Below are 115,343 nucleotides of genomic sequence, written 5' to 3' on the forward strand. Positions count from 1 at the left end.
ATCCTTTTGGTAGAACAGAATGCAATGATGGCATTAGCTATATCGGACAGAGCATATGTACTGGAAACCGGAAAAATTGTTATGGAGGGCAATTCAAAAGAACTTGCCAATGATGAAAAAGTAAAACAAGCCTATCTCGGAGCGTAGGTTTAAAGTCGATACAGATGGATACTGTATCGGCTTTTTTCTTGATAAAATTCATTCAGCTTTACAAATGCATATATTTTTGTATATAGGGTATAGATATTACTGTAGGAATAGTCTGAGTAGCAGACTAAAAATAAAGGAGGAATAATATGAATAGATTTAAAAAGTTAACGGCACTGTTATTGGTATTTGTAATGATATTTGCGGTTATGCCATTAAGTATGGCGAAAGCCGATGAACCGGTTAAACTGACAATACTTCATACCAATGATGTTCACGGAAATGCAGTAGGTGATAAGGCGGATGACGAGAGAGGTTCCAAGATAGGATTTGCTAGATATAAGACCTATATCGATGAAGTCAAAAAGGAAAACCAAACTCTTGTACTGGATGCAGGTGATTTACTACATGGAACAACTTTAGCGACCATTGACAAAGGAAAGTCTATGGTAGAACTGGCTAATGAATTAGGCATTGATGCATTTGTTCCCGGAAACCATGATTTTAACTATGGATCGGATAGATTAGTTGAGCTAAGCGAGTTAGCTGACTTCCCATTCCTAGCTGTAAATGTTTTTAAAGCTTATGATTTACTAGTTAAAGGTACCCATATATTTGAACTGGAAGGTATAAAAGTTGGAGTATTTGGACTAGCTACTCCTGAAACCAAGACCAAGTCAAATCCATTAAATACTGAAGGTATCGATTTTAAAGATACAATAGAAAATGCTAAAAACGCAGTAGAAGCATTAAAAGGCAAGGTTGATGTAATCATAGCATTAAGCCACTTAGGCATGGATGAAGCATCTGAACCAAATTCCAAAAAAGTTGCAGAACAAGTTGAAGGAATTCACTTAATAGTAGACGGTCACAGTCACCATAAACTTGAAAAAGGTGAAATGGTTAATAAAACCCTAATAGTTCAAGCACATGAACATTTAAAGAATATAGGAAGAGTTGACATAACTAAAACTGGAGATGAAATAAAACTCGAAGCTTCTCTAATTCCTTTTGAAACTGCTAAAGAATTTAAAGAAGATGAAAAAGTTTTAGAAATTCTTGATAAGATAAAAGAAGAAAATAAACCGATACTTGAAGCAGTAGTAGGAAAAACTAAAACCGACTTAGTCGGAGAAAGAGCAGTAGTAAGAACAGGGGAATCAAACCTTGGTCAATTGCTAACAGATGCCATGATTAAAGAAACAGCAGCAGATGTTGCAATAACAAATGGTGGAGGAATCAGAGCAACAATAAAAGCTGGCGAAATAAAGAGACAAGACGTCTTGACTGCCTTCCCATTCACTAACTACCCTGTATTACTTGAAGCAACCGGACAAAATATCATTGATGCACTTGAGTACGGTCTGGATGCTTATCCTGAGCAAGCAGGAAAATTCCCTCATGTTGCAGGAATGACATTTGAGGTAGACTTAAGTGGAGAAGCTCCAAAGGTTCTTAACCTAATGATTGGTGATAAACCTGTAGATTTAGAAGCTAAATACAAACTGGTTACTAATGACTTTATGGCAATCGGTGGTGACGGATATGAAATGTTCAAGGGACTTAAGAAACTATCTGAGCACGGACTACTATCAGAAGTATTGGAAAAATATATTACTGAACTTACCGGTGAAGATGAGTTTGAATATCCGTTAGAGACCAGAATTAAAATGTTAGAACCGAAACTACTTGAAAGAATATCGGGACAAAACAGATACATTACTGCAATCGAAGTAAGTAAAAAAGCATTTGATAAAGCAGATACAGTAATAATAGCCAATGGATTCAAGTATCCTGACTCACTGGCAGCTGGACCATTAACAGCAGTTAAAAAAGCACCGATACTATTAGCAGCTGAGAAATCAATAACAGCAGAAACCCTAGCTGAAATTGAAAGACTGGAAGCTAAGAATGTAATAGTAGTTGGTGGTGTATCAACAGTTGGTGAAGAAGTTGTAGAAGCTCTAAAAGCTAAAGGATTAGAAGTTAAGAGACTAGGCGGAATCAATAGATATGAGACAGCAGTTCTAATAGCGAAAGAAGTTGTTGGTAATGAAGCCATCGAAAAGGCAATTCTTGCAAGTGGAGAAAACCCTGCAGACGCCTTAGCAATATCATCATTAGCTACTAAGGAAAAACTTCCAATACTATTGACCTCAAAAGCAGCTCTAGCTAAACCGGCTGAAGATGCAATTAAAGAATGGAAACTTAAAGAAGTTGTAATAGTAGGTGGAGAAAGCACCATTGCAAAAGAAATAGCAGAAGCTATCCAGAAATTGGAAATAAAGACTGTAAGACTAGCAGGTGGAAACAGATTTGGAACAGCAATAGAAATCGCAAAAGCTGTCTATCCTGAAGCCAAAACAGCCTTATTAGCAGATGGATACGGATATGCAGATGCATTAGCACTAGCACCACTATTAGAAAAACATCAAGCACCATTACTACTTGTCCAAAAAGACACAATTCCTGAAAACATCCTAGGATATGTTACTGAAAGTGAAATGGAAGATCTTATAATAGTAGGTGGACCAAATTCAGTATCTGACAAAGTATCAGCTATACTTTACAAATTGGTTAAATAATACTAGAGATTAAAACTTAATAAAGAACAAAAAGAGATGAGTACACAATTGTGCTCATCTCTTTTCTCGTAGGAAGGAATAAAATTTACCATCCAAGAGTTGGATAGTGGTTTGGGAATAATTTTAAGGCTTTGAGAGCCTCCCTATGACGAGGGAGGTGGGTTTGCGGAGCAAACTAGGAGGGAGAGAAAACCTAGGCTGTAATTACTTTAGCGATATTGTAATTCCTCCGATTGAAAATGCATATGATTAATTTGGTTTTGGAAACAAAACTGGAAGTGTGTGGATAGTTTTTAATTTAGGGGGAGGTTAATTTAAATATAAAGGAAGAATTCTTCGAATTCCTTTTTTGTATATCTCTCCCTCAGTCAACGGAGTTGACAGCTCCCTTTCCAACCTAATCAATTGAGATGCTTCTCGAAATTATGATAGGTTTCATGCAAAGAATTCCCAAGAACGAAGTGATTGGCTAGAATTCGACTGTCAAAAGATGGACCGGAAAAAACATTGTAATAAGCAAGGGTCCGATTGCAATAAATGAAGTGTGGCAACCGCTTAGCCTCCTTCTGACGAGGGAGGTGGGTCGCCTAAGCGACTCGGAGGGAGAGAAATACAAAAAGCGACATCTTCACGTCGATACATTAAAAGTCTAACCTCAAACCTCTAACTTCTAACATCTAAAACTGTGAGGAGGGTCGCTAAAGCGACTCGAAGGGAGAGAAAACTCCAATCAACTATTATTTCTGCTTAGAGGTAGAGGAGCTGCCTCAGCTCCATTTTAGTATCCATTTTACCTTTGTGTTATGAAAGCTATTTTTCATCTAATATATATTAACATACAAACGTGTGTGGGCACTTCCTCTACTTCTTTCATAGGTTTATCTATAAGTCTTTGAGAGCCTCCATATGACGAGGGAGGTGGGTCGCATAAGCGACTCGGAGGGAGAGATTTACAAAAAAGCGACATGTCTACGTCGCTATCATCATTAACCGTAGATGAGTTGGATAGTATTACGGGATAAGTCGTGAGCCTGAAAAACTTAAATATTAGAAAAACTTTGTTCAATATTAGATTTTATCAACAGTCTAAACTTCACAATTATGTGGAGTTATTTTTTTGGAGACATAAAAAGAAACTTCAATACTAAAACAGGCTTACATGAACTCTAATGTTAAATTTTAGTAAAATAATTATTGATAAACTGAGGTTATGATAAAATATAAGTGATTAAATTATTATGAATATAGAATCGTTGATTAAAAAAGATTAGTTATACTATTAGATATAGGAATGCTGCTATTAATTCAGAGAATTACGAATTTTATTTCTTGGATTACTATTAGGAAATCATGCTACTCTAGAATGGGTAAGGCATAGCGTTAAAATGGGAACATAAAAACAGAAATAGGTATCTGTATTTCTATAAGATCCTATTTAATATTGCTGTTTAAAAATATGATTATAAATTTTAACTAGTTATAATAGAAATATGATGAATATCATATATAGTAAAAGATGTACCATTTTAAATTTCATTACCTTGAATTATTGGTATAAAATCGGTTTAGTATGGGATGCTTTATGGAAAACGGGAGGATAGATTAAGTATGAATGATGAATTGCAAAACAATGGAATAAAAAAGCCCATAGTTTTTTCAGTTTTACTTACCATATTAATACTGGTATTTCCCGTTGTTTCAGGAGCAATAATAACTATTTTTAAATTTGGAGAACTGAGAAGTAGACTAATCCAAGCGCTAGCTTTCATAATTGCAGGGATTATTGGCTGTATTATTGCAAAGTTAAAATTCGGTTCTTTGAAAGATGTCGGACTTAAAATAGTCCATATATCTGATTTAAAGGATTATCTCTGGTTTGCACCTATTATATTAGTTGAAATACTGCCGTTTTTTGCAGGTTTAAAGAGTGGCTTAAATCAATCCCTTATTCTGGCATATGTGCTTTTTACGATAGCTGTAGGATTTGCGGAGGAACTATATTTTAGGGGATTAATAGCAAATAGCTTTAAAAAAACTATATCATTAGTCCTATTTTCTTCATTCTTATTCTCAATTGGACATATTATGAATCTCTTGGCAGGTGCAAGTATTTTTGATACAGCACTACAAATAGTATTTGCATTTTTATTTAGAATCGTAGCGGTAGAGATAAGCTTTACAACAAAAAGTTTAGTCATTCCAATATTATGGCATACCGCTCACAATTTTATTTCCTTAGTGACGGCGAGCAACGACGGTAAATGGTCATTAATCATTGCTATTGCCCAAGGGACGATTTTACTTATATACGGAATTTATCTCTGGGTGAAGAAGATTAATACTGCGAGCATTTTAAGAATAAAAAAGGAGATTTAATCAAATGAAAATAATAGTAATCTATAATTCAGAAACGGGATTCACAAAGCGATATGCCAAGTGGATTGCTGAAGCTTCAGGAGCGGACTGCATTGAATACTCGGTTGCTAAAGATAAAAGTATGGATGATTATGATGCAATTATTTTCGGGGGATGGGCAAGTGCCGGCGGCATCAGTAAGCTAAAATGGTTTAAAGACAATATCGACAGATGGACAGGTAAAAAGTTGATTGTGTTTTGCGTTGGGGCAAGCCCCATCGATAATCCCGATATTGACCCTGCACTCAAAAAGAATTTTACAGAATCTGAGTACGATAGAGTGAATGTATTCTACTGCCCGGGTGGACTGAATTATGAGAAAATGTCTTTTAAATCAAAGTTTTTAATGAAAATGTTTGTGAAAACACTCAGTCTTAAAAAGAACAAAAGCGAACAAGAAAAAGAGATGGTAAAAATAGTTTCGAATTCTTACGATATCTCAGATATTAAATATATTGAACCGATATTGGAATGTTTAAAAGATTAGTAAAAAGTTTTGAATAATACATTAATATTGTGCAGGGGGCAAGAAATGAAATTATCATTTAATGAGAAAACACTGGGTATAAAGATTGTACATAATAATGAAGAATGGATGACGGTATCTGATTTTAGGCCGTCTCTTTTAATAAATCAGGAAAAAATATATATTGATGAAGCCGGCTTGATTGAACACTTTTATGGTGAAAATAGTAAATCAATTAAATCAGTCTATACATTCGAAGATTTTAGTTTTGAGACAAATATATGGATCAGTGGTATTGACGAAGTATTCTTTAAATGGGAGCAGATTAGAGAAGATGTTGCTATAGACAAGGTTTGTTGGCCGGGTCCTTTTGAATTTAATAGTTATGACAAAAATTGGATTACATTACTAAACTTCCAACAAGGTCTACTCATACCGAACACTTGGAAAGTAGAATTAGGGAAAATATATTTTGAAGGACTATTTAATACTGCCGCGGCAACAATGCCTTGGTTTGCTCAAATAAGGAACACAAATGGTTACTTGGCTACCTGCCTAACACCATGGGATGCCGGATATGATGCAGTTCATCCTAAAGATGGACCATACACCCATGTATCCTTTTATATGAATAAAAGCTTGGGGTCTATGAGTTATCCAAGGGTTTTCCGATATACATTTATAAAAGATGCAAGTATCACAACAGTAACTAAGAGGTATAGAAAATATGCCGAGGAAGAGCAAAAATTTAAAACCTTAACCGAAAAATCAGCTTCTTTTAGCAAACTTGATTCGCTGATTGGCTCAATGGTCGTCCATACCTCGATTAAAACCAATATACAACCTGAGTCACGTTTGTATAATCACGAAGCTCCTGAACAAAATAGCTTTATAAGGTCTTTTCATCAAGTAAAAGATTATATAAAAGAGCTTAAAAAACTTGGACTTGAGAAGGTATATGTACACCTGGATGGGTGGGCTGAGCCCGGCTATGACAACCACCATCCCGACTATAATCATCCATGTGAAAAAGCCGGTGGAACCAAAGGGATGGTAGAGTTGGTAGATACCATCCAAGGATTTAACTATTTATTTGGAATACATGACCAATATCGTGATTATTATTTAAGAGCACCAAGCTTTACTTGGGATAAAGCCGTAATGCTTGAAGATGGAACCCATCCGGAGCATGCAAACTGGGCAGGAGGTAAACAAACCTACCTTTGCAGTGACTTTGCACTTGCTTATGTTAAGAGAAATTTTAAATGCTTAAAAGATATGGGAATTAATCTCGATGCAGCTTATCTGGATGTATTTACATGCAATGAAGCAGATGAATGCTTTAATGAAGACCATGTAGTATCAAGAAGGCAAGGCTATGAGAACAGATTGTCATGCTTTGAATATTTAAGAGAATCAGACATCCTATCAAGCTCAGAAGAGATGAACGAGTGGGCTTTAAATTCCTTGGTATTTTGTCACTATGCACCCTATGATTTTATGCTGAGAGAACCTGGAGCTCCAAAGTACGGAATTCCGGTCCCACTGTTTAATCTAGTCTATCATGACTGCGCTATAATACCATGGATGATGGAAAAACACGAAGAGGAAGATTATTTTCTTTATGCCATTTTAAATGGTGGAATTCCATACCTTAGAAGGGATGGAGCATATCAGAATATAGACGGATCCTTTGATTCTGACAACCTTCCTTTTAACGAGCATTTAGAAAGATGCAAAATCGTCAATAAGCTCCATGAAAGAGTTGCAATGAGTGAGATGACAGACTTTAAGATATTAGATGAAGATGGATTTAAGCAGCAGTCTACATTTGATGATAAGATTATTGTATCCATAGATTTAAAAACGGGCGAATATAGTATAAAAACAAATAGCTAGTAGCTACTAACGTATAAAGATATAAGATTTTAAGGGGCGATTATTGTGAATTTATGGTTAATCAGTTTGATTTTTTCAATTATCTTATTTATTTTTATTTTATTTAAAAAATTTCAGAAGAAGTGGATAAAAGGACTTCTCATATTAACATCACTATTATTGGTATTATTTATGGCTTTTAAATATACCATACCATTAAACTCCGCACCAAAACCGAGTGGAGATAGAGAAGTTCTCACCGACACGATTTACTACAGTCATAAATCAGCACTCCCTGAAATGTTGACAAGTGATAATGAAAGAGAAATCCCTGTAAGCGTATGGTACCCAAGTGATATAGGCGAAGAAAAACATCCACTGCTCTTGTTTTCACACGGTTCATTTGGTGTAGCTTCATCCAATGAGACTATGTTTTTAGAATTGGCATCACGTGGGTATATCGTAATGAGCTTAGATCATCCACACCATTCCTTTAAAACCACTTTATCTGATGGAAAAAGTGTGATGGTAGACTTCAAATTCATGCAAAATGTAATGGCAAGTCAAGGATCCGAAGACTTAGAAGGCACCTTAAAATCACTAAATAATTGGTTACAGATTAGGCTAGAAGACATCAACTATGTATTAGATAAATTACTGGATGATGAAAACGACAATGATTATGAACGAAATATCGATAAAAACCGTATAGTTTTATCCGGTCATTCACTTGGAGGATCAGCAGCACTTGCAATAGGTCGAGAAAGAAGCACGGAAATTTCATCACTAATTATTTTAGAGTCACCTTTTATTGCTGATATTGTAGGTATTGAAGGCAACGAATATATATTCACTGATGAAGAATATCCATTACCGATACTTCACTTCTATTCGGATTCACTTTATGAGAAAATTGATGAGATTACAACCTATACCATGAATTCCAGAATAATTAAAAGTAAAGACCCTAAATTTACCAATGTTCATATAAAGGGTGTCGGCCATATAGGTCTCACAGACATGGCACTAGTCTCACCAATTATTACCAATTTAATAGACGGAGGTCTAAACAAACGCCATGCACCGGAGACACTATTAGAAATGAATGAATATGTGCTGGAGTTTTTAAATAAGTACAATGATTAAGATCTATCTACTGAACGGGAGCAGACTACTGCTTCCGTTTGTTTTAATTGTGGTTGGCTGTAAATTCTTTGAGAGCCTCCCTATGACGAGGGAGGTGGATTTGTGAAACAAATTCGGAGGGAGAGAAAACTCCAATCAACTATTATTTCTGCTTAGAGGTAGAGGAGCTGCCTCAGCTCCATTTTAGTATCCATTTTACTTTTGTGTTATGAGAGCTATTGTTCCTCTAATATATCAACATACAAACGTGGAAGTGGGCGCACTTCCTCTACTTCTTTTATAGGTTTATCTATGATTCTTTGAAAGCCTCCCTATGACGAGGGAGGTGGATTTGTGAAACAAATTCGGAGGGAGAGAAATACAAAAAGCGACATCTTCAAGTCGCTACTATAAAATTCTAACCTCAAACCATGTACATCTGCTTCTTGGGTAAATTTCATGCAAAGATTTCCTAATATTTCAGCATTAAAATAAATAAATCCTATTAAATGTTTTTTTATATGGATAATGGGTAAATAGACAATATCACTAGTTAGTGATAATTATGTTTTCTCTAAAATATAATGACTTTAGACCTTGTGAGTTTTTAAGGCGGATTTAGGATGAATACAAAAAATAAAATACAATTATAAAATTAGGAGGATAAAATGAGTTTTAGAGCAATCGAAAAGGTGTTTAGGAATAATCATGCTCATTGGGTGGGAGATGGTTTTCGGGTAAAGCAGTATTTTCCATTAAATCAACCGGAAACTTTTTATCAGAGGTTTTCGCCATTCATTCTGTTAGATTATAACGAACCTTTCTTTTTTAGAGCGACTCCATTCGAAGTTGGTGTCGGACCTCATCCACATCGTGGATTTGAAACGGTAACTTTTGCTTTTGCAGGGAAAGTTGAACATGGTGATAATCTTGGGAATAGCGGGGTTATTGAACCGGGAGATATTCAGTGGATGACTGCAGGTGGTGGGATTTTGCACAAAGAGTATCATGAAAAGGAGTTCTCTAAGAAAGATAGAATTCTTCACATGATACAGTTATGGGTCAATCTGCCTAGGAAAGACAAGATGACCAATCCAAAATATCAAGCAATTACAGCAGATCAAATGGGAAAATACTTTTCAGAGGATGAAAGGTTTAAACTAATAGTATACGCCGGCGAAGTTAATGGCATCAATGGACCGGCTTCAACTTTCTCTCCGATGAATATATATAAAGTTGATATAGCCAAAGGGAGGACAGAAACATTCCTAGAGCCTGCAGATTATAATACTGGGCTACTAGTATTAGCTGGAGAAGTAAAAATAAACGGTGATTCTTCAGCTAAAGCCACAGATTTTGTCCTATTCGAAAATGATGGAAAACCATTTAACATCACCGGGGTCGAAGAACACTCGGAAGTTTTCATTCTAAGTGGGCAGCCATTAAATGAACCGGTTGTACAATCAGGGCCGTTTGTCATGAGCACTAGAGAGGAGCTTAGACAAGCTGCACATGATTTTAAGTCAGGTAAATTCGGAAGTCTGGACTTCTAAATAGTATTATTTAAGATAGTAATATTTACAGATTAATAAATAAATCTAACTAAATTGGAAATCAAAAAGAATAATTAATACTGTGAGGATGATAAAATATAATAAATTCAATCATAGACCGGAAGCTAAAAACTACCGGTCTTTTCTACTTTCATGAATTTATGTTTATTATTAAAACTAAATTAATAATTTACAATTGATAATAATTACCGATTAGTTTTGACTTTATACCTCGATTTCAATATAATAAACTCATAAAGTTAGTTTGCATTAACTAATTCAGCTAAAAACATTTTACAAGGAAAGAGAATATGATTAATAGTAGACTTATTAAAATAGTTGATAAAAGTGTGAAGTACATATTTGCAAATGTTGCATTTCAATGGTTTTCTCTGGTAAGTAATATCGCCATAATATTCATAATAACATCGCTACTAGAAGGATTATATAAGAACAGTTTAGAGAGTTCTAAGCTTATCTTGTCCTTAGTATCGCTGATAATCATTTTATTAATTCGATTTATATGTACTAAAATGGCAGCGCGCATGTCTTATCACTCGTCGCAATCTGTAAAGTCAATACTTAGGGATCGAATCTATGAAAAGGTGCTAAGACTCGGTTTGAACTATAGGGAGAAGGTATCTACGGCTGAAGTGGTGCAAATTGCAGTAGAGGGAGTTGAACAGCTGGAAACTTATTTTGGTGCTTATTTACCACAATTGATTTACAGTATGTTGGCACCACTGACCCTATTTATCGTTGTGTGTTTTATAAGTGTACCGATAGCATTAGTTCTTCTAGTATGTGTGCCACTGATTCCAATATCAATTGCAGTTATTCAAACAATTGCCAAAAAACTCTTTTCTAAATATTGGGGAGAGTATACCCAACTTGGTGACAGTTTTTTAGAGAATCTTCAAGGATTGACTACCTTGAAGATTTACTGTGCAGATGATTACAAACATAAAGAGATGAATGAGCATGCTGAGAGTTTTAGGAAAATTACCATGAGAGTTCTCACCATGCAGTTAAATTCCATAATATTAATGGATTTTTTTGCCTATGGGGGAGCAGCGCTGGGCATAATCCTGGTAGCTAATGGACTGAATAAGGATGCGATAACCCTATCAGGTGCAATTGCAATTATTCTCCTTTCAGCAGATTTTTATATTCCTATGAGATTACTGGGAAGCTTTTTTCATATTGCCATGAATGGTATGGCATCTGCTGACAAAATATTTAATCTATTGGATATGCCGGAAGGCAGAATTATAGGGACTAGAGAATTTCCGAAGGAAGCTTCCATTATGTGCCGAGGTATGTGCTTTTCTTATGATGGAAAGCGTGAGATTATAAAAGACCTGAATATTGATTTTTCAAGTGGTAGTTTTACTGCCATTGTAGGGGAATCAGGCTGTGGTAAATCCACCATTGCATCCATACTCATGGGAAGGAGTACCGGTTATAAGGGATCAATCACCATCGGGGGAATAGAATTAACTGATATTAAAGATGAAAGTCTTATGAAAAACATTACTTATATAGGTCATGAGAGCTACTTATTTAAAGGCAGCGTTAGGGATAATCTCTATATTGCCAATCCTAATGCAACTGATGAAGATAGATGGAAGGTGCTAGAGCAGGTAAAATTAGCGGATTTTCTAAGAGAAGAATCAGGACTTGATACAATGCTTTTAGAAAGGGCATGCAATTTATCCGGAGGACAAAGACAAAGGCTTGCTTTAGCAAGAGCACTTTTACATGACTCTCAAGTTTATATATTTGACGAAGCAACTTCAAATGTAGATGTAGAAAGTGAAAACGAAATAATGGAGCAGATATATGCACTGGCAGAGTTGAAAAAAACAGTGATTTTAATTACTCACAGACTGGCCAATGCAAATAGAGCGGAAGTGATTCACTCAATAGTGAATGGTGAAATCGTGGAGTCGGGGTCTCATAATGAGTTAGTAAACGCTAATGGTGTATATGCCAAACTTTGGCATACACAGCAGTCTTTAGGGAGATATGGAGATGGACAATATGAAATCTAACAGAACTATGTATAAGATAGGTTTGAATTTGATAGGTATTGTAAAGCCATTGATGGGACAAATGTTTTTTGCTATACTGCTTGGTACTTTAGGGCATATCAGCGCTACATTAATTCCCGTTCTAGGAGTCGTAATTATCACAGATATCCTGGGAATAGGGATAGGTATCGGTGGAAATCACCTTTTAGTATTCGTAATTATGCTGGCTCTCTTAAGGGGTATATTTCGTTATGGAGAACAATATCTGAATCACTACATAGCTTTTAAACTGCTGGCTTTAATTCGGGATAAAGTTTTCTATGCACTAAGACGTCTTTGCCCTGCAAAACTCGAAGGCAAAGACAAAGGAGACCTTATTTCTTTAATTACATCGGATATAGAACTACTGGAAGTTTTCTATGCACATACCATCTCTCCGATTGCTATAGCAATAGCCATGGCAATCATAGTTGCTTCAACGATGGCAAGTTTTCATCCACTTCTTGCATTAGCATCATTGACGGCTCACTTTATAGTGGGAGGATTAATTCCGGTTATTACAGCAAGGCTTGGAGGCGACAGTGGTATTAAATATCGTACCGGCGCAGGAGAATTAAGTGCATTTACACTCGACAGTCTACGTGGACTAAACGAAACATTGCAGTACTCAGCAAGTGAGAATCGTCAGAGTCAAATGAGAATGAAAACCGATGAGCTTTTGGCGACTGAAAAGAAGATGAAAGAATCAGGCGCTATCGCATCTGCAATAACTCAAACTACTATACTGGGTGCAGATCTTATATTCTTATTTATCGCAGCAGTATTGTATATCCAAGGGAATATCAGCTTTTCGGGACTGTTAATCAGTCAAATACTCATCATGAGTTCCTTCGGTCCTTTTATATCACTGGCAAATTTGGGAAGCGGTCTTCAAAATACTTTTGCAGCCGCAAATCGTATTCTAGATATCCTTGAAGAAGATCCTGTTTGCGAGGATATCGGTGGTTTAGACCATAGAACTTTTAATGGAGCAAAAGCTTTAGATATAAGTTTTTCTTATGATGATGAATTGATCCTAGATGGGATATCAGCGGATTTTCCAAAAGGAGAAATAATCGGAATACATGGCAAAAGCGGAAGTGGGAAGTCGACACTACTTAAATTACTTATGAGGTTTTGGAAAGTGGACGACGGAGAAATCGTCATTTCCGGAGAAACAATAGAAAATATCAACACTCAGGACTTACGGGATATGGAGAGCTACGTCACTCAAGAGACGCATCTTTTCAGCTCTAGTATCTCAGATAATCTACGCATTGCCAAAAGGAATGCAAGCCAAAGTGAACTCGAAGAGGCTTGTAAAAAAGCATCGGTTCATGACTTTATTGCAAAACTGCCGAGTGGTTACGAAACAAAAGTTGGAGAATTAGGAGACAGGCTATCCGGAGGAGAGAGACAGCGAATTGGTTTGGCACGCGCTTTTCTACACGGAGCTCCATTGGTCTTACTGGATGAACCAACCAGTAATCTAGACAGTTTGAACGAAGCAGTAATACTAAAGTCAGTCGTGGAAGAGAAGGAGAATCGTACAGTCATTTTGGTAACTCATAGAGAATCAACAATGAGCTTAGCTGATAGAGTATATAGTGTAGAACACGGAAGAGTGAGCTGATGGATATCGATAAAAAGCGCGAAAATGAAAAAGAAATCGTAAAAAAGATGATTGAGATTTACTGCTGTAAAAAACATCACACCAGCGGTGAAATATGCAAAAGCTGTGATGAACTATGGAGATATGCTGCCAGATCTACTGATAGATGTCCTTTTATGGAGACTAAAAGCTTTTGTTCAAATTGCAAGAGACCATGCTATTCAGAAGAAATGCTTAAAAGAATGAGAGAGGTCATGCGTTATTCCGGACCTCGTATGCTTTTTTATTATCCACTGGAAGTTATAAGGCATTTGTTACAAAGCAGGAAAAAATTTCGGAGGTGAAAAAATGCCAATCAAAAGAGTTATTTATATTACTATAGGTTGTGTTGGTCTTGGCTTGGGAGCAGTAGGAGCAACGATTCCTCTTTTGCCGTCGTTTCCGTTTCTAATGGTAGCTGCAGTATGCTTTGGCAAAAGTTCTGAAAGACTTAACAATTGGTTTACAGGAACTAATCTCTATAAGGATAATTTAGAATCTTTCGTTCATGGTAGAGGTATGACATTAAAAGCCAAAATTCGTATGATACTTGTAATTACAGCGACGATGGCACTTGGCTTTATTATGATGGGAAAGGTTCCTGTCGGAAGGATCATACTTTCAATTATATGGGTATTTCATATACTATACTTCATCTTTATAATTCCTACCATAAATGATGAAGAAAAAGAGGAAAAAAATAATTAGTAGTGAAGTGGTCGAATTATTTTTATTCAAGATAGAATCTATAGATTTTTAAACAAGTGAAAATTTAATTAAGGGGGTGATATCCAATTGAAAGACTCATTTAAAAAGCTACAAAAAAATAGTAGTTATGTGTGTTATTGGTTTGCAACAGCTTTTTCTATGGGGGCAAGTAATGTATTACAATTTGCATTAGCATTATATGTACTTGAAATGACGGGTTCATCCGGTGTTTATGCCTCGATACTATCAATTATTGTTTTTCCGCGAATTCTTCTAACACCTATTGCAGGGGTAATAGGTGACAGGAGAAGAAAAATAGAATTGATTAAATCACTCAATTTCATAACGGTAATCATAATGGCAATATTCTCTATATATTCATACTATATGCGTGATTTTCAACTTTTAATGGTATATTTATTAGTTATAATACTGGAGATAATAGAAGTATTCTATCAAGCAGCAGAAAGTTCAATACTTCCGGAAATTATTGATAAAGAATTATTAGGCGAAGCAGCTACTCTAGCTAAAATTGACGATGGTATAGTCTATGTAACAACACCATTATTAGGAGCATTACTTTATAAAAACTTTGGGATAACCGGATCATTCATAGCTGTTGCATGTTTATTAGCAGTAGCTACTTTTCTAAACATATTTATTAAAACACCAAACGAAGCTCCCCTGGTTAAACACGATAGCAGCGATGTAAAACAGTATTGGGTGGAGTTTAAAGAAGGCATTGAGGAACTTAAAAAGGATAAATTTATTAAAAATTTCGTCTTTATTTCTCCTGTAATCAATTTATCTTTTTCAGCTGTATTTAACGTAGTAATCACATTTCTACTCTTGGAGATATATGGAACATCAGAGTATATCTACGGTTTATATAGAGCGATAACTGCAAGTATGGTATTGATAGTTCCCTTATTGGTTTTACCAATTGTTAAAAAATGCAGAACAGAAGTACTACTTAAAAATTCGTCATTAATAATCTCTATATGTATATTTCTTATTGCAGTAGCCTCATATATTGGAATAAATGGAAATGAGAAAGTGCAAGTTATTACGATTTTTGTGATAGCATTCCTGGATTGTATTACGATTGCTAGTGTAATGCCACTTCATCTATCGATATCCGTATTTTATCAAAAAAATATTAAAGATGAATACCGAAGTAGAATAATGTCCGTTTCAAGAATGTTAAGCTTATCATCAATACCTATAGGTAGTATGTTCTACGGTTTACTAACAGACCGTATACCAATTTATTATTGCTTGGCAATAGGAGCATTAGGTGTATTTATAGTATATCCCTATATAAAACACCAGTTTAGAGAAGAAATTATATAGATTGAATTAATAAATATCTACTCTATAAAGAACTCATAAATATGATAAAATAAAGAGGAGGGAAATTTATGAAGAAGATTAAAATTGAAAAGAACACAGTGCAGGAGACTCTAATCGTACCTTTATATGGTAGAAAGATGTGTACAGAAAAATTCCCGACTCTGTATTCAGACAGCTTTGCAGTTGATTTTTGTAATAAACTGGATTATGACTTCTCTGACCTGGAGAAAAAAAGAGATAATGTACTATATGAATTCGGTGGCTTAGAAGCAGCCATGCGCCAACTGGCCATGAGATGGGAAATAGCAGAGTACTTAAAAATTCACCCCAAAGCTTCCGTAGTCAACTTAGGATGTGGACTTGATCAGACAGGAAGAGTCCTAGACAATGGAACTTGTAAAACTTACAATTTGGATTTTCCGGACATTATCAAAATACGAACAGATCTTATGCCGGTAGGTGACAGGGAAGAGAATATACAAACAGATTTAAGGGATTATTCCTGGATGTAAAAGGTTTATTTTATCTAAAAGATATAAGCATGCTCGAGAATTGGTCAAATAAGATTAAAGCATCCGACAAAGGATATATGCTTGGATACTACGATTTAAAAGAATATGGAATACCTAAAATTCATCGCTTCCTTTCTAAAATAGGAGATGGATTATTGGGCATGAGAATTATAAGAATGGAGTTTCTGGAATAAAGATATTTGAAGCAGCAATACCAAGTAAATACTGAATAAAACCTAAAGAGTACAGTATTTGAGAATATCTATAGTAAAATCCAAAAGAGGTATATGATGATATATAATGCAAAAAACGGAAATATAAAAATTGAGAATACCGAGATGGAGTATGTATCTTTCGGATCAGGGGACAAATACTTAGTAATCATACCTGGTTTAGGTGATGCACTAAAAACTGTTAAGGGAACAGCCGTACCATTTGCATGGATGTATAGAAAATTTTCTGATGAATATTCGGTCTACATATTCAGTAGAAAAAATCATTTAGAAATGGGATATTCAACATCAGATATGGCAGATGAAGTTTCATATGCAATGAATCAATTAGGGATAGACAATGCCGATATCATTGGAGTATCTCAAGGCGGAATGATAGCGCAGTATTTAGCCATTAATTATCCTGACAAGGTAGATAAACTCGTACTTGCTATAACAGCCTGTAGAAAAAATGAAACCCTGGTAAAGACTATAGATAAATGGATAGACTATGCTAGAAAAAATGATTATAAGAATTTAATCCAAAACATAAATGAGAAAACATATACGGAAAAACGCTTAAAATACAATGCTCTAATGTACCCAATCCTAGCAAAGTTTTTAAACCGTGAGAAAATGGAGAGATTTATTATTCAAGCAAATGCATGTAAGGAGCATAATGCATGGGATGAAATAAACAAAATCCAAGCAAAAACACTAATATTGGGTGGAGCTGAAGATAAAATAGTGGGAAAGGAAGCTGCAGCAGAGATGGCATCTAGAATTCCCGCAAATATCTTGAAAATCTATCCCAATCTAGGACATGGGGCTTACGATGAAGCAGCAGACTTTAATAAGGTGATTTTAGAATTTTTAAAAAGTAATGGACTTTAAGTAAAGCAAGTGTCAGAAACAAATCTATCCTGACACTTGCTTTTTTATTTTAGAAACCCTATAAAAGGGCAGTGTTTTAAACCGTCAATATCTTATCCTCATATTGCCCCGAAGTATGAATATAATAAACATAATCAATGCTCGCTGACTCATTTAATGAATTAGTTAAGCGAAAAGGACCTATCATTTCGACAGGTCCTTTGTGTTATATTACTACATCAGCTTTGTTATAGTACGATTTACTTAAATCTAAATCTAATGCATTAATCATTCATTATCTATACTCAAGAACAACCCCTGCATCAAATGCTTTCGGATCAACAACTGTTCCCGTCTTTAAACTAACCTTTGTCAATTTATTATTTGTAAAGGCATTAGCCTTAATTTCTGTCACTGAATCAGGAATTACAAGAGATTCTAACTCATTAACATTAAAAGTACCTACTTCAATGACTTTTAAATTATTTGGCAGTACCAGAGTTTTAATCTTATTAAGATCAAATGCTCTAGGTCCGATTTTTACAACACTGTTTGGAATAACAAGAGATGTTAACTTATTAGCTCCAAATCCACTTTCGTTGATAATCTCTATACCTTCATTAAGTACCAATTCTTCCATAGTATTTTCTGCAAATCCTCTATAATTGATTTCCTTAACATTTCCCGGGACTTCAAGTTTTTTTATTTTATTTCTGAAGAAACCATATTCTTCAATCTTCTCAACACCGGTTGAAATATTTAATGTACTGATATTATTAAATGCGAAAGCTCCCTTTTTAATCGTTTTAATTGAAGTTGGAATTGTAAGAGCTTTTATCTTATTTTTCTCAAAGGCATTGTTTCCAATTGTAGTTAGACTATTAGGGAGAATTAAATTTTCTATAATATTATCTCTAAATGCACTATTATGAATAGTATGAATATTCTTAGGTAGTACCAATTTACTAATCTTATTACCTCTAAAAGCTTCGCCATCTATTATCTTTATATTTCTGGTAAGGGTTATATCTGTTATTCAGCGTGATTTGAAAGTATTTCCTCCTATTCGTTCAACTTTCTCAAGATTTCCACCCCATTCCATTTTTTCAGGAATTACAACTGATTTAGGACCATTATCCCGATAAAAGTTTATGGCAAGGATGGAGTCTGTATTTCCTAAGAAGAAATTGAATGCATCGGTTTGTTTTCTCCAAATTGCATAAACATCAAGGTCCTTGTCATGAACTTTGGTTTCGAAGTCAATAACTTCTCCCGTATCGTCAGATTTGGTATTCCACTCTATAAATACATGTTCCTTAAACTCAACATATGGTTCATCTACTTTTTTACCGGCTTCAATCTCTTTGGTTAATATTCCACCACTTCCATCATTTAAATGCACAAAAACTGTAACGGTCTTATCTTTAATTGATATTTCAGATACAACTGCGTCGGAGACAGAATTTTTACCGCCAACGATTATAACCTTACTTACCTTGTTTCGGATAAATTCTTTTACTTCAGGATCAAGTGCATTCGGATGAGTTAATAGAATAGGTGCATGGTGTGAACTAGCTAAACTGATAGCAGATAAAGCATCGGGATAATTGGTACCGTCTACTAAGACTATCGTTTCGGATGTGAAGCTTGTACCAGGATAAGTATAATTCGCAAGATTCAATGCAGTCTTATACCTATTAGTACCGGCTATTCTTTCACCAAGGTAACCAGGTAGTGGCAAGGATGAGGTGCCACCTAGAACCACCTGTTTATCAGCTGTTACTTTAGGAAGCTCTTGTTTATCAGATAGTGCTAATGAGTATATACTAGCTGAAACTATAGTTCCTGCAGCCAATGCATCAGGATAATCAAAAGCATTAACATAAATAGTGTCATTTGTTATACCAAAAGTTCTAGCTTTTTCTATAATTTTTATAGCTGTTTCAATACGATTAGAACCACTTAGTCGTTCCACTTCGCAAATCTTCTTTACTTCATCTTCTACAGCCTTTGTGATTGTATTAGTTCCTCCTAGTATATAGACTTTACTAACATTCAAACGGTTTAGCTCCGCCTTTGTACTCGCATCAAGTTTATTTGAAGGAGTTAGTAAAATAGGAGATTGTAAAATTGTTGCCAACTGACTACCGGCCAGTGCATCAGCATATGTTTCTCCGCTAGCTAAAATTACGTTAAATGATGTTAAAAAATTACCTTTACTAATTTCAACAGCTGTTTCATACCTGTTAGCTCCGGATATACGTGTAATCGTCGGTGGTGCGGCTTGTGCTGTTATAGGTACAAGCACACTTAGTATCATCATCAAAGACAGCAATATTGCAATAAATTTCTTTTTAATAGTACCTCCTATTGGTTGTAGAAACCTTAATTTAATCCATCCCGATATTCGAAAGCAACATAGTAAAAATACTAAAAACACGTGCCATTTAGGATGGTTTCCTGCAGAGTTAAACTCTGAAATTCAACTTTTCAAAAGGGGTAATGCTATTGTCAACTTTTATAAGAGTATATCCGAAACAAACAGGATAATTATTAACGATAATGGAATTAGATGCGCATTTATAATGCGTTTACATGAACAAATATAAGATGGATCATTATCCGAAAAATGGAAAACGAAATTTCTAAGCAAATATCTATTAAACGGAATAAATGAATATTTAACATATTCCTTTACTCAACCATATTATAATAAATATACTTTCATGTGTCAATGTAAGATGTTAAAATCCTACAAAACCGAGATAAAAGAGACATTACTTTTTTATGATATAATATTATAAATAACTAAAGCAGAAATAAAGAAACATACTTAAATACAATCTAAAGAGATGTGATTTTATGAAAAGACAAGATGTTTTAAAGAAAGCGCATTCTGACCATAGAAAAGAATGTGAAGAAATATGGGCGAAAAACAAATATCTGGTACTTAGTAAATCTCAAAAAATCTATAAGGAGATTAGAGAATACTTAAAAAATGATAATATAGACATTTCACATTTAATTGAACAAATCGATGCAGCAAAAAGAATGAAAGAAAATAGAGGAGAATGCGTAAACGCATTTTATCATATTTGGGGTTATTTTAAAAAGGAAGCTACTACCAAGGAGAAGAATGATTTTTTTTATCTAATCGAAGCCTATTTAAAAAACGAAAAAAACAAGGCTGATATAATTAGCTTTATAAAATCACTATTGTTAAAGTATCCAAACGACTATATTAAAAATTCTACTTTAATGGAGAACGAGAATAATGAGACTATGGCATGAAAAATTAATTATACTATTACCAAGAAATCAGCTTTTAGGGCAACACAGAGAATGCTGTGCATTAAGAGGTAAGGGATGGGGTAAAAAACATTCAACGGTCGACTATGTTTTTACCTACTCTCCATATTTACTATATAAATACCATCAGCTAGTAATGAACGAGATGCAGTCCAGAGGATATAATGTAGCGAGCGATTGGCAGAATTAAGACTATAGAGGTAAAAACATTGAGGGATATGAAGATCTAATAATTGTAGAAACAAATACCCCAATATATAAAGAACATGATGATGAGTATCTTGAAGAATGCATCAGAAATTTGGAAGAGAAAAATATTTTTATAAAAATGGAATAATATCCAATCTAATTGAACTGATGTGATTATGAAGGGAAATATCGTGTAGTAGCAATATTAAAGATTTAGAGTTTTTTTTGAAAAACTTAATCCTAATTATAGAACAATATACAGTCCAGGCAGCGCATGCTGCCTGGATATTTTTATGCAATTAAAGCAGTATAAAAGCCCATTGTAATTCTCTATTTAAATCATTTTGTAAAGAGGAGAAATTCTCGAATAAAAGGGTATATAGTGTATAAGAATTAAAGTATATCGTCCATTTTATGTAAACATACTTTAGAGGGAAAAACCAAGTGATTAGAGATTACTAAAACTACTGTATAAAGAGGTGAGAACATGAAGTTGAGAGTCCTTATATTAATGCTACTTTCAGCATTATTACTACTTAATGGTTGCAATCCTAAAGAAGGAGACAAACAGATAGTAAATTCAAAGGAAGAAAACAAAGAAGAAGACAAAGAAAAAGACAAAGAGAAAGACAAAGAGAAAAAGAGTGGAGAAGAAAATATAAAAGACAAAGAAGAAGAAAAAGACAAAGAAGAAGAAAACGATAAAGAGGAAAAGACTGAAGATAAAAAGAAAGACATAGAAAAGAAAAACGACGAAAACAAGAAAAAAGAAGAAAACCAAGATGAGGATGAACCTGTGGAAGGGAGAATTCTGGAAATCGAGGAATACAGAGAATTACTTGAGAACTATTCCAAAATAATCTCAAAACGGGTTGAATCAATAAGTATGGAAGGGATTGCAGGTGTATTTGAGCAGATTTATAATAAAAAAGTCGATGAAGCTCTGGAAAGCATAGGATATTCAATACAAGACATCAGCGGTGACGGTGTTCCCGAATTATTAATTGTCATTGTAAGTGAGAAGGAAGATAATAAATTCAAAGGACATGAAACTATAGCAATATATACGATAAAGGATAAAAAGCCTCATTTAACTCAAGAAGGTTGGGCGAGAAGCAGGTTTATTTATCAGGGGGATGGGAAATACTATTACCAAGGATCTGCCGGTGCAATGTACTCTTTCTTCGGTAAATTCACGATATCCAAGACAGGGGATATTCTTGAATGTAACGACTTTTACTTTACCAGCGATAAAGATGATAACCCTGAAGAAAAAGCATATTATCGCAACACACTCGGAACGATGGACATTCCTAATTCAGAAGAAATTAATATAAGTGAAAATGAATTTTGGAACATAGCCAAAGAAATGAGTGAAAAACCGGTAAATATCGAGTTAATTCCATTCTCCAGATACGAGGAAAAACTAAAAGGCATAGACAGCTCACCTGAAATCAGAGTGAACTGGGCAGGTACGGAAGTTGAGAGTTATGAAAATCTCCACGAATTTGTCTTAGATAGAAATGAAAGCAGCGTAAGACTTTTATTCACAGCAAATAAGACAGTTAAAGATTTTAAGTTCCTAAACCTCGAAGTACTAGATACCAGTCAAGATGGTAAAATGAAATACAAAATAAAAGAAGTCTACGAACTGGAAAAACTCACACCTCAAAAACCGTTTCTTGCCACAGTAGTATACTATGGGGACCTAACAACCTATGGAATCTCATACCACGATGATAGCGGAGATAAAGTTGTATATGCAGTAAGAGTAAGTGGTGAAGATGGAGCGATATCGCTGCAGAAAATTGAACAGTAAGTATATAAGCTCTGTTTATGGAATATAGAATGAGTTAAACCAACTGTAGAAAAACCCTAATTTAGAATAGGGTTTTTCTGTTGCTTTATTTTTTAAAATTCTATCTGATGGCAGTTGAATTTAGGCTAATGACCTTATTCATTTAATGGCTCCATCTTTTGGCAGTCGAATTCTAGCCAATCACTTCGTTCTTGGGAATTCTTTGCATGAAACCTATCATAATTTCGAGAAGCATCTCAATTGATTAGGTTGGAAAGGGAGCTGTCTGCGATAGTTGACTGAGGGAGAGATATAAAAAAAGGAATTCGAAGAATTCTACTGCTTTATTTCAAACTCACGACTAATCCCACACAACTATCTAACTCCACCGGTGAGCTGTCAACTTGGTTGACTGAGGGAGAGACATACAATAAAGAATTCGAAGAATTCTACTGTTATATTTCGGACTCACTACAAACTACCACCAAACTAACAACTATTTCCACACTTCCACGTTTGTTTCCAAGATTAATTTAATTATACTCATTTTCAATCGGTGGTATTTCAATATAGCTCATGTAATTGCAGCCTAGGTTTTTCTCTCCCTCCGAATTTGTTTCACAAATCCACCTCCCTCGTCATATGGAGGCTCTCAAAGTCACAATGTAAAAAGCACATAAAAATGGAGCTGAGGCAGCTCCTCTACCTAAAAATTAGAAGTATAAAGCATTATGTGTTAAAGTAAGAAGTGAATAATTATAATTATACTAAATTTACCAGCTAAAAAGACAAGGTCTATTCTTTCAAAGATAATTTTTAGCTTGGTTTTGAATGATAAAAAGAAAGGGTGTAAATATGGACAATAAAGAAATCATAGAAAAGTATAAATATGTACCATCTAGACATGTAGATGATTTTCATCTTGCAGGATTTGCATACTATGATGGCTTAGAAGTTATAGAAGAATTGACTCTAGGGCAAAAGGTGGAACTGGTAAGAGAGCTTGATAATCCTTATGATGAAAAAGCTGTAGCAATATTTTATAAAGGTAAAAAGCTTGGATATATACCATCAAGTCATAACTCGTTTATATCAACACTATTATTCTATGGACATGGAGATATATTCGAGGCTCAAATACAAATGGTAAATACAGAGGTGCACCCGGAAAGACAATTTCGAATTGTTGTAAAAGTTAAAGATAATAGGTAGTTACTAACTATAATTTGGTTAGAATAATATTTTTGTGAGGTAATTAAAGTGATATGTGCTTTAGCATCTATGGGATTTATTAACGGGGATGTGCAATACAAGAAAAAGGTTATTATCGATACATTGATAATGTGTTCGAAGAAAGCGGATATTGTGATATTTGGAGAAGCATTTTTACAAGGTTTTTATGGGGCTACTTTTGATGTTGAACATGATTTTTAAATAGCGATTTCGCAGGATGACTCAATCATTAACGAAATTTGTTCAGTTGCAAAACAGTATGCGACTGCTGTATCCTTTGGATTTATAGAAAAAACAGAAACTTGCTTTTACAGTTCGCAAATTACAATTGGTTCAGATGGAAGAGTCATTGACCTATATCGTAGAGTTTCTCCAGGTTGGAAAGAACCTTTTGCTCCAGATATATATTGTGAAGGTAAGGGATTCCATACTTTTTCCTTTATGGGAAGAGACCTTTTGGTTGGCCTATGTGGTGACTTGTGGTTTGATAAAAACATCGACCAAGTGAAACAATTACGACCTGATGTAGTCTTATGGCCTGTGTATACCGATTTCAATTTCAACGAATGGAATAATTCAGTAAAATATGAGTATGCATCTCAAGCAAACAAATTCTGCGATACCGTATTGTATGTCAATTCCTTTTGTATAGATAAAGAAGGAGATGAATTTACAAAAGGAGGTTCGGCACTTTTTAGAAATGGCAACATCAGCCAAGAAATTCCTTCTGGTAGTGAAGGTATTCTTTTAGTTGAGATTTAATGTGATAGGTCAATTTAAGTTTGTAGCTCCCTATATCAAAAATAACCCTAAATCTGATATCGAGGAGAATGTTTGAGAACTAACCCTATGAGGAAGAAGTCGTATGCAAGGGATTGCTTGTTATTCAGAGGGTAAAACCAGTAATAAATAGGGTTTCATAGCTTCCACAAAATTTATTGAGTACATCAATATTAAAGTTTATTCAAAAGTCATGGCGAGAAGTAAATAAAAACAATCCTAAATTATTAAGTAGTGAACTGAATGATTTTTTGTTATTTAATTCCTATTTTATCGACCGATACTTAAAAATAAATAATAACATACAAGCGATTAGAAAACAAAAATCTAGTCGCTTTTTTTGGTCTTATTGACTAACGCTTTAATGCGAATACGTGTAAAAAACCATCAATTTGTGCTATAATATATGTACTGTTTTTACACACATAAGTACATAAATATACAAAAAAATAAATTAATATAGATATTCAGGGGGGAAATGCATGATTACGTCAGAAGAGATTAAAAGACGATTGTGGAATGGGGCAAATGAACTAAGGGGTTCGATGGATGCTAGTAGGTATAAGGACTATATGCTTGGGCTTATGTTCTATAAATTCTTAAGTGATAAAACGCTGGATACATTTAGAATAATTAGTAAAATGAATGGTGTGACTAATGATGAGCTCGTGGATGCGTATACCAATTCTGCGAATGAATTTGGAACTCAGTTTTTTGAAATGATTAAAAGTTCATTAGGATATTATGTTGAACCTGAATACCTTTACCAAACCTGGATTAGAGATATAAATTCAGGTGATTTTGAAGTTCAAAAAGTTACAGATAGTTTGAACAATTTCGAAAGAACAATTGCCATTTCTGATGAAAATAGTGATTTTGTTGGACTATTTGCGAGTTCTTCACTAGATTTAACAGATACTGCACTTGGAAGTAATTTAAATGAAAGAAGTAAAAATATTAAAGCGCTTATCTTACTATTTGCAGATCTTGACATGGTAAAGCTTCAAGATGGGGATATACTTGGCGATGCTTATGAATATTTAATTGGTATGTTTGCTATGGAATCCGGCAAAAAAGCCGGTGAATTCTACACGCCGAGACAGGTAAGTGAAGTTATGGCGCAGATTGTCGCCAAGAGTAATACTATAAGATCCATATATGATCCAACAGTTGGTTCAGGATCCCTACTACTAACAGTTAGGAAACATCTAGGAAAAGATGATCAAAGATTACTCGACTATTATGGACAGGAAAGAAATACTGCTACTTACAACTTAACCAGAATGAACTTACTATTACATGGAGTAAGACCAGAAAGGATGACTATCAAAAATGGCGACTCTTTAGCTGAAGACTGGCCAGAAGATCCTAAGAGACCAAATGAAGGAGTACTTTTTGATGCAGTAGTAATGAATCCTCCTTACTCAGTAAAAAACTGGAATAGATCTGAATTAAAAGTTAGTGATCCAAGATTTGAAATTGCTGGAGTTTTACCTCCAAATTCTAAAGGAGACTTCGCTTTTTTATTACACGGACTTTACCATCTCGGACAGAATGGCACCATGGCCATAGTACTACCTCATGGAGTTCTTTTTAGAGGTGCATCTGAAGGGGAGATCAGGAAGAGATTAATTGAGAAGAACTATATTGATACTATCATTGGACTTCCAAGCAATCTATTCACAAATACTGGAATCCCTGTAGTAGTCGTGATTCTTAAGAAAAATAGAGAACTTGGAGAACCGATATTAGTAATAGATGCATCACATGATTTTACAAAAGTTGGAAAGCAAAATGTATTACAAGAAAAAGACATAGCCAGAATTGTAGATGTCTATAGTGGTAGAATTGAAAAAAGAGGCTATAGTCACTTAGCGACTAGAGAAGAAATAATTGAAAATGAGTACAATCTTAATATTCCTAGATATATTGAATCAATAGATGAAGAGATTCCTCATGATGTAGATGCTCATATGCATGGAGGGATACCGAAGAAAAACATAGATGATTTAAAAGTTTTACAAGCCACTGCTCCTGATGTATTGTCAAATGGACTTAGAGCGATTAGAGATGGTTATGTAGAGCTCGTGAAATCAATCGATGAACTGACAAATGAAGTTCTTAGCGATGAAAAAGTAATTTCTAAATCAATAGATATGGAGAACAGAATAAATGAGTATATTGGCAAATACTGGGATTTATTAAGAGATATAGATGATAAATCTAATCTGTCGAATTATTCTAAAGAAATGCTTGAGGAGATTAAAAATATTCTATCTGATTTTAACTATATTGATGTATATGATGGATATCAAGTTATAGCAGAAGTTTGGGAAGAATCCCTTATAAAAGATACTGAACTAATCGCTGAGGGAGATTTCTATGCGGTTGCAAGACAGAGAGAACCTAATATGGTTACAAGAGGCTCTGGTAAAAACAAAAGAGAAGAACAGGATGGTTGGAATGGCACTTTAGTTCCAAATGATCTAGTAGAAAGATTCCTATTTAAACAAGAAGTTGAAGAGCTTGAGAGTAAGAGAACCGAATATGACGAAATAGAATCTGAATTAGCAGAACTTATCGAAGCTGCAAAAGAAGAAGATACTGACGAGAATATAGCTCTTTATGATGCGCTTAGAAAGAATGATGAAGACGAACCGATGGATTCATTTGAATTTAAAGCACTTAGGGAAGAAATTAAGAATGCTGAAAAAGGAAGCATGGAATATGAACTTTTAACAAAAGTAGATGATCTGTTGAAAAACCGAACAAGTATAAATAGGGAAATCAAGGATGCAGAAACTCAGCTTAAAAATGAAGTTCAAGACAGGATACTTTCTTTAACAAATGAAGAGATAGATATTATAATGTACGAAAAGTGGTTTGGAAATACTGTCTCTGAGATGATTAAACTCGTGGAAGAACCTTTAAAAGCTGAACTAGACATCTTAAAAGAACTTAATGAGAGATACTCAGAGACTCTTGAAGATATAGATGCTGAAATAGCAAAGCTTGAAGCAGAATTCGCAGAGATGGTCAGTCAGTTGGTGGTGACGAAATGAGCGAAGATAAAAAATTAATACCTAAAAGGCGGTTTAAAGAGTTTGAAAACGCTGGCGCTTGGGAACAGCGTAGGTTGGGCGAAGTTGTAGAAATTATTATGGGACAATCACCAAAAGGAGACACGTATTCATATACACCTAATAAATACATATTAGTTCAAGGAAACACTGATTTAAAGAATGGATGGGTCATGCCAAGAATTTGGACTACTCAGCAAACAAAAAAAGCTAGTAAAGGTGACTTAATCATGAGTGTAAGAGCACCAGCAGGAGTTGTAGGAAAAACAGATTATGATGTTGTTATTGGACGAGGTGTGGCTGCAATAAAAGGTAACGAATTCATATTTCAATATTTAACTAAATTAGACCTGGAAGGGTATTGGAATGAGTTGTTTACAGGTTCGACTTTCGAATCGCTAAATACAAATGATATTTATAATGCTAGAATTTCCTTACCCTCTTTAGACGAACAAATAAAAATTGGTCGGTTTTTTAATGAGAAAGACAACGAAATTACCCTTCATCAGCGTAAGTTAGAAAAGTTAAAAGCAGATAAAAAAGCTTATCTTTCTGAAATGTTTCCCGCTGAAGGTGAGCATAAGCCAAAGTTAAGATTTGAAGGATTTAATGACGATTGGGAACAGCGGAGGTTGCAAGAATTGGGTGTAATATTAACAGGAAGTACCCCTTCTACAAATATTGATTTATATTACTCTAATGATGGGATACCATGGGTAACTCCTACAGATATAACAAACAATATAACTTACTCGTCTGAGAGGAAATTGAGTAAAATCGGACAACTCGTCTCTAAAGTGGTCCCTAAAAATACTATATTAGTAACATGTATAGCTAGTATTGGGAAAAATACTATATTGGGGACTGCAGGAGCTTTTAATCAGCAAATTAATGGTTTGATACCAAATAAGGATATTGCATTACCATATTTTTTATACATCAGTAGTTATTTTTGGTCTAAAAATATGAAAAAATCAGCTTCTTCTGGAACAATGCAGATCGTAAATAAAAGAGAGTTTTCTGAAATTAATACAATGGTTCCAAAGATAGATGAACAAATAAAAATTCAATCATTCTTTAAGAACATAGACAACCAAATCACCCTTCATCAGCGTAGGCTAGAAAAGCTAAAAAATATTAAGAAAGCATATCTAAATGAAATGTTTATCTAGAAAGGAGCGTAAGTAATGACGGAAAGACAAAAAGATTCTTCGGAAAAGATCTTTCAAGAACGATTTGTACAAGGGCTAGTTAAGTATAAATGGTCAGCACCGGAACATTTAGACGGAAATCTTAAAAGGGTTACAGTCGATGATTTGATTGAAAATTGGAGACGAGAATTAAATAGACTCAATGCCGATCAACTAGAAGGAGTACCATTAACCGATAATGAGTTTAAACAGGTGATGGCCAAAGTCAGTCAGATTAATAATAGCTTTGAAGCAGCAAAACTACTGGCAATTGAAGAGTCAAAGGGGAAAATAGATGGGATATATAGAGATCCCAATCCCAAAGTTACTAGAGAACAAATAACGCTTACGATCTTTAAAAAAGCGCAAGTAAGTGGAGGAGACTCCAATTATCAAATAGCTAGAGAAGTTGTGACTAAAAATGGAAATAGATTTGATATAGTCCTATTAATCAATGGTCTACCACTAATAAATATAGAACAGAAAAGGACCGACAAGGATTTAATAGAAGCTTTTGGGCAGTTTAAAAGATACTATGCCGATGGTGAATACTCTAATAATTTCATGGCCTTTTCACAAATGATGGTTATCATTTCAGAGATTGCTACAAGGTATTTTGCAACTCCTAAATCACTAGATGAGTTCAATCTAAGTTTTGTCTTTAGATGGGCTGACAAAAACAACAATCCGGTAAATGATTGGAAAAAGGTTATTGAATATTTCCTGATGGTACCAATGGCTCATCAGATGGTGGGGGATTATTTGGTAATAGATGAGGCTTTAAATGAGGAAAACAAAAGACATATGCTTATGAGACCTTATCAGGTATATGCATTACAGGCTGTTGAGGGAGCTGCCTTCGGTTGGGATAATGATGGCGTTCCTCACGGTGGTTTCGTATGGCATACGACTGGTTCAGGCAAGACCATTACCAGTTTTAAAACTGCACTCTTTTTATCGACGAGAGCAGGTTTCGACAAGATCATCTTTCTTGTAGATAGAAGAGAACTCGACAATAAAACTAGTGAAAACTTTAAAGCCTATGCTCATTATGAAGCTGTTACAGTTGATGATACAAAACACACTTATGAATTGGGAAAACATCTAAAATCTCCTAAAAGTGGAATTGTAGTAACTACTACTTTTAAACTAGACTCCCTGATAAAAAATTTACTTGAAGCTTCGGATGATAGTATTCGTGATAAAAAATTTGTCTTTATAATAGATGAAGCTCATCGAACCACTATGGGTCATATGATGGGAGCGATTAAGAGATATTTTAAGAAGAATAGTTTGTTTTTTGGATTTACTGGGACTCCACTTTTTGAAGAAAATAAAAAAACGGGTATGATAAATGAGAAAAGTGAAGTTATAAACACGACTGAAAAACTATTTGGACCTTTACTACATCAGTATACTATTGATGAAGCCATATCAGATGGAAATGTACTCGGGTTTCATGTAGATTATATAAATACTGGCGAATTTAAGGGATATGAAGACCTTAGAGAACAATTGATTGATATAATCGCGATAGAAAAACCACATCTTAGTGATTATGAAATAGAAAGAATGGTAGCATCATGGGATGAACTAGAAGTGGAGAAAGAAGCTGCAAGTCTCCAGATTTTAAGATATGATGATAAAACTCATATTCCAAGAGTTGTAGAGTATATTTTAAAGAACTGGGATAGTCAATCTCAAGGTCGAGAATTTAATGCTATATTGACTGTAGCTTATAAAGATAGGGTTATAAAGTATTATGAGGAATTTAAGAAACAGCTAGCTGAGTCAGATCAAGTACTTAATTTAGCAATGACTTTTAGTTTTGGAAATGAGAACGATCCTGATAATGTAGCCAATGAAGTAGTTGAGAATATGTTTGAAGATTATGAGAAGTTTACTGGAATTAAGTTTATTCCTGGAAATAATAGAAATGGCGAGGCTGCTTATTTTGAGGATATAGTAGATAGAGCTACAAGAGGTGGAAGTGGTCGAAATCCTAAAAATATAGATTTGGTTATTGTTGCGGATCAATTACTAACAGGCTATGATTCTAAGAGATTGAACACTCTTTATGTGGATAGGGATTTGAAACTTCAGGGATTAATTCAGGCATACTCTAGAACGAACAGAATACTAAATAAAAATAAAGAATTTGGTACAATTGTCAATTTTCAATTTCCAAGGATAACTGAGGAAAAAGTTAAAAAGGCTCTTATACTCTATGGAAGTGGGGGAACAAGTTCAAAAGCAATTGTAGATAAATATGAAACAGCCGTTTATAAGTTGAGAGTGTTGATTGAAAAATTGATAGAAACACTTCCCAATCCTTCAGATTGGGAACTTATAAAGGATAACGAGGAAGCTAAGGAAGAATTTAATCTTGCATTTCTAAATGCTTCTGCTCAAATGAATCTTGTTCAGCAATACTATGAATATCGATGGAGTGATGCTGACTTTGGAATTGATGAACACACCTGGATGAAGTACATAGGTGCTTTTAAAAATCTAAATCCAAAAGAATCAGGTGACGATTTGATACCTGTTATTCAATTAAAAGGTAAAACAAAAATAGTAGGAACTCAAAAGATTACTGCTGCGCACATAATTTATTTAATAGGTGAAAAATCCAAACCAATTGATGGTAAACAAGTAATAGATGATGAAACTCGAAGACTGGTTTATGAACAAATAAAAGAACTATCTGATATGGGTGATTATATTGAAGCTGAGCTTTTAAAGGAGTTTGTTGAAACAGAGCTATTGGCAAGTCATATCCCGACCGGAATTAGTTTCGATAAAGCATTTACGAACTGGAAAATATCAAGAAAAAAACAGGAGACTATGGAGTATGGCATGAAATGGGGAGTTAAACCTGATCTTATTTATAAGTCTCTTTCGGAATACTCAACTTCTGAACCTGATATAATACCATTTCATGAAGATATCACTAAAGATATAAATATTGAAAAAGCAGTAGATAAATCTGCTGGAGATCACTTACTACATTATATGAAATTCAGTAATGATTATCCTAAATGGTTGGCAGAAACTGCTGAGAAGTACGGAGATAATTAAAAAAATATAATAATATTAAAATATACGAGAAAATGTATAATAATTAAAGCTAGGGAGTTGTTTTTCCTTAGCTTTTTTTAGTTCCCTTGGGAACAGCGAAAGTTAGGTGATATAGCTATTAAAGCTGTTGACAATAGAGGAAAAACACCACCATTAGATATAAATGGGAAACATCCGTTAATAGAAGTATCAGCACTTGGGCTAAAAAATCCAAACTATTCTATGATTGAAAAGTATGTATCTAATGAAACATTTAATGGATGGCTTAGAGATCACATAAAAAAAGATGATATTCTATTTTCAACCGTTGGTCAGACGGGAATAGTTAGTTTAATGGATGATAATGAAGATGCAGCTATCGCACAAAATATTGTAGCATTTAGAACAATTGGAGAGTTCATCCCTGGGTACATTTATACGGTACTATCTACTCCAATTAATCGAAGAAAATCTAAAAGTATAACAATGGGTGCAGTGCAACCAAGCATTAAAGTATCTCAGTTGGTTAATGTTGTGTATTTAGTTACTCTATGCAAAAAAGAACAATTACAAATTAGTGATTTTTTTGCTTTGCTTGACAACCTAATCACCCTTCATCAGTGTGAGCCAAAACAATAATGATAGGAGGGAAGGAAATGTTGAATGAAATTACAAAATCTGAACTATTTCATAGGTATTATAAGCAGTGGATAACTGTTTATAAGCAAGGGGCAATAAGAGAAGTGACAATGTCTAAGTATTTAATGACGCTGAAATGGCTTGAGGTATTAGTCCCGGAGTTAACTCTTTCAGAATTGACAAGGATAACTTATCAGCAATTACTGAATGATTATGCTCTTGAACATGAAAGGCAGACGACTATGGATTTTCACCATCAATTAAAAGGAGCGATTCTTGATGCTGTCGATGAGGGTTTTATAGACAGAGATCCCACCAGGAAAGCAATAATCAAAGGAAAGGCACCAAGGGAGAAAAAAACCAAATATTTAAATCAGTTTGAGTTACATGCCCTACTGACAAAGCTTAAACTTGGAACTGAAATAAACTGGGATTGGTTAATACTTCTAATTGCCAAGACAGGGATTCGATTTTCTGAAGCTTTGGCTCTTACTCCAAATGATTTTGATTTTTCCCATCAGATGCTTTCAATCAGTAAGACCTGGGATTATAAAGGAAATGGTGGATTTTTACCTACTAAAAATAAATCCTCTATAAGAAAGATACAGATTGATTGGCAGACCGTTATAAGGTTCTCTGAGCTGACAAAGGATCTTCCAAATGAGACTCCACTATTTGTTGGAGATAAAAAGGTTTATAATTCTACAGTGAATAATGTGATAACAAGAAGGTGTAAGGAAGCTAATGTTCCCATAATATCAATACATGGACTAAGACATACTCACGCTTCACTTTTACTCTTTGCTGGCGTTTCAATCGCTAGCGTTGCCAGAAGACTTGGACATTCTAGCATGACAACAACTCAAAAGACATATATTCATATAATTAGGGAATTAGAAAACCAAGATGTGGATCTAGTTATGAGATTATTATCTGGATTAAGTTAGATTTTAAAATTGGCTCACACTGATGAAGGGTGATTTGGTTATCAAGCATTTTAAAATGGTTCCCAATCTTTTTTTGCTCCTTTACTTCTGGAAGTGAAATAAATATATCCATAGCCTTCGTTTTAGAGATATTATATCGTGATATACCTTGAGCTAATAAGTTGAACTGTTTCCTTATATAATAGGATCTTAATGAATAAGCTAAAAAGTAAGGATCAATCGTAATAGTAGGCCTAAACCCAAAGCAAAAGCTATTTAGATAGATATTATCAAAATTATATAACCAGATAGATGACATACCAACCTCATCAGGAGTTTCAGACGACGTTGTAAAGAAGACATCTCCATATTTTATTGAATTTTGTGATTTATCGATAGTAATTGAGTCCAATTGATTTTTTTTGGCAATAGTATTATTAAAAACATTTAAATATGTTACATACTTTGCATCTCCAAAACCAAAGTCTTTTTTAGTTTTTCCAGATAATCCTGTATAAGTGTATCCTACTTCCCCCAACTTCCGCTGTTCCCAAGGGTATGTAAAAAACTCAACAAAGAAAATATAAAATCCTACATTATTTATCTTTTCCAATCATAACATATTAACATCAACTACGTCTAACACTCCCCATAAAAACCCCTTGACACCCACACTACCTTGTATTACAATATACACATACCTTGCAATACAAGATAGCGACAATAAATAAAGAAGGTGATAATATGATTCCTTCACAAATGCTTAAGGGAGTTTTAGAAGGGGCGATTCTTGAGATTATTCGAAGGGAAGAGACATATGGATATGAAATATCGAAGATACTTTTAGAGGCTGGATTTGGGGAGATATCGGAGGGGACTATTTATCCGGTTATTTTAAGACTTCAGAAGAATAGGTATGTCAAGGGCGTGCTTAGGGAGTCGAGTATTGGACCGAAGAGGAAATACTATAGTCTTACTGAAGAGGGTGAGGAGTATTTGAGAGAGTTTAGAGATAATTGGGGAGCTCTGGCGGATGCTATGGAAGAATTAATGGGAGATAAAAAATGAGCAAATTAGGTGAATTGAGGAAATTAAATAATAGAGATGAAGCGAAAATCTCAAATAAAAACAAAGAAAAATACGATAGCATGATTCTCTACTTAAGAGGATCAAAGATAAATGAATATCATCAAGAGCTTATAAGGCAGGATCCTATAAGCATGATTCTCGGAGCGGAGGAAAGAGGAGAAAGTTTAAAGCGTGTATTTAATGGAGATTATAAAGCTACCTTAGATGAGATTATTGCCTCGGCTCCGGTGCAAGATACTAAGGAGAGGTTTATTTACAATTTATCGATGCTGTTTTTTGTTGCATTTGTTCTACTTGGAGTTATTTTTGTGATGAAAACCATAGCTCAGTTTAGAGATAATGAACCTCTTAGGTATGTACTTCTATTGGGGGATCTAATCACTTTTCTAATTACAGGATTTGCCTCTGTTGTGGTTTTAAATGCGCTGACCAGTGGTGTAGTATTTTCAAAAAATCAAAGTCAAAAAAACAATATTATATTGTGGGTGGTGCTCGCAGTAACATTTGGAGTTGTTTATCTAATTCGTCAATATACACCTCGGATTGTATTAATTGATAGTTCAATTGTGGTGGGAATCATTATAATTGGTATCATTGGAGCATTGTATAAATTAATCGATAAATACTATACTGATAAATACCATACAGAACTTTAGTTTATGAAATTAAGAGATTTTTAAATAATGGACAATTACGGGAATACTCGAATTCTATAGGAAACATTAAAAACAGTTAATATAAAGCCTTTTAAGCAGTCATCTAGCATTTGTAGATGGCTGCTTTTTCTAATTATTTTCTAAACTATTCATTATCTAATCTTCATGATTAGTTTATTGATGCTTAATCTGAAGAGTTAATTTAACACGAATTCTTTATCTTATGAAATTAGGTTGTGTTATGTAGCTGAGATTTACAATAAAAGAGCAAGCAAATCTTACCATGCGTAATCTAAGGTGGATTTTTAAAGAATTTCATTAATCTACCATACAGCTAATCACTATTTATAACTATTTCATCCAATTATTCTTAATTAAATTCCCCAGTTCTAGTATAATAGTAATAGAGTTAATAATAAAAGTATGAAATCCAAGAGGTGATGTTTTGGATATTTTTCAAGGTTTGAGTCCTGAGATTAGGACATTTATTATGGCGATGATGCCTGTAATAGAATTAAGAGGAGCAATACCCTATGGGGTAAGCCAGGGACTGAGTCATCTGTCTGCTTATATAATAAGTGTAATTGGCAGTACAGCACCTGTACCACTTATAATTCTATTTTTTAGACCTATAACAAGTTTACTTGTTAAGAATAAGTATTTTAGTAAATTCGTTAAATTTGTAGTTGATAAAACTCTTAGAGAACAAAGTAAAATAAAGAAGTTTGGGCTTTTCGGTTTATTTGTTGTTGTGGCAATACCGCTTCCGGGGACCGGCGCTTATACGGGCAGTTTTTTAAGTTCGTTATTAAAATTTAGAATAGCTTATGCACTACCGATTATTGCGCTTGGGAATGCAGCTGCAGGACTTTTAGTCTTGGCTTTAACTTATGGAATAGGACAAGTTTTTTAATGAGGTGAAAAAAATGATAAGATTAGCAAATATAAAAGATTTAGATAGAATAATTGAAATTATAAATGATGGCAAAAAAACTCTTGCTGACAATAATATCGCTCAATGGAGCAATGATTATCCTAGTCGTGATGTAATCATGAAGGATATAGAGAATAGTGAGTTCTATGTAATGGAGCTTGAGCAAGAGCTTGTAGCTGTTATGTCCTTGATTTATGAACCCGACAGTTCTTATGATACTCTAAAAGGCGGACAGTGGCAAAAGAGCTCCTATACTGCGGTCCATAGACTTGCAGTAGCTAGTGAGCATATGGGAAATGGTTATGCATTCAAGATGCTCGAATTTGTCTTGGAAAAAACAGCTGAACTCGGCTTTGAATCAGTTAGGATTGATACGCATGAGGACAATCTGGCGATTATTAAAATTGCAGAGAAGCTTGGTTTTGAGTATAGGGGAATTATCAGTTTTGAGAGCAGCGGAACCGGAGTTGCTTATGAAAAGATAATAGATAGAAGATTTGGCGTTTACTTAAAGACTTTTGAAGAGTTCAGCATCTATGAGGTCTATGATATTCTAAAACTTAGACAAGATGTATTTATCGTCGAGCAAAAGTCAATTTTCCACGATATAGATGAGCAGGATTATGATTGTTTGCATTATTCTGCCTATAAAAAGGGCGAGTTAATCGGATATATAAGGATACTTCCTCCCGGTATGAGTTTTGATGAGCCTTCGATGGGTAGATACTGTGTAAGTGAGTCTGCAAGAGGACAAGGGGTAGGTAAAGTACTGTTTGAGAAGTCCATTTCGTATATACATGAGGTTATGAATGAACCTGTAATAAGGATAGAAGCTCAATCTTATCTTGCTGAACCTTATAAAAGAGCCGGTTTTAAAATAGTCGGGGAAGAGTATGATTTGGACGGAGTACCCCATATTGAAATGTTAAGAAATTGTAAAGAATTTTAAAATTACGCTTGCAATATAGCAAAGGAAGTAGTATAATATACGTAGGTCAAAGAAAGTCAGGAGGAAATTATGGAATATCAAGATTATTATAAAACGCTTGGCGTAGACAAAAAAGCTACAAATGCCGAGATTAAAAAGGCATTTAGAAAGCTTGCAAAAAAATATCATCCGGATATGAATGCAGGTGATGCTGAAGCCGAGAAAAAATTTAAAGAGGTAAACGAAGCCTATGAGGTTCTCGGCGATGAGGAAAAGAGAAAAAAATACGATATGTTTGGTTCCAGTACTCAGTTCACCGGTGGACAAAACTTTGACCCTAATCAATACGGTTTTGGTGGTTTCTCATACTCAACCGGAGAAAATACCGGAGATTTTTCTGACTTTTTCAACCTAATTTTTGGTAAAAATGGTTTTAGTGGTTTTGCATCGGGTGCAAAGAATTCTGCAAGAGATATCTTTGGGAATTTCGGTAGATCGAAGCCATCCAGAAGCAAGTACGAAACTTCAATGACTATCAAACTTGAAGAAGCTTACAAGGGAATAGAAAGAGTTTTAAATTTAGAGATAGATGGACAGTCAAAGCAGTTAACTGTTAAAGTCCCAAGTGGAATACTCCCGGGCAAAAAGATAAGGGTTAAAGGAGAAAAGATTGGACTTACCAATGCAGACATATATGTAAAGATTGATGTCCTACCAAGTGCCATTCAGTTGGATGGGATTAATACAAAGTCAGATTTGAGCATTGATCCTTGGGATGCTGCTCTTGGAACATCTGAAATAATAAGGACGCTGGCTGGTAAGGTCAAAGTCAATGTGCCTAAGGGCATCAGAAGTGGTAAGAGAATCAGGATACCCGGTAAGGGATTTAAAGATTTAAAAGGCAATGTGGGAGATCACTATATAAATATAGTAATCAACAATCCTACAAATCTTACCGATGAACAAACTAAGTTGTATGAAGAGTTAAAGAAATTGGAAGAGGAAAAAGTAACCAGTTAATACGGTATAACGTATTGGAGAATAAAGACTAATCTAGAAGCCTTAGTAATAGAGGCTTCTTAATACGTGAAATAGGAGGTTTATTATGGATACTAATAAATTCACAAAAAAAGCTGTAGATGTTATTCAAGAGTCTCAAAATATAGCTATTAAAAACGGAAATCCTGAATTAAGTGAAATCCATCTACATCTAGCTCTAATCAATAGTGCCGATTCTTATATAATGAAGATTCTTGCACTGATGGACGTAGATACCTCATTATATAGAGATGCAGTACAAAATAGAGTAAATCAGTTACCTGTACAGGAAGGTGGAGACAGTCTATATCCAACCACAGGTTATCAAAGAGCGCTTTTGAGAGCAGAAGATGAGATGAAGTCACTAGGTGACAGTTATATTTCTGTTGAGCATATTTATATGGCTATATTAAAAGACAGAAATACCGAAAGTGCCGAGATATTTAAAAAGTTTAGAGTTAATTATCAAGCATTTAAAGAAACTCTACTAAGTGTGAGAGGTGGACAGACGGTAGACTCTGAAAACCCAAATCTTTCCGGAGATTCAGCACTTAAGAAATATGGACGCGATTTAACGGAAGAAGCTAGAAGGGGAGATATCGATCCTGTAATTGGTAGAGATGATGAGATAAGACATACTATCAGAATTCTCTCCAGAAGGACCAAGAATAATCCGGTTCTTATCGGTGAACCGGGAGTAGGTAAAACTGCTATTGTCGAAGGACTTGCTCAGAGGATAGTCGACAATGATGTTCCGGAATCACTACAAGATAAGAGTATATTTGCACTCGACATGGGTTCCTTGATTGCAGGTGCAAAGTATAGAGGAGAGTTCGAAGAGAGATTAAAAGAAGTACTAAAGGAGATAGCAGACTCTAATGGCATGATAATTCTATTTATAGATGAGCTTCATACCATTGTAGGAGCCGGTAAGACAGATGGTGCACTCGATGCATCCAATATGCTAAAGCCGATGCTTGCAAGAGGCGAAATTCATACCATTGGAGCTACAACTCTAAATGAGTACAGAGAGTATATCGAAAAAGACGGAGCTCTTGAAAGAAGATTCCAAAAAGTTATGGTTTCAGAACCTACTGTAGAAGATACTATTTCCATCCTTAGAGGAATAAAAGAAAAATACGAGATACACCACGGAATCAGAATCTCTGACGGCGCTGTAATTGCTTGCGCTACTCTATCGGATAGGTATATCACAGATAGGTTTTTACCTGACAAGGCAATCGACTTAATGGACGAGGCTTCTTCAATGGTTAGAACTGAAATTGACTCCATGCCGGAAGACATGGATGAGATGAGAAGGAGAATCCTCCAATGTGAGATAGAAAAAGTTTCGCTTAAAAAGGAAACTGATGAGCAGTCTGAAGAAAGACTAGAGCTTTTGGAAAAAGAAATTGCCGAACTTAAAGAAGAATACGATGGTAAGGCGGCAGCTTGGGAAGAAGAGAAGAAGAGTATAAATAGAGTTAAAGAAATCAAAGAAGAAATTGACAATGTCAGAAAACAGATAGATGAGGCAAACAGAACTTACAATTTTGAGCTTTTATCTGAACTGAAATACGGTAAGCTAGCACCGCTTGAGCTTGAACTGGCAGAAGTAAATGAGAAAAATGCCCAGAGACAGAGCATGTTAAAAGAGGAAGTTACTGAAGAAGAGATTGCAGAAGTTGTCTCTAAATGGACCGGAATTCCGGTTAGAAAACTTGCCGAGACTGAAAGAGAAAGAATCTTAAATCTTGGAGACGAACTTCACAAGAGAGTCATAGGTCAAGAAGAGGCTGTAATTGCTGTTACAGAGGCGATTATAAGGGCCAAATCAGGACTAAAATCACTAAACAAACCAATCGGATCCTTCATCTTCTTAGGACCTACAGGAGTTGGTAAGACTGAGCTTGCAAAAACTCTTACAGAATCGCTATTTGATGATGAGAGAAATATGGTCAGAATCGACATGAGTGAATACATGGAAAAACACTCCGTTTCAAGACTGGTTGGAGCTCCTCCGGGATATGTAGGATACGATGAGGGCGGACAGTTAACAGAGGCCGTTAGAAGAAAGCCTTATTCAGTGATTCTCTTCGATGAGATTGAAAAAGCCCATCCCGATGTATTCAATATACTTCTACAAGTACTGGATGACGGTAGACTTACAGACAACCAAGGTAGAACAGTGGACTTTAAGAACACTGTAATTATCATGACTTCCAATATCGGTTCGCATTATCTGATGGAAGATATGGAAGATAGACATGAAATATCTGAAAATGCCAGAGAACAGGTTATGAGCGAAATGAAGATGACTTTCAGACCTGAGTTCTTAAACAGGATTGACGATATAGTGATGTTCAAGCCGCTTTCAAGAGAAGATATTATGAGTATTATAGATCTTCAAATGAGAAATATAACCGAGAAACTTGAAGACAGACAAATAAGCATTGAATTGTCTGAGGATGCAAAAGTACTAATCCTTAACAGAGCATACTCCGCACAATACGGAGCAAGACCTGTTAAGAGATACCTTCAAAAGCATATAGAAACAGAACTTGGAAAAGAACTGCTTTCAAACACCATTACTGAAAAAGATCATGTAGTCGTAGAAGTTGAAAACGGGGAATTAGTTCTTAGAGTAAAATAATATTTAAAGCCTTGAATTTCGAAAATGGAATTCAAGGCTTTTTTTATTTGAAATTCATTTTGGATGAAATTATTTTGGAGAACACAGATTTCGATATAATTGAATTTGTGGAATATGACAAGCTATTATTTTGGCGGGTTCACTGGTTTTGTTTTAAGAAGGATATAAATGGGTAATTATACACTATCATGATATAGGAGTGATGAAGGGTTGGTTGATTTTATATGCAATCTATCGAATCAGTTGATACTTTGAGAAGTATTAATGAAGAGTTAGAGTATTTAAGATTAGATACATTTGATATCAAAAAGAGCTTAATACTCGACACAGAGGAAGAAAATATAAGGAGTAGAATCAATGAAAGCAAAATTACAACTTTGGTATTCCAATCATAAAAACATAATCAATACTACGAAGTTTACAGTTCTAGGCAGTGCGAAATAATCTCTGTAAATTATTTATTTCCTATAATTAGTTAATGTTTATGAGGGTGGATTTTACTGCCCTCATTATTTATTTATATATCAAGCTTGATATATTGTCAATTTTTTCTTTGCAGAGCCTGAGGTAAATAATAAGAGGAGCCACCGAAGGGGACCATTGATAAGGGTTCTAAAAAATGGTACACTAAGCCGACGAAAGCAAAATACATACTTATCAGTCTTTGCTTCGCCTTCGGTATTTACCTTGCACCATTTTTTAGGTTCTTTGTCAATGGTGGCGGAGTGTGTTAGTTCTCTAAAACATGCATTATTCTTAATTCTCCTACTATTGATCCCCAACTTTTTAATGGAATATTCCATTTCTTTGCAATTATATTTGTAGCTAAGTATAGTGCTTTCATCAGTGACGTAGCACTTGGGAATACTGATCTATTACGGTTTAACCGTCTGTATGAGCTATTTAAACTCTCTATAGCATTCGTAGTATATATTATTTTTCTAACTTCCTTAGAATACTTAAAGATTGGCGTTATTGAATTCCACTCCCTTTCCCATCTATCCATTGATCCTGGATATTTTTTATCCCATGCTTCAGCTACTTTCAAACGATTCTTATTTGCTACTTCTTCGTCAGGTGCGTGATATATTGTTTTTAAATCATTTGCAAATTGTTTTCTATCTTTGTACGATACGTATTTTAATGTGTTTCTTACCATGTGAACTATACAGGTTTGCCACTCAGCTTTTGGATATGCCGCTGATATGGACTCTTCTATACCTATTAGTCCATCTGAACAGATAATGTAGATATCTTTTACTCCTCTGTTTTTTAGGCTATTTAGGACTCCTAACCAGTATTTACTACTTTCGTTTTGTCCTACATATATTCCTAATACTTCTTTAAGCCCATCTTCGTTTATTCCGAGTATTATATATGCTGCTTTCTTTGATATTAAACCCTCTTCTTTAACAGAAAAGTGAATAGCATCAATGAACACTACAGGATAAGTCTCTGACAGTGGTCTTTTTTGCCAGTCTTCTATTTCCGGCAGAATTTTGTCGGTTATGTCTGAAACCAGTCCATCACTAACTTCAAATCCATAGATATCATAGATTTGTTCAGATATTTGTCTAGTACTCAAACCTCTTGCATACATTCCTATTACCTTATTTTCTATCTCAGATATGTCTTTTTGTCTCTTTTTTACAATTTGAGGTTCAAAGCTTGAGTCTCTATCTTGAGGTACTGATATTTCAGATTCACCCATACTTGATCGTATTCTTTTAGTTTTGTATCCATTTCTAGAGTTTTCATTGTCACTTCTTTGGTTTGTTTCATATCCTAAATGGTGCTCCATTTCGGCTTCTAACATGCTTTCTATAGTATCTCCTAGTAAATCCTTAATAGCATCATGTATGTCCTTTGCCGACTCAATTTCATACTCATTGATTAGATAAGATATGATTTCTTTTTTTCCTTCACTTAATTTTTTTCTTCTTGCCATTTTAAAAAGCCTCCTATGTTATTTTTATTTTAACTAATCATAGGAAGCTATTCAATATTTACAGACTTTTTTTCGCAGTCTCGAATACCTGCACTTATCCAACCAAATATAGAATACATTAGTCTTTAATCACACCTACTTTAACTACATTATCAAGTTTTGCTATTCCATGAGGTGATTCGTTTTTTATCGCATCGGTTAAATCATTTCCTGCCTCAAAACCATTATGTTGTCCATCTTTCCAAGCTTTTGAATCGGTGACATCATATACTACACCATCAACTGCAACATATGCTCTTTTGCCGTCTTTACCATTGAATTCCTTTAGTTCTTCTAGAGTGAACTCTTTTTCTTCTATTTTTTCTTTAGTTTTATCAATTTCTTCTTTAGCTTTATCTGTTGCTTTATCTACTTCCTTCTTAGCATCTTCAGCAGCTTGTTTAGCATCTTCTTTCACTGCATCAGTAGCTTCCTTTACTTCTTTTTTAGTATCTTGACTACATGCAGTCACGGATAGGACTAATACAAGTCCTAAACTTATTGCTAATAAAAACTTTTTCATAAAATACCCCCTAAGGTTTATCATCTATTTTTGTAAGTTTAAACTGAAATAACATAATGAAATTCATGTAAAATCTTACAACTCATATTTACCCACAAAATAATATCATAAAACATAAATTATTTTATCCTTTGGACATATCTATTGATTAGTAATAGGATAAAAGATATAATACCCCTATAAGGGGGAGAATATGTTAAACAAAAATAAGGAATTTATAAAAGTCATAATTACAATTGCTGCAATAGTATTTATTTTTCTTATGAGAAATGTCTGGAATATTGGAATATTGGTTTCCGTATTTGCTTTTGTTCTAAACATCACGCTACTGATTTCAGTCAGAAGATACCTTGACGATTTAAAAGAGGACAAAGACGATAAAGATGAACTGGTATCCGATTTGTTAAGAATAACTTCATTCTATTGGGTGGCAAGTTTTTTAATTATAGAATTTAATATACTACTTATGTTGGCGTTTTTAATGGCGATAGGAATATTGATTTATTTAACGCTTCAATTACTTACTACATTTAAAACGGAAAAGAGCCTATCATTTTCAAAAACAATCTACACAGCCATATCTATGCTCGGGATAAATTTAATTTTTTACATGCTCGTACTCCCTGAATTGTTTGCAAAAATGATAAAATAATTGATTTTATAAGGGAAAATTGATTATTAATAATATAAATAACAATCAACTATTATAAACTATTTTATAGAATATGGACTAAGACTTGTGATTAACAGGTCTTAGTTCTTTTTTGAAAAAGATTATCACTTAGCCACAACATGTAGTTTTATCTTGCCACCGACCACAATAAGTAGTATAATAATTATAGTCACTTGTGAAATTTGTATATTCTGAAAACATGGATTTATTTGTACGATTTCACCAATGAAAATCAATTAATGTAATTATTATATAAAGGGGTAGGGAGTCATGATTCAAGTAATTAAAAGAAATGGGACGAAGGTAGATTTTGACAAGTCAAAAATTGCGATTGCAATTGAAAAGGCAATGCATAGCAGTAGTGGTGTATATCAAGCCAATATTGCAGAAAGAATAGCCACAGAAATAGAAGATTTTGCAAATGTACTTAATAGAGATATTACAATTTATCAAATCGAAGATCAAGTTTACTATAAGTTGCTTGAATACAATAATCCTGCGACAGCCAGAGCTTATGAGAACTATAAAGCAGTTCAAGCATTTAAAAGACGTGAAAACACAACAGATAATGACATAATAGGATTGCTTGACAGATCAAATAAAGAGCTTATAGACGAAAACTCCAATAAAGATGCTCATGTAGTCTCTACTCAAAGAGATCTTATCGCCGGAGAAGTTTCTAAAGATATAGCGAGACGTATGATAATACCTACAGATATAGTTCAAGCACATGACTCAGGAGCAATCCACTTCCACGATATGGATTATATCATTCAACCAATGTTCAACTGTTGCTTGATAAATATTGAGGATATGCTTAAAAACGGTACTGTAATCAATGGCAAGAAGATCGATACACCAAAATCATTCCAGGTAGCTTGTACAGTAACAACTCAAATAATAGCACAAATCGCAAGCGGTCAGTATGGTGGACAGAGTATTAACGGAATAGATAGAATACTTGCTCCTTATGTAAGAAAATCATACGATAAATACCTATCGGCAGTTGTAGAAGAGCAAAAGGAAGTCTACGGTATTGAACCTGACATGGAAAAAGCTCATGAAATAGCACTAAAGAGAACTAAAAAGGAAATTAAAGACGGCATTCAAACAATGCAGTATCAAATAAACACATTGATGACCACTAATGGACAAGCGCCTTTTGTAACATTATTTATGCATTTTATGCCGGGCTATGAATACGAGAAGGAAGCTGCTCTGATTACCGAAGAGATAATAAGACAGCGTATAGAGGGAATCAAAAATGAAGCTGATGTATATGTAACACCTGCATTCCCTAAACTAATCTATGTACTTGACGAACATAATGTGCATCCTGACAGCAAATATTATTATCTAACTGAACTGGCAGCTGAATGTACAACAAAGAGAATGTATCCTGATTATATTTCTGCAAAGAAAATGAGAGAACTATATCAAGGTAATGTATTTTCCCCAATGGGATGCAGATCATTCCTTGCACCTTGGAAAAACGAAGATGGTGAATACGTATTTGACGGAAGATTCAATATGGGCGTTGTGTCCCTAAACCTACCTCAAATAGGACTGTTATCAGAAGGTGATGAAGGCGGATTCTTCGCATTGCTTGAAAAAAGACTTGAACTTGCCAAAAAAGCACTTATGCTTAGATACAATCTGTTAAAAGACGTAACAAGTGATGTATCTCCAATCCACTGGCAATACGGTGGGATAGCAAGACTAGGCAAGGGCGAAAAAGTCAGAGAACTTCTAGATGGTGGCTATGCTACGATTTCTCTAGGATATATCGGAATTTATGGAAGCTACTAAACTAATTACAGGTAAATCTCATACAACTCCGGAAGGAAAAGAATTTGCTCTTAAATTAATGAGCAAACTCAACGCAGCAGTTAAGAGTTGGAAAGAAGAGACCGGTCTTGGATTTGCACTATACGGAACACCTGCAGAGAGCTTAACTCACAGATTATGTTCTATTGACAGAGCGAGATTTGGAGAAATCGAAGGAATAACAGATAAAGGATTCTATACTAACTCCTATCATGTATATGTAGGTGAAGAAATAGATGTATTTAATAAATTCAAGTTTGAATCAGAATTCCAAGAGATTTCAACCGGTGGAGCAATCTCCTATGCAGAGATACCTAATATGGCAAACAATGTCGAAGCGGTAATGACCATGATTAGATACATCTACGACAATATCACATACGCTGAATTCAATACTAAACTTGATTACTGCCATATTTGTGGTTATGACGGAGAAATAGTTATAAACAAAGACAATGAATGGGAATGTCCAAATTGTAAAAACCACGACAGAAAAGAACTTACTGTAATCAGAAGAACTTGTGGCTATCTTGGAGAAAACTTCTGGAATGAAGGAAGGACAAAGGAGATTACCGCAAGAGTAATGCATATATGAGATACGCACAGATAAGAAAATACGATGTTGCAAATGGTCCCGGAATAAGAACGAGCATATTTGTAACTGGATGTACTCATAGATGTCCAAACTGCTTTAATGCAGAGTACCAAGACTTTAACTTTGGAGATATCTGGACGGAAAAACAGACCGAAGAAATTATTGAGTACCTTAATGACGATGTAGTAACCGGTCTTACACTACTGGGCGGAGAACCGTTTCAAAACTCTCTTGAACTCACAAAGGTCTTAAATGAAGTAAAAAAACATACAGACAAGAGTATTTGGGCATATTCGGGATACACTTTCGAACAGATAATGAAGGACGAAGAAAAGAAGGAACTCCTAAAACTATGTGATGTACTCGTAGACGGACTTTATATAGATAGACTTAAGGATTTGAGATTAAAATTTAGAGGATCTTCAAATCAAAGGATAATAGATGTGAAAAAGTCTATCGATGAAGGCTCGGTGGTATTAATAGAGATATAAATTTAATAATGAAATAAACCAAATATAAAGCTCCAATGTAAAACCAAAAAGCTTCCTGCACCCAGGAAGCTTTTTGGTTTTTAGATAAAAAAACAGTCGAATCGACTGTTTTTCTCATTTAGAAGGTTGTTCATAACCACTGTAAAGTGTATTAAACAACTCTAGATCATAATCTTTAATATCTATAAGTTCCGCTTGCACGAAAATCCTCAAATCATCTTCTATGGGTCTTGCACAAGTCATTAGCGAGAGAACGGGTTTTCCTTTTTCCTCAGATACCCCATCTTCTATCAAATGAAATGCATCGGGTGCTGTGACTAAGTTGTCATAGGTCCTATAGTGATAGATTTTGACCTTATCAGTTATATAGATATCCTCGCCCGCAGGCAAATGTTCCAAACCTTGAAATAGCGAACCTTCAATCCTGTGATTGTGTCCGGCTATTGCATAATTGCCTTCACCTAGCACTTGATCCGTTTTCATCGTAGCGACGCCAACCCAAAGATTATCTACATTTATTCCCTTGGAAACAGCGAGATTTCGCTTCATACTTGGTATGATCAACTGAGCTACAACATATTCCGGAGTATCATTTTCTCCGATTCTCTTATAAGTTTCCATAGAATCAATATGGGTAATTGCTTCAAAGTCATTTTCAACCTCTTTTTCATTGTTTTCAGCCATTTGTTCATACGTGATTTCTTCGGTAATCTTCTCGGTAAATTCCGAGGTATGGCTTTGCTTAAAAAGATAATCTGAAATCAATTGGTATGAAATCAGTAGGATTCCGATTACTATCAAAGCTATTGAAATGAATTTTTTTATATTAATCACCCTTGGATTAAAAGACGTATATTAAGCTGATAGAGGACCTGCACTTTCAAAATCCTGATTATTAGCTATCATATAAGCAAGTAAATGTGGAATTCCACATCCGGTTGTCATAACCAAATCATTTGGCTCAACTGTATTGTATATATGGTCTTTAGCCTCTTCAAATGTAGGAATATACTTAGCATTAACGCCTTTTTCAACGAGCAATTTAACCAAGTCATTAGAATGAATGCTTGGATCAAAATGCTCTCTGGCAGCGTATATATCGGTTACAATAACTTCATCAGCATCGTAGAAAGAATCGGAAAACTCATTCAATAAAGCCTTTGTTCTACTGAAGGTATGAGGCTGGAACACACATACCAACCTGTTTTGCTTATGGGATCCAAGAGCTGATAAGGTATTTTTTATCTCGGTCGGATGATGACCGTAGTCTGTCATGATATTTGCGCCATTGTATTGCCCTACAATTTCCATTCTTCTATGAAGAGCTTTATAATTAGCAAGCTGTTTTATTATTAGCTCCTTATCTATTCCGGTTACAAGCATTGCAATTGCAGCAGAAGCTGCATTGTACATGTTAAAGTCACCGATTATAGGCAGTTTTATATCTATAGACTCTCCCTTTTTAGCCTTAAGAGTAAAAGAAGGTCTTCCGATTTCGTCATGCTCTATATTTTCTATACTATAATCGGCATTTGGATTGTGCATACCGAAAGTATGGACATGTCCTTTGATATGATCCAGAAGAGGAATGCAGTTTTTATCATCGATATTGATGATGGCATTTGAATCTTCGTCCAGATTTTTCATATATCCGATAAAAGTACTTACTATATGATCTATATTCTTGTAAAAATCCAAATGATCTTCACTTATGTTTAGAACTATAACGGTTGAAGGATAATAATTTAGAATATTTGCCTTGTATTCACATGCTTCGGTTACGAGATAATCTCTGTCACCAACCAAGACATTTCCTTCAATAGTATCTAAATCTCCACCTAGCAGTATAGATGGATTGTATTCGGAATTAACCAAAATCTCAGTAACCATACTGGTCACCGTGGACTTACCGTGAGAACCGGAGATAGCTATTGAATGTTTATAGTTTCTCATCAATGCTCCCAGGAAAACTCCTCTGGTAACAACCGGTATATCCAGTGATTTTGCGTATATCAACTCGTCGTTATCAGGAAGAATTGCATCTGTATAGACGATGATATCCGGATTATTAATATTTTCTGCCTTTTGACCATAGTAAACCTTCACACCCATTGACTCCAACTTTAGAGTGTGAGGATTTCTTTCTCTATCGGAACCGGTAACACTGAATCCGTTGTCGAGCAATAAATGTGCTATACCCGACATACTTACACCACCTATTCCGATAAAATGTATACTTTTTATGCTATGATCATCTAAATCAAATTTGAACACCTGTATCCCCCCATGAAATTAACTGCTAAAACAAAAATTACTATATAAAAGTACATTAACAAATAAACTTATGTAATATCCTATTTTAACATGCAAATATAGTCGCAATCCATGATTTTTATAAGTGCGACTTATTTATTTTATATTATTGTTTGGATAATAGCAAATAAAGGTATTTATTTTTGCAAATTATCTATCGCATAATATTATAATTCTTTCATATAAAACTTACAAGCTTTTTAAAAAACTATCGCTCTTGTCCATAACTTGTAGGGAGCTTGTAATATGTAGTATAATATATACGAATAATTTTAAAGGCAGGTGTTAATGTGATCGTATCAGTTATACTTGCAGCCGGAGAAGGTACCAGAATGAAGTCAAAACATTCAAAAGTTACCCAGACCTTGCTGAATAGACCGATGATAGACTACGTAGTTTCATCAAGCGAAGAAGCCGGAGTAGAAAAAAATATCGTAATAGTCGGAAAAAATATCGAACAAGTAAAAAATATATTTCAAAATAGAAACATAATCTATAAAACTCAGAATATTGGACCGGAATTTCCATACGGAACCGGGTATGCAGTGTCATTAGCTGTCGACGAAATAGCAGATGATGACGATGTATTAATTCTAAATGGCGATATACCACTACTGAGCTCAGATTCATTAAGCGCATTTATCAAATACCACAAGGAATCAGGTTTGGTAGGAACACTTTTAACGGCCATCATTGAAGATCCCACAAATTATGGTAGAATTATTAAGAATGAAAGTGGACATTTAATTAAAATCGTAGAGCATAGAGATGCGAACGAAGAAGAACTGAAAATCCATGAGTTCAATCCGGGTGTTTATATCTTTAGAGGATCACTATTAAAAGAATCCTTAAAAGAACTGGATACAGACAATGATCAAGGTGAACTGTATATAACCGATGTAGTAGAAATACTTGCAAAAAAAGGACATATACTGGGAACTTTCCTACTGGATGATGTGGATGAGGTTCATGGTATTAACTCTAAAGATCAGTTATCCGAAGCGGAAGAGATTTTAAGAAAGAGAATAAATACCAAGCATATGAAAAATGGAGTAATCATGGAAAATCCATCGAATATCTTTATCGAGCCCGGCGTAAAAATCGGCATGGATACCAGAATTTACTCTGGCGCAAAAATCCTTGGGAAGACCGTCATAGGTGAAGACTGTATAATTGACGGAGGCAGTACGATAATTGAGTCTGAAATAGAAGATAATGTTCAGATTAACAGATCGGTAATCGAATACTCCAAAGTATTTAAAGGAGCAACAATTGGACCATTTGCTCATCTTAGACCAAAATCCGAGATAGGTCAAAATGTCCATATAGGTAACTTTGTTGAAACCAAGAATACAAAACTGGGAGAAAATACTAAAGCCGGACATCTGGCTTATATCGGTGATGCAGACCTTGGTAAAAACATAAATATTGGATGCGGAGTTATATTCGTAAACTTTGACGGCAAGGATAAATTCCGATCCACAATTAAAGACGGGGCATTTATAGGCAGTAATTCGAATGTAATATCCCCTGTGACCATAGAAGAAGATGCATTTATTGCAGCCGGAACATCAGTAACAAAAGATGTTGAAAAAGGTGCGCTATTTATTTCGAGAGCTGAATCTAGAAGTATAGCCGACTGGGTCTATATTAAAAGAAAAAAGAACAGATAATGGGAGGACTGGAAATGTTTATAGGTGAAATGAAGGTATTTTCGGGAAATTCTAATCCGAAATTTGCGGAGGATATTTGTAAAAATCTAGGAATACCTGTGGGTAAAGTTACTATTGAAAAATTTAGAGACGGTGAGATTAACCTCGTAATAGAAGAAACCGTAAGGGGATTCGATATCTTTATAGTACAACCTACTTGTACTCCGGTAAATGATCATCTAATGGAACTGTTAATAATGATCGATGCTGCAAAGAGAGCATCAGCAGCTAGAATCAATGCAGTTGTACCTTACTACGGATATGCTAGACAAGACAGAAAGACTAGAGGTAGAGAGCCTATAAGTGCGAAACTTGTAGCTAACCTTCTGACAACTGCAGGAGCAGACAGGGTTATTACAATGGATCTACATGCCGGACAAATTCAAGGCTACTTTGACATCCCGGTAGACCATTTAACCGCAATGCCGACTCTTGCCAACTACTTTAAAGAGTTAATTAAAGGCAAAGATTATGTAGTAGTTTCACCGGATTTAGGTGGAGTTACCAGAGCTAGAACTTTTGCTCATCACTTAAATCTCCCATTAGCAATTATTGAAAAAAGAAGACCTAGACCAAATGAATCTGAAGTGTTAAACATCATTGGTGACATCAAAGATAAAAACGCAATCATCATCGATGATATTATAGATACAGCCGGAACAATAACAAATGCAGCTAAGGTATTAAAGGAAAAAGGAGCTAAAGACGTATATATCACAGCTACACATGGCGTACTTTCCGGTCCCGCAATGGAGAGAATTGCAAGCTCAGTAGTTGAAAAATGCGTAATCACAGACACAATTCCTCTAGCAGAAGGTATCAAAGCTGAAAAAATAGAGGTGGTTTCATGTGCTCCTGCATTTGCAGCTGCAATCAAAAACATCAACAATAACGAATCTGTCAGCTCACTATTCAACGCTACGGAGTGATAGTTTGAAAATAGTAATAGGACTTGGAAATCCGGGCTCAAAATATGAAGATACTAAACATAATGCCGGATTTAAAGTAATAGACTTACTTGCTAAAAGACATGGAATTAAAGTAAAAAAAATAAAATGGAAATCATTATACGAAAAAGCTCAGATAGGATCTGAACAAGTAGTACTTCTTAAACCCCAGACCTATATGAATAACTCAGGTATAGCTGTTAGAGAAGTCATAGACTTTTTTAAAGTTCCAATTGAGGACCTTATAGTTATCTATGATGATATCGACATAGAATTCGGCACGATACGAATTAAAAAGTCAGGATCTTCAGGAAGTCATAATGGTATGAAATCCATAATCTATCATTTAAGTGACGACTCTTTCCCCAGAGTGAGAATAAGCATTGGGAAAAAACCTGAATATATGGACTTGGCAGACTATGTACTGAGTAGATTTTCCAAGGATGAATTAAAAATATTTGATAATGAAATAGAAGCTGCAGCAGATGCAGTGGAGACCATACTCAAATATGGAGTAGACAGAGCCATGAACGAGTACAATGGGATGGAATTTAAATAAATGAACTACCTAACTGATGGATTAAAAAACTTAAATGAATTCAGTGAAATACTGGAAAAATTAAATAGAGGAAAAAGCTCGATCTACCTGCATGGCATGGTTAGGGAGAGCCTCCCTCATTTTGTCTATGCTCTTCAACATGAACTAGAGAAGAGCATTTTTGTCGTGGTTGAAGACGAATTAAGAGCAAAGGAAATCTATGAATCGGCACTCGGGTTGCCCGGTATCGATATCAAATTCTACCCAAAATCGGAGATAGCTTTTTACAATATCAAGCCTCTTGAAAGTAGCGCGGACATGCAGAGGATTGAGATAATGAATAAACTCTTGTCCGATGATAAATGCATAGTAATCACCTCAGTGGAAGCATTAAAAAAGAAAATCTCAACTCCGAAATTCTTTAAAAGTACCACCTTGTACATTAAAACTTCTGACGATATCGAAATAGATGAACTGACTCACAAACTTACAACCATGCAGTATGAAAGAGTTGAAATAGTTGAATCCAGGGGACAGTATGCTATCAGAGGAGGAATAATAGATATATATCCTATAGACATGCAAAACCCCGTCAGAATTGAATTATTCGATACTGAAGTAGATTCTATTAGAATCTTTAGCATTAACAACCAAAGATCGATAGAAAATATCGATGGATTTAAAATAACTCCTGCAAGAGAATTTCTATTAACTGAAAAGGACAAATCCAATATAATTGCAGGTATAGAAAAAGATATAGAAAAAACAGAGAACAGCTTTGTATATGGATTCGATAAACAGCAGCTAATTGATAAATTTACAGAGATAAAAGCGATGGTTGAAAGTGACCTTATACTTTCAAACCCGGATCTCGTAATGCCGTATATAAAGAAGAATTCCTATGCATCCATATTGGACTATATAGATAAGGAAAGTACCATAATATTTGAGGATCTGGCCAGAGTCTATGACAGAGCATCGGATATAGAGCAGAGATTTAGTGAAGATATGACATACCAACTTGAAAAGGGAGAAGTATTTGGTTCTCATGAGAAAATAGCATATAGTTTTACTGAGCTTTTAAAGCAGATAAAAGAATACTCTACCATAAATATTACGCAGCTAAAAAAGAGAACGAGACTTTTAAATCCTGAAGCGGAATTTAAAATCACAACGGTGGAGACTCAGGTTTACAATAGAAACTTTTCGTTATTCGTATCGGACTTAAAACAGCTCGCATATGCAGGTTATAAAACCGTAATAATGGCTCAAAGTCAGGAAAAAGCCATGGGTTTGGTAGAACTTTTAAATACTGAAGATATCTCTGCAAACTATATGGAAGAGATTGATTCAGAAATAAAGAGCTCTCAAATCTATATCACGCCCTTTACGATCAGCAAGGGCTTTGAATATAAAAACTTGAAAATGATATTTATTACCCATAATGAAATCTATGGGAAATCTCATGTCAAAGCCACCAAGAAAAGGTATAAGAAGATGTCGGGTCAGGACATAGTATCTTATTCTGACCTGGTCAGCGGAGATTATGTAGTACATGAAAATCACGGAATTGGTATCTACAAAGGAATAGAGCAAATAAAAGTATCCGATAAACTTAAAGACTATTTTATCGTAGAGTATAGAGGGACTGATAAATTATTTATACCTACAGACCAAATGAATCTAATCCAAAAGTATATCGGTGGTGAAAACAGGGCACCCAAACTAAATAAACTCGGTGCACCTGAGTGGACAAAGACTAAGCAGAGAGCAAAAAAAGCACTTTCTGAAATCGCGGATGATTTGATAGAAATATATGCCAGACGAATGAAAGAAAAAGGTTATGCATTTTCACCGGATACTCATTGGCAAAGGGAGTTTGAAGATTCCTTCATATATGAAGAAACCTCGGCGCAGCTTAGGAGTATCTCCGAAATAAAGGAAGACATGGAACTTGAAAAACCTATGGAAAGACTTCTTTGCGGGGATGTAGGATATGGTAAGACGGAAGTTGCATTAAGAGCTGCCTTTAAAGCGATTATGGATGGCAAACAGGTCGCATTCCTAGTGCCAACCACTATACTTGCTCAGCAGCACTATCACACCGCAATTGAGAGATTTAAAGAATTTCCGGTAAATGTCGAAATGATTTCAAGATTTAGAACAGCAGGACAACAAAAAGCAATATTAAAAGATGTTTCTAACGGCAATATAGACCTTATAATCGGGACACATAGACTATTGTCAAAGGACTTACAGTTTAAATCACTTGGACTTTTGATAATAGATGAGGAACAGAGATTTGGAGTAAGACACAAGGACAAATTAAAAGAACTTAGACAAAACATAGATGTACTCATGCTAAGCGCAACACCCATACCGAGAACACTGCAGATGGGATTGGTGGGGATAAGGGATATGAGTCTACTGGATGAAGCACCGGAAGAGAGATATCCTACGACTACCTATGTCCTCGAATATGAGCCTATGATAATAAGAGAAGCCATAATAAAAGAAATTGAAAGAGGCGGGCAGATATACTTCGTCTACAATAGAGTCTACGATATAGATGAGATGGCCTTTAAAATACAAGAACTCGTCCCTGAAGCGAGTATCGTAACGGCACATGGCAGAATGAGTGAAAGAATGCTTGAAAATGTCATGATCGACTTTACAAATGGAGAGTACGATATACTTTTATCTACATCAATTATTGAAACCGGACTGGATATCCATAATGTCAACACAATGATAATATATAATGCTGATTACATGGGTCTATCGCAACTATATCAATTAAAAGGCAGGATAGGTAGAGGTGAAAGAACTTCGTATGCATACTTTACATACGAAAAAGGTAAATCACTGAGCGAAATCTCAGAAAAGAGACTAAAAGCAATAAGAGACTTTACTGAATTCGGATCCGGATTCAAAATAGCCATGAGGGATTTAGAACTTAGAGGAGCCGGCAATCTTTTGGGAGAGAGCCAACATGGACATATAGACCAGATAGGATATGATCTATATGTGAAATTCCTTGAACAAGCCATCAAGCATGCAAAAGGAGAGGAAATGGATATAAGAGATAGAGAGGTCAACATAGACCTTGGAATAGACTCATATATCCCAAGCAATTATATACCATCGAGTTCAGATAAGATAGAAATCTATAAGAGGATTGCGAATATTTCAACTCTTGAAGAACTTGAAGATATGTTTGATGAACTTATCGACAGATTTGGAGATATACCAAATCCTGTATTAAATGTAATATATATCTCATTGCTTAAATCCATGGCACAAATCATCGGATTTATACAAATCTCCGGAGGAGATGAATATTTGAAATTTGAATATGAAGATGTAAATCTATTTAATCTCGAAGAATTCGAATTCTTGACAGGAAGATTTGAAAGTAAACTTGAACTAGGATTTACTACCCCTCCATCCATCACGATAAAAACCGGTAAAGATAGATTAAAAGCGGGGTATGAGCTTATGTCGGCGATAATGGATATAAAAAAACAATAAAAAACTTGAAAGATACCAGAAAAACTATATAATAGTTAGAGTAGATTGGTAAAATCTTTAAGTAGTGACCCATAACTACAAAAAATGAAATGGAGATGAACTAATGAAAAGATTAGCAAAAGTACTTGCGTTAGTAATGGCTGTAGCTATATTATTAACAGCATGTGGAGACAAGAAACCGGATGGTGCCGTAGCTAAGGTTAACGGTGAATATATTACAAAAGAAGCATATGATAAAGAATATGGTCTTTTTAAGAAGATGTTATACGGAAGTGTTTCTGAAGAAGACTTCAATAAAGTAAACGAGCAAGGTACATCACTTAAAGCAGACCTTGAAAAGAGAATTACTGATGTAATGATAATGGATAGAATTGTAGATGGTGAGATTAAAAAGAACAAAATAGAAATCACCGACGAACAAAAAACAGAAGAGAAAGCAAAGATGGCTGAAAGACTTGGTGGAGAAGAGAAATTTAAAGAACAAATGGAAAAAGAAGGTATAACTGAAGAAGAATTGGATTATATCGTAGCCAAAGGTCTAAAACAAACTAAACTTAAAGAATGGTATATGGAGCAAAACAAACCTTCCGATGAAGATGTTCAAAAATACTTTGAAGAGCATAGGGATGAACTTGTAAAGTATGATGTTGCTCATATCCTAGTAGACACTGAAGAAGAAGCAAATGAAATCAAAAAACAATTGGCAGAAGGTAAAGACTTCGGTGAAATTGCAAAAGAAAAGTCAAAAGATGAATCAAGTGCAGTTAATGGTGGAAACCTTGGTGAAATTAGCTTAAACGTACCATTTGTAGCAGAGTTTTTAGAAGCTATGAAAACCCTTAAAGCAGGAGAAATCTCAGAACCTGTAAAAACACAATTCGGATACCATATCATCTTCGTAAAATCAATATCTGATAATATAGAAGACTTAAAAGAAGGTATTGAAGCGAAAATTATGGAACCAAAATTCCAAGAATATGTGAACGAACTTTATAAAAATTCAGAAGTAGAAATCTACAAATCTAAAGAAACTGCTCCTACAGAACAAAAGTCTGAAGAGCAAAAAACCGATGAACAAAAATCTGAAGAACCAAAAACTGAAGAACCGAAATCTGAAGATCAAAAACCTGAAACCGAAAAAGATAAACCGGTAGAAGGAGAAAAGCCTGAAGATAAAAAAGATAATAAATAAGAAAAACGAAAAGAGCAATTCATGGTCAATTGCTCTTTTCATTTTATAAAGTAAATTGACTGACGCAATACTATGAAATACATGGTTTAAAGAAGGTTGTGATGATTCATCTCAAAGATAATGTTTTTCACTAAAATAATAAAAAAATAGTATAAAACATAAAAAAAAGCTTGTAAAATAGCGTTTTATAGTTGATATTTTGTTTAAACTCGGTTATAATCAAAGATAATGGAGTATAATTTATTTGCGGCTTAATAGAACGTTGAAAACAACAGAGTGATATCGTTTAGCAAATAATTGACTTCTGGTTAAAATTGGCAGTTATTTTTAGATAGATATGGCGCATACTATAAAGGAGGAGATAAACTAATGAATAAAGCTGAATTATTAGCTAGCATTGCTGAAAAGAGTAACTTAACTAAAGTTGAATCTGAAAGAGCTCTTAATGCATTCCTTGAAACAGTACAAGAAACACTTGCAAAAGGTGAAAAAGTACAATTAGTAGGCTTTGGAACTTTTGGAAGCTAGAGAAAGAAAAGCTAGAGAAGGTAGAAATCCTAGAGATCCTAAAGAAGTTATAAAGATTCCTGCATCAGTAGCACCTGTATTCAAAGCAGGAAAAACACTTAAAGAAGCAGTAAATGTAAAACCTAAGAAAAAGAAAAAGTAAGATCTTAAAATTTGTTTACTGAGGTGGACTACTTTAAGTAAAACAAAACTATTTGAAAAGCAGCTCCTAGGAGCTGCTTTTCATGCTTATACAATAATGGAGGAGAAAATTTGAGAATAGATTTATTTTTAAAAAATTCCAGAATAATAAAGAGAAGAACAATAGCTAAACAGGCTTGTCAATCGGGGAGAGTTCTTATAAATGATAAGGTATGCAAACCGGGTGACGAGGTTGCAGTGGGTGATATTATAGAAATTAGATTTGGTTCATCAAGTCCCAGATTTAGAGTTAAGGAGTTAATAGACAACTCCAATAAGGATAATGCAGAGCGCATGTTGGAAGTATTGGAGGACTAAATAAGGGATAGTACAAGTGGCAAATGGTTCATATACAGAGAAAGACTTACACTTTTGCCCTATAGAAAATTAAAGATTAGTATTCGGGATACTAACAAAAAAGCTTAATAAAGCCAGAAATCTATTTGAGAACATAAGACAATAAAATCAAAAAAACCTAATAAAATCCTTGATTTAAGCGTTTTTACATTGTATAATAAATACAAGTATACTCAAATGGAGGAATTCAAGATGAAAGGGAAAAAAACAAGTAAAAAAGCGACCATAAAAAACGCAAATAAAAGATTCCTTATATTTATATCCGCAGTAGTCTTGATTTTTGCGACCTATTTTATATACACTCTAACAGAGCAGAGTATGCGAATGACAGGTATTAATGCTGAAATTGAAAGAAAGAAAGCAGAATTGGAAGAAATAAATAACGAGATAAAAATTCTTGAAGAAGAGCTGACTATGGTTGACGAACCTGAATTTATAGAGAGAATAGCCAGAGAAAAGCTAAAAATGGTAAGTCCTAAGGATATCATCTATGTAGATAGTAATAAGCCTGACAGAACCGAAGAACAAAAGCTTAATAATAAAAGATAATAAATTTGACACTTTGAATGCTTTTGTGTATAATTTAGCACGAATACAGTTTTAATATTTCGGCTGTATTTTATAAAAAATCACTGAAATATACCACAATTTTAGGAAAGGTAATTACTTTCCAAATAATATTTAGGAGGATTTGGGTTTAAATGTCGATCGCTGTTGGTGACATAGTAGAAGGTAAGGTAACAGGTATAACAAATTTTGGGGCATTTGTTGCTTTGCCTGAAGGTAAAAATGGATTAATACATATTTCGGAAATATCTAGAGATTATGTGGAAAAGGTAGAAGATTATCTTAAAAGAGATGATGTAGTAAAGGTAAAGATTCTTACGATTTCAGGTGATGGCAAAATAAGTCTGTCCATCAGACAAGCTGAGAAACCTAAGAAAAAAGAGATTATAAAGCAACCTGCAGAGGTTTCTTTTGAAAAGCCTGAAGAAGAACTCTCTTTTGAAGATATGATGAACAAGTTTCTAAAAGATAGCAATGACAGATTTGATGACATTAAATCCAGAGATGGGAAAAGGGGAGCAGGGCAAAGGTATAGAGCCAGAAATGCTAACTATTAAAGCTTAAATAATGACCGAATATAATTCGGCAAAAAGTAACCGGCTGAAAGCCGGTTATTAATTTTATTGGAGAAAAAATGAAATCAAAAGTACTGGATAATATAATAAAACACAAATTAATAAAAAGTGAGGACACGGTAATAGTCGGTGTATCAGGCGGTTATGACTCAATGGTGCTACTGGATATACTTGTCGACTTAAAAAATGCTTTGGATATAGAAATAGTAGTTGCACATGTAAACCATATGCTAAGAGGTGCTGAGGCAGACGGTGACGACGAAGCTCATGTAAGAAGTTATGCTATTGAACATGGTCTTGATTTTGTGCTTGAAAGAAGGAACATGGAAGAACTTGCAGAAAGAGAAGGCATAAGTTCAGAAGATGCCGGGAGAAGAATAAGATACGAATTTTTCTACAGTCTAGCAGAAAAACACGAAAATGCGGTAATAGCCGTTGCACATAATAAGAACGACCAAGTGGAGACAATACTTTTAAATCTGCTCAGAGGAACCGGACTTAAAGGACTCACCGGTATGAAGTACAAATCCGACGATATCATTAGGCCCTTATTAAATGTATCTCGGGCAGAAATAGAAGAGTATGCTGAAGAGAATGGAATCATTCACAGAGAAGATAGAACAAATCAAGAGAATATCTACAGGCGTAACTCTATTAGAAACGAGCTGATCCCCTTTATAACAAGAGAATACAATCCGGACTTTAACAACACGATTTTTAGAATGACGGAAATCCTTTCTGATCAAGAGGAAATCATAGAAAATATAACTGAAAAAAGCCTTAATCAAATATTAATAGTAAATGATGATGACAGTTATACCATAATAAAATCAGATTTTAATAAAATGGAAGCTGCCATAAGAAAAAATATCATCAGATTAATAATTAACAAAATTTTAGGCTCTCTTGACGGATTTGAAAGCTCTCATATAGAACAATTTATTAATACTGCACTAAGACCAACCGGAAAGACAATGAAGATAGGTGGTATTCAGTTATCGGTTCAGTATGAAAATCTAGTTATAGAGAGAATTCGCCATAAAGACAAGCTTAAAAATTATCATGAAATCATGATTAATAAAGGTGAATCAGGGGTATATAAATTTGGTGAATATCTAATTGAAGTTGATTATTGTAAAAACGATAAAAAAGTCTTCAAATCCAAAAAAGATACGGTATATTTTGATGCAGATAAAATCGAGTATCCTTTGATAATCAGGACCAGAAAACCGGGAGATTATTTTACTCCTTATGGTATGGAAGGAACTAAGAAGTTAAAAAACCTTATGATAGATCTAAAAATAAAAACAGAACTTAGAAATAAAATTCCCATACTTACCACTAATAATGGTGATATAATATGGGTTGGTACAATTAGAAGATCGGATAAATATAAAGTTGAAGAGATGACAGAAAACATTATAAGATTAAAAATCAGAGGAGAATTAGCATGAGACAAATGAGAGATGACATCAAAGAAGTACTTATAAGTGAAGAAGATATTGCTAAACGCGTAAAAGAGCTGGGAAGCCAAATAACTGAAGACTACAGAGGAATCGACGATGATCTGATTTTAGTCGGTATCTTAAAAGGCGCAGTAGTTTTCCTTGCGGATCTTATAAAAGAAATTGAAATACCGGTAATGATTGATTTTATGTCCGTATCAAGTTACGGCAAAGGAAGAACTGAATCAAGTGGTGTTGTAAGAATACTTAAAGACCTGGATGAAGATATTCACGACAAGCATGTTTTATTGGTAGAAGACATAATAGACTCAGGTCTCACTCTTTCTTATCTAAGTGATATTATGATTAGAAGAGGAGCAAAAAGCGTAAAAGTAGCTACTCTGCTCAATAAACCTGCAAGAAGAGAAAAAGAAGTAAGTATCGATTATTGCGGATTTGAAGTACCGAATGAATTTATAGTTGGTTACGGAATCGATTACTCCGAAATGTATCGAAATCTAACATTTATAGCAGCGCTAGACGAAAAGGCTTATTCATAAGAACGAATAGATGTTTTAATTGGTATTAAATCGATGTTATTTACGCTAAAGCTTCAATATTGATTAAAAATGCTATTAATGTTACAATTATAAAATGTAAGTTTATTCGGCCTTTAAGTGGTATTATAATAGAGTGAAGCCATTTAAAGGTCGAATTCATAATCTGAAAGGAGGATAAATTTGAACAAAAGATTCAGAGGCACACCTATATATATTGTCCTTCTGTTATTACTGGCACTCCTTTTATCCAGACTGGGAAGAAATGTTCCTCAAGTTGAAGATATAAGTATGACAAAATTTGTCGAATACCTTGAAACAAACCAGGTATCAAAAGTCAGTAAGCAGGGTAACCATTATGTCGGTGAGTTAAAAGATAAAACAGAATTTAAACTATTCAGTTCCGATAGTGACTTTTACAATAATTATTTAAAAGAAAAAGTCGATAGTAAGGCGATAGAAATGAAGGAAGAAGAACCGCCGCAAAGGGCTTGGTGGGTAGAACTCTTGCCCACATTATTCGTCGTCGTCATTGTGATAGGAGCATGGTACTTGTTCATGTCCCAGACTCAGGGCGGCAATAACCGGGTCATGAGCTTTGGAAAGAGTAAAGCCAAGCTGCATCGGGAAGACGGTGAAATGATAAACTTCAGCGATGTCGCCGGCTTGGTCGAAGAAAAGGAAGAACTGGGTGAAATTGTAGACTTCTTAAAAGACCCAAGAAAGTTTACCGAACTTGGAGCCAGAATTCCAAAAGGAGTACTCCTTGTAGGTCCTCCGGGAACCGGTAAAACCTATCTTTCAAAGGCAGTAGCGGGAGAAGCAAAAGTTCCATTTTATAGTATAAGTGGTTCCGATTTCGTTGAGATGTTCGTCGGAGTCGGTGCATCAAGAGTTAGAGACCTATTCAATGAAGCAAAGAAAAATGCTCCATGTATTATATTTATAGACGAGATTGACGCCGTAGGTAGAAGAAGGGGAGCAGGTCTTGGCGGAGGTCATGACGAAAGAGAACAGACCTTGAACCAACTGTTAGTCGAAATGGATGGCTTTAGTACAAATGAAGGAATAATAGTCATGGCTGCAACAAACAGACCTGACATTCTGGACCCTGCAATCCTTAGACCGGGTAGATTTGACAGACAGGTCTATGTCGGACTTCCGGATGTAAAGGGTAGAGAAGCAATCCTACTTGTACACACCAGAAACAAGAGGCTTGAGCCTGATGTAGACTTAAAAGCAATCGCTAAGACAACTTCAGGATTTACTCCGGCAGATCTTGAAAACCTATGTAATGAAGCTGCATTGCTGACCGCAAGACATAATCTTAAAGCAATAACAAGAGAAATCTTCGAAGAAGCTGCAATAAAAGTTGTAGCCGGACCTGAGAAGAAGAGTAAAGTAGTAGTAGAAAAGGAAAGAGTTCTAACCGCATATCATGAAGCAGGACATGCAATTGTATCCAGACTATTACCGGATACAGATCCCGTTCACATGATAACCATCATTCCAAGGGGAATGGCGGGAGGATTTACAGCATATATTCCTGAAGAAGATACCAATTATCATACCAAGAAAGGTATGGAGCACAGGCTGGTATCTCTATTGGGTGGTAGAGCTGCTGAAGACCTTGTACTCGACGATATATCCACCGGAGCATCAAATGATATAGAGAGAGCAACAAAGATTGCCAGAGCCATGGTAACTATTTACGGTATGAGTGAAAAACTCGGACCTATGAAATACGGTACTGACGAAGAGGATGTATTCCTCGGCAGAGACTTTGGAAGGTCTAGAAACTATTCAGAAGAAGTTGCAGCTGAAATTGATACCGAGATGAGAAAACTAATCGGAGAAGCCTATGATTTAGCTTTAAATCTTCTTAAAGACAATATCAGAGCGCTACATGCACTTGCAAAAGAACTTCTCGATAAAGAAACTCTTAACTCAGATGAATTTGAAGCAATATTCCAAAAAAATACCGAGCCAAATGGTGAGGTAATCGTTCATGAAGAACTTCAAAAAGTTAAAGACATGGACAAAAAGATAGAAGAAAATCTATCTCAAGGTGAACCGACTGAAGAAGCGGAAGAACCACCTGAGATGGACTTTGAACCTGAAGAAGATTAAAAACCCGTAAGGGTTTTTTAATCTTCTACATATTTAATGTAGATATGTAAGTGATAAAGACGATTTTAAAGGGAGCCAAAAATGAAAAGCGATGAAATGATACTTGCCCTCTATACAATAATGTTTGCATTTGTAGTATACATGTCGTACAAGACCTTTACGATAAGGAAAGACATCAAAGGTGAACAGATTACATTCAATCAAAAACCCAAGATTTTACAATATATACTCGTAGGACTCCTATTGGCTATGATATTTATGGTACAAGGAATCTATTTGAAAATCATCCTTTTGGGTATCTCGACATATTTTGTATACAATTCAACAGAAAAAATATCATTTTCTGAACATGGTATTTACCATAATGGTAGATTGGAGGCTTGGGATGATATTAAGCAGTGGCAATTTGACGATAAAAAAGATGCGCTTATTATTCACACTTCTAAACAAAAGCCAAACAATGTAAGGATTTATCCTACGAGAAAAGAAGATAAAGACGAAATCAACAAGACGATAAGAAAGTTTAAACAAAAGAAAAACAGGAAAAAATAATGGATGGAAATATAGTAATTCCCGCGGGAATCAAAATAGGACATTATACCGATGAGAGCGCTAAAACAGGCTGCACCGTACTTGTATTCGAAGACGGTGCAACTTGCAGTGTAGATGTAAGGGGGGGAGCACCAGGTACAAGAGAAACCGATTTACTCGAACCGGGCAATCTTGTAAATATGGTCCATGCCATCCTACTTAGTGGAGGATCTGCTTTCGGCCTGGATGCAGCTACAGGAGTAATGCAGGAACTGGAATCAAGAGGTATCGGATTTATGACACCTGATGCCGTCGTTCCGATAGTACCGGCTGCGGTAATTTACGACTTGAGTATAGGAAATCCCGGAATAAGACCGGATGCAAAAGCAGGAAGAACTGCAACTCAAAATGCTTTGGATTCTAGTGAAAAACCCGAACTCTCAGGTAGTATTGGAGCCGGAACGGGAGCCACGGTAGCAAAGATGCTCGGTATGGAAGCTTCAACTAAATCCGGTATCGGATCTGCAAGTGTAATCAGTGGAGAAACCGAAGTATTTGCTTTAGTTGTAGTCAATGCGGTTGGTGATATCTACGATGAGACAAATGGTCAAATAATTGCAATGCCTAAAAATCCTGTAAGTGGCGAATCGTATCCATCTGAACAATTAATTCTAAATTACAATAATCCAACACCTCTTCAAAATACCACAATAGGAGTCATTGCTACAAATGCAAGGCTCACCAAAGCTGAACTGAAGAGGCTATGCATATCAGGACATGATGCCTATGCACAATGTATAAAACCCGTTCACAGTCTAAGTGACGGAGATACAGTATTTGCCGTCTCTACAGCCAAAATCGAGGACAACCTGGACAAACTTATGGTTATGGCATCGAAAGCTGTCAGAGAGGCTATAAAAAATTCAATTAGATGATAATTAACTCCGTTTGCTAAGGCGGAAGTGATTTATCAAATATGACCGGTATCCAAAGAGAACCGGATCGGAGGTATAAAATGAAAAATAAAATTAGCACAAGAGAACTATCCATAATGGGACTACTTATAGGAATAATGATAGTCCTTACATCGACACCACTGGGATTCATTCCGGTAGGACCGATTTTTGCAACAACAATCCACATACCCGTATTAATAGCTGCAATACTATTAGGAAGAAAAGGCGGAACGATAATGGGGTTGGTATTTGGTCTATTATCACTGATAAGGGCATATACGAATCCAACCGCAACGAGTTTCATATTCATGGATCCATTAGTATCCCTTTTCCCTAGAATTGCAATGGGCTATTTAACGGGCTTATTTTATGATAAGGTAAAAGACAAAAATCCTGGCAAAATCAAGACGGCTGCATTTGTAATAGCAGGCATACTGATGATTTATACAGCTTATAATCTGTTCAAGAGGCTTTCTGAAGGTTTTTCAGCCTCTGTTATAAGCTATATCATATTCATAATCTTGACCATAGGAATTATGCTCATACTGAATAATTCCAAGGATAAAAACAAATTCAGCTTCTACATCACAGCTGCTTTCGGTACTGCCTTTAATACATTTTCAGTACTGTCAATGGTCTATTTTTTACATGCCAAAGGATTTATGGAAGCAATCGGAAAAACTCCAGATATTGCACTCAACACCATACTTTCAATAGCAGTAATAAACGGACTGCCTGAAATACTTGTAGCCGGAATTTTAGTAGCAGCAGTCGTCGGTGTAATTAAGAAAAAATAAGAAATGCTAAATAGGAGAAAAATATGTTATTAGTAATAGATATCGGAAACACAAATATAGTTTTTGGGGTTTATGACGGAGATGAGTTGACGCACTACTGGAGAATATCATCCGATACCGACAGAGCATCAGATGAATACGGTTTGATATTGATACAACTTTTAAATGTCAATGACCTTGAATATGGTGATATTGACGATGTCATAATTGCCTCAGTAGTACCGAAACTTACTCATACCATTCCAACCATGTGTGAGAGATATCTGAATATTACTCCAATTATAGTTGGAACCGGAACAAAAACGGGAATCAATATAAGATACGATAATCCTAAAGAAGTCGGAGCAGATAGGATTGTAAACTCTGTAGCAGGCTATGAGCACTATGGTGGACCATTGATAATAGTAGACATCGGTACTGCCATAAGCTTTGATGTAATTAATGAAAAAGGCGATTATCTAGGTGGAGCAATAGCACCCGGCATTGGAATAGCAAGTGATGCGCTATTTATGCGAACATCAAAACTTCCAAAAGTAGAACTGACCGATCCTAGTAGAGTAATAGGCAGAACTACAATACAGAGTATGCAGTCCGGAATTATCTTCGGATATATAGGACTTATAGACGGAATGATAGAGAGAATACTTGAAGAAATGGGAACCACTGTAGAAAACACCAAAGTATTGGGAACAGGAGGTTTCAGTAGACTTATAATCCAACAGAGTAAATACATAAACGAATTGGATATAATGCTTACATTAAAAGGGCTTAAACTGATATATGAAAAAAATAGAAAGTAGTAATTCAAAAAAAACACCAAAAATCTACATGGCGCCCATGGCAGGGATTACAGATAGGGCCTTTAGGGAAATGTGCACTGAATTCGGTGCGGATATATGCTTTACAGAAATGGTAAATGTCAAAGGACTCTATTATGGAGATGAAGGAACTGACAGACTCCTTGACATGGGACCAGAAGAGACAAATGTAGGAATACAGATTTTCGGTAGAGATGTAGAAATTATAGAAAAAGTAATCTACTACAAAACAAATAAACTCGAAAATATTAAAATTCTCGATTTTAATATCGGATGTCCTGCTCCTAAGATATTCAAAAACAGGGAAGGATCATACCTTATGAGTGAACCTGAACTGGTTGGCAAGATACTTGAAACCATGGTAAAGACATCCAAGGTACCGGTATCCGCCAAGATAAGACTGGGAACAGACCCTAAAAACATCAACTACAAGGAAATAGCCAAAATTGCTGAAGAAGCCGGTGTTTGTCAATTGACATTACATGGAAGAACCAGAGACAGTTATTATTCGGGTGAAGTCAATATAGAAGCAATAAAAGAGTTAGTAGAACTTTTGGACATCCCCGTAATTGGAAATGGAGATATATTTTCTGCAGAAGATGCTGTCCATATGCTGGAGTATACAAGATGTGACTCCATCATGATAGCAAGAGGTGCACTCGGCAATCCTTTTATATTCAGTGAAATTAAAGAAGCTCTTAAAGGTAATGAGTTTAGTAAACCAGACTTAGAGATGAGAAGAGAAGTACTACTCAGACATTACGAAAAGATAAGAGAATACAAGCCCGAACATATTGCAATCAGAGAGATGAGAAAACATGCAGCCTGGTATCTTAAAGGACTACCCGGATCAAATATCATAAAAAACAAGATAAACACAGCTCAAAGCATGGAGGAGGTTCTCACACATCTGGACTCTATGGAAACAAGTGCATAAAAGCTATAAATTTAATATGTATTGACATTATAATTTATAAAGTATAAAACTATTATGTGAAATCTTGACAAAAGTTAAAATATATTATAATATTCGCATTATTAGTAAAAATCACCAAGGAGAGAGATTATGGTACAGAAAGAAGTAATTTTGACAAAAGAAGGACTTCAAAAATTAGAAGAAGAATTAAACCTTCTTAGAACTACGAGAAGAAAAGAAATAGCTGAAAAAATAAAAATAGCTAGAGGATTCGGAGATTTATCTGAAAATGCTGAATACGACGAAGCCAAAACCGAGCAAGCACAAAATGAAGATAGAATCATGAAACTTGAAAATATGCTAAGAAATGCTCAAACCATAGATGAATCAGCAATATCAAAAGATAAAGTCAGTATTGGATCAAAAATCAAGATACTGGATATCGAATTTGACGAAGAGCTGGAGTATACCATTGTCGGTTCAGCAGAAGCGGATCCGATAAAAGGACTTATTTCAAATGTTTCACCCGTTGGAAGCGCGCTAATAGGAAAAAAAGCAGGAGAAACTGTATCTGTTAATGCACCCGGCGGCATAGTTGAGTACAAAATACTTGAACTTATAGTATAATATAAGAGTAAGGTATAACATTATTATTACAGTTAATCAACAGGAGGTATTATGTCAGAGATACAAGATTTAAATGAAATGTTACAGATAAAAAGAGATAAATTGGATGCCTTAATAGCTGAAGGTAAAGATCCGCATAAAATAGGGAAATTTACCGATAGACAATTTGCAGACGACATAATAAATAATTACGACGATTACGAAGGAAAGACAGTAAGAGTAGCCGGAAGAATTATGTCTAAAAGAGGTCATGGTAAGGTAAACTTCATGCATCTGCAAGACTCAACGGGCAGAATCCAACTCTTTAATAGATTAAATGACTTAGGTGAACAAGAATACGAAGAGGTTTTAAAATACGATATAGGGGATATAATTGGCGCTGAAGGTGAGGTATTTACAACAAAAACAGGTGAAATCTCAGTTAGAACCAAGAAAATAACCCTACTGACAAAATCACTTCAAATACTACCTGAAAAGTTCCATGGTCTTGTAGACCCTGACTTAAGATACAGACAGAGATATGTCGACTTAATAGTTAATCCTGAAGTAAAACAAACCTTCCTGATGAGAAACAAAATACTTAAATCAATCAGAAGATATCTTGACGATATAGGATTCTTAGAAGTTGAAACACCTGTTTTAAACACAATTGCCGGTGGAGCAGTAGCCAGACCATTTATAACACATCACAATACACTTGATATAGACATGTATCTAAGAATCGCAAACGAACTATACCTAAAGAGACTTATAGTCGGTGGATTCGAAAAAGTCTATGAGATGGGAAGAATGTTCAGAAACGAAGGAATGGATACCACTCATAATCCGGAATATACCGCAATCGAACTATATGCGGCATATGAAGACTACGAATACATGCTTAAACTTACAGAAGAACTGGTACACTATGTAGTTAAAGAAGTAAGGGGAACCTCAGTTATTGAATTTGCAGGAGTTGAACTGGACTTCACTCCGCCTTGGAACAGAATGAAGATGACCGAAGCCATCAAAAAATACACAGGCATCGACTTTGAAGACTATAAGACTGAAGAAGAAGCTATAGCACTTGCAAAAGAAAAGGGTATAGAACTGGAACCTCACTTTACAAGAGGACATATAATTGCTGAATTCTTTGAAGAATTCTGTGAGGACAAACTGGTTCAACCAACCTTTATCACTCACCACCCGGTAGAAGTCAGCCCGCTTGCTAAAAGAGATCCTGAAGATCCGAGATACACAGACAGATTTGAAGCATTTTGCAATACACATGAGATAGCAAATGCATTCTCGGAATTAAATGACGCAAGAGATCAAAGAGAGAGATTTGGAAGCACAAGTTGCAGCAAGAGAAAGTGGAGATAGTGAAGCGCATATGATGGATAATGACTTTATCAATGCACTTGAAGTAGGACTTCCGCCTACAGGCGGATTGGGTATCGGTGTAGACAGACTAGTAATGATAATTACAGGTAGAGAATCGATAAGAGACGTAATACTCTTCCCAACCATGAAGCCAATTGGTAAAAAAGACGAACATGAATTCGAAGAAGAAGCGAACCTTACAGAAGGTGGAAGCACCAAAAATAGATTTTTCCAAAGTAAAAGTTGAACCACTTTTCGAAGACATGCTTGACTTTGAAACTTTCTGTAAAGCAGACTATAGAGCTGTTAAAGTTCTGAACTGTGAAGAGGTGCCAAAATCCAATAAACTTCTTAAATTTACGCTCGACGACGGATCAAGCGAAGATAGAATCATACTAAGCGGTATCAAAGAATACTATAGTGCAGAAGAATTAATAGGAAAAACACTTCTTGCCATTTGTAATCTTCCACCACGTAAAATGATGGGAATTGACTCCGAAGGAATGATTATTTCAGCCGTCCACGATGAAGAAGGCCAGGAAAAACTAAACTTATTGATGTTGAGTCCAAGAATACCAGCAGGAGCAAAGATGTACTAAAATTATAGAACCGTAGTCAGTATTTAAATGCTGACTACGGTTTTTTTATGGGGGAGTTGTGAGTTTGAGGGAAGTTGGCAGTCATTGCCTCTCTCTGACGAGGGAGGTGGGGTTGCGAAGTAAACTTGGAGGGAGATTTATACATAAAGCGACATCTTCATGTCGCTACTATAAACTCTAACCTCAAAACTCCGGCATAATTATAAAACCTTAATCACCATACGCTTAAAATAGTAGAAATCCGTATTTCATTGACTTTATACCCTACAAATAATATAATATAAGTTAATGACAGGAAGATAGTGGTAATGATAAACTGTTATCACTTCATTTATTAAGGAAAGGAGTTCATATGAAAAGTAGAATAATGATTCTTATAATTACACTGCTACTGCTCTCGATGTTGACGGCATGCGTTCAGACATCGCTTCCGGATGATTTGTCAGGGAAGATAGACAGGAGCAGAACTGTGGAGTATGTAGTTATTAAAAAAGAACAAAAAGATGATATTCTCTATATATTTTCAGGAAAAGGAAAAGAAGCACCTGAGGAAAAGAAAGATGAAAAACCTGAAAAACAAGAGGATGTGAAAGATGAACTCGATGAAGTAAAACCTGAAGAACCGGTTGAAAATGAAAAACCGCCAGAAGAAACAACAGAACCCAAAACACCTGAGAGTGAAGTCAGAGAAATACCAACTCCGGCAACTCCCCCTGCGGACAACACAAACGATAATGATGGCGGAGATACTCAAAATGAAGATACAAACGACTACCAAATAGGGGATGAACCGGGAGCAGCCGTAATCCCTGATGATGGTGAATAAATCTGAAAGCTCGATCGAGCTTTCTTTTTTTGCTTTTAAATATGACGATAATTAAATAAATTGAATCATAATAACGTAATAATTGATTATTATTATCAATACAGGGTATAATAGATTATTGTAAAGCTAAAAATAGTTTTAGAACTGAGTTGGGTAATTTGGTAGTGTAATGGCTTTTTAAATCTTTAGTCAAATACTTTAGACTATCGATTGGATTATACAATCATAAGCACAGATTATTGAATGTACTTATGATAAATCAAGAATCAGGACCTAAGTTTTTTGGTTTTGATTTGGAGCTATTCTTATTACGACATTTTATGGATAAAATAAAAAAGGTACATTTTATACAAAATAGCCAGAATCATTTGGGAATGTGTTTATGTTTTATAATAAATCATAAGCATATTCAATCACGACCAACAGCCAAAACTTACAATTAACAAAAGGAGTAAATATGAGAAAAAATACAGGAAGATTTGTAATATTAGGGATTATACTACTCTCAATAGTGGGGATATGGTACTATAAAAACTCGAGCAAGACGGTAGATAATACTAAAACAGAAACAAAAGTAGAAGAGAAAGCAGTAACAGAAGATAAAAAGAACGAAAAACCGGAAGAACCTAAGGCTGATACAGCTGAAGTAAAAGAAGAAAATAAGAAACAGGAAACTGAAAAGAAAGAAGAAGCTGAAAATAAACAGGAGAACACTGAAACGAAACCTGAGGAAAAACCTCAAGAGACCGCTTCATCCGGCTCAGGACTTGAAGCTTATAAAACACTTCTTGAAAGTGAAGCACTAACCGAAACCACCGAGGGAGATTTCGATCTTTATAATGGAGATAATATAGATGTTGAAAGATATAAGGAGTACAAAAGACCGATGATGATAGTATTCGGTTCTGAAAGCTGTGTATATTGTAAACAAATGCAACCTGATTTAGTGAAACTGAACGAAGAACTAAACGGAAAAGCTCTAGTAAAATATATTGACATCAATAAATATCCCGAGTTCTCTGCTAAATGGCCAATTCAAGCAACTCCGGCAATAATACTTGTAGATTCGGAAGGTAAACCCTATGAACCGTCAGAAAAATATTCAAAGAATGTATATAAATTTAAGGCTCAGGGTTCTGAAGATCATGCACTTTCCATGGCATTCGGCAAACTGGAAAAACAGATGATGGAAGAAATCTTAGGTGAGATGAACCATGCTAGATAAGATACTATTAGATTTAAGTGCAGCTATAAGAGGGGGAGGAGTCATGCTTCCCCTTATTGCATTATTGGGAGGATTTTTGACATCGTTAACTCCCTGCTCACTATCTTCACTACCGATTATTATCGCCTACTTGGGGGCAGGTAAAAAACTTGATGCTTCCGGAGCATTTAAAATTTCACTGACTTACGCTTTAGGCAATGGTGTAACATTGGTGGCTCTTGGTGTAATTGCTGCATTACTCGGAAGGCTTGTTAACTTTGCAGGTAGATGGTGGTATTTATTCCTCGGATTTCTAATGATTATCATGGCTCTTCAGCTATTTGGGGTGATTGACATCTTTGGTAAACTCCAACAAAGTGGGCGAAGATTTGAACAAAAAAAGGGAGGAGCATTTGTTCTTGGACTACTCTCGGGCTTTTTCGCTTCCACCATGTGCAACACCGGTTATGATTGCACTTATGGCAATGATTGGAGGGACAGGTTCAGGTATCATGACCGGAATACTGCTGTTTTTACTTTATGCGATTGGACATGGGATAACGGTTGTAATAGTTGGTACCTCGCTTGGTAAATTCAGTTTTATACAATCAGGTAAAGGGTATCAGAAGTTCTCTGTAATAATAAATTATATCTTTGGAATACTCGTGCTTGTACTTGGACTTTATATGTTATATCTCGGGTTCTAAGTGTTTTATTCAAGCTTAAAAAAGTCGGATTTTTGAACTATAAATGCTAACTTTTCTAGTTTTATTTTCGAAAAAATATTGTTAAAAAAATTCATTTAATTAGATAAATATAGAATAACGTTTGCAATCCTCCTTTAATATGGTATTATATAGAAGAATGGTAGCAGTGCTACCAAATAATCTAAGGAGGAATATATGGAAGCATTATTAAACATTGTAAAGGCCATCAATGGTCAACTTTGGGGACCACCTATGATGATTATCTTAGGAGGATTCGGACTTATCTCTACACTATATCTAGGATTTCCTCAATTTACAAGACTAGGCACAGGTTTCAAAGAGAGTTTTGGTAAAATATTTGCCAGAGAAGAAGGAAGAGAAGGTTCCATGTCATCTTTCCAATCACTTGCAACAGCAATAGCTGCTCAGGTTGGTACTGGAAATATCGGTGGGGTTGCAACGGCAATCGTATCCGGTGGACCTGGAGCAATCTTCTGGATGTGGATTATAGCAATATTTGGTATGTCAACCATCTCTGTAGAGGCATTATTGGCTCAAAAATACAGAGAAACCAAAGGAGGGGAATTGGTTGGAGGACCTGCTTACTATATCCATAACGGTCTAAGAGAAAAAGGTATGGATGGACTTGGAAAATTCCTAGCTGCTTTCTTCGCAGTAACCATAATCTTAGCACTTGGAGTTATCGGAAACATGGTACAATCAAACTCAATAGCTCAGGTAGTAGGTAATGCATTCGGTATCCAACCAATCATAATTGGTGTAGTACTTGCAGTATTTGCAGGACTTATCTTTATGGGTGGTATGAGCCGTATAGCTAAATTTACCGAGCTTGTAGTTCCTATAATGGCAGCTGTTTACATCGTAGGATCAATTGCAATCCTAGTTAAATTTAGTAATATGATTGGACCGGTTATAAGCGCAATATTTACATCAGCATTTAGTTCCAAAGCAGTACTTGGTGGGGTTGCCGGTGTTGCAGTTAAAACAGCAATCAGATACGGAATTGCAAGAGGATTATTCTCAAACGAAGCAGGTATGGGATCTACACCTAACTCTCACGCCGTTGCTGACGTAGCACACCCGGTAGTACAAGGTACAGTTGCAATGGTTGGAGTATTTATAGACACTATTATCGTTTGTACTGCAACAGCAATGGTAGTCTTAGTTACAGGAGCAGACAAACTTGGTATACAAGGTCCTAGAGTTACTCAGGAAGCATTCATCGAAGCATTTGGCTCAGGTGGAGGTAAATTCCTTGCAGTAGCGCTAATGTTCTTCGCATTTACGACAATCGTTGGTTGGTACTACTTCGGTGAAGGTAATACAAAATACCTATTCAAATCACCTGCAGCAATAAGAGTTTACCAGATCATAGTACTTGCATTCGTAATACTTGGATCAGTACTTGAAGTAGAAATCGTATGGGAACTTGCAGACATGTTTAACGGAATAATGGTTATTCCGAACGTTATCGGACTTTTCATACTTCTTAACGAAGCTAAGAAAATGTACGCAGATTACGACGAACAAGTACGTAAGGGAGAAGCGCTTCACTTCGATTACAAATATCAATAAAAATCATAAAAAGCCATGCATGCATGGCTTTTTTTATTTGGAAAGCAGTTAAATTACGATTTTTTGTTAATAATTAACTAATTCGGGTAATATTATAAGTGTGAGAAAGACTAATAAACATCCGTGGAGGAAATAAAATGAATTTAGTAATGTTCCAAGGTTTTCAGTGGTATTTACCCGATGACGGAAACTATTATAAAAAAATGAAAAAATTGATACCTGAGTTAAAAGAAGTCGGGATAGATGCTATTTGGCTGCCACCATTTTGCAAAGCTACCGGATCAAATGATGTAGGATACGGTATCTATGACTTATATGATTTAGGAGAATTCGATCAAAAAGGCAGCATAAGAACAAAGTATGGAACAAAAGAAGAACTACTTGCATTAATTGAAGAAATGCATGATAATAATATATTGGTATATGCAGATATTGTAATGAATCATAAAGCCTCAGCAGATTATACTGAAAAATTTATGGCGGTAAAAGTAGATCCGAATGATCGAATCAGAGAAATATCAGAGCCGCATGAAATTGAAGGTTGGACGGGTTTTAACTTCCCGGGTAGGGGAAATAAATATTCTAAATTCAAATGGAACTATAATCATTTTAATGGAGTAGATATGGATGCATACACCGGAGAGCATGGAGTATTCAGAATACTGGGAGAAAATAAAGGTTGGTCTTTCGGTGTTTCTCCTGAAAAAGGTAATTTTGATTACCTGATGTTTTCCAATATAGACCACGCTCATCCCGATGTAGTAAAAGAGTTTAAAGCTTGGGCAAGATGGTTGGTTGACACGACCGGTGTTGATGGATTTAGAATAGATGCCGCAAAACACATAGATGGACTTTATATGAAAGAATTTACAGAATATGTAGAAAAGACCTTTGGTGATACATTTTATATATTTGGAGAATACTGGAACGCAGACCCAAACCAAACGAACCATTATCTATATGAAACCGGATACAAACTTGATATATTTGATGTAGGCCTTCACTTTAACATGGCTACCGCTTCTAATGCAGGTGGAGATTACGATCTTAGACAGATATTCGATAATACAGTCGTAAGCGAACACCCGATGATAGCTGTGACATTTGTCGACAATCACGACTCGCAGCCGGGACAAGCATTAAGCTCTTTTATACAATCTTGGTTTAAAAGTATAGCATATGGGCTTATTCTCTTAAGAAAAGACGGGTACCCTTGCATCTTTTATGGTGACTACTACGGAGTAGAAGCAGATGATGACAAGGCGATAGAACCACAAAAGGAAATTATAGATAAATTATTATATATAAGGAAAAACTACGCATACGGCGATCAATTCGACTACTTTGAAGATCCGCATACCATAGGATGGGTTAGAACGGGGGATGAAGAGCATCCAAGCGGCTTGGCAGTTGTGATGACAAATAGAGATCAGTCCTCAATCATAATGAACCTCGGTAAGGAGAGAGCAGGAAGTGTATACATCGATTTAACCGGACAAATAGCAGAAGAAATCATATTAGATGAAAATGGAAACGGTGAGTTCATTGCGCCCGCAGGTGGGATAGCCGCTTATGGAGTTAAAGAATAGCAGCGAGGATTAAGTGGCAAATGAATAAAATTAGATAAAATATATTAACACTAGAAATAAAGCAATAATTTATATAGATTTAACAGAAAACAGCAAATATTTTGATACTATAGATGACGTCTGTTGTTTAAATTAAAGCTTGCATTGTTAAGCTGAGTTAAATAGACTAAAAACTGAAAAAGGAGACACTATGACTTACAAAAAAAATCGTTATAAATATCCCGTTGAGGAATTGACGGTATACGCGAAAGAAGCACTTGAAAGAAGAGGAGTAAAACTTGAGCAGATAGCAGAAATAATCTACTCATTACAAAAAGACTATGTCAACGACTTAGACCTAGAAACATGTATGTACCATTTGGAAAAAGTGCTTGAAAAAAGAGAGGTCGTTCATGCAATTCTAACCGGAATAGCAATTGATGAAATTGCAGAAAAAGACCTTTTTGACGATCCAATTCTATCCATAATCAAATCAGACGAAGGACTTTACGGAATTGACGAAATCCTTCCACTATCCATAATAAATCTATACGGCTCAATAGGACTTACCAATTTTGGGTATTTAGATAAAGAGAAGACCGGTATTATAAGAGAGTTGGATTTGAGAAAAGACAATGTCGTAAATACCTTCCTGGACGATATTATAGCCGCACTTGCAGCTGCATCGGCAAGTAGGCTTGCTCACTCGTATCAAAAGCATGAAGACAAGTAAAAAATACTATGCCGTAAAAGTTGGAAAAACGCCCGGTATCTACGAAACATGGGAAGAATGTCAAAAACAAGTTAAAGGTTTTTCAGGAGCTGTCTTTAAGAGTTTTAAATTAAAAAGAGATGCAGAAAACTATATTTTGGAAGATGCACAGCAGAACAACCCTTTTAACATAACCGATTCGACTAAAAACGGCGGAGAGTTGGCAGAAGAAATTATCATGAGACTAAAAGAAGACGAAATGGTAGCCTATGTCGACGGTTCATTCAATTCTAAAAAACGCATTTTCGGATATGGTGTAGTAATTTTTACAAGCTCCGGAAAAAGTGAATACTCAGGAAGCTCTACCTGTGAAGACTGTGTGGACTTTCGTAATGTTGCCGGCGAAGTTTATGGTGCAGTATATGCAATGAAAAGAGCAGTACATCACAAAATACAAAAACTCTATTTACACTATGACTATACGGGAATCAAACACTGGGCAAAAGGAGAATGGAAGAGGAATAATCTCCTTACAAAAAAATACCACGATTACTACAATTCAATAGTAGATAAATTAGAAGTTCAGTTTATAAAAGTAGAAGCTCACACCGGAGATACTTTTAATGAAGAAGCTGACAGATTAGCAAAAGAAGCATGTGGCAACAGTTAATCTATCCGAAAGGATTGATATAATAGCCAAAAGGAGGAGAATATGTTAAAAGAGTTTAAAGAATTTGCAATGAGAGGCAATGTAGTCGACCTGGCTATAGGGGTAGTACTTGGGGGAGCATTTGGAGCAATCATAACCGGATTGGTAGAAGGAATCATAAATCCGATAATAGGAGCATTAACTGCCGGCATAACAATAGACGAATTATCAGCAAATATTGCAGGTGTAGATATGAAATACGGAATGGTATTATCTGCAATATTAAAGTTTATTATAATTGCATTCGTAATCTTCTTGGTAGTTAAAGCCATTAATAAAGCTAAAAAACCTGAAGCAGAACCGGATCCAACCACAAAAGTTTGTCCATTCTGCAAAACAGACATCCCAATAGAAGCAACCAGATGTCCTAATTGTACAAGTGAATTAAAAGCTTAATAAAAAAGTCCCCGATGGGGATTTTTTTATTGGGTTTATTAATGGGGAGTATGGGTTGGTCGTGAGTTTTAAATATAGCAGTAGAATTCTTCGAATTCTTTTATTTAGTAACTCCCCTGCGTCAGATGGAGCAGGCAAAAAACGACATCTCCGGACTGAAAATGTTATTAAACAAACGTAGGAGTATGGGCAACCGCTACCTATGACGTAAGTTTATGATTCTACGACCGAGGAAAAAGGTTGATTTAGCCATCTATGAAGCGAAGTAGAGGAGCTGCCCCTAGCTCCATCTTTGGTGATGAATTACCTTCGGATTGAAATTATGATTATACTAACGTGGAAGTGTGGGCACTTCCTCTACTTCTTGAATATTTTTTTGATTATACAAATGTGGAAGTGGGTGCAACCCCTACTTACTTCATATATTTATTTATGATTATACGAGCGTGGAAAGGGGTAATCAGCCTGTCATCATTAAACCTTCGGGGGTAGGGGAAAGTTCCCTATACATAGACTTACTAATCTTGGCGATGTCTTTAATTTTTAATGTTTTTACTATATAATGAATATGAGAATAATCACATGGGGGAATTTTCGTGCGAGATACTACAACCGTAATGGGTTTAATTTTAGATATAGCAAAAAACGACAATAGAATAAGAGCCGTATTTCAAACCGGGTCCAGAGTCAATCCTCTTGTCAATAGAGACATTATGCAGGACTATGACATCATTTACTGTGTTCAAGACGTAGAGGCATTTAAAACGGATGAAAGCTTCTTAGAGCCTATGGGAGAGCCTATACTGGTGCACAAACCTGATGCCATGAAGACACTTGGTAGAACCGCGTCAGAGACCTTTTTGTATAGCTGTCTTTTTGAAGATGGGGTTAAGGTCGACTTTAAATTTTATCCCGTAGAGAAAATAACGAATCTAATGACTACGGAAACCTTGCTTCTTCTACTTATGGACAAGGACAACCTCATTCAGCAGCTGGCAGTATCTTCAGATGTTGGATATAGAGCCGGAAGAGCGACTAAAAACGAATTTGAAGAAGTAACTGCCGAGTTTTTTTACAGAGTTGTGGAGATGACACCCTATCTATATAGGAAGCAAACCATCGGCGGTTTCTATGCTTATAGGGAGCTTATGGACATGCTGAATCGCATGCTATCGTGGTATATAGCCAATGAAAAGGACTACAAAGTCAACTTAGGCAAGAATTACAGAGATATTGCTAAAAATTTGGATGATGAGTATAGAAATATCTATATTGACGTATACCCGAGTATGGATTCGGAGGAATTCTGGAGAGCGCTCTTCGCTGCATGTACACTGTTTAGGAAACTTGGTCTAACTCTTGCGGAAAGACTAGGCTATAACTACCCAAGACAGACGGATGTGCGAGTTAGTGCCCATATCAGAAAGGTGTGGCAACAGGCGAAAAAGGCTAGAATTCAATAGATTAACAAAAAAGGTTACAAAGTGTTAACAAAACTTAATAAATTATTGAAATTCAAAATCTGATAAAAATTTAATGCTATATTTTAAAACGATTTAGAATAAAAACACCTTTAAAAGCTTGAAAACATCGGCTACTACCTCGAAATGGGGAATTTAAACTATTGAATTTTTATATTTTTCAAATTGTATCAAAAGTATAAAAATATTCTGGAAATGCATATATTAATTGCTTTATATGTAAATTCAATCAGAATCGCTTGAAATTCTTAAAACTTGCCCTTATAATATAGGTATCGAGGATGGACCTCGACTAAAACGCAACCCTGCAGTGAGATTTCAAAAAGCGCCATAAATAATAACTGCAATTATTATGTTGAAATCTCCTAGAGCACCTTGAAAATACTAAACACTGAAAATATGTCCGCACATACTACGTAGCGCATCGATGCTACAGAAAAGGATGTGTCCACCCATTCGTAGACGTCGATGTGGAGTGGATAAGAACAGTGGCTTTTTTCAGAATTTGCATATTATAGCTATGAGATTCAATTCATAGTATAAATGCAAAACTTGCACTAGGGTAATGCAAGGTAAGAGTTTTAGAATAATAATATTTACGGAGGAGTGAATAAAAGTATGAACAAAAACGTAAGAAAAATGTTGGCAATGATGCTGGCACTAATCATGGTTTTTGCAGCAGCAGTTCCTGTATTCGCAGATAACACTGACGATTCAAATGCTGCAAATAAACCGGACAACTTCACATTTGCTGATGACGGATTATGGTTAAACTTTGATGTTAACTATAAAAAATCAAAAGCATTTATAACTACCAAGTTCTATAAAGTTAATGAATTAGATACTTCAAACGAAGCTAATTGGGTAGAACTTGAAGGTGATGCTGATGGTAACTACAAGAAATTATTTAAGCCAGGAGAACTTGGTCTTGAAGATGTTGGAGTAATAACTTTCTATATCATTATTTCTGACAAAGACAATGCTCAACCAAGATACTGGAAAGTAGTTGCTAATCTTGATGAGCAAGAAATTATCTCAGATGATGAACTTAATGAAGATGGAACAACTAAAGATGCTGAAGGATGGAAATTCAGTGAACTAGACAGCACACAAAACATCCAACCAGTTAAGAAATCTCAAGTAGTTCCTGTAGTTGGAGACTTTGAATTCTGTATCAGATGGCAATATAGCGATCCTAATGCAGGACAAGATGCTTATGCACTTCCAACAAACCTTAGAGCACTTATGTTCTATGTAGATAAAGGTAAGGATCATACTGTTGAAGCTAACAGAACATATATACTAGGTCACTGGGCTGGCGATGCTTGGGTAAAACCTGGAACAGACGGAAAACTTTGCTATAAAGGTGAGATACTAAAAGGTAAGGACTACTATGTAGCTTATAACCATAACACAGAAGTATTCCAAAATGTACCTGACTACAATAAGAATGGAAACAAACTGGTTAAACTATTTACAGCTGAAACAGCAAACAAATGGGTAAATGGTGCTTGGGCATATGAAGTAGAAAGAAATCCTGACGGAAGCCACAAGGATCCATACGAATTCAAAATGGAACTTACACCGGTTGAACTAGGTCAATTCCTAATGAGAGCAATCGGAACAGCTAATCAGCCTGTAAGAAAAGTACACTTTGGAGTATTTATCCTAGACCAAACTGATGCTTTCCACTACAAGAAAGATCAAAATGGTAACTTAATTCCTAAGAATCCTGGAGTTCCTTTCTATGTAACAGATGCAACTAACTGGAATGGATATGCAGGAATTGCTAGAGAAGATATTAAAACTCATCCTGTAACAGGAGTAGTATCTATACTAGCTAACAATGGTCCACTAGCAGGACAATGGTTAAACCTAAGAACAGGTGAAATCCTAGGTGTTCAAGCTATGGATAATGAAGACTATCCATTCCCAGCACCTGGAAATGAAGATACAGGATACAAATACAATGATAAAGTTTATCCTCTAAACCTATGGAAGATAAAAGACATCTCAAGATACAATGAAGCTCTTAAAGGAACAGCAGTAGATCCAAAAGAAATCTACGAATTAAGAGATGACAAAGTAGTAGTAACAATTCCATTTGCAGATCTATTTGCAACAATCAGAGTTAAGATATTTAACGCTGGAAGAACTCCACAAGTTAGACAACCTGTAACAGGAGCAAAAGTAGGACTATATGAAAACGGAAACGACCATATAGGACAAGAAATCAAACTAGGAAAAGAACTACTAGTTAAGCAAACAGATGAATACGGAATCGTAGAATTCAAAGGCGTTCCGGTATCAAATGTTAAAACATTCTTCTGGCCAAATGAGTTACTAAGAGAAGAACAAAATCCTGCACACAATGTACCTGGTAGAGATAACCTTGATGAGAGCTTTAATTATGGAGACCATGTATACAACAATGCATATATGGGAATTTCAATGCCATACCTAATCAAGCAGCTTGATACAGGTAACCATGAAGGACTTACTCCATATCCAAACATTATCTCAACTAGAGGATACTTTGAAGATCATAACAATTCAAACTGGACATTCGAAGACCTAGCAATAACAAGATCAGATTACGGTTTTGTACTTGATATCGAAATCGAAAACCATGCAGATTTCTTCGGAATGGACAATAGAATTGCAGGAAAGAATAGATTTGACACAGCAGTAGCAATAGCTAAAGCACAATTCCCTAAAGGATTAACTGCAAAAGACGGTTACAAGAATGTAGTAGTAGCAGAAGTAAAAACATTTGCTGACGCATTAACTGCAGGAGTAGTAGCATTTGAATACAAAGCACCACTACTAATGGTACAAGGAAACGAACTACCAGACGATACAGCTAAGTATATCAAAGCTAATGCAGACAGAGTAATCATCGTAGGTGGATTCAGCACTGTATCAAATAAAGTAGCTGATGAGATAAGAGATCTTGGCGTAGTAGTTAAGAGAATCTCAGGCTCAAACAGATTTGGAACAGCAGTTGAAGTAGGAGAAGCATTCAGAGGATTAATCGCAGCATCTAACGAAAGACCGGCATTTAACCTTGGATACGATACTAAATCTACTGTATTCCTAGCAAACGCATACACATTTGCTGACGCATTAACAGCATCTGTACCTGCAGCATACTACGGAATTCCAATACTTCTAACTCACCAAGACAAGCTAGCTCCGGAAACAATCGAAGCATTAGCTAAGTGGGATATAGAAAAAGTAATAATCGTAGGTGGAGAAAAATCAGTTTCTAAAGCAGTAGAAAATGAATTAGCAAACCTAGGTAAAGGATATTCAGTAGAAAGATTCTCAGGAGCAACAAGACAATTAACTTCAATGAAACTAGCAAATGTATTCTTTGAAGATGTAACAAGAGTATTCTTCGCAAACGGAGATGCATTCTCAGATGCATTAGCAGCAGCACCATTTGGCGCAAGAGTAAAAGCACCAATAATCTTAGTAGAAAAAGACGTAGTTTCTGACGATGTAGTAAACTTCTTAAGAAGCAACAACATCTTAGAAGGAACAATCTTCGGTGGAACTGATCAAATCTCAACAGCAGTAAGAGATCAATTAGCAAATATCTTAAACTTAAGAATTGAGTACCCAGGAATCCACTAAAATCAAATAATTAAGAGCGATCGAAAGATCGCTCTTTTTTCGTTTTGGAATAAAGTAGAAGAGGTATTAGTTGTATGAGGTTATGGGGATGAGGAAGCAGGGTTAGTGATGGTTGGGGATAGTTGGTAGTGGGGTGGTCGTGAGTTTAAAATATAGCAGTAGAATTCTTCGAACTCCTCTATGTGTATCTCTCCCTCAGTCAACCAAGTTGACAGCTCCCTCGTCAGATGGAGCCGCAAAAAGAAACACATGATTGGTGTGAATTCGACTGCCAAAAGTTGGAGTCAAGAAAAAGCGACATTACTTTGTCGCTACATTAAAAGTCTAACCTCAAACCTCTAAAATCTCACATCTAAAACTGTGAGGTGGGTTTGAAAAGCTAACTCGGAGGGAGAGAAATAACAAAAGAGATATCTCTTCTTCGCTACTTTAAAAGTCTAATCTCAAATATTTACATCTGTTTTTTATTAGGTTTCATGCAAAGAATTCCCAAGAACGAAGTGATTGGATAGAATTCAACGGTTAAAAAGATTTATTTTTCAAAGAAGCCGGGCAGCTCATCAACTTAATAACACATTATTTGAATTGACACGGCCTTTTTATAGCTATCTAATAAAAGTTTTTAATAAACTTGAAATATTACGCTTGCAATACTATAATAGATGTATTGAGGATGGACCTCAACTAAAACGTTACCCTGCTGTGAGATTTCATAATCGCCATAAATAATAACTGCAATTATTATACTGAAGTCTCCTAGAGCACCTTGAAAATACTAAGCACTGAAAATATGTCCGCACATACTACGTAGCGCATCGATGCTACAGAAAAGGATGTGTCCACCCATTCGTAGACGTCGATGTGGAGTGGATAAGAACAGTGGCTTTTTTCAGAATTTGCATATTATAGCTATGAGATTCAATTCATAGTATAAATGCAAAACTTGCACTAGGGTAATGCAAGGTAAGAGTTTTAGAATAATAATATTTACGGAGGAGTGAATAAAAGTATGAACAAAAACGTAAGAAAAATGTTGGCAATGATGCTGGCTTTCATCATGGTTTTTGCTGCAGCTGTACCTGTATTTGCAGATAACACTGACGATTCAAATGCAGCTAATAATCCACCGATACTAAAATGGGTTGAAGGCGAAGGACTATGGATGAACTTTAGCGTTAACTATGAAAAATCTATAGCAAGACTATCAAGTGAATTTATCCATGCTAATGATTTTGACACAGCAGATAAAGAAGACTGGGTAAAACTTGAAGGCGATGCTGATGGAAACTTCAAAAAGTTAGTAAATAATGGTGACTTTGGCGTTCAATTGTTCTGTACAGGAGCATTGGGAGGAGAAGGTGAAGTAGCACCTGAACCTTCAGACTGTGGTCTATTTGTGACTATTACAGACAAAGACAATGGACAACCAAGATACTGGAGAATTTGGTTAGCTAGTTATGATGGTGTTAATTATGAAATCCATTCAGAAGAACTTAACGAAGACGGAACTTCTAAAATTAGAGAAGGATGGGAATTTGATAAATTAGATCCTGTTCACAATATCCAACCTGTTAAGAAATCTCAACAGGTAGATGTTAAACAGCCAGTTAAGTTCTGCGTCAGATTCCAGTACAATGATCCTAATGCAGGTCATGATACTTATAGTATCAGAACAGTACCTTTAGCTTTTATATTCCATGTTGCAAAAGGGGCTGACCCTAAAACTGCACCTCGTGTTAGTCACGATGTTGTTTTTGTAGGCTCTGATGGTTTGTTTTGCTTTGAAGATCATATAGTAGAAGGAAGAGATTACTATTTGGCTTATCATATAAATGGTCAATACTTTGATACAACTGCTGAACACTTAGAAGATGTGTTAGTTCATAGAAAACTATTTACAGCGGAAACTGAAGATAAATGGGTAAATGGTGCTTGGGCATATGAAGTTGAAAGAGATGAAAAAGGAAACCATACTAATCCACATACATTTATAGAAGAATTAATCGCGAAAGAATTAGGCCAATTCCTAATGAGAGCAATCGGAACAGCTAATCAGCCTGTAAGAAAAGTACACTTTGGAGTATTTATCCTAGACCAAACTGATGCTTTCCACTATAAGAAAGATCAAAATGGTAACTTAATTCCTAAGAATCCTGGAGTTCCTTTCTATGTAACAGATGCAACTAACTGGAATGGATATGCAGGAATCAAGAAAGATGATATTAAAACTCATCCTGTAACAGGAGTAGTATCAATCAAAGCTAACAATGGTCTACTAGCAGGACAATGGTTAAACCTAAGAACAGGTGAAATCCTAGGTGTTCAAGCTATGGATAATGAAGACTATCCATTCCCGGCACCTGGAAATGAAGATACAGGATACAAATACAATGATAAAGTTTATCCTCTAAACCTATGGAAGATAAAAGACATCTCAAGATACAATGAAGCTCTTAAAGGAACAGCAGTAGATCCAAAAGAAATCTACGAATTAAGAGATGACAAAGTAGTAGTAACAATTCCATTTGCAGATCTATTTGCAACAATCAGAGTTAAGATATTTAACGCTGGAAGAACTCCACAAGTTAGACAACCTGTAACAGGAGCAAAAGTAGGACTATATGAAAACGGAAACGATCATATAGGACAAGAAATCAAACTAGGAAAAGAACTACTAGTTAAGCAAACAGATGAATACGGAATCGTAGAATTCAAAGGCGTTCCGGTATCAAATGTTAAAACATTCTTCTGGCCAAATGAGTTACTAAGAGAAGAACAAAATCCTGCATTCAATGTACCTGGTAGAAAGAACCTTGATGAGAGCTTTAATTATGGAGACCATGTATACAACAATGCATATATGGGAATTTCAATGCCATACCTAATCAAACAGCTTGATACAGGTAACCATGAAGGACTTACTCCATATCCAAACATTATCTCAACTAGAGGATACTTTGAAGATCATAACAATTCAAACTGGACATTCGAAGACCTAGCAATAACAAGATCAGATTATGGTTTTGTACTTGATATCGAAATCGAAAACCATGCAGATTTCTTCGGAATGGACAATAGAATTGCAGGAAAGAATAGATTTGACACAGCAGTAGCAATAGCTAAAGCACAATTCCCTAAAGGATTGACTGCAAAAGACGGTTACAAGAATGTAGTAGTAGGAGAAGTAAAAACATTTGCTGACGCATTAACTGCAGGAGTAGTAGCATTTGAATACAAAGCACCACTACTAATGGTACAAGGAAACGAACTACCAGACGATACAGCTAAGTATATCAAAGCTAATGCAGACAGAGTAATCATCGTAGGTGGATTCAGCACTGTATCAAATAAAGTAGCTGATGAGATAAGAGATCTTGGCGTAGTAGTTAAGAGAATCTCAGGCTCAAACAGATTTGGAACAGCAGTTGAAGTAGGAGAAGCATTCAGAGGATTAATCGCAGCAACAAACGAAAGACCGGCATTTAACCTTGGATACGATACTAAATCAACAGTATTCCTAGCAAACGCATACACATTTGCTGACGCATTAACAGCATCTGTACCTGCAGCATACTACGGAATTCCAATACTTCTAACTCACCAAGACAAGCTAGCTCCGGAAACAATCGAAGCATTAGCTAAGTGGGATATAGAAAAAGTAATAATCGTAGGTGGAGAAAAATCAGTTTCTAAAGCAGTAGAAAATGAAATAGCAAACCTAGGTAAAGGATATTCAGTAGAAAGATTCTCAGGAGCAACAAGACAATTAACTTCAATGGTACTAGCTAAGACATTCTTTGAAGATGTAACAAGAGTATTCTTCGCAAACGGAGATGCATTCTCAGATGCATTAGCAGCAGCACCATTTGGAGCAAGAGTAAAAGCACCAATAATCTTAGTAGAAAAAGATAAAGTTTCTGACGATGTAGTAAACTTCTTAAGAAGCAACAACATCTTAGAAGGAACAATCTTCGGTGGAACTGATCAAATCTCAACAGCAGTAAGAGATCAATTAGCAAACATCTTAAACTTAAGAATTGAGTACCCAGGAATCCACTAAAAACAAATAATTAAGAGCGATCGAAAGATCGCTCTTTTTAAGTTTTGGAATATTGATGGGTCGCCCAATTTTGCGCGTTTGTACAATCAAAAAACCAAGGAAATAGGTAGAGGAAGTGCCCACACTTCCACGTTAGGCATAAAACTATTTCAGTCCGAAGGTAATTCATCACTAAAGATGGAGCTAGTGGCAGCTCCTCTACTTAATCGCATGGTTGACTAATTTAACCTAGTTTGTGTTGTTTATAAACATAAATAAACAATGTACGACTTAACAATCTAATATTGATGGATTATTTAACATAATATTCATCTAAATTCCATTTTATGGGGTTTTCATCTATATACTTAGCTAATTCAAAATACTCTTTGTCATTTCTTACTATCCTATCAAAAAATGATTTTTGCCATAAATTTGAACCGTGTTTGTTTAGGAATTCATCCGATACCGATTTTCTAGATATTGACTTAATAGCCTTAACAATATTTGAAATATTGTAATTAATCTTACAATTATTAATATCTGTCAAATCTACGATTAAATGTATATGATTCGGCATGATTACATAATGAGGAATGTATATGTCAAACTCATCGTTGTATCTTTGAATAACCTTATCGCATTCCAAACCTAGTTCTGATAATATAATCTTTGGCTTTTCCATTTTATTAAAATCATGGATTTGGGATAGAATACTTTTCTTTAAGTATGTACAAAAAGTGATGAAATAGATATTGGCAGTGCTATAATCATAATTTTGATATCTATTTCCTTTTCTATAAAAACTCACCATTCAACACCTCTTAGTTCTTATTCTTACATATACGCTATTAGTAATGCTATATACTATATTGATATTTACCCGATTACCCAAGTTCAACACAAGAACATCTTAGCACGAAGGTAATTCATCACCAAAAATGGAGCTAGGGGCAGCTCCTCTACCTCGCACCATAGATGGCTAAATCAACCTCTTTCCGTGGTCGTGGAATCATAAAATTATGTCATAGGTAGCGGAAGTGCCCACACTTCCACGTTTGACAAATGATAATTTAGCACAAAGGTAATTCATCACCAAAGATGGAGCTAGGGGCAGCTCCTCTACCTCGCACCATAGATGGCTAAATCAACCTCTTTCCGCGGTCGTAGAATCATAAACTTATGTCATAGGTAGCGGAAGTGCCCACACTTCCATGTTAAGCAAATGATAATTTCAACACGAAGGTAATTTATCGTCAAAGATGGAGCTAAGGCTCAATTAAAAGCACCTCCCCATTTATCCTTGATTTGAACTTATGATTATGTTATCCTATTCGTATATGTTTGGGAGGTTTAAATGAAAAAGATTATAAAAATATTTGCCCTATTACTTATTGCAGGAATGCTTTTTACTGCTTGTAATGGGAAAACAGAAAATACAGAGAAGAGTACTGAAACACAAACTGATAAAGCAGAGGGAAAAACTGAAACTGAGCCGAAGAAATTAAGCTCGCTTCAGGAAGTTATGGAGCAGATTTCATTTGCTAAGAATTTTGATGCGATAGCTTTCCTGGCTGAAAGTTATGCTTTCCACTTACCATTGATTCAACCTGAGGAGACAGACGAGGTTTATTCGAGAACTGAACTCAAAACCTTTAAAGTTGAGTTTGAAGGGGAAACCTTGAAGGAAGATCCGACCGGGAAGTTTATCTTAAGCAAACCTGTCGAGGGACTTCAGAAGTTAAAAATAATGTATTCAGACGGGACTGAGAGGGATATAAAGGTACTATTTGTGAGGTCTTATGATTTTGCAGTTCACCCTGACTCTTCAGATCTTATCAGCAGTCCTATTGTCGATGGGGTTTTTTCGTATTATAGAGTTCCTAATTTCATAATGAGCAAGCCTTTGGCAAATGCCCAACAGGCATGGTCTGTGTTGTTGACCGAGGCAGTTTCCGAGTCCGTTGTTCAAATAAAAGGGATGGCTGAAACCGGAAGCTCAGACTATATATCTACACTGGACTATGAACTTGCAAGTGATGGAAAAGTACTTTCGCTTATTTTAGTAAAAAATGATGGAATGGCAGGAATAATGGACCTGTCCAGCACTATCAAGGTAAGAAACGTGAATTTAAGCAATCTTGCGCCACTCAGCAATGAAGAATTTCTTGGAATGTACGAACTAAACAAGGAAGAGCTCGAGAAAACAGTGGATGAGTATTTGGCTAAAAATCCAAAAATCAAATTACATGAAAAAGAAGTAAGTTTACAAAAACCGGAATTTGAGAATTTGGAAAGTCTTGTGCTTTTCGTAAAAAATGGCGGTATCTATACTAATATGGCATATACCGATGAAACGGGAAATGGTGGAAGAATTCCGGTAAGAATTAAAGAATTAAACAAATAAATCGCAAAAATAAATGAGAATACTACAATCGGGCAGCACTCTTATATATAAGAGTGCTGCCCGATCTTATTTAGTTTTAAAACTATGTAATAAATGGTTTCAGTTATTAAGTTTATTTAACAATGACTGACTAACTCAAATAATAGGAAAATGATACAAATGGCTTAAAATCATAGTTTAACGATTTTACATACCATGCTTAAAATGGTATAATAATATCAAATATAATTCTGGGAGGGATTTTATGAAAAAAACAAGTACAAGAATTGTGGCATTTCTATTATTGTTTGCAATGCTACTAGGTAGTTTTGGGACTATTACTGCATTTGCAGATGGAGAAAAGGGAGATGAAGAGCCGAAGTTAGGCAGTATTATTGTCAAACTTAAGGATGGTGATAATAACGAGGTAACTTTAGCCGACGCTAAACTGGATGCTTACCTAGGAGTCGATGAAAATAATACAAATTTAAAACAGGTTAATGTAACCGAAGAACAAAACCTCACACTTAAGTTTAAAGACGAATCAAAATATGTATTTGCAGATGATCAAATGGAAAAGAAATTTACTATAGAAGCCTTTAATGAAAATAGTACAGAAGGTGATTCAAGTAAGATTAAATGGGTTAAGGAAGGAGAAGAATATACTGCAACCGTTGAAACAAAAATAAAGCTTAAGCCACTTAAAACAGGTACATTAAGTATTAAATTTACATCTAAGGAAGCTGGATTTAAACCTAGTGATGTTAAAGCATTATCGATTACACTTGATGGAGTACCTTTTACAGATGAAGAGATTACAGCACTAAAGAAAGAGAATGTTGAAATAAAAGACACAGTGCTTTTAGTTGTAAAGATGGAAGAAGGAAGAACTCATGTCTTCAGCGATGGAACAATATCTAAAGAAACTGGAATTAAGAAATCTCATTGGGGATCAGGAGAAGACTTAAAATATGAGTTTAGTGCAGAGGTAAAAAAAGCTGAAACTGATACTAACAAAATTAGAGCAAAATACTCTTTCCCAAAAGGTGTAGATAGACTAATGAATATCGGTGATCAAACTCTGCCTGTTTCAGGAAGATTAGTTGAAAAAGGTAAAGAATATGAAATTACCGGTTCAATGTTTACCGGTGAGAAACTGATTATCGACCCTATTAAAGGCGATGAAAACCTAAAAATTGTTGATGGCAAGATTATATTTAAAGCCCCAACAGATGTTGAAGACGGCAGTGAAGTGAAACTTAATCTAGCTATACAAAAAGATATCGGTGAGTATATAGTAAAAGCTGATGCTAGAGCAGGAAAAACTACCGTGGCTTTAGAATTAAAGGATACTCCTGAGAAACTTGGAATTGATTCAATTTATGGTAAATACAATGGTAAATTAGGTAGTAAAAAGTCTGACACAATAAATGGAAAAACTGAAATAGTATATTTAATTGACGAAATCCAGAAAGAAGGAGAGACCATCACACTCTATACCCAATTAACTGATGGAGCTTTCTTACCACTTAAAGATATAAAGTCAGAATTTATCAATATTAAATTAGAAGTAGATAAAGTAAAAGCCGGTGAGAAAAAAGTAACCGGTACAACTGCACCTGACGCAAAAGTCTTTATAACAAGAGAAGGTTTTGATGAACCAATAAAAGCTGATGCCGATAAAGAAGGTAAATTTGAAGCAAATGTAGTTACTACACTTAAGGGCAAAGAAGTTTTCCATGTACATGCCACTATAGGTGAAAAATATAAGAGTGACATAATAGAAGTTATAGTTCCAGAGGATGAAGTAATCAATAAGACTTCCAGAGTTGCAGGAAAAGACAGATATCTTACAGCAGTTGAAGTTTCTAAAGCATACTTCCCGGCCGATTCGGATATTAAGCCTAAGACTGTAATTGTTGCTGCAGGAGGAAATGAAGCAGATGCACTTGCTGCCGGTCCACTATCAATTAAGCATGGAGCACCAATACTTCTGGTTCAAAAAGATAAGATTACTACAGAAGTAATGACAGAAATAAACAGATTGAAACCCGAGAATATAATAATAGTCGGTGGTAAAAGCTCTGTTTCTGAAGCTGTAGAAAAAGTCCTTAAAGCTATGGATAGTACGACTACAAGACTTGCAGGTAAAAACAGATTTGAAACTTCACTGGAAGTTGCTAAATCATTAAAAGCCGGATTCCCAATGAAGGGGATAATCCTGGCTAATGGATATAATAGTGTAGATGCTCTTGCAGTTAGTGGTTATGCTGCTAAGAACAATCTGGCTGTAGTACTCACTGCTAAAGAAGCTCTACCTCAAGAAGTTAAGGCTTATATTGATTCTGCAAAGATTGATCATGTTGAGATAGTCGGTGGAAATAGCTCTGTTGATACTGCTATTGAAACTGAACTGGGAGATTTATTCAAAGTAAGGACCAAGGGTAGTGACAGATATATGACAGCTCTTGAACTTGCCAAAAAAGCATATCCCGAAGCTAAGAAAGCCATCTTCGTAAACGCATTTAAATCTGTAGATGCACTTTCGGCAGCTCCATACGCATTTAATAATGATATGCCTATACTGCTTGTAAATGAAGCTAAAATTCCTGAAGGAACTCTTAAACATGTTAAAGACAATGGAATAAACGAAGTAGTAGCAATAGGTGGAACAGGCTCGATCGCTGAATCTGTACTAAAAGAGTTTGAAGCATTAAATCCACCAAAAGAAGAAGCTCCAAAAGAAGAGGCACCAAAAGAAACAAACTAATTAGTTTAAATAAGAGGCTATTTTATAGCCTCTTTTACATTTATATAGAAGATTTTCTGCGATATGTTTTATAATTGTACAGCACATATTTTAGTAATTGTTGATTTTACATATTCAGTTTATGTATTATAATATACTAGAGGTGAGTTTATGGAAGTCATGATTTTAAAAGATGATAAAGACTTTATTATGCTTGAGAATGCCTGGAGAGGATTAGAGGAAAAAGACAGCGAGATACCTGTATACAGCACATATGATTTTAATAAATGTTGGTGGGATGCCTACAGTAAAGATAACAATAATTCACTATTTATAATATATGTAATGAAAAATGAGGAAGTATTGGGAATTGCTCCTCTTTATTTAAAGAGAAGGAAGAAAGGATTTCTAGAGTGGAAAGAACTTCATTTTATAGGACAAGGCGATTATTTCAATTTTATAATTGATAGGACTAAAAATAATACGCAAACCATTATTAAGTATCTATTTGATGCGATTTATGAGAATGAAGAGGAATGGGATAGATTGGTTCTTTCCTATATTTCTTCTAAATCAGAACTCGCTCATTATTTGCTCAAGGATGATAGATATAATGAAAAAACAAAGTACTTGGTGGAGATTCCACATTTGGATTTTAAGGAGATAAAAAGTATTGACGATATAAGCTTACCAAGCAAAATCAGAAAGTATAGAAATAAGCTGGACAGGGAAGTCGGATATGAATTTAAAGCTTTAAGTTCTATAGATGATGAGATGTATGAAAGAATAACGAATTTACATAAAAAGCAGCAGGAGTATCTTAGAGAGGAAGCCGACAGAAAAGATAGAAGAAGTCTGTTTGATAATAAACTAAATGATGAATATATCAATAGTTTAAGAAAGGTATCGGATAAGACATTATTATTTGTGTTAATGGATGGAAAAGGTGAAATAATTAGCTATAGAAATACTTACTTGCATAATGGGACTATCTACTCTTGGAATACCGCTTATAATATAGATTTTATAGAATATAGGACAAATGGAACTATGTTTTATGAAATTTTTAACTATATTATCAAAAACAGGGATATAGAAAAATTTGATTTCGGTTCGGGGAGATATCCTTGGAAGTTTAGATGGACAAATGATTTCGTCTTGTCTTATAGATATGAAGATTGGAATCTATCAAGTACTCGAATGAAACTGATAAATAAGTTATTTAGTTTAAGATAGTAATGGAACTATTGAGAATAGTATGTGCTTTCGTGAACTGAATTTAATATCGCAATATAGTTAGATAAAAAATATCTGAGGGGTGTAATATGGGGTTTAAAGATAATTTAGCAAGGGTCTTGTATAGACCTATATGTATGTATAATATTATTAAAATTAATGCGTTTTACTCAAAATACAAGCTGGATGCTAAGGAAATTTCAGAACCTTTAGAGCATGACAGGATATTGATTATTGCACCTCATGTGGATGATGAAACCATTGGTATGGGAGGTTATCTGGCTGCATATGGAAATAAACAGATAGATATAATCTATCTCACCGATAGCGGAAAGAGTGAAAGCGATGTAAGTAATATCGATGAGGTGAGGAAAGAGGAAGCAAGAAGTTTGCTGGGAAGCTTTAGGATTAAATAGTTTAAAAACTCTTCCGATACCTAATGGAAATGTTGCTGGTCACGAAAAATACGCTGAAGAGGAGCTTGAAAAAACGATAAAAACCGGTGGGTATAATAAAATTTTTACGGTCTCACCATTCGATGCTCACAACGAACATAGATGGACGACGCAAAGATTGGCCGGGATTGTAGATAGATTAGAGGGAGTTGATAGTATTTACTTATATGAGGTTAGCAATCTACTCCCGACGGGGTTAATAAATACTTATTTTTCTATGAATAGTAAGATATTAGAATCCAAATCGCAATTATATAAGCTTTTTGAATCTCAATTTAAAACTATGGATTTTAAGGTTTTTGAGTTATTAAATAAAGGTAAGGGAAAGGCTATAGATGAATATAGTGCTGAATTCTTTGTGGACTTAAAGCCAAGCGAATTCAAAGTGATGATGGATGCGCTTGAAAATTTTAATATGGATAATGTACTACCATATAGGATTGGAAATAATAGATCCTTTTATAAAGTCATTGGAAATGAGGACAGAGCCCAAAGAGAATTTAGGGAGATTTTTAAGAAGTAGTTGGTAAAAGTCATTAAACAATTAAAAACTATGAAAACTATGGATTTAGGGTTAAATTATAAGATTCTTAGTTAGGAGTTTATGAGTCTGAAAATTGTTGTATAATATGGGGGTAATTTTGAAAAAAATCGCATTAATTCTATGTATTCTTATGGGGCTCATAGGATGCTCCAATCAAAGAACAATTGAAAAAAAAGAAAAACCTATTAGCATGAAAGAGGTTTTTAAAAAATCCGATGTAAATCTACCTGATGCAGAGGTAGAGAGTGATGGTGAGAAAAAGATATCAGTTGCCGAACTAAAGGCTGATTTTGAAGTTTTTAGTGCTGCTTTAAAGCAAGTTAATGAATTATCGGATGCAAGCATTTCGGATATTGACGAAAAACTGAATGCACTTGAAGGCGAGATAATAGATGGAATGACTGAGTCAGAGTTTTATCATCTCCTTCAAAAAGCTGTTGCTAATATACCTAATTCGGACATAGACATCGCTCCTTCAATATCGAGGGAGCATGCTATAGGGAGAGGTGAAAAGCTCTTTCCTATGGATGTAGTGGTCGAAGGTGGCAAAATCTATGCAGATCAGGAAGAGAGTGTAGAGGAAATCCTCGAGATAAATGGCGTTTCAAGTATTGAGATATTAAATGCAATGCGAGAAAGAGTTACGAGCAATATGGAGCAAGGTAGTGATTATAAAATATCAGCGCAGTTTCCGCTGCTATATTTTGATATATATGGTTCCTGCGATGAATTTACAATAAAATCGATGGTGGACGGAGTGGAAAGTAAAAATAAATTACAGGGAGCAAGTAAAAGCGGTATTGCACTGAGTACAATTTCAAAAAATGCTCCAACCGAAAGTCCTGTAGAGTTTACATATGGTACAGAGAATAAATTTTCTTTTGGTTATCTGGTGATTAAAACTGTTCAGAGTGGTCATGAAGAAGCTTTTTTTTCACAGCTGGACTCTGCATTTGAAGAAATGGCAAATAAAAAACCTTGGATGGTAGTTCTGGACATGAGAGGTAATCATACGTCAAATCCTGAGGTAATTAAGTATATATATTCTAAATTCATCAAAACGAGTGGTGAATTTTATGAAAGTGCAAGTGATACCGATTTGCTGGGAGCGATAGAATCCAAAATAGTTTATGAAGTTCCCAGACTCTACATTTTAACCGATGCTTCAATGGGGTCTTTAGTCAACCAATTGATAATTAAACTAAGACAAAATCCCGATACGAAATGCGTTGGAACGAATACCTCATCCGGTTCAGTAGGCTTTTATGACGGAGATGTCAGAACGCTTGAAAATACGAAGATAAGAATCAGATGCCCGGGAAAAAGGGCTGACATCTCTGTTGTCGAGAATTTCCCTAAGGGATTATTTCCCGATACCGTAGATTCTAAAATTAATTATAAAAACAGACAAACCCCTTTCTTAGAGTCAATCTTTGGCGAAGAATGTAACACCTGAGGTGAACCTTAAGCTTCGGAGAAGCTAAAAAAGAGATGAGATGGGGGGAGTCAGTTTGACGGTGGTTTGTAGTGAGTCCTCGAGAGCCTCCCTCTGACGAGGGAGGTGGGTCGCAAAAGCGACTCGGAGGGAGAGAAATACAAAATGCGACATCTCTTCGTTGCTACCATAAAAGTCTAACTTGTTAGTTCTAATTACTACTTCTAAAACCGTGATTTGGGTCGTTGTTTATACGAGAAATTGTTGTTAAACAAACGTGGAAGTGTGGATTAGTCGTGAGTTTGGCGGTAGTTGGTCGTGGGGTTAGTCGTGAGTTTGGCAGTAGTTAGTCGTGAGTTTGAAATATAGCAGTAGAATTCTTCGAATTCTTTTATTTAACAACTCCCCTACGTCAGATGGAGCAGGCAAAAAGCGACATCTCCAGACTGAAATTATTTTATGCCTAACGTGGAAGTGAGGGCACTTCCTCTACTTCTTGAAATGTTTTATTGATTATACGACCGAGGAAAGAGATTTTTACCATCATATTTGGACAAAAACCAACTCCCCTAAAAGATGCAAAAACATCTTTTAGGGGAGTTTTTATAATTTTACTTTTTCTTTTTATCTTCTTTTAACAAATATCCACCTAATCCCATTGTTGCCAGTCCCAAATATAGTGCAAACGCAGCATCGCTACCTGTTTTTGGTAGAGTCTTTACAGGTTTAGGTTTATCCGGTTTAGGCTCCGGCTTAGGCTCTGGCTTAGGCTCGGGTTTAGGGTCCGGCTTAGGTTCTGGTTTTGGGTCAGGATCCGGGTCGGGGTCAGGTTTAGGTTCAGGATCCGGGTCAGGATTAGGATCTGGGTCTGGGTCTGGATCTGGGTCTGGATCAGGATCTGGGTCCGGGTCAGGATCAGGATCCGGTGTTGTATTTATTACTGTAAGCCCATCTTCTAATTTTTCGTATCCTTCAGGCACCCAAGGATTGCCACTACCGTCAACTTCAGTGACGAATTGTCCCGTATAAGGCTGGCCGTATTCATCGAGAATTGGTACATCATCCCAGGTGACAGAGGTCATACCCGGCTCCAGCTTTTTAAAATCTGAATGGCTGATTAGATTGCCCTTGGAGTCGTATCCAGAAAGTTTAAACCAGATTGCAGGTCTTTGACTTGGGTCATCATCTAGACCATCTACCCAAATCTTGTTTGCAGTAATACTTGTACAATTATCTTTCTTTTTATTGGTTACAGTAAGTCCGTCTTCAGTCTTTTCATATCCTTCAGGAACCCAAGAATTACCGTCTTCGTCAACTTCTGTGATAAATAATCCTGTATAAGGCTGGCCGTATTCATCGAGAATTGGTACATTATCCCAGGTAGCAGAGGTCATGCCGGGTTCTAATTTCTTAATATCCGGATGGTTAATTAGGTTTCCTCTAGAGTCGTATCCTGAAAGTTTAAACCAGATAGTAGGTCTCTGACTTGGGTCATTATCTAGTTCATCTTCCCAAATCTTATAGGCAGTAATTATTCTGTATTGAGATTTCTTTTTATTAGTTACCGTAAGTCCATCTTCAGTTTTCTCATAACCTTCAGGCACCCAAGGATTACCCTGTTCGTCAACTTCAGTTACAAATAGATTATTGTAAGGCTTACCGTATTCATCGAGAATGGGCAGATCATCCCAATTCACCAAACTTATGCCGGGATCCAGTTTTTTAATATCCGGATGAATCATTAGATTGCCCCTTGAGTCGTATCCGGATAGTTCTAACCAGATTGTTGGCCTTTGATTCGGATTATTAGCTAAATCATCTATCCAAACTTTAGTTGCAGTTACTAGCTGTTTTTTTGGTTTAAGTGTGTTTACGACTGTTAATCCGTGTTCAATTTTAGTATAGCCCGGTGGAGTCCATGGCAAGCCGTGCGCGTTGACTTCCCGAACTGAGTAGGCAATTACATTGCCATCTTTATCTTTATACGGAATATTGTCCCAAGTGTATTTTGTTTCGTGAGGATTTAATAATGTGTGATGGCCTACATTATATTCTACTCCATCAATGGTGGCTACAAGCTGTAGATATATCTTCGGTCTGCCGGTTGCGTTATTATCATTCCAGATTTTGTTTGCCGTTACTTTTGTCGTATTGCTAAGACTGCCGGTATAGACTAATGTTACTTTAAAACCGTCGATAAAGACTTCATAATTCAAAGGGACTTTGACAACACTTATATAGTAACTTATTTCCGTGCCGTAATATGAGTACACATCCAGATCGGATTTTGTTTGTTGTGGATTTTCTTCTGTTAGGTTGAAAGAACCTACCTGGTAGGTATAATCTGCACTACCTATATTATGAAAATATCGTCCACGTAGAGCTACTGAAATAGGGGGTCTAGGTCCTTCTCCGCCTATCCACTCAACTGAGGCCGTAATACTGCGTTTGTGAATATTAGGGTCTATTTTGTTGTGTATAGTAACTTTTTGATCAGGTTCACTTTCACTAATCAGAACAGTCCCATTTTCTGGATTGTATACCGGTGTATATCCGGTACTTCCCGGATATTCAGTAACCTTATAAGTTCCAAAAGGAAGATTTTTTAAAGTTATAGGGTCTTCAAATCCGATATAGAGTTCAATAGAATATCCGTTAGGACCTTCTACTGTGACTTTGAATTTAAGCGGCTGAGAAATGCTTGCTGAAATATTAGCATTCTTAGCATCCAGTTTGTGCTTACTTATAGTCAGTGTTCCCGTGTTATTATTAGTCTTGTAGTTGGTCACACTTAGATTATTTTCAAACTTAGTAAATCCTTCCGGGACATAGTCTTTACCACTTGAGTCAACTTGCTTAACCCAGTATTTAAATTCATGACCATCAGCATCATTTTTTTCAACAGATAAATCATGAGAAGATGTGGTCATCCTTATTGGCATTATGACCTGTTCTTCTTTTTGAAAAGCACTACTTCTATATACAGTGAAGAAAACTTCCGGAGGATCTTCACCATTTGCGAGACCTATCCAATTTAAATATAATCTAATTGTCTGCATATTATTATCTTGGTTTAGAGTATTTAAATCCTTATCGTCTTTTATTTCAGTTTCATCTTTCTCGTCTTCAACGATGAGAGATTCAATAATTGGTAGGTCTGTATTTTCTTCTTTGATTTCATCTAGAGGTTCTAGATTTGTGTCATCTATTATATCTTCGAGGATGTCTTTGTCAGCATCTTCGTTTTGTTCAGTTATCTCTTCCAGTCCTACATCATCTGCTAATGATTCTGAATTACCTTCTAATGTCTCTATGATTTTAACGTTAATTTTATCGTTTTCCGAATTTTCCGGTACTAATTCGCTGGTCTCGTCTATTAGGTTTTTTCATCTAGGTTTATATCTTGAGAGGTTAAAGATATATTTTCTTCTGACTGTTGAGTAGGGGTCTCAGAAACAATACTAGTATCGTTTACTGGAAGTGGATTAATGTTTTCCAATGACATTACATCATTCTCCGGTACTGTAAATGCTGCTTCATCGGCAAAGGCCATAATGGGCAATACCACTTGGAGAATCATCATGATTCCGACAAAAAGTGCTAAGTGTTTCTTTGGTGATTTCATTTATTCCTCCTTCATGTAATGGACAGTATATCAGTCAATCATATTGATATATCTTGATATCGCATTACAGTGATATTTTAATTATACCCGATCGAGAACAATATAAACAAATAACACACAATATATTTAATTGAATGTATAACATTGACATTCATTTAAATAAGTGATATTAACCTGTGTTTTAATAAAAAAACCGGTATTTGATTAAACGGAATAAGATTTATATATTTATGCTTTAGGATGAATTATTCTACTGTTTTTAATTACAAAACCGGATATATATTATATAATGTTTATATGAGTATTTTTATTAGATTATAAAGGAGCAATTATGGAAAATAAAAAATTTTATATTACTACACCTATTTACTATCCAAATGACAATCTTCATTTGGGGCATACTTATACTACTATAGTAGCCGATGTGCTAAAGAGGTTTAAGAGAATTCAAGGTTTTGATGCTTTTTTAGTAACCGGAACTGATGAGCATGGTCAGAAGATTCAGGAGGCCGCTGCTGCAGCCGGAAAACAACCGAAAGAGTATGTAGACGAGATTGTGGCTTCTGCCAAAAAACTTTGGAAGAGTTTAGATATTGAATACGATAAATTTATAAGATCTACGGACCCAAGTCATGAAAAGGCTGTTGCAGGCATATTTACAAAGCTTTATGAAAAGGGCGAGATATACAAGGATATCTATAAGGGACACTACTGTACTCCATGCGAGGCTTTTTGGACTGATACTCAATTGGAAGAGGGGAAATGTCCTGACTGCGGTAGAGAAGTAGACTATAGAGAAGAGGAGAGTTATTTCTTTAGACTTTCCAAGTATAGAGATAAGCTTTTGGAGCATTATGAAAATCATCCTGAGTATATTCTTCCTGTTTCTAGAAAGAATGAAATGGTAAATAATTTTCTAAAAGATGGACTTGAGGATCTTTCTGTATCAAGATCTAATTTTGACTGGGGAGTTAAGGTTCCTTTCGATGAAAAGCATGTCATCTATGTTTGGATAGATGCATTATCTTGCTATTTGACGGCTCTTGGATATGGTTCTGATAATGAAGAACTTTTTGAAAAATTTTGGCCTGCCAATGTGCATCTAATGGCTAAGGAGATTATTAGATTTCACGTAATTATTTGGCCGGCACTGTTGATGGCGCTTGATTTGCCATTGCCGGAACAGACTTTTGCTCATGGATGGATATTATTTGACGATGACAAAATGAGCAAATCAAAAGGAAATATAGTGTATGCTGAACCAATCATTGAAAGATATGGAGTAGATGCACTTAAGTATTTTGTGCTTAGAGAGTTTACTTTTGGACAAGACGGATCTTTCACTAATGAGAAGTTCTTACAAAGACTTAATTCCGATCTAGCCAATGATTTGGGTAATCTTATTTCCAGAACTATTCAGATGGTAGTTAAATACAATGCCGGTATAGTTCCGGGTGTGGGTGAGATTGAGACTGTAGACGGAGACTTAATCGATAAGGCGGTAAATACCGTGGGTGCAGTGGAAGCCGAGATGGAAAAGCTAAGTTTCAGTACTGCTTTAGAAGAGATATGGAAATTAATCAGAAGAACCAATAAATATATAGATGAGACGACACCTTGGATATTAGGGAAAGAAGGCAATACGGAGAGATTAAATACCGTACTTTACAATTTAATCGAGTCTATTAGAATTATAGCTCAACTTATAGAGCCTTTTATGCCTCATACATCTATGAAGATAAATGAGCAGCTTGGAATTGCACCAATGGGTTGGAACAGTACATCCGAGTTCGGTTTATACCTACCGGGTACTGAAGTTTCAAGAGGCGAGAATCTATTCCAAAGACTTGATTTGGAAGAGGAAAAAGAGATTTTAGCAAAGCTTAATCAGGAACTGGTGGATAGTAGAAAGGCAGAAAAAATGAGTTTAGAGAATGCCAAAGAAACAGAGGCAAGTGAAGCTAAAACTGAAATTACAATAGATGATTTCGAAAAATGCGAGTTTAAAGTTGCAGAAGTACTGGATTGTAATTTCCATCCTAATGCTGACAAGTTATTGGTTTTCAAGCTTAAAATCGGAGATGAAGTAAGACAGATAGTTTCAGGGATTAGAAAACACTATGAACCGGAAGAGTTAATAGGCAAGAAGGTCATTGCTATTACCAATTTAAAGCCTGTTGTGCTTAGGGGCGTAGAATCAAACGGAATGTTGTTGTCTGCAGCAAATGGAGAGGATCTTACTCTTTTAACAACGATGGCCGATATTGAGAGTGGAGCTGAGATATCGTAATGGCACTTATAATAGACAGTCATGCACATTTGGATGATCCAAAGTTTGATGAAGACAGAGTTCAAATTATAGAGAGTTTAAAAGAATCGGGGATTGAACTTGTCATCAATCCGGGTGCAGATAGACCAACAAGTGAGGCTGCTTTTGAATTGGCAAATCTATATGACAATATATACGCTGCTGTGGGTACTCATCCACATTCTGCTGATGAACTAACGGATAAGGATTTAGATAGATATAGGGAAATGGCAAAGTCTGAAAGAGTTATAGCAATTGGAGAGATCGGATTAGACTACTACTATGACAATAGTCCAAGAGACCTACAAAAAGAGGCGTTTATCAAGCAAATGAAACTGGCTGAGGAGTTAAATCTTCCGGTCGTAATCCACACTAGAGAGGCTAGTGGTGATACCTATGATATTCTTGAATCTTTTAAAGACAAGGTCTATGGCGTTATGCACTGCTATTCCGGTTCTGTTGAGATGGCAAAAAGGTATCTGGATTTAGGGTACTATATCTCTCTGGCCGGTCCAGTTACTTTTAAGAATTCCAGAGTGGCTAAAGAAGTGGCTGCAGCTGTTCCGATAGATAAGCTTTTGATAGAGACGGACTCCCCATACTTAAGTCCTGAGCCAAAAAGAGGTAGACGTAATGAGCCAAAGCATACATTATATGTTGCAGAGTGTATTGCAGAGATTAGAAATATGGATTTGGATGAACTGATAGAAGTTACAAATGAAAATACTAAGAGAGTTTTTAATTTACAATGAAGATAAAAGAAGTAATTGTAGTTGAAGGTAAAGACGATATAACAGCTGTAAAAGCTGCTCTTGATTGTGAGGTTATTGCTACGGGGGGGTCTCATATAAATGCTGAACTCCTCAAGAGTATAGCTAATATTCACGAAAGAGTTGGTATCATAGTGCTGACAGATCCTGATTATTCGGGTAAAAAGATAAGACGACAGATACAGAAAATTGCACCGGGATGTAAGCATGCTTTTATTAGAAGAGACGATGCTACAAAGGATGGCGATATCGGTGTTGAAAATGCAAGCCCTGAAGATATAAGGGCAGCAATTGCTGCAGCGAAACCCGAGATAGTAGAAAAGGGAATTGTTTACTCCAAAAGCGATTTGATAGATTATGGTCTTATAGGTATGCCTGATTCCAAAATAAGACGTGAGATTTTCTGCGATATTTTAGGGATTGGGTATTGTAATGGTAAGCAGCTTTTAAAAAGGCTTACAGCATTTAATATAAGTCCGGAAGAATTTGAAAAAGCCGGTGATGAGATGTGTGAAAGGGTTGATGGATAATGGCTGAAAGATTGTATATGCCTTGTTATCTGGGTCAAATACTTAAGCGTTTTAATTTTTCGTTTTCAAAGGCTCTTGGCCAGAATTTTTTAATAGACGGCAATGTTGTGAGATCAATAGTTGCCGGAGCCGGAGTGGAGAAGGAAGACTTGGTAATTGAAATTGGACCCGGCGTAGGGACTTTGACCGAAGAGTTATCCAGAAGAGCTAAGAAGGTAATATCCATCGAGATAGATAAGAGATTGATTCCAATATTGGAATATACGATGATGGCTTATGACAATGTTGAGATTATAAATGCAGATGCGATGGAAGTTGATTTTGTGGAATTACTAAATCAAAATCCGGGATATAGCAGTGTGAAACTGGTAGCAAATCTACCTTATAATGTTGGAACTGCAATCGTGGCAAATATACTCGAGACTAATATAAAATTTGATTCGATGACCGTCATGCTTCAAAAAGAAGTATCAGACAGAATGGTTGCCGAACCCGGGAATAAACAGTATGGAGCTCTTTCCGTTTTAGTTGGTTATAAAGCGAATGCTTCAGCTGTTCTTAGAGTTCCCAAAACGGTATTTATTCCTAAACCGAAGATTGACTCGATGGTTGTTAGGCTTGACCTTAAACATGGTAAAGTTGAGCCGTATGAAGCCTTGATGTTTAAGCTGGTAAGAGCAGGTTTTAATCAAAGAAGAAAGACCATCATGAACTCTCTGACCTCAGGAGATGTGGAGATAAGCAAGGATGAATTAAGGGAAGTGCTCAGCAAATTATCCATCCCGGAGAATGCCAGAGCTGAAAACCTCAGTATTGATGACTTTTCGAGTATTGCTAAGGAGTTGAATGGGTAGAGTCTTCGGGTGCTTTTTGTAGTTTCTTTTATATGAATCAAAAGTGGAGCTGACTGGCTCCACTTTTTAAGTTGTTCGTTGAACTGGACAGTCATAAATTATGAGGTAGTGTGTTGATCCACTCATCTGTGCAATGAAGTAGAGGAGCTGCCCTAGCACCATTTTTGATAATAAATTACTTTTGTGGTGAAATTATTTTTGTCGAACATGTTGGCAATCATATTTTTTATCTATGTTTGTAAATATACAAACGTGGAAGTGGGGCACTTCCTCTACTTCTTGAAATGTTTTTGATTGTATAAACATGGAAGTGTGGGCACTTCCGCTACCTATGACATAAGTTTATGATTCTACGACCGAGGAAAGAGGTTGATTTAGCCATCTATGGTGCGAGGTAGAGGAGCTGCCCCTAGCTCTATTTTTGGTGATGGATTACTTTTGTGGTGAAATTATTTTTGTCGAACATGTTGGCAATCATATTTTTTATCTATGTTTGTAAGTATACAAACGTGGAAGTGGGGGCACTTCCTCTACTTCTTAAATGTTTTTGATTGTATAAACATGGAAGTGTGGGCACTTCCGCTACCTGTTTCCTTGGTTTTATGATGGAAATGCTGATATTAACATATTCTTAGCGACAAGGTAGAGGAGCTGCCCCTAGCTCCATTTTTGGTGATGAATTACCTTCGGACTGAAATTATCATTACACTAACGTTGAAGTGTAGGCACTTCCTCTACTTCTTGAAATGTTTTTTTGATTATACAAACGTGGGAGTGGAGCAATGATTTATTCGTTCCAAAAGAATAAACTAAATAATTCAAATAATTTAATTTATTGTTATTATTCAAATAATATGGGTATATTGTATTTATAGAGAAATTAATAATGAAAGGAGATTTTTAGATGACTGATATTATTGTTTATTCTAGTGACACCTGTCCATATTGTACGGCATTAAAGGATTACTTGAAAGAGAAAAATGTTGCTTTCACTGAAAAAAATATTACAACAGACATGGAAGCAAGAAAAGAGTTAATGAATATGGGACATATGGGAGTACCTATTACCATAATCGACAATCAAGAGATTGTCGGTTTTGATCAACCTAAGTTAGATCAATTATTAAAACTATAAAAAAGAAGCCGGAGCGTATGCTCCGGCTGTTTTCTTTCATTATGCAAGATTTGCATTCAGTTTTTCCATTAAATCATTTAAATCTAGATTGTGTACTTGTGCAGCTTCTTCCAATGTTTCCATTTGACTTGCCGGACAACCTACACATCCAAGACCTGCGGCAAATAATATGTCTATTGCTCCCGGTACTTCTCTGATAACGTCAGCGATAATCATGTCTTTACTTATTTTCATAGTATACCTCCTTGGTAATGATAATCATATTATACTATTGTACTAGGGATTAATCAATATCATATTCTTCATCAGTTATAAAACAAGCATTTAAACTACTTTCTATGGGTGTAACTTTAAACCCTTGACTTAGTCCTTCTGTTTCATAGTCCACTTTTATTCTGTCAAAAAGTGTTAATTCCTCTTCAGACATTAAGAAGTTATAACCTTCAGATTTGATTACTACATTGTCGTCTATTTTAGATGTCAGTGACATAGATAAGACGGGACCATGACAATCGTATTTTACCATTTTTATAAAAAGAAACTTGCTGTCCTTATCTTCGATACTTTGTTCCAAGATATTTTTTGCATTTTCCGTTAATTCAAGAATCACACAATCACTCCTTATATCCATATATCATAGTTTTATAATATACATCATAATATAGATACCCTAATAATTAGTTAATAATCATCGGTTGATATCTTTTTTAAAACTTGGATGTATGATAGAATTTAGGTAGTTATATTTTAGTTATTCGCAAAGGATGCGAGGTGTTTAATTTGATAGATGAAGTAATGCAGATGATTGCTGACAGGTCATATGTCCTGTTAAAACGTAGATTAAATGAAATGAATGATGTTGATATAGCGGATTTGATTAATCAGCTTAATCCTACTGATGCCCTTATTATCTTTAGGTTGTTAGGGAAGGATCAAGCTGCTATGGTTTTTACCGAGCTTGATTCTGATATGCAGATGCGGATAGTAGAGACTTCTACTGATGCTGAAGTCAGTAGGATTATCAATGAGATGTTTATGGATGATATGGTGGATTTCATTGAAGAGATGCCTGCAAATGCTGTAAAGAAAATACTAAGAAATACTAGTCCTCAAAACAGGGCGACTATTAATCAAATATTAAATTATCCTGAAAAGAGTGCCGGTACTATAATGACTACGGAGTACGTGGTACTTAAACAGTATTTAACTGTAAGACAGGCGCTTGAATACATTAATAAAAACGGTGTTGACAAGGTAACTATTTATACCTGTTATGTTACTGATGCTGAAAGAAAACTTCTGGGTTTTGTTTCGCTTAGAATGATACTGACTTCAGACCTTGACGCTCGAATTGGAGATATCATGGATGAGGATGTAGTATATGTTCATACTTTAGATGACCAGGAAGAAGTTTCTGATGTGTTTATCAAGTATGGTTATACTGTAATCCCTGTAGTGGACGAAGAAACCAGGATGGTTGGTATTATAACCGTTGACGATATCATCGACGTAATAGAAGAAGAGGATACGGAAGACTTCCATAAGATGGCGGGTATTGCACCTACTGAAGAGAAGTATCTCAGCACGAGTTTTTTTGCTTTGAGCAAGCACAGGATAACTTGGCTATTTATTTTGATGGTCACCTCGATGATCACGGGAAATATAATCGACAGTTTTGAAGAGGTTTTAATTACTTATGGAGCTCTGAGGACTTTTATTCCAATGCTAATGGGTACCGGAGGTAACTCCGGAAACCAGTCGTCCACTCTTATAATAAGGGGTATGGCGACAGGAGAGATACAATTAATGGACTGGAGACGAGTTTTCAAAAAGGAGTTATACGTGTCCCTGCTTGTAGGATCTCTTTTAGCTGTAGTCAATCTGGTACGTGTAATGGTCTTTAACAAGGTTGGTTTCGATGTTGCCTTTGTCGTTTCTTCTACTATGATGTTAACTGTTATGGCTGCTATGGTGGTTGGTGGAATGCTACCTCTTATGGCTGCGAAGTTAAAGCTCGACCCGGCGATAATGGCTGCACCACTGATAACTACAATTGTTGACGCCAGTTGTCTGGTTATATATTTTAATATTGCTTCGAGATTACTTTCGAAATAAAAAAGTTTTAAAATAGTGTTGACAAGGACTTTATATTATTGTATAATATTTTATTTTGCTTGACGAAAGTCCCGTTTTGTAATATAATGATAGCGTGTAAAGTGTATTTACAATACGGAAGGTGTGATAACTTGAAGCATACGGATTGTTTGGACAATATTAAAACCGAAGTTCAAGAAAATATCGGGAAAAAAGTGATACTTAGATCCGATAAAGGAAGAAGGCGTATAGTTACAAACGAAGGTGTTATAGTTGATGCCTATCCTAATATTTTCATAGTTAGGGTAAACAACAAGTTTGATGTTGAAAGGACGGTATCATATTCATATTCCGATATTTTAACGTCGACAGTAGAAGTGAAATTTTGTTAAAATAAACGCATAAAGAAACCGAGGGAACTCCTTCGGTTTCTTTATGCGTTTATTTGATATCTCAACTTTTTATAAGATTTGTGATATAATTAATTAGATAGGCTTATAGTAATTATTAGTAGAGTTATTCATTGTTAAAATTTACGAATGGTTGATATTAGAAAGACTTTAATTTTTCACAATGGAAGGGGAAAATAGATGAAAGAGCTAATACTTGATTCATATGCAAAGATCAATCTGGCATTAGAAATATTGGGTAAAAGAGACGACGGTTATCACAATATACATACAGTTTTTCAAGAGATAGATATTAGGGACGGACTTTATTTAAGGCAAGAGCCCGGAGGTTCCTTGGAGTTAAGTTGTGACTATAAATTACTACCATTGGGTAAAGAGAATATAGTCTACGTAGTTTGGGAATTGATGAAGGATATGTATGACGGGGATCCCGGTGTAAGGGCTCATATTGAAAAGAATATTCCAATTGCTGCTGGACTTGCCGGAGGAAGCTCTAATGCTGCAAGTATGATTAAAGGCTTAAATGAGTTATGGGATTTAAATCTTGAGACCGAAGAACTTATGGCAATTGGTGCCAAAGTAGGTGCCGATGTACCGTTTTTCTTTATGGGAGGAACTGCTCTTGGGGTAGGAAAAGGCGATGATTTATCAAGGATCAGCAGCTTTGCAGGACAGAAGATTCTCATAGTAAATACCGGCTATGGCGTAAGCACAAAGTATGTCTACGAAAAATATAAAGAGATCCCGGATTACTATGTGGATTTCAACAATATCATTAAGACTTTGAATAATAAAGATTACGAATCGCTTTATCCATTACTTAAAAATGAGCTTGAATCAGTAACTATAGCTCTTCAACCTGATGTTGGGGAGATTAAGAGTGATATGATGAGACTTGGAGCAAGAGCTTCCTTAATGTGTGGAAGCGGTCCGACTGTATTCGGTATTTTTGATAATGATTCAAAATTGGAAAATGCATTTTTCTTTTTTAAAGATAAGTTTGATTTAGTTTTTAGTACGGAAACGAGGTAATTTATGGATACAAGACCAATTGGTGTTTTTGACTCCGGGATTGGAGGAGTCACGGTTCTTAAAGAGATCCGAAAACTACTTCCTAAGGAAAATATTGTATATTATGCTGATACTGCAAGGGTTCCCTATGGACCTAGACCTGCAAGTGAAATACAAGAGTTTTCTTTGGATGCAGTTAATTTTTTGATGAAAAAAGATATAAAATTATTGGTTATTGCTTGTAATACTGTTACAGCTGTAGCTTTTGACTATATTGTAAGAAATGTGGATATACCTGTAATTGGTGTTATCGAGCCCGGAGTAAGGGCGGTACGAAACACTAAAGACATTAAAAGATTGGGGCTTATTGCGACCAAAGCAACGGTAGACTCAAATGCTTATCAAAATAGACTTAAAAGTCAAAATAATGATTTGATTATAAATGCTAAGGCATGCCCTATGCTTGTTTCAATAGTTGAAGAGGGATGGGCAGATACTGAGATTTCAAAGCTGATAGTAGAGAGATACTTGGAAAATATGAAAAAGGACAATATAGATGCACTAATTTTAGCATGCACTCATTTTCCGGTCCTTAGAAATCAGATTGAGGAATATGTGGAAGATGTTAGGATAATAGATCCTGCTGAAGAGACAGCACTTGAACTGGAGAAGGTTCTTAAAGCCTATAATATACTCAATGAATCTGAAGCTGATGGTGAAGTGGAGTTTTATGTCAGCGACAGTGCTGAGAAGTTTAAATCAATTGCAAAAAATTTAGTTGAGATAGATAGGGTAGATGAAGTAGAGATAGGATATTAATCTTCTACATTTTGGCTGGGGTATGGTTGGATTTTAAAAGCCCGCTATCTTGCATAAGAAGTAAATTAATATACTATTCTTCCACTATTATTTAGGGGGATTTGTATGGATAAAAAGAATATTGCGCGAGCATCGATTATGATTGCACTAGCCGGAATTTTATCCAAGGCCATGGGAGCCTTACGTGTTATGGTTATTGGATGGAAATTCGGGCAAGGGCTTGAAACAGATGCATATAATGCAGCAATACAGGTTACATCTATAAGTATGGGTATTATTGCAGCTGCAATACTGACTGTTTTAGTACCGGTACTTGCTCAAATAAAAGAGCGTCATGGTGTAAGGGGAAAGTTTAAATTTTTTAATAATATAAGTAATATTGTAATTGTACTGGCAATTCTTATAGCTGCCGGAGTATTTGTTTTTGCACCTGTATTTATTAAGATAATGTTTACCAAATTTGACGGGGAGAAGTTTGATTTGGCAGTTAAGCTTACTAGACTCGGCACTCCGATTATAGTGGCACTGGCTCTTCAAAACCTCGCAACGGGATACCTGCACTCTTTTAATATCTATGGACCCTATGCATTTATGGGGATTCCATATAATCTAAGCTTCTTTGTGTATTTGTTCTTTATGCCACTTAGCATTGAGGGACTTATTGTAACTACTATTATTGCAACACTGTCTCAATTCCTAATTCAGGTACCGGCAACTTTTAAAACCGGTTATAGATGGAGACCATTAATAGATGTCAAGGATCCTTATATGGGAAGGACCATGGAGCTGGTTATTCCAATAGCGATTGGACAGGCCGTTCAGCAGATTAATGTCATAGTAGACAGGAACCTGGCATCAGGTTTGGCTGATGGTGTTATTTCGGGTATGGACAATGCTACAAAGGTAAATGATGCTATTTTGGCTATATTTATAGCAGGTTTTACAACTGTCATGTTTCCTCTTCTAGCGGAGGCTTTTGAGAAGAACGACAATGAGAGAATTGTTGACTTAATAGACGATGCGATTGGAGCTGTTTTTATTATAACCATCCCGGCTACAATAGGAATAATGCTTATGGCTACCGATTTGATTCAGGTGATGTTCGAGCGAAATATGTTTACTCACGAAGATACGATTGTTGCTGCGGGGGCTTTCTTCTTCTATAGTTTAGGACTTACCGGTATGGGACTTAGAATGTTGTTTGCTAAAGTTTACTATAGTCTACATGACACCAAGACTCCGATGATTAACGGTGCTATAGCAGTTGCTATGAATATCGTATTGAACTTTATACTCGTCAGATTTATGCAGCATAGAGGTCTGGCTCTGGCAACTTCAATATCAATGACTGTCGCAACCTTTATATTGATTGTCCGTCTTAAGAGAAAATTACCGGATATGAATTTCAAGTCTTATGCCATAGAATTTTTAAAGGTGCTTGTTTCAGCTTTGGTGATGGGAGTAGTTGTGTTTTTTGGGAATATGACACTTAAGTCTATGGATATTTCACCTTTGATAAGGATTGGACTTGTAGTAGGATCAGCATGTATAGTTTATGCTGTAATGATAATTTTAGTTAGAGTTAAAGCTGTAAATGTCTATTTAGCAAGATTTTTAAAGAGATAAAAAAGGAACTGTATTATTTTATAAGGGGGAAGAGATGAAAATAAAATTTTCACCACCGGATATCTCACAAATGGAGATAGATGAAGTTATTGATACTTTAAAGTCGGGTTGGATTACTACCGGACCTAAGACAAAGGAGCTTGAAAAGTTAATAAGTAAATATGTTTATACAAATTCTGCAGTTTGCTTAAATTCAGCAACTGCTGCTATGGAGATGTCACTTAGATATCTTGGGATAGGTCCGGGCGATGAAGTCATTACCACTCCCTATACTTATAGTGCATCAGCATCGGTTATTACACATGTAGGTGCTAAAGTAGTAATGGTGGATATAACGGAAGACGGTTTTGAAATGGATTATGATAGAGTGGCCGCTGCTATCACTACCAAGACAAAAGCTATTATCCCTGTTGATATAGGGGGTGTTCCTTGTAATTATGATAAAGTTATAGAGGCGATTGAGTCTAAAAAAAGTCTCTTCAAGCCAGAAAATGAAATCCAGGAAAGAGTCGGTAGAGTTGCCATAATAGCTGATGCAGCACATTCTTTCGGGGCTTCATTCAAGGGTAAAACCGTGGCAGAATGGGCAGATTTGACATGTTACTCCTTCCATGCAGTAAAAAACTTAACTACTGCTGAAGGTGGGGCTGTAACTTGGAGAAAGGGACTTTTTGATGATGCTCAAACCTATGAGGAGTTTCAACTGCTTTCCCTTCATGGACAAAACAAGGATGCCCTTGCGAAGATGCAGCTTGGAGCATGGGAATATGATATAGTAGCTCCAAATTATAAATGCAATATGACTGATATAATGGCTGCACTAGGTCTAGCACAGTTAAAGAGATATCCTAAGCTTTTAAATAGAAGAAGAGAAATCATTCAAAGATATGACAATGGATTTAAAGGGTCTGAAGTTGTGCCTATGATTCACTTTACAACAGACAAGATAGGCACGGGACATTTATATATTGTAAATATAGATGATTATGATGAGCAAGGTAGAAACAATCTAATCATTGAAATGGCTGAGAGAGGAATCTCTACAAATGTTCACTATAAACCGCTGCCCATGCACACTGCATATAAGAATCTAGGTTTTAAGATTTCTGATTTTCCAAACGCATATAAGAGATACGAAAATGCACTGACACTACCTCTTCACACGCTTCTAAGCGATATGGATGTAGATTTTGTAATTGCCAGTCTTTTAGATATAGTTAAATAACGGGTGTGGATTATGGATGTTGAGAAAATTTTAGAGAGAAAAAAGTTTCAGCTTGCGGTTAAAAGATTGTTTGACATTTTTGCTTCAGGTTTAGGACTTGTTGTTTTAGCAATCCCTATGCTTATTATCTCTCTTATTATCAAACTTGACTCCGAAGGAGAGGTGCTTTTTAAGCAAGAGAGGGTAGGACTTAACGGTGTTCCCTTCAAGATTTTTAAGTTCCGTACAATGGTCGCAGATGCACCATCAAAAGGAAGAGAAATCACTGTCGGTGCAGATAGCAGGATTACTAAGGTTGGAAATGTGCTAAGAAAGGCTAAGCTGGACGAACTTCCTCAGCTTATCAATGTTTTCACCGGGGATATGAGCTTAGTGGGTCCAAGGCCTGAAGTTCCGAGATATGTAGCTATGTATTCTCCCGAACAAAGATCGGTTCTGATGATAAGACCGGGTATTACTGACCTGGCTTCTATAGAATACAGGGATGAATCCAAAGTCTTGGCGGAATCCTCAGATCCGGAAAAGACTTATATTGAAGAAATAATGCCGCATAAGTTAAAACTAAATGCTGAATATATAAAAAACTTGGGATTGTTTTATGATATTGGTCTTATATTCAGGACTTTCTTGGCTATATTAAAGTAAAAAAGATTTATTTAGAGTTAGAAGATTTTTAGTTATAAATTATAAAGGGGTTTTTTATGAAAATTCAATTAATTGATTTAAAAAGACAGTATGGTACCATTAGTGAAGAAGCAGATAAAGCCATAGTCGATGTGCTTCATTCTGCACAGTATATTATGGGAGAGAATGTAAAGAGTTTCGAAGCTGAGTTCGCGAATTATGTAGGAGTAAATCATGCTATTTCTTGTGGTAACGGAACAGATGCACTCGTAATTGCTCTTAGGGCTCTTGGGATAGGCGAGGGTGATGAAGTTATTACCACACCATTTACTTTCTTTGCAACTGCTGAGAGTATTTCATTCGTGGGAGCTACTCCGGTATTTGTAGATGTTGAACTGGACAGCTATAATATAGATCCTGAAAAAATCGAGGCTGCCATCAATGAAAAGACAAAGGCAATAATGCCTGTTCATATTTTTGGACAATGTGCTAAGATGGATAGGATTATGGAGATTGCTAAGAAACATAATCTCTATGTTATCGAGGATGTGGCTCAAGCTGCAGGTGCCAGTTATAAAGGGAAGATGGCAGGTAGCTTTGGAGACATAAATACTTTTTCGTTTTTCCCTACAAAGAATCTTGGTTGCGCCGGAGATGGTGGGATGATTGTAACTGATGATGAAAATCTAGCTACTGTCTTAAAGGCTCTAAGAGCCCATGGCAGTGGAGAGGTTGGTCAGAGAGCTTACAATTATCTGAATGATATTGAAGAAGAGATTGTAGCGGATGAAGGTGCTGATAATACCGTATATAATCCACTTAAATACTATAATTACTTGATAGGTCATAATTCCAGATTAGATGAATTGCAAGCTGCCCTTTTAAGAGTTAAATTACCGAAACTTGATGGCTGGAACAAAAGACGTGCAGAGATTTCCAAGATGTATATTGATGCTCTCGTGGATACCGATTTAGTAACTCCGGTGACTACTGAAGGTTCTAATCATATATACCATCTGTTTATTTTACAATCAGAGAAAAGGGATGAATTGATTAAATTTTTGTCAGATGCCGGAATAGCAACAGGTGTTTATTATCCGGTGCCAATGCATTTACAAAAGGTCTATAAGGGTTTAGGCTACTCAATAGGCGATCTACCAAATGCCGAGTATCTTTCTGAAAGAACTTTTGCAATTCCTCTCTTTGCAGAGTTGACAGATGAAGAGATTAGATATATAATTAGCAAGTTATTGGAGTTTTAGATGATGGATTATTTTGTACATGAATCTGTATATGTCGACGAAAATGTTAAAATAGGACGTGGAACTAAGATTTGGCATTTTTCTCATATTATGTCAAATTCTGTAATTGGAGAAGATTGCTCCTTGGGACAAAATGTTGTTGTATCGCCGGGAGTAGTTTTAGGAAAAGGAGTAAAGGTACAAAATAACGTATCTATTTACACCGGAGTAATCTGTGAGGATTACAGTTTTCTGGGACCATCTTGTGTGTTTACAAATGTTATAAACCCAAGAAGTTTTATAGAAAGAAAAGATGAATATAAGCAGACCATTGTAGGATACGGTGCCAGTATTGGCGCAAATGCAACTATTGTATGTGGTAATAATATTGGAAAGTATGCTCTAATCGGGGCAGGTGCAGTTGTTACCAAAGATGTTGGAGATCACGAGATAATCGTGGGAAATCCCGGTAGACCGATAGGTTATATTTGCAGCTGCGGTATAAGGCTTGAAGTATCCAAAGAGGACGAGTACAGATGTCCGGAGTGTGGAAATGAATATATTCATACGGGAAATGAATTTCTTTTAAAGGAGTAAAAAATGGGATTAAAAGAAGAATTATTAAAGAAGATTAATGAAAAGACTCTTCAAGTAGGAGTAGTAGGACTTGGTTATGTAGGTTTACCACTTGCTGTAGAAAAAGCAATGGCAGGATATACTACAATAGGATTTGATGTCCAAGCTGAGAAGGTTAAAATGGTTAATGAAGGCCATAATTACATCGGTGACGTTGTGGATGAGCAATTGAAAGATGTAGTAGAATCAGGCAAGCTTACAGCAACAACTAATTTTGCAGATGTTGCAACACTTGATTTTATAGCTATTGCGGTACCAACTCCACTTGATCTATATCAACAACCTGATATTTCTTATGTAAGAAAATCTACTGAAGATGTTGCGAAGTACTTAAAAAAAGGCTCAATCGTAGTTCTTGAGTCAACAACTTATCCGGGAACTACCGAGGAGTTAATGAGACCGATTCTTGAAGAGATTTCGGGCTTAA

The 115,343-nt window shown here is 35.6% G+C and carries 95 protein-coding genes and 4 pseudogenes (2 of these 99 cut by a window edge); 87 read left to right on the forward strand and 12 right to left on the reverse strand.

Annotated elements, in window-relative coordinates; translation table 11 throughout:
- The 15 genes from VZL98_01990 to VZL98_02060 all read left to right on the forward strand — a co-directional run.
- Positions 1–147, forward strand: the end of a protein-coding gene (locus VZL98_01990; protein ID WVH64528.1) for an ABC transporter ATP-binding protein. It extends 561 nt beyond the left edge of the window; 147 of the gene's 708 nt are visible here — the last part of the coding sequence; its start codon lies off the left edge, out of view; its stop codon occupies positions 145–147.
- 149 nt (positions 148–296) lie between these two features.
- Positions 297–2,732: a cell wall-binding repeat-containing protein gene (locus tag VZL98_01995; GenBank protein WVH63750.1), complete on the forward strand. Its 2,436-nt coding sequence runs from the start codon at positions 297–299 to the stop codon at positions 2,730–2,732.
- A gap of 1,608 nt (positions 2,733–4,340) precedes the next feature.
- Positions 4,341–5,108 (forward strand): CPBP family intramembrane glutamic endopeptidase, encoded by a 768-nt coding sequence (locus tag VZL98_02000; GenBank protein ID WVH63751.1) that lies wholly within the window; start codon positions 4,341–4,343, stop codon positions 5,106–5,108.
- Positions 5,109–5,112: 4 nt separating this feature from the next.
- Positions 5,113–5,634 (forward strand): flavodoxin domain-containing protein, encoded by a 522-nt coding sequence (locus tag VZL98_02005; GenBank protein WVH63752.1) that lies wholly within the window; start codon positions 5,113–5,115, stop codon positions 5,632–5,634.
- Positions 5,635–5,679: 45 nt separating this feature from the next.
- On the forward strand, positions 5,680–7,512 hold the full coding sequence (locus tag VZL98_02010) for an endo-alpha-N-acetylgalactosaminidase family protein (GenBank protein ID WVH63753.1): 1,833 nt from the start codon (positions 5,680–5,682) through the stop codon (positions 7,510–7,512).
- Between the two features lie 171 nt (positions 7,513–7,683).
- Positions 7,684–8,637, forward strand: a complete 954-nt coding sequence (locus tag VZL98_02015; protein WVH63754.1) for a hypothetical protein — start codon at positions 7,684–7,686, stop codon at positions 8,635–8,637.
- A 647-nt stretch (positions 8,638–9,284) separates the two neighbouring features.
- On the forward strand, positions 9,285–10,169 hold the full coding sequence (locus VZL98_02020; GenBank protein WVH63755.1) for a pirin family protein: 885 nt from the start codon (positions 9,285–9,287) through the stop codon (positions 10,167–10,169).
- A gap of 311 nt (positions 10,170–10,480) precedes the next feature.
- Positions 10,481–12,223, forward strand: a complete 1,743-nt coding sequence (locus VZL98_02025) for an ABC transporter ATP-binding protein/permease (GenBank protein ID WVH63756.1) — start codon at positions 10,481–10,483, stop codon at positions 12,221–12,223.
- A complete protein-coding gene (locus tag VZL98_02030; protein WVH63757.1) occupies positions 12,213–13,874 on the forward strand; it encodes an ABC transporter ATP-binding protein in 1,662 nt (553 codons plus the stop codon). The genes VZL98_02025 and VZL98_02030 overlap by 11 nt, the downstream gene beginning before the upstream one ends.
- A 51-nt stretch (positions 13,875–13,925) precedes the next feature.
- Positions 13,926–14,099 (forward strand): hypothetical protein, encoded by a 174-nt coding sequence (locus VZL98_02035; protein WVH63758.1) that lies wholly within the window; start codon positions 13,926–13,928, stop codon positions 14,097–14,099.
- A 102-nt stretch (positions 14,100–14,201) separates the two neighbouring features.
- Positions 14,202–14,600, forward strand: coding sequence for a YbaN family protein (locus VZL98_02040; GenBank protein WVH63759.1), 399 nt, complete (start codon positions 14,202–14,204; stop codon positions 14,598–14,600).
- A gap of 129 nt (positions 14,601–14,729) precedes the next feature.
- Positions 14,730–15,953 (forward strand): MFS transporter, encoded by a 1,224-nt coding sequence (locus VZL98_02045; protein WVH64529.1) that lies wholly within the window; start codon positions 14,730–14,732, stop codon positions 15,951–15,953.
- Positions 15,954–16,021: 68 nt separating this feature from the next.
- Positions 16,022–16,465, forward strand: a complete 444-nt coding sequence (locus VZL98_02050; protein ID WVH63760.1) for a class I SAM-dependent methyltransferase — start codon at positions 16,022–16,024, stop codon at positions 16,463–16,465.
- Between the two features lie 29 nt (positions 16,466–16,494).
- Positions 16,495–16,659, forward strand: a complete 165-nt coding sequence (locus tag VZL98_02055; protein ID WVH63761.1) for a hypothetical protein — start codon at positions 16,495–16,497, stop codon at positions 16,657–16,659.
- Positions 16,660–16,755: 96 nt separating this feature from the next.
- The gene (locus VZL98_02060; GenBank protein ID WVH63762.1) at positions 16,756–17,571 is read left to right on the forward strand and encodes an alpha/beta hydrolase; all 816 of its coding nucleotides are present in this window, start codon (positions 16,756–16,758) and stop codon (positions 17,569–17,571) included.
- A gap of 274 nt (positions 17,572–17,845) precedes the next feature.
- On the opposite strand, the gene VZL98_02065 is transcribed toward VZL98_02060, so the two are convergent.
- Together VZL98_02065 and VZL98_02070 are read right to left on the reverse strand one after the other, a co-directional pair.
- Positions 17,846–18,586 (reverse strand): leucine-rich repeat domain-containing protein, encoded by a 741-nt coding sequence (locus VZL98_02065; GenBank protein ID WVH64530.1) that lies wholly within the window; start codon positions 18,584–18,586, stop codon positions 17,846–17,848.
- Entirely contained in the window at positions 18,587–19,873 is a 1,287-nt protein-coding gene (locus VZL98_02070; GenBank protein ID WVH63763.1) for a cell wall-binding repeat-containing protein, read from the reverse strand.
- Between the two features lie 539 nt (positions 19,874–20,412).
- Here VZL98_02070 and VZL98_02075 point away from each other — a divergent pair.
- The 11 genes and pseudogenes from VZL98_02075 (at position 20,413) to VZL98_02125 (ending at position 33,775) form a co-directional block, all read left to right on the forward strand.
- Positions 20,413–20,841 (forward strand): YbgA family protein, encoded by a 429-nt coding sequence (locus VZL98_02075; GenBank protein WVH63764.1) that lies wholly within the window; start codon positions 20,413–20,415, stop codon positions 20,839–20,841.
- Positions 20,825–21,049 carry a TIGR02328 family protein gene (locus tag VZL98_02080; protein WVH63765.1) on the forward strand — a complete coding sequence of 75 codons (225 nt, stop codon included), beginning with the start codon at positions 20,825–20,827 and terminating at the stop codon, positions 21,047–21,049. Before VZL98_02075 ends, VZL98_02080 begins: the two co-directional genes overlap by 17 nt.
- A gap of 510 nt (positions 21,050–21,559) precedes the next feature.
- Positions 21,560–22,867, forward strand: coding sequence for a hypothetical protein (locus VZL98_02085; protein ID WVH63766.1), 1,308 nt, complete (start codon positions 21,560–21,562; stop codon positions 22,865–22,867).
- A gap of 810 nt (positions 22,868–23,677) precedes the next feature.
- Entirely contained in the window at positions 23,678–24,058 is a 381-nt protein-coding gene (locus tag VZL98_02090; protein ID WVH63767.1) for an HIRAN domain-containing protein, read from the forward strand.
- A gap of 69 nt (positions 24,059–24,127) precedes the next feature.
- On the forward strand, positions 24,128–24,280 hold the full coding sequence (locus tag VZL98_02095) for a hypothetical protein (GenBank protein ID WVH63768.1): 153 nt from the start codon (positions 24,128–24,130) through the stop codon (positions 24,278–24,280).
- Positions 24,281–24,286: 6 nt separating this feature from the next.
- Positions 24,287–24,841 (forward strand): nitrilase-related carbon-nitrogen hydrolase, encoded by a 555-nt coding sequence (locus tag VZL98_02100; protein ID WVH64531.1) that lies wholly within the window; start codon positions 24,287–24,289, stop codon positions 24,839–24,841.
- 500 nt (positions 24,842–25,341) lie between these two features.
- On the forward strand, positions 25,342–27,921 hold the full coding sequence (locus VZL98_02105; protein WVH63769.1) for a type I restriction-modification system subunit M: 2,580 nt from the start codon (positions 25,342–25,344) through the stop codon (positions 27,919–27,921).
- A complete protein-coding gene (locus VZL98_02110) occupies positions 27,918–29,111 on the forward strand; it encodes a restriction endonuclease subunit S (GenBank protein ID WVH63770.1) in 1,194 nt (397 codons plus the stop codon). Before VZL98_02105 ends, VZL98_02110 begins: the two co-directional genes overlap by 4 nt.
- A gap of 15 nt (positions 29,112–29,126) precedes the next feature.
- The gene (locus VZL98_02115; GenBank protein ID WVH63771.1) at positions 29,127–32,210 is read left to right on the forward strand and encodes an HsdR family type I site-specific deoxyribonuclease; all 3,084 of its coding nucleotides are present in this window, start codon (positions 29,127–29,129) and stop codon (positions 32,208–32,210) included.
- A gap of 99 nt (positions 32,211–32,309) precedes the next feature.
- Positions 32,310–32,828 (forward strand): annotated as a pseudogene (locus tag VZL98_02120) (restriction endonuclease subunit S).
- 17 nt (positions 32,829–32,845) lie between these two features.
- On the forward strand, positions 32,846–33,775 hold the full coding sequence (locus tag VZL98_02125; GenBank protein ID WVH63772.1) for a site-specific integrase: 930 nt from the start codon (positions 32,846–32,848) through the stop codon (positions 33,773–33,775).
- Here VZL98_02125 and VZL98_02130 read toward each other — a convergent pair.
- Complete coding sequence (locus tag VZL98_02130; protein ID WVH63773.1) at positions 33,747–34,367, reverse strand: restriction endonuclease subunit S; 621 nt, start codon at positions 34,365–34,367, stop codon at positions 33,747–33,749. The two genes, VZL98_02125 and VZL98_02130, sit on opposite strands and share 29 nt — an antisense overlap.
- Positions 34,368–34,498: 131 nt before the next feature.
- On the opposite strand from VZL98_02130, the gene VZL98_02135 reads away from it, so the two are divergent.
- From VZL98_02135 to VZL98_02165, 7 genes are all read left to right on the forward strand, one after another.
- Positions 34,499–34,822: a PadR family transcriptional regulator gene (locus tag VZL98_02135; GenBank protein WVH63774.1), complete on the forward strand. Its 324-nt coding sequence runs from the start codon at positions 34,499–34,501 to the stop codon at positions 34,820–34,822.
- The gene (locus VZL98_02140) at positions 34,819–35,499 is read left to right on the forward strand and encodes a hypothetical protein (protein ID WVH63775.1); all 681 of its coding nucleotides are present in this window, start codon (positions 34,819–34,821) and stop codon (positions 35,497–35,499) included. The genes VZL98_02135 and VZL98_02140 overlap by 4 nt, the downstream gene beginning before the upstream one ends.
- A 445-nt stretch (positions 35,500–35,944) precedes the next feature.
- Complete coding sequence (locus VZL98_02145; GenBank protein WVH63776.1) at positions 35,945–36,412, forward strand: small multi-drug export protein; 468 nt, start codon at positions 35,945–35,947, stop codon at positions 36,410–36,412.
- Between the two features lie 13 nt (positions 36,413–36,425).
- Positions 36,426–37,382, forward strand: coding sequence for a GNAT family N-acetyltransferase (locus VZL98_02150; protein WVH63777.1), 957 nt, complete (start codon positions 36,426–36,428; stop codon positions 37,380–37,382).
- Positions 37,383–37,451: 69 nt separating this feature from the next.
- Complete coding sequence (locus VZL98_02155) at positions 37,452–38,381, forward strand: J domain-containing protein (GenBank protein ID WVH63778.1); 930 nt, start codon at positions 37,452–37,454, stop codon at positions 38,379–38,381.
- Between the two features lie 85 nt (positions 38,382–38,466).
- On the forward strand, positions 38,467–41,052 hold the full coding sequence (clpB, locus tag VZL98_02160) for an ATP-dependent chaperone ClpB (protein ID WVH63779.1): 2,586 nt from the start codon (positions 38,467–38,469) through the stop codon (positions 41,050–41,052).
- A 224-nt stretch (positions 41,053–41,276) separates the two neighbouring features.
- Positions 41,277–41,447 (forward strand): hypothetical protein, encoded by a 171-nt coding sequence (locus tag VZL98_02165; GenBank protein ID WVH63780.1) that lies wholly within the window; start codon positions 41,277–41,279, stop codon positions 41,445–41,447.
- A gap of 335 nt (positions 41,448–41,782) precedes the next feature.
- Here VZL98_02165 and VZL98_02170 read toward each other — a convergent pair whose 3' ends face one another.
- Together VZL98_02170 and VZL98_02175 are read right to left on the reverse strand one after the other, a co-directional pair.
- Complete coding sequence (locus VZL98_02170; GenBank protein WVH63781.1) at positions 41,783–43,000, reverse strand: IS256 family transposase; 1,218 nt, start codon at positions 42,998–43,000, stop codon at positions 41,783–41,785.
- A 118-nt stretch (positions 43,001–43,118) separates the two neighbouring features.
- Positions 43,119–43,562, reverse strand: a complete 444-nt coding sequence (locus tag VZL98_02175; protein ID WVH63782.1) for a cytochrome b5 domain-containing protein — start codon at positions 43,560–43,562, stop codon at positions 43,119–43,121.
- Between the two features lie 193 nt (positions 43,563–43,755).
- On the opposite strand from VZL98_02175, the gene VZL98_02180 reads away from it, so the two are divergent.
- From VZL98_02180 to nrdG, 3 genes and pseudogenes are all read left to right on the forward strand, one after another.
- Positions 43,756–44,214 carry a hypothetical protein gene (locus VZL98_02180; GenBank protein ID WVH63783.1) on the forward strand — a complete coding sequence of 153 codons (459 nt, stop codon included), beginning with the start codon at positions 43,756–43,758 and terminating at the stop codon, positions 44,212–44,214.
- Positions 44,215–44,505: 291 nt separating this feature from the next.
- Positions 44,506–46,657 (forward strand): annotated as a pseudogene (nrdD, locus tag VZL98_02185) (anaerobic ribonucleoside-triphosphate reductase).
- On the forward strand, positions 46,654–47,148 hold the full coding sequence (gene nrdG, locus VZL98_02190; protein WVH63784.1) for an anaerobic ribonucleoside-triphosphate reductase activating protein: 495 nt from the start codon (positions 46,654–46,656) through the stop codon (positions 47,146–47,148). The pseudogene nrdD and the gene nrdG overlap by 4 nt, the downstream one beginning before the upstream one ends.
- Positions 47,149–47,262: 114 nt before the next feature.
- Here the strand turns inward: nrdG and VZL98_02195 are convergent, their stop codons facing one another.
- Together VZL98_02195 and murC are read right to left on the reverse strand one after the other, a co-directional pair.
- Positions 47,263–47,949: a class A sortase gene (locus VZL98_02195; protein ID WVH63785.1), complete on the reverse strand. Its 687-nt coding sequence runs from the start codon at positions 47,947–47,949 to the stop codon at positions 47,263–47,265.
- Positions 47,950–48,003: 54 nt separating this feature from the next.
- A complete protein-coding gene (gene murC / locus VZL98_02200) occupies positions 48,004–49,422 on the reverse strand; it encodes a UDP-N-acetylmuramate--L-alanine ligase (GenBank protein ID WVH63786.1) in 1,419 nt (472 codons plus the stop codon).
- A 329-nt stretch (positions 49,423–49,751) separates the two neighbouring features.
- Here murC and glmU point away from each other — a divergent pair, with 329 nt between their 5' ends.
- The 30 genes and pseudogenes from glmU to VZL98_02350 all read left to right on the forward strand — a co-directional run bounded on the left by glmU (position 49,752) and on the right by VZL98_02350 (position 87,224).
- Positions 49,752–51,134 (forward strand): bifunctional UDP-N-acetylglucosamine diphosphorylase/glucosamine-1-phosphate N-acetyltransferase GlmU, encoded by a 1,383-nt coding sequence (glmU, locus tag VZL98_02205; GenBank protein WVH63787.1) that lies wholly within the window; start codon positions 49,752–49,754, stop codon positions 51,132–51,134.
- A gap of 8 nt (positions 51,135–51,142) precedes the next feature.
- Positions 51,143–52,102: a ribose-phosphate pyrophosphokinase gene (locus VZL98_02210; GenBank protein ID WVH64532.1), complete on the forward strand. Its 960-nt coding sequence runs from the start codon at positions 51,143–51,145 to the stop codon at positions 52,100–52,102.
- A gap of 4 nt (positions 52,103–52,106) precedes the next feature.
- On the forward strand, positions 52,107–52,679 hold the full coding sequence (gene pth / locus VZL98_02215) for an aminoacyl-tRNA hydrolase (protein WVH63788.1): 573 nt from the start codon (positions 52,107–52,109) through the stop codon (positions 52,677–52,679).
- Positions 52,680–56,189 (forward strand): transcription-repair coupling factor, encoded by a 3,510-nt coding sequence (mfd, locus tag VZL98_02220; protein WVH63789.1) that lies wholly within the window; start codon positions 52,680–52,682, stop codon positions 56,187–56,189.
- Positions 56,190–56,292: 103 nt separating this feature from the next.
- Positions 56,293–57,381 carry a peptidylprolyl isomerase gene (locus VZL98_02225; GenBank protein ID WVH63790.1) on the forward strand — a complete coding sequence of 363 codons (1,089 nt, stop codon included), beginning with the start codon at positions 56,293–56,295 and terminating at the stop codon, positions 57,379–57,381.
- Between the two features lie 369 nt (positions 57,382–57,750).
- Positions 57,751–58,051: pseudogene (locus VZL98_02230) on the forward strand (HU family DNA-binding protein).
- 110 nt (positions 58,052–58,161) lie between these two features.
- On the forward strand, positions 58,162–58,407 hold the full coding sequence (locus VZL98_02235; protein WVH63791.1) for an RNA-binding S4 domain-containing protein: 246 nt from the start codon (positions 58,162–58,164) through the stop codon (positions 58,405–58,407).
- Between the two features lie 231 nt (positions 58,408–58,638).
- Complete coding sequence (locus VZL98_02240; protein WVH63792.1) at positions 58,639–58,995, forward strand: septum formation initiator family protein; 357 nt, start codon at positions 58,639–58,641, stop codon at positions 58,993–58,995.
- Between the two features lie 152 nt (positions 58,996–59,147).
- Positions 59,148–59,570, forward strand: coding sequence for a S1 RNA-binding domain-containing protein (locus tag VZL98_02245; GenBank protein ID WVH63793.1), 423 nt, complete (start codon positions 59,148–59,150; stop codon positions 59,568–59,570).
- Between the two features lie 77 nt (positions 59,571–59,647).
- Positions 59,648–61,042: a tRNA lysidine(34) synthetase TilS gene (gene tilS, locus VZL98_02250; GenBank protein WVH63794.1), complete on the forward strand. Its 1,395-nt coding sequence runs from the start codon at positions 59,648–59,650 to the stop codon at positions 61,040–61,042.
- Positions 61,039–61,593 (forward strand): hypoxanthine phosphoribosyltransferase, encoded by a 555-nt coding sequence (gene hpt / locus VZL98_02255; GenBank protein WVH63795.1) that lies wholly within the window; start codon positions 61,039–61,041, stop codon positions 61,591–61,593. The genes tilS and hpt overlap by 4 nt, the downstream gene beginning before the upstream one ends.
- Before the next feature lie 180 nt (positions 61,594–61,773).
- Complete coding sequence (gene ftsH / locus VZL98_02260) at positions 61,774–63,720, forward strand: ATP-dependent zinc metalloprotease FtsH (protein ID WVH63796.1); 1,947 nt, start codon at positions 61,774–61,776, stop codon at positions 63,718–63,720.
- Positions 63,721–63,801: 81 nt separating this feature from the next.
- Positions 63,802–64,272, forward strand: a complete 471-nt coding sequence (locus VZL98_02265) for a DUF986 family protein (protein WVH63797.1) — start codon at positions 63,802–63,804, stop codon at positions 64,270–64,272.
- Positions 64,272–65,186 (forward strand): P1 family peptidase, encoded by a 915-nt coding sequence (locus tag VZL98_02270; protein ID WVH63798.1) that lies wholly within the window; start codon positions 64,272–64,274, stop codon positions 65,184–65,186. The genes VZL98_02265 and VZL98_02270 overlap by 1 nt, the downstream gene beginning before the upstream one ends.
- 80 nt (positions 65,187–65,266) lie before the next feature.
- Positions 65,267–66,004, forward strand: a complete 738-nt coding sequence (locus tag VZL98_02275; protein WVH63799.1) for an ECF transporter S component — start codon at positions 65,267–65,269, stop codon at positions 66,002–66,004.
- Positions 66,005–66,027: 23 nt separating this feature from the next.
- Positions 66,028–66,804 carry a type III pantothenate kinase gene (locus VZL98_02280; protein ID WVH63800.1) on the forward strand — a complete coding sequence of 259 codons (777 nt, stop codon included), beginning with the start codon at positions 66,028–66,030 and terminating at the stop codon, positions 66,802–66,804.
- Positions 66,785–67,759: a tRNA dihydrouridine synthase DusB gene (gene dusB / locus VZL98_02285; protein WVH63801.1), complete on the forward strand. Its 975-nt coding sequence runs from the start codon at positions 66,785–66,787 to the stop codon at positions 67,757–67,759. Before VZL98_02280 ends, dusB begins: the two co-directional genes overlap by 20 nt.
- Before the next feature lie 129 nt (positions 67,760–67,888).
- Positions 67,889–68,365, forward strand: coding sequence for a transcription elongation factor GreA (gene greA / locus VZL98_02290; GenBank protein WVH63802.1), 477 nt, complete (start codon positions 67,889–67,891; stop codon positions 68,363–68,365).
- A gap of 51 nt (positions 68,366–68,416) precedes the next feature.
- Positions 68,417–70,326, forward strand: a pseudogene (gene lysS / locus VZL98_02295) (lysine--tRNA ligase).
- Positions 70,327–70,678: 352 nt separating this feature from the next.
- A complete protein-coding gene (locus tag VZL98_02300; GenBank protein ID WVH63803.1) occupies positions 70,679–71,152 on the forward strand; it encodes a hypothetical protein in 474 nt (157 codons plus the stop codon).
- A 457-nt stretch (positions 71,153–71,609) separates the two neighbouring features.
- Positions 71,610–72,377 carry a thioredoxin family protein gene (locus VZL98_02305; protein ID WVH63804.1) on the forward strand — a complete coding sequence of 256 codons (768 nt, stop codon included), beginning with the start codon at positions 71,610–71,612 and terminating at the stop codon, positions 72,375–72,377.
- Positions 72,367–72,948, forward strand: a complete 582-nt coding sequence (locus VZL98_02310) for a cytochrome c biogenesis protein CcdA (GenBank protein WVH63805.1) — start codon at positions 72,367–72,369, stop codon at positions 72,946–72,948. The genes VZL98_02305 and VZL98_02310 overlap by 11 nt, the downstream gene beginning before the upstream one ends.
- Before the next feature lie 310 nt (positions 72,949–73,258).
- Positions 73,259–74,659 carry a sodium:alanine symporter family protein gene (locus tag VZL98_02315; protein ID WVH63806.1) on the forward strand — a complete coding sequence of 467 codons (1,401 nt, stop codon included), beginning with the start codon at positions 73,259–73,261 and terminating at the stop codon, positions 74,657–74,659.
- Positions 74,660–74,796: 137 nt separating this feature from the next.
- A complete protein-coding gene (locus VZL98_02320; GenBank protein ID WVH63807.1) occupies positions 74,797–76,248 on the forward strand; it encodes an alpha-amylase in 1,452 nt (483 codons plus the stop codon).
- Between the two features lie 190 nt (positions 76,249–76,438).
- The gene (locus VZL98_02325; GenBank protein ID WVH63808.1) at positions 76,439–76,960 is read left to right on the forward strand and encodes a phosphatidylglycerophosphatase A; all 522 of its coding nucleotides are present in this window, start codon (positions 76,439–76,441) and stop codon (positions 76,958–76,960) included.
- Entirely contained in the window at positions 76,947–77,609 is a 663-nt protein-coding gene (locus tag VZL98_02330; protein ID WVH63809.1) for a ribonuclease H family protein, read from the forward strand. Before VZL98_02325 ends, VZL98_02330 begins: the two co-directional genes overlap by 14 nt.
- Positions 77,610–77,651: 42 nt before the next feature.
- The gene (gene mscL, locus VZL98_02335; GenBank protein ID WVH63810.1) at positions 77,652–78,044 is read left to right on the forward strand and encodes a large conductance mechanosensitive channel protein MscL; all 393 of its coding nucleotides are present in this window, start codon (positions 77,652–77,654) and stop codon (positions 78,042–78,044) included.
- Positions 78,045–78,640: 596 nt separating this feature from the next.
- Entirely contained in the window at positions 78,641–79,507 is an 867-nt protein-coding gene (locus VZL98_02340; GenBank protein WVH63811.1) for an aminoglycoside 6-adenylyltransferase, read from the forward strand.
- A gap of 636 nt (positions 79,508–80,143) precedes the next feature.
- Positions 80,144–83,164, forward strand: a complete 3,021-nt coding sequence (locus VZL98_02345; GenBank protein WVH63812.1) for a cell wall-binding repeat-containing protein — start codon at positions 80,144–80,146, stop codon at positions 83,162–83,164.
- Between the two features lie 1,009 nt (positions 83,165–84,173).
- Positions 84,174–87,224 carry a cell wall-binding repeat-containing protein gene (locus tag VZL98_02350; GenBank protein ID WVH63813.1) on the forward strand — a complete coding sequence of 1,017 codons (3,051 nt, stop codon included), beginning with the start codon at positions 84,174–84,176 and terminating at the stop codon, positions 87,222–87,224.
- A 292-nt stretch (positions 87,225–87,516) separates the two neighbouring features.
- Here VZL98_02350 and VZL98_02355 read toward each other — a convergent pair whose 3' ends face one another.
- The gene (locus VZL98_02355) at positions 87,517–88,017 is read right to left on the reverse strand and encodes a transposase (protein ID WVH63814.1); all 501 of its coding nucleotides are present in this window, start codon (positions 88,015–88,017) and stop codon (positions 87,517–87,519) included.
- Between the two features lie 543 nt (positions 88,018–88,560).
- On the opposite strand from VZL98_02355, the gene VZL98_02360 reads away from it, so the two are divergent.
- The 6 genes from VZL98_02360 (at position 88,561) to VZL98_02385 (ending at position 96,029) form a co-directional block, all read left to right on the forward strand.
- Positions 88,561–89,610, forward strand: a complete 1,050-nt coding sequence (locus tag VZL98_02360) for a hypothetical protein (protein ID WVH63815.1) — start codon at positions 88,561–88,563, stop codon at positions 89,608–89,610.
- A 244-nt stretch (positions 89,611–89,854) separates the two neighbouring features.
- Entirely contained in the window at positions 89,855–92,359 is a 2,505-nt protein-coding gene (locus VZL98_02365) for a cell wall-binding repeat-containing protein (GenBank protein WVH63816.1), read from the forward strand.
- Positions 92,360–92,509: 150 nt separating this feature from the next.
- On the forward strand, positions 92,510–93,574 hold the full coding sequence (locus VZL98_02370) for a GNAT family N-acetyltransferase (protein ID WVH63817.1): 1,065 nt from the start codon (positions 92,510–92,512) through the stop codon (positions 93,572–93,574).
- 89 nt (positions 93,575–93,663) lie between these two features.
- Positions 93,664–93,990 carry a PIG-L family deacetylase gene (locus VZL98_02375; protein ID WVH63818.1) on the forward strand — a complete coding sequence of 109 codons (327 nt, stop codon included), beginning with the start codon at positions 93,664–93,666 and terminating at the stop codon, positions 93,988–93,990.
- Positions 93,991–94,312: 322 nt separating this feature from the next.
- On the forward strand, positions 94,313–94,552 hold the full coding sequence (locus tag VZL98_02380) for a hypothetical protein (protein WVH63819.1): 240 nt from the start codon (positions 94,313–94,315) through the stop codon (positions 94,550–94,552).
- 118 nt (positions 94,553–94,670) lie between these two features.
- On the forward strand, positions 94,671–96,029 hold the full coding sequence (locus tag VZL98_02385) for a hypothetical protein (GenBank protein ID WVH63820.1): 1,359 nt from the start codon (positions 94,671–94,673) through the stop codon (positions 96,027–96,029).
- A 590-nt stretch (positions 96,030–96,619) separates the two neighbouring features.
- On the opposite strand, the gene VZL98_02390 is transcribed toward VZL98_02385, so the two are convergent.
- Together VZL98_02390 and VZL98_02395 are read right to left on the reverse strand one after the other, a co-directional pair.
- Positions 96,620–99,067 (reverse strand): Cna B-type domain-containing protein, encoded by a 2,448-nt coding sequence (locus tag VZL98_02390; protein WVH63821.1) that lies wholly within the window; start codon positions 99,065–99,067, stop codon positions 96,620–96,622.
- 317 nt (positions 99,068–99,384) lie between these two features.
- A complete protein-coding gene (locus VZL98_02395; GenBank protein WVH63822.1) occupies positions 99,385–99,633 on the reverse strand; it encodes a hypothetical protein in 249 nt (82 codons plus the stop codon).
- A 331-nt stretch (positions 99,634–99,964) separates the two neighbouring features.
- On the opposite strand from VZL98_02395, the gene metG reads away from it, so the two are divergent.
- The 5 genes from metG (at position 99,965) to VZL98_02420 (ending at position 105,230) form a co-directional block, all read left to right on the forward strand.
- Positions 99,965–101,923, forward strand: coding sequence for a methionine--tRNA ligase (gene metG, locus VZL98_02400; protein ID WVH63823.1), 1,959 nt, complete (start codon positions 99,965–99,967; stop codon positions 101,921–101,923).
- Positions 101,923–102,693 carry a TatD family hydrolase gene (locus VZL98_02405; GenBank protein ID WVH63824.1) on the forward strand — a complete coding sequence of 257 codons (771 nt, stop codon included), beginning with the start codon at positions 101,923–101,925 and terminating at the stop codon, positions 102,691–102,693. Before metG ends, VZL98_02405 begins: the two co-directional genes overlap by 1 nt.
- The gene (gene rnmV / locus VZL98_02410; protein WVH63825.1) at positions 102,690–103,241 is read left to right on the forward strand and encodes a ribonuclease M5; all 552 of its coding nucleotides are present in this window, start codon (positions 102,690–102,692) and stop codon (positions 103,239–103,241) included. The genes VZL98_02405 and rnmV overlap by 4 nt, the downstream gene beginning before the upstream one ends.
- Positions 103,241–104,095 (forward strand): 16S rRNA (adenine(1518)-N(6)/adenine(1519)-N(6))-dimethyltransferase RsmA, encoded by an 855-nt coding sequence (rsmA, locus tag VZL98_02415; GenBank protein ID WVH63826.1) that lies wholly within the window; start codon positions 103,241–103,243, stop codon positions 104,093–104,095. The genes rnmV and rsmA overlap by 1 nt, the downstream gene beginning before the upstream one ends.
- Before the next feature lie 904 nt (positions 104,096–104,999).
- Positions 105,000–105,230 (forward strand): glutaredoxin family protein, encoded by a 231-nt coding sequence (locus VZL98_02420; protein ID WVH63827.1) that lies wholly within the window; start codon positions 105,000–105,002, stop codon positions 105,228–105,230.
- A 39-nt stretch (positions 105,231–105,269) separates the two neighbouring features.
- Here VZL98_02420 and VZL98_02425 read toward each other — a convergent pair whose 3' ends face one another.
- Together VZL98_02425 and VZL98_02430 are read right to left on the reverse strand one after the other, a co-directional pair.
- Complete coding sequence (locus tag VZL98_02425) at positions 105,270–105,464, reverse strand: DUF1858 domain-containing protein (GenBank protein WVH63828.1); 195 nt, start codon at positions 105,462–105,464, stop codon at positions 105,270–105,272.
- A 49-nt stretch (positions 105,465–105,513) separates the two neighbouring features.
- Positions 105,514–105,840, reverse strand: coding sequence for an iron-sulfur cluster biosynthesis family protein (locus VZL98_02430; protein WVH63829.1), 327 nt, complete (start codon positions 105,838–105,840; stop codon positions 105,514–105,516).
- A 161-nt stretch (positions 105,841–106,001) separates the two neighbouring features.
- Here VZL98_02430 and mgtE point away from each other — a divergent pair, with 161 nt between their 5' ends.
- The 10 genes from mgtE to VZL98_02480 form a co-directional block, all read left to right on the forward strand.
- Positions 106,002–107,345, forward strand: coding sequence for a magnesium transporter (mgtE, locus tag VZL98_02435; protein ID WVH63830.1), 1,344 nt, complete (start codon positions 106,002–106,004; stop codon positions 107,343–107,345).
- 131 nt (positions 107,346–107,476) lie between these two features.
- On the forward strand, positions 107,477–107,716 hold the full coding sequence (locus VZL98_02440) for a Veg family protein (GenBank protein WVH63831.1): 240 nt from the start codon (positions 107,477–107,479) through the stop codon (positions 107,714–107,716).
- 198 nt (positions 107,717–107,914) lie between these two features.
- Positions 107,915–108,766 carry a 4-(cytidine 5'-diphospho)-2-C-methyl-D-erythritol kinase gene (gene ispE, locus VZL98_02445; protein ID WVH63832.1) on the forward strand — a complete coding sequence of 284 codons (852 nt, stop codon included), beginning with the start codon at positions 107,915–107,917 and terminating at the stop codon, positions 108,764–108,766.
- A 3-nt stretch (positions 108,767–108,769) separates the two neighbouring features.
- A complete protein-coding gene (gene murI, locus VZL98_02450; protein WVH63833.1) occupies positions 108,770–109,564 on the forward strand; it encodes a glutamate racemase in 795 nt (264 codons plus the stop codon).
- Positions 109,565–109,669: 105 nt separating this feature from the next.
- Positions 109,670–111,190, forward strand: coding sequence for a murein biosynthesis integral membrane protein MurJ (gene murJ / locus VZL98_02455; protein ID WVH63834.1), 1,521 nt, complete (start codon positions 109,670–109,672; stop codon positions 111,188–111,190).
- Between the two features lie 34 nt (positions 111,191–111,224).
- On the forward strand, positions 111,225–112,415 hold the full coding sequence (locus VZL98_02460; protein ID WVH63835.1) for a DegT/DnrJ/EryC1/StrS family aminotransferase: 1,191 nt from the start codon (positions 111,225–111,227) through the stop codon (positions 112,413–112,415).
- 12 nt (positions 112,416–112,427) lie between these two features.
- Complete coding sequence (locus VZL98_02465) at positions 112,428–113,060, forward strand: sugar transferase (protein ID WVH63836.1); 633 nt, start codon at positions 112,428–112,430, stop codon at positions 113,058–113,060.
- 56 nt (positions 113,061–113,116) lie between these two features.
- Positions 113,117–114,301, forward strand: a complete 1,185-nt coding sequence (locus VZL98_02470; GenBank protein ID WVH63837.1) for a DegT/DnrJ/EryC1/StrS family aminotransferase — start codon at positions 113,117–113,119, stop codon at positions 114,299–114,301.
- Positions 114,302–114,877, forward strand: coding sequence for an acyltransferase (locus tag VZL98_02475; protein ID WVH63838.1), 576 nt, complete (start codon positions 114,302–114,304; stop codon positions 114,875–114,877).
- A 3-nt stretch (positions 114,878–114,880) separates the two neighbouring features.
- Positions 114,881–115,343 carry the 5' portion of a nucleotide sugar dehydrogenase gene (locus tag VZL98_02480; GenBank protein ID WVH63839.1) on the forward strand. Its footprint extends 182 nt past the window's final position, so the window shows 463 of its 645 coding nt (coding positions 1–463); the start codon lies at positions 114,881–114,883; its stop codon lies off the right edge, out of view.

The organism is Peptoniphilaceae bacterium AMB_02 (assembly GCA_036321625.1).
Classification (GTDB): domain Bacteria; phylum Bacillota; class Clostridia; order Tissierellales; family Peptoniphilaceae; genus Microaceticoccus; species Microaceticoccus formicicus.

Coding starts and splice junctions, on each gene's coding strand:
- VZL98_02095 (WVH63768.1), top strand. CDS start 24,128: ATGGGATTTATTAACGGGGATGTGCAATACAAGAAAAAGGTTATTATC.
- VZL98_02125 (WVH63772.1), top strand. CDS start 32,846: ATGTTGAATGAAATTACAAAATCTGAACTATTTCATAGGTATTATAAG.
- VZL98_02355 (WVH63814.1), bottom strand. CDS start 88,017: ATGGTGAGTTTTTATAGAAAAGGAAATAGATATCAAAATTATGATTAT.
- metG (WVH63823.1), top strand. CDS start 99,965: ATGGAAAATAAAAAATTTTATATTACTACACCTATTTACTATCCAAAT.
- VZL98_02165 (WVH63780.1), top strand. CDS start 41,277: ATGCAATCTATCGAATCAGTTGATACTTTGAGAAGTATTAATGAAGAG.
- VZL98_02370 (WVH63817.1), top strand. CDS start 92,510: ATGGAAGTCATGATTTTAAAAGATGATAAAGACTTTATTATGCTTGAG.
- VZL98_02270 (WVH63798.1), top strand. CDS start 64,272: ATGGATGGAAATATAGTAATTCCCGCGGGAATCAAAATAGGACATTAT.
- VZL98_02310 (WVH63805.1), top strand. CDS start 72,367: ATGCTAGATAAGATACTATTAGATTTAAGTGCAGCTATAAGAGGGGGA.
- rsmA (WVH63826.1), top strand. CDS start 103,241: ATGGCTGAAAGATTGTATATGCCTTGTTATCTGGGTCAAATACTTAAG.
- VZL98_02085 (WVH63766.1), top strand. CDS start 21,560: ATGCTACTTTCAGCATTATTACTACTTAATGGTTGCAATCCTAAAGAA.
- VZL98_02240 (WVH63792.1), top strand. CDS start 58,639: ATGAAAGGGAAAAAAACAAGTAAAAAAGCGACCATAAAAAACGCAAAT.
- murI (WVH63833.1), top strand. CDS start 108,770: ATGGATACAAGACCAATTGGTGTTTTTGACTCCGGGATTGGAGGAGTC.
- VZL98_02025 (WVH63756.1), top strand. CDS start 10,481: ATGATTAATAGTAGACTTATTAAAATAGTTGATAAAAGTGTGAAGTAC.
- VZL98_02465 (WVH63836.1), top strand. CDS start 112,428: ATGGATGTTGAGAAAATTTTAGAGAGAAAAAAGTTTCAGCTTGCGGTT.
- VZL98_02050 (WVH63760.1), top strand. CDS start 16,022: ATGAAGAAGATTAAAATTGAAAAGAACACAGTGCAGGAGACTCTAATC.
- VZL98_02110 (WVH63770.1), top strand. CDS start 27,918: ATGAGCGAAGATAAAAAATTAATACCTAAAAGGCGGTTTAAAGAGTTT.
- VZL98_02420 (WVH63827.1), top strand. CDS start 105,000: ATGACTGATATTATTGTTTATTCTAGTGACACCTGTCCATATTGTACG.
- VZL98_02380 (WVH63819.1), top strand. CDS start 94,313: ATGGATTTTAAGGTTTTTGAGTTATTAAATAAAGGTAAGGGAAAGGCT.
- VZL98_02225 (WVH63790.1), top strand. CDS start 56,293: ATGAAAAGATTAGCAAAAGTACTTGCGTTAGTAATGGCTGTAGCTATA.
- VZL98_02155 (WVH63778.1), top strand. CDS start 37,452: ATGGAATATCAAGATTATTATAAAACGCTTGGCGTAGACAAAAAAGCT.
- VZL98_02470 (WVH63837.1), top strand. CDS start 113,117: ATGAAAATTCAATTAATTGATTTAAAAAGACAGTATGGTACCATTAGT.
- dusB (WVH63801.1), top strand. CDS start 66,785: ATGAAAAAAATAGAAAGTAGTAATTCAAAAAAAACACCAAAAATCTAC.
- VZL98_02060 (WVH63762.1), top strand. CDS start 16,756: ATGATATATAATGCAAAAAACGGAAATATAAAAATTGAGAATACCGAG.
- VZL98_02405 (WVH63824.1), top strand. CDS start 101,923: ATGGCACTTATAATAGACAGTCATGCACATTTGGATGATCCAAAGTTT.
- VZL98_02350 (WVH63813.1), top strand. CDS start 84,174: ATGAACAAAAACGTAAGAAAAATGTTGGCAATGATGCTGGCTTTCATC.
- VZL98_02475 (WVH63838.1), top strand. CDS start 114,302: ATGATGGATTATTTTGTACATGAATCTGTATATGTCGACGAAAATGTT.
- VZL98_02055 (WVH63761.1), top strand. CDS start 16,495: ATGCTCGAGAATTGGTCAAATAAGATTAAAGCATCCGACAAAGGATAT.
- VZL98_02245 (WVH63793.1), top strand. CDS start 59,148: ATGTCGATCGCTGTTGGTGACATAGTAGAAGGTAAGGTAACAGGTATA.
- VZL98_02015 (WVH63754.1), top strand. CDS start 7,684: ATGGCTTTTAAATATACCATACCATTAAACTCCGCACCAAAACCGAGT.
- VZL98_02365 (WVH63816.1), top strand. CDS start 89,855: ATGAAAAAAACAAGTACAAGAATTGTGGCATTTCTATTATTGTTTGCA.
- mfd (WVH63789.1), top strand. CDS start 52,680: ATGAACTACCTAACTGATGGATTAAAAAACTTAAATGAATTCAGTGAA.
- VZL98_02030 (WVH63757.1), top strand. CDS start 12,213: ATGAAATCTAACAGAACTATGTATAAGATAGGTTTGAATTTGATAGGT.
- VZL98_02115 (WVH63771.1), top strand. CDS start 29,127: ATGACGGAAAGACAAAAAGATTCTTCGGAAAAGATCTTTCAAGAACGA.
- VZL98_02040 (WVH63759.1), top strand. CDS start 14,202: ATGCCAATCAAAAGAGTTATTTATATTACTATAGGTTGTGTTGGTCTT.
- VZL98_02070 (WVH63763.1), bottom strand. CDS start 19,873: ATGATGATACTAAGTGTGCTTGTACCTATAACAGCACAAGCCGCACCA.
- hpt (WVH63795.1), top strand. CDS start 61,039: ATGAGACAAATGAGAGATGACATCAAAGAAGTACTTATAAGTGAAGAA.
- tilS (WVH63794.1), top strand. CDS start 59,648: ATGAAATCAAAAGTACTGGATAATATAATAAAACACAAATTAATAAAA.
- VZL98_02330 (WVH63809.1), top strand. CDS start 76,947: ATGAAGACAAGTAAAAAATACTATGCCGTAAAAGTTGGAAAAACGCCC.
- rnmV (WVH63825.1), top strand. CDS start 102,690: ATGAAGATAAAAGAAGTAATTGTAGTTGAAGGTAAAGACGATATAACA.
- VZL98_02320 (WVH63807.1), top strand. CDS start 74,797: ATGAATTTAGTAATGTTCCAAGGTTTTCAGTGGTATTTACCCGATGAC.
- VZL98_02325 (WVH63808.1), top strand. CDS start 76,439: ATGACTTACAAAAAAAATCGTTATAAATATCCCGTTGAGGAATTGACG.
- VZL98_01995 (WVH63750.1), top strand. CDS start 297: ATGAATAGATTTAAAAAGTTAACGGCACTGTTATTGGTATTTGTAATG.
- VZL98_02425 (WVH63828.1), bottom strand. CDS start 105,464: ATGAAAATAAGTAAAGACATGATTATCGCTGACGTTATCAGAGAAGTA.
- VZL98_02360 (WVH63815.1), top strand. CDS start 88,561: ATGAAAAAGATTATAAAAATATTTGCCCTATTACTTATTGCAGGAATG.
- VZL98_02020 (WVH63755.1), top strand. CDS start 9,285: ATGAGTTTTAGAGCAATCGAAAAGGTGTTTAGGAATAATCATGCTCAT.
- murJ (WVH63834.1), top strand. CDS start 109,670: ATGGATAAAAAGAATATTGCGCGAGCATCGATTATGATTGCACTAGCC.
- VZL98_02175 (WVH63782.1), bottom strand. CDS start 43,562: ATGAAAAAGTTTTTATTAGCAATAAGTTTAGGACTTGTATTAGTCCTA.
- nrdG (WVH63784.1), top strand. CDS start 46,654: ATGAGATACGCACAGATAAGAAAATACGATGTTGCAAATGGTCCCGGA.
- VZL98_02080 (WVH63765.1), top strand. CDS start 20,825: ATGAGACTATGGCATGAAAAATTAATTATACTATTACCAAGAAATCAG.
- ispE (WVH63832.1), top strand. CDS start 107,915: ATGAAAGAGCTAATACTTGATTCATATGCAAAGATCAATCTGGCATTA.
- VZL98_02390 (WVH63821.1), bottom strand. CDS start 99,067: ATGCAGACAATTAGATTATATTTAAATTGGATAGGTCTCGCAAATGGT.
- greA (WVH63802.1), top strand. CDS start 67,889: ATGGTACAGAAAGAAGTAATTTTGACAAAAGAAGGACTTCAAAAATTA.
- VZL98_02180 (WVH63783.1), top strand. CDS start 43,756: ATGTTAAACAAAAATAAGGAATTTATAAAAGTCATAATTACAATTGCT.
- VZL98_02460 (WVH63835.1), top strand. CDS start 111,225: ATGAAAATAAAATTTTCACCACCGGATATCTCACAAATGGAGATAGAT.
- VZL98_02395 (WVH63822.1), bottom strand. CDS start 99,633: ATGAAATCACCAAAGAAACACTTAGCACTTTTTGTCGGAATCATGATG.
- VZL98_02000 (WVH63751.1), top strand. CDS start 4,341: ATGAATGATGAATTGCAAAACAATGGAATAAAAAAGCCCATAGTTTTT.
- VZL98_02300 (WVH63803.1), top strand. CDS start 70,679: ATGAAAAGTAGAATAATGATTCTTATAATTACACTGCTACTGCTCTCG.
- VZL98_02275 (WVH63799.1), top strand. CDS start 65,267: ATGAAAAATAAAATTAGCACAAGAGAACTATCCATAATGGGACTACTT.
- VZL98_02090 (WVH63767.1), top strand. CDS start 23,678: ATGATAAAAAGAAAGGGTGTAAATATGGACAATAAAGAAATCATAGAA.
- VZL98_02075 (WVH63764.1), top strand. CDS start 20,413: ATGAAAAGACAAGATGTTTTAAAGAAAGCGCATTCTGACCATAGAAAA.
- VZL98_02265 (WVH63797.1), top strand. CDS start 63,802: ATGAAAAGCGATGAAATGATACTTGCCCTCTATACAATAATGTTTGCA.
- mscL (WVH63810.1), top strand. CDS start 77,652: ATGTTAAAAGAGTTTAAAGAATTTGCAATGAGAGGCAATGTAGTCGAC.
- VZL98_02010 (WVH63753.1), top strand. CDS start 5,680: ATGAAATTATCATTTAATGAGAAAACACTGGGTATAAAGATTGTACAT.
- VZL98_02135 (WVH63774.1), top strand. CDS start 34,499: ATGATTCCTTCACAAATGCTTAAGGGAGTTTTAGAAGGGGCGATTCTT.
- VZL98_02375 (WVH63818.1), top strand. CDS start 93,664: ATGGGGTTTAAAGATAATTTAGCAAGGGTCTTGTATAGACCTATATGT.
- VZL98_02345 (WVH63812.1), top strand. CDS start 80,144: ATGAACAAAAACGTAAGAAAAATGTTGGCAATGATGCTGGCACTAATC.
- VZL98_02170 (WVH63781.1), bottom strand. CDS start 43,000: ATGGCAAGAAGAAAAAAATTAAGTGAAGGAAAAAAAGAAATCATATCT.
- VZL98_02150 (WVH63777.1), top strand. CDS start 36,426: ATGATAAGATTAGCAAATATAAAAGATTTAGATAGAATAATTGAAATT.
- VZL98_02140 (WVH63775.1), top strand. CDS start 34,819: ATGAGCAAATTAGGTGAATTGAGGAAATTAAATAATAGAGATGAAGCG.
- VZL98_02305 (WVH63804.1), top strand. CDS start 71,610: ATGAGAAAAAATACAGGAAGATTTGTAATATTAGGGATTATACTACTC.
- VZL98_02280 (WVH63800.1), top strand. CDS start 66,028: ATGTTATTAGTAATAGATATCGGAAACACAAATATAGTTTTTGGGGTT.
- VZL98_02105 (WVH63769.1), top strand. CDS start 25,342: ATGATTACGTCAGAAGAGATTAAAAGACGATTGTGGAATGGGGCAAAT.
- VZL98_02005 (WVH63752.1), top strand. CDS start 5,113: ATGAAAATAATAGTAATCTATAATTCAGAAACGGGATTCACAAAGCGA.
- VZL98_02315 (WVH63806.1), top strand. CDS start 73,259: ATGGAAGCATTATTAAACATTGTAAAGGCCATCAATGGTCAACTTTGG.
- clpB (WVH63779.1), top strand. CDS start 38,467: ATGGATACTAATAAATTCACAAAAAAAGCTGTAGATGTTATTCAAGAG.